Source organism: Acidovorax sp. T1, from assembly GCF_002176815.1.
In the GTDB taxonomy this organism is placed as follows: domain Bacteria; phylum Pseudomonadota; class Gammaproteobacteria; order Burkholderiales; family Burkholderiaceae_C; genus Acidovorax.
This window is the reverse complement of record NZ_CP021648.1, coordinates 337,260-451,089: the sequence shown is the minus strand read 5'-3', so window position 1 is coordinate 451,089 and position 113,830 is coordinate 337,260. Positions and strand designations below refer to the sequence as shown.

At 62.8% G+C, this 113,830-nt stretch carries 101 protein-coding genes, 7 tRNA genes and 10 pseudogenes (2 of these 118 only partly in view); 42 read left to right on the top strand and 76 right to left on the bottom strand.

Translation table 11 applies throughout. From position 1 onward, the window contains the following. From CCX87_RS02175 to CCX87_RS02075, 21 genes are all read right to left on the bottom strand, one after another. Positions 1–2,252: the 5' portion of a DUF802 domain-containing protein gene (locus CCX87_RS02175; RefSeq protein WP_087743382.1), read on the bottom strand. Its footprint begins 172 nt before the window's first position; 2,252 of the gene's 2,424 nt are visible here — the first part of the coding sequence; its start codon is at positions 2,250–2,252; its stop codon lies beyond the left edge, outside the window. Continuing rightward, entirely contained in the window at positions 2,249–3,019 is a 771-nt protein-coding gene (locus tag CCX87_RS02170; RefSeq protein ID WP_087743381.1) for a DUF3348 family protein, read from the bottom strand. Before CCX87_RS02170 ends, CCX87_RS02175 begins: the two co-directional genes overlap by 4 nt. 321 nt (positions 3,020–3,340) lie before the next feature. Beyond that, a tRNA-Met gene (locus tag CCX87_RS02165) sits at positions 3,341–3,417 on the bottom strand. Positions 3,418–3,439: 22 nt separating this feature from the next. Next, a complete protein-coding gene (gene rplQ, locus CCX87_RS02160; protein WP_087743379.1) occupies positions 3,440–3,832 on the bottom strand; it encodes a 50S ribosomal protein L17 in 393 nt (130 codons plus the stop codon). Positions 3,833–3,922: 90 nt separating this feature from the next. Then, entirely contained in the window at positions 3,923–4,915 is a 993-nt protein-coding gene (locus tag CCX87_RS02155) for a DNA-directed RNA polymerase subunit alpha (RefSeq protein WP_087743377.1), read from the bottom strand. A 111-nt stretch (positions 4,916–5,026) separates the two neighbouring features. Further along, positions 5,027–5,650, bottom strand: a complete 624-nt coding sequence (gene rpsD, locus CCX87_RS02150) for a 30S ribosomal protein S4 (protein ID WP_087743375.1) — start codon at positions 5,648–5,650, stop codon at positions 5,027–5,029. Positions 5,651–5,740: 90 nt separating this feature from the next. Then, positions 5,741–6,145, bottom strand: a complete 405-nt coding sequence (gene rpsK, locus CCX87_RS02145; protein ID WP_005793662.1) for a 30S ribosomal protein S11 — start codon at positions 6,143–6,145, stop codon at positions 5,741–5,743. An 18-nt stretch (positions 6,146–6,163) separates the two neighbouring features. After that, complete coding sequence (gene rpsM / locus CCX87_RS02140) at positions 6,164–6,529, bottom strand: 30S ribosomal protein S13 (protein WP_005793659.1); 366 nt, start codon at positions 6,527–6,529, stop codon at positions 6,164–6,166. 23 nt (positions 6,530–6,552) lie between these two features. Then, a complete protein-coding gene (gene rpmJ / locus CCX87_RS02135; RefSeq protein ID WP_005793651.1) occupies positions 6,553–6,666 on the bottom strand; it encodes a 50S ribosomal protein L36 in 114 nt (37 codons plus the stop codon). A 147-nt stretch (positions 6,667–6,813) separates the two neighbouring features. Then, on the bottom strand, positions 6,814–8,133 hold the full coding sequence (gene secY, locus CCX87_RS02130) for a preprotein translocase subunit SecY (protein ID WP_087743373.1): 1,320 nt from the start codon (positions 8,131–8,133) through the stop codon (positions 6,814–6,816). A 24-nt stretch (positions 8,134–8,157) separates the two neighbouring features. Next, positions 8,158–8,589 carry a 50S ribosomal protein L15 gene (rplO, locus tag CCX87_RS02125; protein WP_087743371.1) on the bottom strand — a complete coding sequence of 144 codons (432 nt, stop codon included), beginning with the start codon at positions 8,587–8,589 and terminating at the stop codon, positions 8,158–8,160. Positions 8,590–8,599: 10 nt separating this feature from the next. Then, a complete protein-coding gene (gene rpmD / locus CCX87_RS02120; RefSeq protein ID WP_007861725.1) occupies positions 8,600–8,782 on the bottom strand; it encodes a 50S ribosomal protein L30 in 183 nt (60 codons plus the stop codon). Positions 8,783–8,796: 14 nt separating this feature from the next. Next, complete coding sequence (gene rpsE / locus CCX87_RS02115; protein WP_035240898.1) at positions 8,797–9,315, bottom strand: 30S ribosomal protein S5; 519 nt, start codon at positions 9,313–9,315, stop codon at positions 8,797–8,799. A gap of 17 nt (positions 9,316–9,332) precedes the next feature. Then, the gene (gene rplR / locus CCX87_RS02110; protein ID WP_087743369.1) at positions 9,333–9,698 is read right to left on the bottom strand and encodes a 50S ribosomal protein L18; all 366 of its coding nucleotides are present in this window, start codon (positions 9,696–9,698) and stop codon (positions 9,333–9,335) included. Positions 9,699–9,709: 11 nt separating this feature from the next. Further along, positions 9,710–10,243, bottom strand: a complete 534-nt coding sequence (gene rplF / locus CCX87_RS02105; protein ID WP_086913548.1) for a 50S ribosomal protein L6 — start codon at positions 10,241–10,243, stop codon at positions 9,710–9,712. Positions 10,244–10,268: 25 nt separating this feature from the next. Continuing rightward, complete coding sequence (rpsH, locus tag CCX87_RS02100; protein ID WP_008906523.1) at positions 10,269–10,664, bottom strand: 30S ribosomal protein S8; 396 nt, start codon at positions 10,662–10,664, stop codon at positions 10,269–10,271. 20 nt (positions 10,665–10,684) lie between these two features. After that, complete coding sequence (gene rpsN, locus CCX87_RS02095; RefSeq protein WP_007861712.1) at positions 10,685–10,990, bottom strand: 30S ribosomal protein S14; 306 nt, start codon at positions 10,988–10,990, stop codon at positions 10,685–10,687. A gap of 8 nt (positions 10,991–10,998) precedes the next feature. Next, entirely contained in the window at positions 10,999–11,538 is a 540-nt protein-coding gene (gene rplE / locus CCX87_RS02090) for a 50S ribosomal protein L5 (protein WP_024813854.1), read from the bottom strand. A 9-nt stretch (positions 11,539–11,547) separates the two neighbouring features. Beyond that, positions 11,548–11,868 (bottom strand): 50S ribosomal protein L24, encoded by a 321-nt coding sequence (gene rplX / locus CCX87_RS02085; protein WP_086913550.1) that lies wholly within the window; start codon positions 11,866–11,868, stop codon positions 11,548–11,550. A 9-nt stretch (positions 11,869–11,877) separates the two neighbouring features. After that, the gene (gene rplN, locus CCX87_RS02080) at positions 11,878–12,246 is read right to left on the bottom strand and encodes a 50S ribosomal protein L14 (protein ID WP_007861702.1); all 369 of its coding nucleotides are present in this window, start codon (positions 12,244–12,246) and stop codon (positions 11,878–11,880) included. Positions 12,247–12,440: 194 nt separating this feature from the next. Beyond that, entirely contained in the window at positions 12,441–14,033 is a 1,593-nt protein-coding gene (locus tag CCX87_RS02075; protein WP_087743367.1) for a glycerol-3-phosphate dehydrogenase/oxidase, read from the bottom strand. A 93-nt stretch (positions 14,034–14,126) separates the two neighbouring features. Here CCX87_RS02075 and glpK point away from each other — a divergent pair, with 93 nt between their 5' ends. Next, a complete protein-coding gene (glpK, locus tag CCX87_RS02070) occupies positions 14,127–15,620 on the top strand; it encodes a glycerol kinase GlpK (protein WP_087748129.1) in 1,494 nt (497 codons plus the stop codon). A gap of 214 nt (positions 15,621–15,834) precedes the next feature. Then, positions 15,835–16,671: a pyrroline-5-carboxylate reductase gene (gene proC / locus CCX87_RS02065; RefSeq protein WP_087743365.1), complete on the top strand. Its 837-nt coding sequence runs from the start codon at positions 15,835–15,837 to the stop codon at positions 16,669–16,671. Between the two features lie 62 nt (positions 16,672–16,733). Here the strand turns inward: proC and ubiA are convergent, their stop codons facing one another. From ubiA to recG, 5 genes are all read right to left on the bottom strand, one after another. Continuing rightward, the gene (gene ubiA / locus CCX87_RS02060) at positions 16,734–17,603 is read right to left on the bottom strand and encodes a 4-hydroxybenzoate octaprenyltransferase (RefSeq protein WP_087743362.1); all 870 of its coding nucleotides are present in this window, start codon (positions 17,601–17,603) and stop codon (positions 16,734–16,736) included. A gap of 126 nt (positions 17,604–17,729) precedes the next feature. Beyond that, positions 17,730–19,271: a CYTH and CHAD domain-containing protein gene (locus CCX87_RS02055; RefSeq protein ID WP_087743360.1), complete on the bottom strand. Its 1,542-nt coding sequence runs from the start codon at positions 19,269–19,271 to the stop codon at positions 17,730–17,732. Positions 19,272–19,357: 86 nt separating this feature from the next. Further along, the gene (locus CCX87_RS02050) at positions 19,358–19,861 is read right to left on the bottom strand and encodes a Dps family protein (RefSeq protein ID WP_087743358.1); all 504 of its coding nucleotides are present in this window, start codon (positions 19,859–19,861) and stop codon (positions 19,358–19,360) included. A 165-nt stretch (positions 19,862–20,026) separates the two neighbouring features. Next, positions 20,027–20,992, bottom strand: coding sequence for a LysR substrate-binding domain-containing protein (locus CCX87_RS02045; protein WP_087743356.1), 966 nt, complete (start codon positions 20,990–20,992; stop codon positions 20,027–20,029). Between the two features lie 20 nt (positions 20,993–21,012). After that, complete coding sequence (recG, locus tag CCX87_RS02040) at positions 21,013–23,193, bottom strand: ATP-dependent DNA helicase RecG (RefSeq protein ID WP_087743355.1); 2,181 nt, start codon at positions 23,191–23,193, stop codon at positions 21,013–21,015. Between the two features lie 110 nt (positions 23,194–23,303). Between recG and CCX87_RS02035 the strand changes: the two are divergent. The 3 genes and pseudogenes from CCX87_RS02035 to queA all read left to right on the top strand — a co-directional run bounded on the left by CCX87_RS02035 (position 23,304) and on the right by queA (position 26,392). Then, positions 23,304–24,180, top strand: a pseudogene (locus CCX87_RS02035) (DUF3391 domain-containing protein). A 3-nt stretch (positions 24,181–24,183) separates the two neighbouring features. Continuing rightward, on the top strand, positions 24,184–25,146 hold the full coding sequence (locus CCX87_RS02030) for a 1-phosphofructokinase family hexose kinase (protein ID WP_087743353.1): 963 nt from the start codon (positions 24,184–24,186) through the stop codon (positions 25,144–25,146). Positions 25,147–25,240: 94 nt separating this feature from the next. Continuing rightward, entirely contained in the window at positions 25,241–26,392 is a 1,152-nt protein-coding gene (queA, locus tag CCX87_RS02025) for a tRNA preQ1(34) S-adenosylmethionine ribosyltransferase-isomerase QueA (RefSeq protein WP_087743351.1), read from the top strand. Between the two features lie 148 nt (positions 26,393–26,540). Here queA and CCX87_RS02020 read toward each other — a convergent pair whose 3' ends face one another. From CCX87_RS02020 to CCX87_RS02010, 3 genes are all read right to left on the bottom strand, one after another. Further along, on the bottom strand, positions 26,541–27,848 hold the full coding sequence (locus CCX87_RS02020; RefSeq protein ID WP_087748128.1) for a DUF445 domain-containing protein: 1,308 nt from the start codon (positions 27,846–27,848) through the stop codon (positions 26,541–26,543). A 63-nt stretch (positions 27,849–27,911) separates the two neighbouring features. After that, on the bottom strand, positions 27,912–29,051 hold the full coding sequence (locus CCX87_RS02015) for an aminotransferase class V-fold PLP-dependent enzyme (protein WP_087743349.1): 1,140 nt from the start codon (positions 29,049–29,051) through the stop codon (positions 27,912–27,914). A 146-nt stretch (positions 29,052–29,197) separates the two neighbouring features. Then, positions 29,198–29,914 (bottom strand): YggS family pyridoxal phosphate-dependent enzyme, encoded by a 717-nt coding sequence (locus CCX87_RS02010; RefSeq protein ID WP_087743347.1) that lies wholly within the window; start codon positions 29,912–29,914, stop codon positions 29,198–29,200. A gap of 37 nt (positions 29,915–29,951) precedes the next feature. Here CCX87_RS02010 and CCX87_RS02005 point away from each other — a divergent pair, with 37 nt between their 5' ends. The 4 genes from CCX87_RS02005 (at position 29,952) to CCX87_RS01990 (ending at position 33,895) form a co-directional block, all read left to right on the top strand. Beyond that, on the top strand, positions 29,952–30,995 hold the full coding sequence (locus CCX87_RS02005) for a type IV pilus twitching motility protein PilT (protein WP_087748127.1): 1,044 nt from the start codon (positions 29,952–29,954) through the stop codon (positions 30,993–30,995). Between the two features lie 69 nt (positions 30,996–31,064). Further along, positions 31,065–31,700, top strand: coding sequence for a cyclic nucleotide-binding domain-containing protein (locus CCX87_RS02000; RefSeq protein ID WP_087743345.1), 636 nt, complete (start codon positions 31,065–31,067; stop codon positions 31,698–31,700). A 40-nt stretch (positions 31,701–31,740) separates the two neighbouring features. Then, positions 31,741–32,877 carry a PilT/PilU family type 4a pilus ATPase gene (locus tag CCX87_RS01995; protein ID WP_087743344.1) on the top strand — a complete coding sequence of 379 codons (1,137 nt, stop codon included), beginning with the start codon at positions 31,741–31,743 and terminating at the stop codon, positions 32,875–32,877. Between the two features lie 103 nt (positions 32,878–32,980). Beyond that, positions 32,981–33,895, top strand: coding sequence for an NAD(P)-dependent oxidoreductase (locus CCX87_RS01990; RefSeq protein ID WP_087743342.1), 915 nt, complete (start codon positions 32,981–32,983; stop codon positions 33,893–33,895). Positions 33,896–33,955: 60 nt separating this feature from the next. Here the strand turns inward: CCX87_RS01990 and CCX87_RS01985 are convergent, their stop codons facing one another. The 3 genes from CCX87_RS01985 to CCX87_RS01975 form a co-directional block, all read right to left on the bottom strand. Next, positions 33,956–34,615 carry a BON domain-containing protein gene (locus CCX87_RS01985; protein ID WP_087743339.1) on the bottom strand — a complete coding sequence of 220 codons (660 nt, stop codon included), beginning with the start codon at positions 34,613–34,615 and terminating at the stop codon, positions 33,956–33,958. After that, entirely contained in the window at positions 34,612–35,211 is a 600-nt protein-coding gene (locus CCX87_RS01980; protein ID WP_087743337.1) for an SIS domain-containing protein, read from the bottom strand. The genes CCX87_RS01985 and CCX87_RS01980 overlap by 4 nt, the downstream gene beginning before the upstream one ends. Before the next feature lie 87 nt (positions 35,212–35,298). Continuing rightward, complete coding sequence (locus tag CCX87_RS01975) at positions 35,299–35,715, bottom strand: YraN family protein (protein ID WP_087743335.1); 417 nt, start codon at positions 35,713–35,715, stop codon at positions 35,299–35,301. Here CCX87_RS01975 and rsmI point away from each other — a divergent pair. Continuing rightward, entirely contained in the window at positions 35,715–36,644 is a 930-nt protein-coding gene (gene rsmI, locus CCX87_RS01970; RefSeq protein WP_198314752.1) for a 16S rRNA (cytidine(1402)-2'-O)-methyltransferase, read from the top strand. The genes CCX87_RS01975 and rsmI overlap by 1 nt on opposite strands. Positions 36,645–36,764: 120 nt before the next feature. Here rsmI and CCX87_RS01965 read toward each other — a convergent pair whose 3' ends face one another. Together CCX87_RS01965 and CCX87_RS01960 are read right to left on the bottom strand one after the other, a co-directional pair. Beyond that, positions 36,765–37,700 (bottom strand): lysylphosphatidylglycerol synthase transmembrane domain-containing protein, encoded by a 936-nt coding sequence (locus CCX87_RS01965; RefSeq protein ID WP_087743334.1) that lies wholly within the window; start codon positions 37,698–37,700, stop codon positions 36,765–36,767. After that, the gene (locus CCX87_RS01960; RefSeq protein ID WP_087743332.1) at positions 37,697–38,728 is read right to left on the bottom strand and encodes a glycosyltransferase family 2 protein; all 1,032 of its coding nucleotides are present in this window, start codon (positions 38,726–38,728) and stop codon (positions 37,697–37,699) included. The genes CCX87_RS01965 and CCX87_RS01960 overlap by 4 nt, the downstream gene beginning before the upstream one ends. A 105-nt stretch (positions 38,729–38,833) precedes the next feature. On the opposite strand from CCX87_RS01960, the gene CCX87_RS01955 reads away from it, so the two are divergent. Next, the gene (locus tag CCX87_RS01955; RefSeq protein WP_087743330.1) at positions 38,834–40,348 is read left to right on the top strand and encodes an ArnT family glycosyltransferase; all 1,515 of its coding nucleotides are present in this window, start codon (positions 38,834–38,836) and stop codon (positions 40,346–40,348) included. A 33-nt stretch (positions 40,349–40,381) separates the two neighbouring features. On the opposite strand, the gene CCX87_RS01950 is transcribed toward CCX87_RS01955, so the two are convergent. Beyond that, a complete protein-coding gene (locus CCX87_RS01950) occupies positions 40,382–41,638 on the bottom strand; it encodes an Hsp70 family protein (RefSeq protein ID WP_087743328.1) in 1,257 nt (418 codons plus the stop codon). 508 nt (positions 41,639–42,146) lie between these two features. Between CCX87_RS01950 and CCX87_RS01945 the strand changes: the two genes are divergently transcribed. Next, positions 42,147–42,656 (top strand): helix-turn-helix domain-containing protein, encoded by a 510-nt coding sequence (locus CCX87_RS01945; protein WP_087743326.1) that lies wholly within the window; start codon positions 42,147–42,149, stop codon positions 42,654–42,656. Then, complete coding sequence (locus tag CCX87_RS01940) at positions 42,656–43,978, top strand: type II toxin-antitoxin system HipA family toxin (protein ID WP_087743322.1); 1,323 nt, start codon at positions 42,656–42,658, stop codon at positions 43,976–43,978. Before CCX87_RS01945 ends, CCX87_RS01940 begins: the two co-directional genes overlap by 1 nt. 222 nt (positions 43,979–44,200) lie before the next feature. Here the strand turns inward: CCX87_RS01940 and CCX87_RS01935 are convergent. The 21 genes and pseudogenes from CCX87_RS01935 to CCX87_RS21470 all read right to left on the bottom strand — a co-directional run. After that, positions 44,201–44,276: transfer RNA gene (locus tag CCX87_RS01935), tRNA-Phe, on the bottom strand. 52 nt (positions 44,277–44,328) lie between these two features. Next, the gene (locus tag CCX87_RS01930) at positions 44,329–45,006 is read right to left on the bottom strand and encodes a response regulator (RefSeq protein ID WP_087743320.1); all 678 of its coding nucleotides are present in this window, start codon (positions 45,004–45,006) and stop codon (positions 44,329–44,331) included. A gap of 36 nt (positions 45,007–45,042) precedes the next feature. Further along, complete coding sequence (locus CCX87_RS01925) at positions 45,043–47,331, bottom strand: sensor histidine kinase (RefSeq protein WP_087743318.1); 2,289 nt, start codon at positions 47,329–47,331, stop codon at positions 45,043–45,045. Then, positions 47,328–47,930 carry a DUF4390 domain-containing protein gene (locus tag CCX87_RS01920; RefSeq protein WP_198314751.1) on the bottom strand — a complete coding sequence of 201 codons (603 nt, stop codon included), beginning with the start codon at positions 47,928–47,930 and terminating at the stop codon, positions 47,328–47,330. The genes CCX87_RS01925 and CCX87_RS01920 overlap by 4 nt, the downstream gene beginning before the upstream one ends. A 7-nt stretch (positions 47,931–47,937) precedes the next feature. After that, on the bottom strand, positions 47,938–49,266 hold the full coding sequence (gene rsmB, locus CCX87_RS01915; protein WP_233135285.1) for a 16S rRNA (cytosine(967)-C(5))-methyltransferase RsmB: 1,329 nt from the start codon (positions 49,264–49,266) through the stop codon (positions 47,938–47,940). A 113-nt stretch (positions 49,267–49,379) separates the two neighbouring features. Beyond that, positions 49,380–49,937, bottom strand: coding sequence for a LemA family protein (locus tag CCX87_RS01910; protein ID WP_087743313.1), 558 nt, complete (start codon positions 49,935–49,937; stop codon positions 49,380–49,382). Between the two features lie 118 nt (positions 49,938–50,055). Further along, positions 50,056–54,282 (bottom strand): DNA-directed RNA polymerase subunit beta', encoded by a 4,227-nt coding sequence (rpoC, locus tag CCX87_RS01905; protein WP_087743311.1) that lies wholly within the window; start codon positions 54,280–54,282, stop codon positions 50,056–50,058. A 131-nt stretch (positions 54,283–54,413) separates the two neighbouring features. After that, on the bottom strand, positions 54,414–58,526 hold the full coding sequence (rpoB, locus tag CCX87_RS01900; RefSeq protein WP_087743309.1) for a DNA-directed RNA polymerase subunit beta: 4,113 nt from the start codon (positions 58,524–58,526) through the stop codon (positions 54,414–54,416). Positions 58,527–58,792: 266 nt separating this feature from the next. Beyond that, positions 58,793–59,167, bottom strand: a complete 375-nt coding sequence (gene rplL / locus CCX87_RS01895; RefSeq protein ID WP_086911093.1) for a 50S ribosomal protein L7/L12 — start codon at positions 59,165–59,167, stop codon at positions 58,793–58,795. Positions 59,168–59,207: 40 nt separating this feature from the next. Next, positions 59,208–59,732 carry a 50S ribosomal protein L10 gene (rplJ, locus tag CCX87_RS01890; RefSeq protein WP_056165010.1) on the bottom strand — a complete coding sequence of 175 codons (525 nt, stop codon included), beginning with the start codon at positions 59,730–59,732 and terminating at the stop codon, positions 59,208–59,210. 230 nt (positions 59,733–59,962) lie between these two features. Then, entirely contained in the window at positions 59,963–60,658 is a 696-nt protein-coding gene (rplA, locus tag CCX87_RS01885) for a 50S ribosomal protein L1 (protein WP_087743308.1), read from the bottom strand. Next, entirely contained in the window at positions 60,659–61,090 is a 432-nt protein-coding gene (gene rplK / locus CCX87_RS01880) for a 50S ribosomal protein L11 (protein WP_087743306.1), read from the bottom strand. 143 nt (positions 61,091–61,233) lie between these two features. Next, entirely contained in the window at positions 61,234–61,827 is a 594-nt protein-coding gene (nusG, locus tag CCX87_RS01875; RefSeq protein ID WP_087743304.1) for a transcription termination/antitermination protein NusG, read from the bottom strand. Then, positions 61,824–62,210 (bottom strand): preprotein translocase subunit SecE, encoded by a 387-nt coding sequence (secE, locus tag CCX87_RS01870; protein ID WP_087743302.1) that lies wholly within the window; start codon positions 62,208–62,210, stop codon positions 61,824–61,826. Before secE ends, nusG begins: the two co-directional genes overlap by 4 nt. Before the next feature lie 87 nt (positions 62,211–62,297). Continuing rightward, positions 62,298–62,373, bottom strand: a tRNA-Trp gene (locus tag CCX87_RS01865). 11 nt (positions 62,374–62,384) lie between these two features. Further along, entirely contained in the window at positions 62,385–63,575 is a 1,191-nt protein-coding gene (gene tuf / locus CCX87_RS01860) for an elongation factor Tu (RefSeq protein ID WP_024813773.1), read from the bottom strand. Positions 63,576–63,649: 74 nt separating this feature from the next. Next, positions 63,650–63,724: transfer RNA gene (locus tag CCX87_RS01855), tRNA-Thr, on the bottom strand. A 63-nt stretch (positions 63,725–63,787) separates the two neighbouring features. Continuing rightward, a tRNA-Gly gene (locus CCX87_RS01850) sits at positions 63,788–63,861 on the bottom strand. A gap of 67 nt (positions 63,862–63,928) precedes the next feature. Then, a tRNA-Tyr gene (locus tag CCX87_RS01845) sits at positions 63,929–64,014 on the bottom strand. A gap of 124 nt (positions 64,015–64,138) precedes the next feature. Continuing rightward, positions 64,139–64,211: transfer RNA gene (locus CCX87_RS01840), tRNA-Arg, on the bottom strand. Between the two features lie 205 nt (positions 64,212–64,416). After that, positions 64,417–64,590 (bottom strand): annotated as a pseudogene (locus CCX87_RS21470) (transposase); the annotation flags it as partial. Positions 64,591–65,294: 704 nt separating this feature from the next. Here CCX87_RS21470 and CCX87_RS01825 point away from each other — a divergent pair. Beyond that, positions 65,295–65,549, top strand: coding sequence for a type II toxin-antitoxin system Phd/YefM family antitoxin (locus CCX87_RS01825; protein WP_067511925.1), 255 nt, complete (start codon positions 65,295–65,297; stop codon positions 65,547–65,549). Next, positions 65,546–65,974 carry a type II toxin-antitoxin system VapC family toxin gene (locus CCX87_RS01820; protein ID WP_198314750.1) on the top strand — a complete coding sequence of 143 codons (429 nt, stop codon included), beginning with the start codon at positions 65,546–65,548 and terminating at the stop codon, positions 65,972–65,974. Before CCX87_RS01825 ends, CCX87_RS01820 begins: the two co-directional genes overlap by 4 nt. 67 nt (positions 65,975–66,041) lie before the next feature. On the opposite strand, the gene CCX87_RS21615 is transcribed toward CCX87_RS01820, so the two are convergent. From CCX87_RS21615 to CCX87_RS01805, 3 genes are all read right to left on the bottom strand, one after another. Next, the gene (locus tag CCX87_RS21615; RefSeq protein ID WP_369825332.1) at positions 66,042–66,452 is read right to left on the bottom strand and encodes an IS3 family transposase; all 411 of its coding nucleotides are present in this window, start codon (positions 66,450–66,452) and stop codon (positions 66,042–66,044) included. Positions 66,453–66,801: 349 nt separating this feature from the next. Then, complete coding sequence (locus CCX87_RS01810) at positions 66,802–67,281, bottom strand: RES family NAD+ phosphorylase (RefSeq protein ID WP_157667092.1); 480 nt, start codon at positions 67,279–67,281, stop codon at positions 66,802–66,804. Then, the gene (locus CCX87_RS01805) at positions 67,278–67,832 is read right to left on the bottom strand and encodes an antitoxin Xre/MbcA/ParS toxin-binding domain-containing protein (protein ID WP_082763069.1); all 555 of its coding nucleotides are present in this window, start codon (positions 67,830–67,832) and stop codon (positions 67,278–67,280) included. Before CCX87_RS01805 ends, CCX87_RS01810 begins: the two co-directional genes overlap by 4 nt. Before the next feature lie 173 nt (positions 67,833–68,005). Here CCX87_RS01805 and CCX87_RS01800 point away from each other — a divergent pair, with 173 nt between their 5' ends. The 3 genes and pseudogenes from CCX87_RS01800 to istA (CCX87_RS01790) form a co-directional block, all read left to right on the top strand. Continuing rightward, positions 68,006–68,287 (top strand): type II toxin-antitoxin system TacA family antitoxin, encoded by a 282-nt coding sequence (locus tag CCX87_RS01800; protein WP_087748125.1) that lies wholly within the window; start codon positions 68,006–68,008, stop codon positions 68,285–68,287. Beyond that, on the top strand, positions 68,284–68,781 hold the full coding sequence (locus CCX87_RS01795; RefSeq protein ID WP_087743296.1) for a GNAT family N-acetyltransferase: 498 nt from the start codon (positions 68,284–68,286) through the stop codon (positions 68,779–68,781). Before CCX87_RS01800 ends, CCX87_RS01795 begins: the two co-directional genes overlap by 4 nt. Positions 68,782–69,153: 372 nt before the next feature. Then, positions 69,154–70,335, top strand: a pseudogene (istA, locus tag CCX87_RS01790) (IS21 family transposase); the annotation flags it as partial. 199 nt (positions 70,336–70,534) lie between these two features. On the opposite strand, the pseudogene CCX87_RS01785 reads toward istA (CCX87_RS01790), so the two are convergent. Beyond that, positions 70,535–71,959 (bottom strand): annotated as a pseudogene (locus CCX87_RS01785) (transposase); the annotation flags it as partial. Between CCX87_RS01785 and CCX87_RS01780 the strand changes: the two are divergent. The 5 genes and pseudogenes from CCX87_RS01780 to CCX87_RS01760 form a co-directional block, all read left to right on the top strand. Beyond that, positions 71,951–72,526, top strand: a pseudogene (locus CCX87_RS01780) (IS5 family transposase); the annotation flags it as partial. The pseudogenes CCX87_RS01785 and CCX87_RS01780 overlap by 9 nt on opposite strands. A gap of 297 nt (positions 72,527–72,823) precedes the next feature. Beyond that, on the top strand, positions 72,824–74,200 hold the full coding sequence (locus tag CCX87_RS21530; RefSeq protein WP_269466814.1) for a sigma-54-dependent Fis family transcriptional regulator: 1,377 nt from the start codon (positions 72,824–72,826) through the stop codon (positions 74,198–74,200). Positions 74,201–74,283: 83 nt separating this feature from the next. Further along, positions 74,284–75,861, top strand: a pseudogene (istA, locus tag CCX87_RS01770) (IS21 family transposase); the annotation flags it as partial. A gap of 46 nt (positions 75,862–75,907) precedes the next feature. Continuing rightward, positions 75,908–76,672 carry an IS21-like element helper ATPase IstB gene (gene istB, locus CCX87_RS01765; RefSeq protein ID WP_056269326.1) on the top strand — a complete coding sequence of 255 codons (765 nt, stop codon included), beginning with the start codon at positions 75,908–75,910 and terminating at the stop codon, positions 76,670–76,672. A gap of 77 nt (positions 76,673–76,749) precedes the next feature. Continuing rightward, entirely contained in the window at positions 76,750–77,262 is a 513-nt protein-coding gene (locus CCX87_RS01760) for a helix-turn-helix domain-containing protein (protein ID WP_442857481.1), read from the top strand. A gap of 94 nt (positions 77,263–77,356) precedes the next feature. Here the strand turns inward: CCX87_RS01760 and CCX87_RS01755 are convergent, their stop codons facing one another. Both CCX87_RS01755 and CCX87_RS01750 read right to left on the bottom strand, forming a co-directional pair. Continuing rightward, complete coding sequence (locus tag CCX87_RS01755; RefSeq protein ID WP_087743286.1) at positions 77,357–77,911, bottom strand: hemerythrin domain-containing protein; 555 nt, start codon at positions 77,909–77,911, stop codon at positions 77,357–77,359. A gap of 476 nt (positions 77,912–78,387) precedes the next feature. Then, complete coding sequence (locus tag CCX87_RS01750; RefSeq protein WP_232476459.1) at positions 78,388–78,906, bottom strand: MarR family winged helix-turn-helix transcriptional regulator; 519 nt, start codon at positions 78,904–78,906, stop codon at positions 78,388–78,390. Positions 78,907–79,009: 103 nt separating this feature from the next. Between CCX87_RS01750 and CCX87_RS01745 the strand changes: the two genes are divergently transcribed. From CCX87_RS01745 to CCX87_RS01720, 6 genes are all read left to right on the top strand, one after another. Beyond that, positions 79,010–80,185: an FAD-dependent monooxygenase gene (locus CCX87_RS01745; RefSeq protein WP_087743283.1), complete on the top strand. Its 1,176-nt coding sequence runs from the start codon at positions 79,010–79,012 to the stop codon at positions 80,183–80,185. Positions 80,186–80,214: 29 nt separating this feature from the next. Further along, positions 80,215–81,294: a cupin domain-containing protein gene (locus tag CCX87_RS01740; RefSeq protein ID WP_087743281.1), complete on the top strand. Its 1,080-nt coding sequence runs from the start codon at positions 80,215–80,217 to the stop codon at positions 81,292–81,294. Between the two features lie 37 nt (positions 81,295–81,331). Further along, a complete protein-coding gene (locus tag CCX87_RS01735; protein WP_087743279.1) occupies positions 81,332–82,036 on the top strand; it encodes a fumarylacetoacetate hydrolase family protein in 705 nt (234 codons plus the stop codon). An 11-nt stretch (positions 82,037–82,047) separates the two neighbouring features. After that, entirely contained in the window at positions 82,048–82,692 is a 645-nt protein-coding gene (maiA, locus tag CCX87_RS01730; RefSeq protein ID WP_087743278.1) for a maleylacetoacetate isomerase, read from the top strand. Positions 82,693–82,722: 30 nt separating this feature from the next. Beyond that, complete coding sequence (locus tag CCX87_RS01725; protein ID WP_087743276.1) at positions 82,723–83,691, top strand: Bug family tripartite tricarboxylate transporter substrate binding protein; 969 nt, start codon at positions 82,723–82,725, stop codon at positions 83,689–83,691. 199 nt (positions 83,692–83,890) lie between these two features. Next, entirely contained in the window at positions 83,891–84,589 is a 699-nt protein-coding gene (locus CCX87_RS01720) for a LuxR family transcriptional regulator (RefSeq protein ID WP_087748122.1), read from the top strand. 289 nt (positions 84,590–84,878) lie between these two features. On the opposite strand, the gene CCX87_RS01715 is transcribed toward CCX87_RS01720, so the two are convergent. The 3 genes and pseudogenes from CCX87_RS01715 to CCX87_RS01705 all read right to left on the bottom strand — a co-directional run bounded on the left by CCX87_RS01715 (position 84,879) and on the right by CCX87_RS01705 (position 88,954). Then, complete coding sequence (locus tag CCX87_RS01715; protein WP_087743189.1) at positions 84,879–86,438, bottom strand: transposase; 1,560 nt, start codon at positions 86,436–86,438, stop codon at positions 84,879–84,881. A gap of 108 nt (positions 86,439–86,546) precedes the next feature. Continuing rightward, positions 86,547–87,839: pseudogene (locus CCX87_RS01710) on the bottom strand (dihydrolipoyl dehydrogenase family protein); the annotation flags it as partial. 230 nt (positions 87,840–88,069) lie between these two features. Continuing rightward, positions 88,070–88,954 (bottom strand): LysR family transcriptional regulator, encoded by an 885-nt coding sequence (locus tag CCX87_RS01705; RefSeq protein WP_087748120.1) that lies wholly within the window; start codon positions 88,952–88,954, stop codon positions 88,070–88,072. A gap of 107 nt (positions 88,955–89,061) precedes the next feature. On the opposite strand from CCX87_RS01705, the gene CCX87_RS01700 reads away from it, so the two are divergent. After that, a complete protein-coding gene (locus CCX87_RS01700) occupies positions 89,062–89,484 on the top strand; it encodes a hypothetical protein (protein WP_087743274.1) in 423 nt (140 codons plus the stop codon). Positions 89,485–89,565: 81 nt separating this feature from the next. Further along, positions 89,566–90,390, top strand: a complete 825-nt coding sequence (locus CCX87_RS01695; protein WP_232476458.1) for a sulfite exporter TauE/SafE family protein — start codon at positions 89,566–89,568, stop codon at positions 90,388–90,390. Between the two features lie 14 nt (positions 90,391–90,404). On the opposite strand, the gene CCX87_RS01690 is transcribed toward CCX87_RS01695, so the two are convergent. Beyond that, positions 90,405–91,331: a LysR family transcriptional regulator gene (locus CCX87_RS01690; protein ID WP_087748118.1), complete on the bottom strand. Its 927-nt coding sequence runs from the start codon at positions 91,329–91,331 to the stop codon at positions 90,405–90,407. Between the two features lie 178 nt (positions 91,332–91,509). Here CCX87_RS01690 and CCX87_RS01685 point away from each other — a divergent pair, with 178 nt between their 5' ends. Genes CCX87_RS01685 through CCX87_RS01675 form a run of 3 tightly spaced genes read left to right on the top strand, consistent with a single transcriptional unit; the run spans position 91,510 to position 94,747 of the window. After that, positions 91,510–92,601, top strand: a complete 1,092-nt coding sequence (locus tag CCX87_RS01685; RefSeq protein WP_087743271.1) for a 4-oxalomesaconate tautomerase — start codon at positions 91,510–91,512, stop codon at positions 92,599–92,601. 37 nt (positions 92,602–92,638) lie between these two features. Further along, positions 92,639–93,643, top strand: a complete 1,005-nt coding sequence (locus CCX87_RS01680) for a Bug family tripartite tricarboxylate transporter substrate binding protein (protein ID WP_087743268.1) — start codon at positions 92,639–92,641, stop codon at positions 93,641–93,643. 42 nt (positions 93,644–93,685) lie between these two features. Continuing rightward, on the top strand, positions 93,686–94,747 hold the full coding sequence (locus tag CCX87_RS01675; protein WP_087743266.1) for a porin: 1,062 nt from the start codon (positions 93,686–93,688) through the stop codon (positions 94,745–94,747). Between the two features lie 433 nt (positions 94,748–95,180). Here CCX87_RS01675 and CCX87_RS01670 read toward each other — a convergent pair whose 3' ends face one another. The 4 genes from CCX87_RS01670 to CCX87_RS01655 form a co-directional block, all read right to left on the bottom strand. Next, the gene (locus CCX87_RS01670; protein ID WP_087743264.1) at positions 95,181–95,618 is read right to left on the bottom strand and encodes a universal stress protein; all 438 of its coding nucleotides are present in this window, start codon (positions 95,616–95,618) and stop codon (positions 95,181–95,183) included. Between the two features lie 97 nt (positions 95,619–95,715). Continuing rightward, positions 95,716–96,483, bottom strand: a complete 768-nt coding sequence (locus CCX87_RS01665) for a 2OG-Fe dioxygenase family protein (protein ID WP_087743262.1) — start codon at positions 96,481–96,483, stop codon at positions 95,716–95,718. Between the two features lie 91 nt (positions 96,484–96,574). Further along, on the bottom strand, positions 96,575–97,849 hold the full coding sequence (locus tag CCX87_RS01660) for a glucarate dehydratase family protein (protein WP_087743261.1): 1,275 nt from the start codon (positions 97,847–97,849) through the stop codon (positions 96,575–96,577). A gap of 38 nt (positions 97,850–97,887) precedes the next feature. Then, the gene (locus CCX87_RS01655) at positions 97,888–98,868 is read right to left on the bottom strand and encodes a Bug family tripartite tricarboxylate transporter substrate binding protein (protein WP_087743259.1); all 981 of its coding nucleotides are present in this window, start codon (positions 98,866–98,868) and stop codon (positions 97,888–97,890) included. 106 nt (positions 98,869–98,974) lie between these two features. On the opposite strand from CCX87_RS01655, the gene CCX87_RS01650 reads away from it, so the two are divergent. From CCX87_RS01650 to CCX87_RS01640, 3 genes are all read left to right on the top strand, one after another. Then, positions 98,975–99,655, top strand: a complete 681-nt coding sequence (locus CCX87_RS01650) for a GntR family transcriptional regulator (protein ID WP_087743257.1) — start codon at positions 98,975–98,977, stop codon at positions 99,653–99,655. Between the two features lie 139 nt (positions 99,656–99,794). Then, positions 99,795–100,307, top strand: a complete 513-nt coding sequence (locus CCX87_RS01645) for a tripartite tricarboxylate transporter substrate-binding protein (protein WP_232476457.1) — start codon at positions 99,795–99,797, stop codon at positions 100,305–100,307. 114 nt (positions 100,308–100,421) lie between these two features. Then, complete coding sequence (locus CCX87_RS01640; protein ID WP_087743256.1) at positions 100,422–103,337, top strand: Tn3-like element IS1071 family transposase; 2,916 nt, start codon at positions 100,422–100,424, stop codon at positions 103,335–103,337. Between the two features lie 116 nt (positions 103,338–103,453). Here CCX87_RS01640 and CCX87_RS01635 read toward each other — a convergent pair whose 3' ends face one another. From CCX87_RS01635 to CCX87_RS01620, 4 genes are all read right to left on the bottom strand, one after another. After that, positions 103,454–103,813, bottom strand: a complete 360-nt coding sequence (locus CCX87_RS01635; protein ID WP_157667091.1) for a c-type cytochrome — start codon at positions 103,811–103,813, stop codon at positions 103,454–103,456. A 121-nt stretch (positions 103,814–103,934) separates the two neighbouring features. Beyond that, a complete protein-coding gene (locus CCX87_RS01630; RefSeq protein ID WP_087743252.1) occupies positions 103,935–104,660 on the bottom strand; it encodes a molecular chaperone TorD family protein in 726 nt (241 codons plus the stop codon). Between the two features lie 20 nt (positions 104,661–104,680). Then, positions 104,681–105,547: a 4Fe-4S dicluster domain-containing protein gene (locus tag CCX87_RS01625; RefSeq protein ID WP_087743250.1), complete on the bottom strand. Its 867-nt coding sequence runs from the start codon at positions 105,545–105,547 to the stop codon at positions 104,681–104,683. Positions 105,548–105,561: 14 nt separating this feature from the next. Further along, positions 105,562–108,105 (bottom strand): molybdopterin-dependent oxidoreductase, encoded by a 2,544-nt coding sequence (locus tag CCX87_RS01620; protein WP_087743246.1) that lies wholly within the window; start codon positions 108,103–108,105, stop codon positions 105,562–105,564. A 69-nt stretch (positions 108,106–108,174) separates the two neighbouring features. Here CCX87_RS01620 and CCX87_RS01615 point away from each other — a divergent pair. The 5 genes and pseudogenes from CCX87_RS01615 to CCX87_RS01595 all read left to right on the top strand — a co-directional run. After that, positions 108,175–108,840 (top strand): annotated as a pseudogene (locus tag CCX87_RS01615) (transposase); the annotation flags it as partial. Between the two features lie 143 nt (positions 108,841–108,983). Next, a pseudogene (gene istA, locus CCX87_RS01610) lies at positions 108,984–110,567 on the top strand (IS21 family transposase); the annotation flags it as partial. A gap of 40 nt (positions 110,568–110,607) precedes the next feature. Further along, the gene (istB, locus tag CCX87_RS01605; protein WP_056269326.1) at positions 110,608–111,372 is read left to right on the top strand and encodes an IS21-like element helper ATPase IstB; all 765 of its coding nucleotides are present in this window, start codon (positions 110,608–110,610) and stop codon (positions 111,370–111,372) included. A gap of 51 nt (positions 111,373–111,423) precedes the next feature. Continuing rightward, positions 111,424–112,317, top strand: a pseudogene (locus CCX87_RS01600) (IS3 family transposase); the annotation flags it as partial. A gap of 171 nt (positions 112,318–112,488) precedes the next feature. Then, complete coding sequence (locus tag CCX87_RS01595) at positions 112,489–113,103, top strand: TetR/AcrR family transcriptional regulator (RefSeq protein WP_087743244.1); 615 nt, start codon at positions 112,489–112,491, stop codon at positions 113,101–113,103. On the opposite strand, the gene CCX87_RS01590 is transcribed toward CCX87_RS01595, so the two are convergent. Together CCX87_RS01590 and CCX87_RS01585 are read right to left on the bottom strand one after the other, a co-directional pair. Beyond that, entirely contained in the window at positions 113,100–113,528 is a 429-nt protein-coding gene (locus tag CCX87_RS01590; protein ID WP_087743242.1) for an acyl-CoA thioesterase, read from the bottom strand. The two genes, CCX87_RS01595 and CCX87_RS01590, sit on opposite strands and share 4 nt — an antisense overlap. 2 nt (positions 113,529–113,530) lie before the next feature. Further along, on the bottom strand, positions 113,531–113,830 hold the end of the coding sequence (locus CCX87_RS01585) for a TRAP transporter large permease (protein WP_087743240.1). 1,020 nt of this gene lie beyond the right edge of the window; 300 of the gene's 1,320 nt are visible here — the last part of the coding sequence; the start codon falls outside the window, past its right edge; its stop codon occupies positions 113,531–113,533.

Here is a 113,830-nt window from a genome sequence, read left to right as displayed (position 1 = left end):
CCCTGCAGGCTTTCCATGAGTTTCTCGTTGCTGGCGCTGAACAGGCCCGCACCGTGGCTGAAGGATTCACCCAGGCTGGCCAGTTCCACTGCGCTGGCAGCCACATGCGCGGCCACTTCGTCCACCTTGCGGGCCTGCGTGCTGATCGACTGAGCAAACTGCTGGCCTGCCTGCTCCAGCACCTGGGTAGCCGAGCCCACCAGGGCATCGATCGCTGCGCGCTGCTGCATGGCCACTTCGTTCACCGACTGCAGCAGCGTGCTCAGCTGCTCCAGCATGGCCGTGCGTTCTGCCAAGGCTACATTGTCGCGCTCGCTCAGGCGCGTCATTTCCTGGCGCAGCTGTGTGATGACCTCGGCTGCCGCCTGGGGTACGTTCGAAGCGGTCTGCAGCAAGCGCGTGAGCGGGGCCTCCAGGGCTGATCCCAGGGTAGCCAGGTGCTGCGCCACGGCAGCCTGCAGCGTATCGAGCCGCTCCACGGCAGCCTGACCGCGCTGGGCCTCGGCATCACGCAGGGCAACCAGCTCGGTGCGCCACACACCGGTCAGTTCGTGCATGCGCTGGCCTTGGGCCTGCACCCACTGGGCCTCAGCCTCCATGCGGGTGCGCAGCAGCGCGTCTGACTGGTCCAGCAACCTGGCAGCACCGCCCAGTGTGCGAGCCACCTGCTCGGTCATGCGTTCGGTGATTTGCGTGGCGGTTGCCTCCAGTGCTTGGCATACGCCCTGCTGCTGCGCCACTGTCTGTACACCCACGCGCTGCCATTCGGCGCTGAGCGTTCTGGCCATGGCCTCCATGGAGCGGCTCCAGCCATCCTGGCGCTGTTGGTCGGCCGCAGTTTGGGCGGTGTGCGATTGCGCCACGGTGTCCTGCAGCGTTGTCAGCAAACTGTCGGAGCGCTGGTCAAACGCCTGCGCGGCCATCTGCAGGCTGCGGTCGAGCTGCTGAACCGCACCTTCCAGGGCCTTGCCGACACGCTGCTGCTGTTCCAGCATCTGCGCGCCTGTGCGTTGCCACTCGCCGCCGAGTGTGCTGGCCATGCCTTCCATGGAGCGATTCCAGCGTTCCAGGCGCTGCTGATCGGCAACTGCCTGGGCTGCGTGCGCTTGCGCAGTTGACGCCTGCAGCGAGTCCACTAATACGCTAGAACGCAGGTCAAATGCTTGTGTGACCGACTGCAGAGCACCATCGAGCTGTGCCACCAGGCTACCTTGTGTCTGGGTGTGCCTGTGCAGTGCCGAAGTCCATGTGTCAGACACCTGACGGGCCGTTCCCTCCCATTGAGCCGAGAGCGCCTGCAGCTGTGCATCGGTGGTTTCGCGCAGTCGCTCATGCGAGCGCTGGGCCTCGTTGGCCAGCGTGGCCATTGCCTGCTCGACCACGGGGCGAATCGCCTCTCCCACCTGGCAGGCGCTGGCGCCCAGGCTCTCCTGCAAGGATGCCCCCACCGTGCTGGCAAGTTGGGTGTAGGCCGCTGCAGCTTCACGATGAAACCCCTGCTGCTGTGTCAGCAGCTGCTCGCCCAACTGACCGTTGCGGCGCTCCAGACCCTCCATCAGGCCCTGAAGGCGCTCGGCGATCAGCGGCAGTGCCTGGGCCTGTGTTTGCAGGGCCTGGAGCATTTCCTCGCGCCGATGGGCCGAAGAGAACGGACGGAACAACGTGGGTATGTGCGCATCAAGCTGGCGCACCGTCTCCAGCCGCTCCCGGCGGCTCATGGCAGACAGAAGACCCAGCATGGCCGACGCGGCTACCCCGGCGACCGAGGTTCCAAATGACAGGCCAAGGCCCTTGATGGGCGCCGCCAGCGCCGAACGGATCGACTCCAAGTTGGACGAGGCCTCCAGCGCAAACACGACGCCATTGAAGGTAACGACCATGCCCAGAAAGGTCCCCAGCATGCCCAGCATGACCAACAGCCCCACCAGGTAGGGCGTGAGCGCAGCGCCGGGCAAGGCCACCCGTTCGCCCTCGATGCGCTGGCGCACAGGGTTGCGCAGTGAAGGGGCGAGGCGGCCCAGCCACCCGCCCAGATCCATCAGTGGCTCTGCGGAACAGCCCCCAAGCGCGGTGGCCAGGGACACCGTGGCCGCCCGAAACTGCATCTGCTCATAGGCGCCCAGCACGTAGACCCCACCAATGACAGCTGTCATTGCCAGCGCCAGCGGACTCGATCCCACAAAACCCCAGCCCACCCAGCCCACGACCGCAAGGCCCACGGCGAAGATGGCGGCCATCACACTCTTGTTCATTCCTGTTGTCCTGTTGTCTCGTTGTGTGCCGCTTCCAGCAGCCCCACGATCGGCTGAAGGCGGACCTGCATCTCTGCGAGCAGTAACGCCTGTAAATCCTGCTCGAAGGTCCACAGCAAGCCACCGGGCTGGCGCCAGCGTTGTGGTGCATCGTCCTGGCCACTGGTCTGCAGCGCCTGCTGGTGCTGCTGGAGCCGGTGCGCCAGGCGTCGCTCCAAATAACCCGGTAGCAAGGCCCAAAGCCGTTGCTCTCTCGTACCCAGCATCTGCTCCATCACACCGTCCAGGGCTGCCAGTTGTCGCAGGGCCGGCGTACTTCGAGACAGCCACTGCCGCATCTGCGCACGCAAGGCGGCAAGCTTTACGTCCATCTGCTTTTGTAGGCCAAGATAGCGCTGTATGTAAGCAGCGAAATCTTCTGGCTCCTGCGAATACGAGTCATCGGCGAGCGCGTGCTGTGCCCGCCCACGCATTGCCGTCGCTGGAGCGATATTGATCTGAATAAGCCCCATGACATCGGCTTTTGCGGTATGAAAAGCAGCGTTCAACCTGCACATATCCACGGCTGGCCCCGACCGCTCCGCCACGGACGGCATCGACCCAATGGCGTGCAGTGCCCTGCTAAGTTGGATTGCATCCACGGCACGCAACCACTGGCTCAGCGCTTGCGCCGTGTCCTGCCGCGGCACGCCCTCTGGTTCCACGGCCGTCCATTGCTGCAGGAGGATAAGAAGACTAGAGCTATTAAATCGGTGGTGCAGATACATTCCATGGAAACTTGTCACTGCGCCAGCCATTCAGCCAAAAGGCGCAGACATCGGGGACGTAACCCGCGCCGCACAAAACCACTTATTTCCGCAGGAATGCGCTCTGGTGCGACTCCTCACCCTATCTTCATCGCAGCTTGAGGGCCCGCACACCTTCGTGTGCCGACTTCAAAGAGGGTAAACGCGCAGACCGTGATGACCACATCCGTATGCGTCCACGGTTAACGCATCTATGACTAGGTTTCGATACCCAAACAAACCTAAGTACAAACAACAAAGCCCACTTTAAAGTGGGCTTTGTTGCAGCGTTAACCGCTTTTTTGGTTGCGCGAGAAGGATTTGAACCTCCGACCTTTGGGTTATGAGCCCAACGAGCTACCAGACTGCTCCATCGCGCGGTAAAAAATAAATTATACCCTATTATTCGTCAGCGGCAGAATTATTTTCGCTTTCCGCAGCACGGTCAACCAATTCGACCAGTGCCATAGGCGCATTGTCACCGACGCGGAAACCCATTTTCAAGATACGTGTGTAACCACCAGGACGCACCTTGAAACGGGGGCCCAGGTCGTTGAATAGCTTGGTCACGCTGTCGCGGTCACGCAAGCGGTTGAAAGCCAGACGGCGGTTCGCAACCGAGTCTTCCTTGGCCAGGGTGATCATGGGTTCGATCACGCGGCGCAACTCCTTGGCCTTGGGAACCGTTGTTTTGATGGCTTCATGCTCGATGAGCGAATTAATCATGTTCTGAAGCATCGCAAGCCGGTGCGAGCTGGTGCGATTGAGTTTGCGAAGGCCGTGTCCGTGGCGCATGGTGCTTTCCTTTTACTTAGATTAAATCAGGCAGCCGTATCAGGTACTGCCCGAGGCACTGCTCCCTTGAAGGGAGCCGAAGATTATAACTTAACGCTTGTCCAAACCGGCTGGTGGCCAATTTTCGAGCTTCATGCCCAGCGTGAGACCACGCGATGCGAGCACTTCCTTGATCTCATTGAGCGACTTGCGACCCAGGTTGGGGGTCTTGAGCAACTCGTTTTCGGTGCGTTGGATCAGATCGCCGATGTAGTAGATGTTCTCGGCCTTCAGGCAGTTGGCGGAGCGAACGGTCAGCTCCAGCTCGTCCACAGGACGCAGCAGGATAGGATCGAATGTCGCGTTGCCGCGCGGGCCTGCTGGTGCGTCAAACGCGGCCAGCTCGCCACCTTCCAGCTGTGCAAACACGGCCAACTGTTCCACCAAGATCTTGGCCGATGCGCGCACGGCGTCTTCTGCCGTGATGGCACCGTTGGTTTCGATCTCTACGACCAGCTTGTCCAGATCGGTACGCTGTTCGACGCGGGCGCTTTCCACGGTGTAGCTGACGCGCTTCACAGGAGAGAACGATGCATCCAGAACAATTCGGCCAATGGACTTGGTCGATTCGTCCGCATAGCGACGCTGGTTGCCAGGAACATAGCCACGGCCTTTTTCTACCTTGATCTGCATGTCCAGCTTGCCACCTGCGGACAAATTGGCAATCACATGATCAGGGTTGACGATTTCCACGTCATGGGGCGTCTGGATGTCACGTGCGGTGACAACACCTTCGCCATCCTTGCGCAGACTCAACGTCACCTCATCCCGGTTGTGCAGCTTGAACACGACACCCTTGAGATTCAAAAGGATGTTGACCACGTCCTCTTGCACGCCATCAATGGACGAATACTCGTGCAGAACACCTGCAATGGTGACTTCCGTCGCTGCGTAACCCACCATGGACGAAAGCAGGACACGCCGAATGGCGTTGCCCAATGTGTGACCGTAGCCACGTTCGAACGGCTCAAGCGCCACCTTGGCACGATTGTGACCAAGCTGTTCGACATTAATCGCCTTGGGTTTCAGCAAATTGGTTTGCATGCAACTTCCTCTCAATACCCCCAGCTCGTTACACCGGTAAGGCTGGTGAAGCGCCTAAACCGCGATGCCTCGCGGTTCAGGGACGGTTTTCTCTAAATACGTACCGAGCGATTAGCGCGAGTACAACTCAACGATCAGCGATTCGTTGATGTCGGCACCAAACTCATCACGGTCAGGCACCTTCTTGAAGATACCTTCAGCCTTTTCGGCATTGACATCCACCCATGCAGGCATGCCAACCTGGGCAGCCAGTTGAAGGGCTTCGACAATGCGGTTTTGCTTCTTGGACTTTTCACGCACAGCCACCACGTCACCCGTCTTCACGAGGTACGAAGCGATGTTGACGGACTTGCCGTTCACCGTGATCGCCTTGTGGGACACCAACTGGCGCGCTTCAGCGCGGGTCGAGCCGAAACCCATGCGATACACGACGTTGTCGAGACGGGATTCCAGCAGGAACAGCAGGTTGGCGCCGGTATTGCCCTTCTTGCTGTCAGCGGCTTCGAAGTAGCGGCGGAACTGCTTTTCCAGCACGCCATACATGCGCTTGACCTTCTGCTTTTCACGCAGTTGCAGACCGTAGTCAGAGGTACGCGCACCAGAGGTACGGCCGTGCTGACCAGGCTTGGAGTCGAACTTGGACTTGTCAGCGATCGAGCGACGAGCGCTCTTCAGGAACAGGTCGGTGCCTTCACGGCGGGAGAGTTTGGCCTTGGGGCCGAGGTAACGTGCCACTTGAGCTTCCTTTGTGTCATCTACCGCAAACCATTGCGGGAGCCGCCTGAGGTGCTTGCGCGTTCTCAGGCGGCGGTGGGCTTAGAGAGATTAGATACGACGACGCTTTTGAGGGCGGCAACCGTTGTGGGGCACCGGGGTCACATCGGAGATCGAGGTGATACGAATGCCCAGTGCGCCCAAAGCGCGCACCGACGATTCACGGCCAGGGCCGGGGCCCTTGATTTCAACGTCAAGGTTCTTGATACCCTGATCGATGGCAGCGCGGCCGGCCACTTCCGATGCCACCTGGGCAGCGAACGGGGTGGACTTGCGCGAGCCCTTGAAACCTTGGCCACCGGACGAAGCCCACGACAGGGCGTTGCCCTGGCGATCGGTGATCGTGATGATGGTGTTGTTGAACGAGGCGTGCACGTGTGCAATGCCGTCCGAAACGTTCTTGCGGACCTTCTTGCGAACGCGCTGAGCTGCGTTATTGGCAGGGGACTTAGCCATGATGATCTTTCAATCTCTTTATTTCTTCAGTGCAGCTGCACCCTTGCGCGGACCCTTGCGAGTGCGTGCATTGGTACGGGTGCGCTGACCACGCATTGGCAGACCGCGGCGATGGCGGAAGCCACGATAGCAGCCGATGTCCATCAAGCGCTTGATGTTCATCGTGGTTTCGCGGCGCAGGTCACCTTCAATGGTGAACTGCTCGATTTGTTCGCGAATTTTTTCCAGATCGCTATCAGAAAGATCTTTGATCTTCTTGCTGTAAGCGATACCAGTTGCTTCGCAAATCTTGCGAGCGCGGGTGCGACCAATGCCAAAAATAGCGGTCAGACCGATTTCCGCGTGCTTGTGCGGCGGAATGTTAATGCCAGCGATACGTGCCATATGCGTCCTCTAATACTTTCCAATCAACCTTGGCGCTGCTTGTGACGCAGATCCGTGCAGATCACGCGCACCACACCCTTGCGGCGGATGATCTTGCAGTTGCGGCAGATTTTTTTGACCGAAGCCGAAACTCTCATTGCATTCTCCTAAAACTTTTCCATCCGTCCCGGCTGTTTTGCACGGAACACATTTTGTGCCCGCGAAAATTCGTGGGGCGCCAACTTAACCGATATCCAACTCTCTACAGGTAAGGTCGCCATGCGACCACCGCCGTTTCCTGTTCATCAACTGCCCGCGTTGCCTTTGAAATTGGCTTTCTTGAGCAGCGATTCATACTGTTGCGACATCATGTAGTTCTGAACCTGGGCCATGAAGTCCATGGTCACCACCACAATGATCAGCAGCGAAGTACCACCGAAGTAAAACGGAACGTTGTACTTCAAGATCAGGAACTCTGGCAGCAAACACACGAAGGTGATGTACACAGCGCCTGCCAAGGTCAGGCGAAGCAAGATCTTGTCGATGTAACGTGCCGTTTGCTCACCTGGGCGAATGCCCGGAATGAACGCACCGCTCTTCTTCAGGTTGTCTGCAGTTTCGCGGCTGTTGAAAACCAGGGCCGTGTAAAAAAAGCAGAAGAAGACGATCGCAGTGGCATAAAACATCACATAGATGGGCTGACCAGGCGTCAACGCACCCGATATGTCCCGCAACCAGCGCATCGACTCACCCGCACTGAACCAGTTCACCACCGTTGCCGGCAGCAAAATGATCGACGATGCGAAGATCGGAGGAATCACGCCAGCCATGTTCAGCTTCAGGGGCAAGTGCGACGACTGACCGCCGTAGACCTTGTTACCCACCTGCCGACGAGCGTAATTCACCAGAATCTTGCGCTGGCCACGCTCTACAAACACCACGAAGTAAGTCACCAGACCCACCACGATGACGATGAAGATGGCAGCCAGAATGCTCATGGCACCCGTACGAACCAGTTCCAGAAGACCGCCGATGGAACTCGGCAATCCAGCAGCGATGCCAGCGAAGATCAGGATCGAAATCCCGTTCCCCAGGCCGCGCTCGGTGATCTGCTCACCCAGCCACATCAGGAACATCGTGCCAGCCGTCAGACTGACCACCGCTGTCATACGGAAACCAAAACCAGGGCTCAGCACCAGACCCGCCGAGCTTTCCAGCGCGACCGCGATACCCAGCGACTGGAACAGGGCCAGGCCCAGCGTGCCGTAGCGGGTGTACTGCGTGATCTTTCTGCGACCGGCTTCGCCTTCCTTCTTCAACTGCTCGAATGTGGGAACCACATAGGTCATCAGCTGCATGATGATCGACGCCGAGATGTACGGCATGATCCCCAGAGCGAAAACCGTGAAACGCGAAAACGCTCCACCCGAGAACATGTTGAACAGGTTCAGGATCCCGCCTTGCTGGCCACTGAACAGCTGCTGGAGTTGGGCTGGATCGATGCCTGGCACAGGGATATGAGCCCCGATGCGGTACACGACCAGCGCAAGCAACAGAAAAACCAGACGACGACGCAGGTCGCCGAACTTACCGGTCTTTGCAATTTGAGCCGCGCTAGTAGCCACAGATATCTTCCTTCAGAGCCACACTCAGGCGACGCTGCCGCCAGCAGCTTCGATAGCTGCCTTGGCACCAGCCGTAGCGCCCACTCCATTCAGCTTGACAGCCTTGGTGAGCGAGCCACTCTTGATGACCTTGACCACCTTGGCCAGCTCACCCACCAGGCCAGCCTGCTTGAGCGCCAGGATGTCCACTTCGGCCAGGCCGAGTTGGTCCAGAGCAGTCAGCGTCACTTCCGCATTGAACTTGAGCAGATGCGACTTGAAACCGCGCTTGGGCAGACGGCGTTGCAAAGGCATTTGACCGCCTTCGAAACCCACCTTGTGGTAACCACCCGAACGCGACTTCTGACCTTTGTGACCACGGCCAGCGGTCTTACCCAGACCGGAGCCGATACCACGGCCTACGCGGCGCTTGGCATGCTTGGCGCCGTCTGCGGGCTTGATGCTATTGAGTTCCATGATCGATCTCTCAGAGGACTTTGACCAGATAGCTGATCTTGTTAATCATGCCGCGCACTTCAGGCGAGTCCTGCAGTTCGCTGACACTGTTCAGCTTGCGCAGGCCCAGGCCACGGACAGTGGCGCGGTGCGATTCCTTGGTGCCAATCGGGCTGCGCACCAGTTGAATCTTGACGGTTTGTTGCGTTGTCATATTCAAGCTCCGGTTCAGGCGAAGATGTCTTCGACTGTCTTGCCGCGCTTGGCTGCCACATTCGACGGGGTGGTCGAATTGACGAGCGCGTCAAACGTTGCACGGACCATGTTGTACGGGTTCGACGAACCATGGCTCTTGGCCACGATGTCGGTGATGCCCACCACTTCAAAAACAGCGCGCATGGGGCCGCCAGCGATGATGCCGGTACCCTTGGGGGCTGGGTGAAGTTCCACCGATGCTGCACCGTGATGACCCTTCACCGAGTGGTGAATGGTGCCGCTCTTGAGCGCAACCTTCACCAGGTTGCGACGGCATTCTTCCATCGCCTTTTGCACAGCAGCGGGCACTTCCTTGGATTTGCCCTTGCCCATGCCCACGCGGCCATCGCCGTCGCCAACCACCGTCAGTGCAGCGAAACCGAGGATACGGCCACCCTTCACGACTTTGGTCACGCGGTTCACCGCGATCATTTTTTCGCGCAGACCGTCGTCCTGGCCTTCGCTCTGCACCTTGGGTTGAAATTTAGCCATTTTTAATTCCGTTCCGCTTAGAACTGCAGACCTGCTTCACGGGCTGCATCGGCCAAAGCCTTGACGCGACCGTGGTAAGCAAAACCTGCACGATCAAATGCAACCTTCTCGACACCAGCAGCCTTTGCTTTTTCAGCAATGCGCTTGCCAATGGCCTGGGCTGCAGCGGCATTGCCACCCTTGCCCGAACCGCCGAGCGCCTGGCGCACGTCGGCTTCTGCCGTCGATGCGCTGGCCAGCACCTTGCTGCCGTCGCCGGAGATCACAGTGGCGTAGATATGGAGGTTCGTACGATTCACGGTCAAACGTGCCACGCCTTGCTGTGCAATGCGGATGCGCGTCTGACGCGAACGACGAAGACGCTGCTCTTTCTTTGTCAACATGTTGCAGCTCCTTATTTCTTCTTGGTCTCTTTGATCGTGATCTTTTCGTCCGCATAACGGATACCCTTGCCCTTGTAGGGCTCAGGTGGACGAACAGCACGAATCTCGGCAGCGATCTGACCCACGCGCTGGCGGTCTGCACCCTTCACAACCACTTCCGTGGGCGTGGGGGTGGCAACCGTGATGCCAGCAGGCATGTCGAAATTGACCGGGTGCGAATAGCCGACCGTCAGGTTCAGCTTGGAACCCGTGGCAGCGGCCTTGTAGCCCACGCCAACCAGGCTCAGCTTCTTTTCGAAGCCCTTGCTGACGCCGATCACCATGTTGTTGACCAACTGGCGAATCGTGCCGCTCATGGCATTGGCTTCGCGGGATTCGTTGGCAGGCTCAAAGCTGAGCTTGCCATCATTGCTGGACACCTTCACCAGCACATTTTGTGCAAGCGAGAGCGCACCACCAGAGCCCTTGACAGAGATCTGGTCATCTTTCACGGACACATCCACGCCTGCGGGGATGGTCACGGGCATTTTTCCTACTCGGGACATTTCAGTTTCTCCTCAATGCCGCGGGTTAGGCCACGTAGCAGAGCACTTCGCCACCGACACCGGTAGCGCGCGCCTTGCGATCAGTCATCACGCCCTTGGGGGTCGTGACGATTGCCACACCCAGACCGTTCATGACTTGTGGAATGGAATCACGGCCTTTGTAGACACGCAGTCCGGGGCGGCTGACGCGCTCGATGCGCTCAATCACGGGACGGCCTGCGTAGTACTTCAGGGCGATTTCAAGTTCGGACTTGCCAGCTTCGGTTTTCACCTGGAAGCCGTCGATATAACCCTCGTCCTTCAGCACCTGGGCGATGGCAATCTTCACTTTGGAAGAAGGCACCAGCACCGTGGCCTTGGCGACCATTTGTGCGTTACGAATGCGGGTCAGCAAGTCAGCGATAGGATCACTCATGCTCATGTTGTATCTCTCCTGCCTGCTTACCAGCTGGCCTTGGTGACACCGGGGATGTCGCCTGCAAAAGCCAGTTCGCGAATCTTGGCGCGGGCCAGACCGAATTGACGGAATGTTCCGCGTGGGCGACCGGTGATTTCGCAACGGTTACGCTGACGCGTAGGATTTGCATTGCGCGGGAGCTTTTGCAGACCCAGACGGGCTGCATCACGCTCTTCATCGCTGCGCTTGGCATCGCCAGCAATCGCCTTCAGTTCCGCATACTTGGTTGCGTACTTGGCCGCCAATTTTTCGCGCTTCAGTTCGCGCTGGATCAAAGCTACTTTAGCCATGCTTCGCCTCAGTTCTTGAACGGGAAACGGAAACCAGCGAGGAGAGCCTTGGCTTCTTCGTCGGACTTGGCCGTCGTGGTGATGCTGATATTGAGACCGCGCAAGGCATCCACCTTGTCGTATTCAATTTCAGGGAAAATGATCTGCTCCTTGACGCCGATGTTGTAGTTGCCACGGCCGTCAAAAGCGCGACCGGAGATACCACGGAAGTCACGGACGCGGGGCAGAGCCACGGTCACGAAACGATCCAGGAACTCATACATCTGCACGCCACGCAGTGTGACCATGCAACCGATGGCCTGGCCTTCGCGAATCTTGAAACCCGCGATAGCCTTCTTGGCCTTGGTCACCACGGGCTTCTGACCAGCAATCTTGGTCAGATCCGCTACAGCGTTGTCCATCACCTTCTTGTCCGAGACCGCCTCGCTCACACCCATGTTGAGCGTGATCTTGGTCAGACGCGGAACCTGCATCGGCGAGGTGTAACCGAACTGCTTCATCAGCTCGGGAGCGACTTTGTCGCGGTAAATTTCTTGCAGTCGTGCCATGTTTACCCCTTAGGCCGCCTTGATTTCAGCGCCGCTGGACTTGAACACGCGAACGCGTGCACCGTCAGCCTGCACCTTGATGCCTACGCGATCAGCCTTGCCGGTGGCAGCATTGAAGATGGCCACGTTGGACTGATGGATGGGCATGGATTTTTCCACGATGCCGCCCGTCGTACCCTTCATGGGGTTTGGCTTGGCGTGCTTCTTGACGAGGTTGATGCCGTCGATGACGAGATAGGAATCATCCTTGCGCAGCGACACAGTGCCACGCTTGCCCTTATCGCGCCCGGTCAGCACGATGACTTCGTCGCCCTTGCGAATCTTGTTCATGGCGCGTCCTTAGAGAACTTCAGGAGCCAGGGACACGATCTTCATGAACTTCTCGGTACGCAGTTCACGCGTCACGGGTCCAAAGATGCGGGTGCCGATGGGCTCCAACTTTGCATTCAGCAACACCGCAGCGTTGCCATCGAATTTAACGAGCGAGCCATCGCCACGACGAATACCCTTCGCCGTACGAACCACCACCGCGCTGTAGACCTCGCCTTTTTTGACGCGACCACGCGGAGCAGCTTCTTTGATGCTCACCTTGATGATGTCGCCAACGCTTGCATAGCGACGCTTCGAGCCACCCAGCACCTTGATGCAAAGGACGGACTTGGCGCCGGTATTGTCGGCAACCTCTAACCGAGATTCTGTCTGGATCATTTCAATATTCCCAACTTGCACCAGAAGACAACAGCCCCAGAGAACTTCTCAAGGGCTGCAATTCAGCCAGTCAGTCTTGGGCCCGTCGTCCGCACCGCAAACCATTTGCAGCACTTCCCGCTGGGCAGAAACTTCACGTTTGAAACGCGAAGCCCTCGATTATTGCAAAGGAGTTTCGGCAAGTCAAGCGCCTGTCAGCCAGGAATGTGCAAATATTGTTGTGCCAGTGCCAGAAATGCCTCCAGCTGTGGGTCCGCGCCCAGCTCATCCCTCAGGAAAGCCGCCACCTGCGGGGCCAGGGCGATGGCCTTCCGGGCATCCAGAAACAGCAGCCGCGAACGGCGGGCCAGCATGTCCTCTACCGTTCTCGCGTATTCATACCGCGCCGCAAAGCGCACCATGGCTTCGGTCAGCCCTTCGCCCAGGTCATTGCCATTCCCCGGCAAATCGCCAACAAACAAGGCCTCGCTGCCATAAGAGTGCAGCCCCTGGGCATCACTGATGCGATGCTGAACGGGTTCCCGGGGCGCCCCCACCAAAGACAGATGGTTGGTCACGCCAGCCGGTTTTTCCGGGAGCAGGCCCGTGGTGAAGCATTTTTGCAACACGTCTTCGGCCATGGCACGGTAGGTGGTCCATTTCCCACCTGTCACGGTAATCAGGCCGCTGCTGCTGGCCAACACGGTGTGCTCACGGCTGATCTTCTTGGTGCTGTCGCCATCGTCGTCCTGCGGTTTCACCAGAGGGCGCAGCCCCACCCAGATACTCCGGATGTCTTCCACCTTGGGCGCACGGGTGAGGTAGCGCGCCGATTCTTCCAGGATGAACCGGACTTCTTCCCGAAAAGGCTCCGGCTCTCGCACGATGTCCTGGCGCGGGCTGTCTGTGGTCCCCAGAATCAGCTTGCCCAACCACGGCACCGCAAAAAGAACCCGGCCATCGGCCGTCTTAGGCACCATCAGGGCATGATCCGACGGCAGGAACTCCCGATCCACCACGATGTGCACCCCCTGGCTGGGGGCCACGATGGGTTTGGCCGGGCGGTCAATGGCATCGCCGTCCAACCGGCGCAGCGTATCCACCCAAACACCTGTGGCATTCACGACAGCGCGTGCGCGCACGGTGAACTGCTGACCACTTTCGGCATCTTCACACACAAAGCCTGCGACCTTGCCAGCCTCATGGATCAGCGAACGCGCCGGACAGTAATTAACCATCAAGGCCCCCAGGCTGGCTGCCGTCCGCGCCAAGGCCAAGGCCAGGCGGGCATCATCGAACTGTCCGTCCCAGTATTTGACGCCACCCTTGAGACCCTCGGCGCGGGCGGTGGGCAGGCATGCCAGCGTGCGCGCACGTCCCATGAATTCGGTACCGCCCAGGCCGGCCTTACCCGCCAAAGCGTCGTACATCTTGAGTCCGATGCCGTAAAACGGCGTCTCCCAGAAGCGGTAAGACGGCATCACAAAAGGCAATGGCTGCGCCAGATGCGGCGCGTTATGGAGCAGCGTGGTGCGCTCATGCAGCGCCTCGCGCACCAGGGCTATGTTGCCTTGCGCCAGGTAACGCACCCCCCCGTGTACCAATTTGGTTGACCGGGATGAGGTTCCCTTGGCAAAGTCGTGCGAATCGACCAGCACCACACTGAACCCACGGGCCGCTGCATCCAGCGCGACCCCCAGCCCAGTTGCCCCACCGCCGATGACAGCGAGATCGAAACAGCGAGGTTCCGCCAGGAGAGCCAACAACTCTTCGCGCCGCGTGGGCAAGGGTGCAGAAACAGTGGTCATAGGGTGCGATTGTCCATGGGCGGCAGACGGATGCGGGCACCGCTTGTTGCTTGCGTTCACTCACGACGTCACGCACGGATATCCTTGACCGCCATGACCTACCTGCTCGCCCTCGACCAAGGCACCTCCAGCTCCCGCAGCATCGTTTTTGACGAACGCGGCCACATCGTGGCACAAGCCCAGCTGGAGCTGCCGCAGATCTACCCCCGGCCCGGCTGGGTGGAGCACGACCCGCAGGAGATCTGGCGCACCCAGCTCGCCACGGCCCGCGAAGCGCTCGCCAAGGCCGGCATTGCCGCCAGCGCCGTGCGCGCCGTGGGCATCACCAACCAGCGCGAGACCACCGTGCTGTGGAACCGCCGAACCGGCCAGCCCGTGCACCACGCCATCGTGTGGCAAGACCGGCGCGCCGAGCCTGCCTGCGCCCAGCTGCGCGACCAGGGCCACGCCGCCGCCATCCAGGCCAAGACCGGACTGCTGGTGGACGCCTACTTCTCGGCCACCAAGCTGCAGTGGCTGCTGGACCACGTGCCCGGCGCGCGCGACGCGGCCGAGCGCGGCGAGCTCGCCTTTGGCACGGTGGACAGCTGGTTGGTATGGAACCTCACCCACGGCCAGGTGCATGCGACGGACGCGAGCAACGCATCGCGCACCATGCTCTTCAATGTGCACACCAACCAGTGGGACGACGCGCTGCTGGCGCTGCTGCGCATCCCCAGGGCGCTGATGCCCGAGGTGCGGCCATCCAGCGCCCACTTTGGCGACATCGCCGCCGACCTGCTGGGCCACAGCATCCGCATCGGCGGCGTGGCGGGCGACCAGCAGAGCGCGTTGTTCGGCCAGGCCTGCTTCACGGCCGGCATGGCCAAGAACACCTATGGCACGGGCTGCTTCATGCTCATGCACACGGGCGGCACGTTCCAGACATCCCACAACGGCTTGCTGACCACCAGCGCGGCGCAGCCGGGCACGCAGCCCGAATTCGCCATGGAAGGCAGCGTGTTTGTGGGCGGCGCCGTGGTCCAGTGGCTGCGCGACGGCCTGCGCGCCATCTCCACCAGCAACGAGGTGGAGTCACTGGCCCAAAGCGTGCCCGATTCGGGCGGCGTGATGATGGTGCCCGCCTTCACCGGCCTGGGCGCCCCGTACTGGAAGCCTGACGCACGCGGCACCATCACGGGCCTCACACGCGGCACCACGCTGGGCCACATTGCGCGCGCGGCGCTCGAAAGCATTGCCTACCAGAGCGCCGCCCTGCTGCTGGCCATGAGCCGCGACGCCGTGGCCGCCGGCGGCGCCCCGGTGAGCGAGCTGCGTGTGGACGGCGGCGCCTGCATCAACGACCTGCTGATGCAGTTCCAGGCCGACCTGCTGGGCATTCCCGTGGTGCGCCCCGCTGTCATCGAAACCACCGCCCTGGGCGCGGCCTATCTGGCGGGGCTGTCGAGCGGCGTGTACCGCAGCATCGATGAACTCTCGCAACTGTGGCGTGCCGAGCGCCGCTTTGTGCCTACGCTCAGCAGCGCCCGCGCGCAGGAGCTGATGGCGAAGTGGGAACACGCGGTGCGGCAAACAACAGCAGAGTGAAATAAGAACATCCCCCTGAGTCGCCTTCGGCGCCTTCCCCCTTCTCTCGACTTGCTGCGCAATTCGGGAAGGGGGACGCTCCCGGCGCGGCGGGGCGGCCCTTGCGCGGGAGCCCTGGCCTTGGCCGCGCCAGTTGCACGGGCCATTGGGCCAAAATCACTGGCTTGATCAGCGCTACCATCGTGGCCCCTGTTGTTGCCACCTTGCACCGCCCATGAGCCAAACCGCCGCATCCCCCTCCCTCCCCACCATCGCCTTCATCGGCGGCGGCAACATGGCCAGCGCCATCATTGGCGGGCTGATCCACCAGGGCCACCCCGCCAGCCAGATCGAGGTGGTCGAGCCCTGGGCCGAGGCGCGCGAGGCGCTGCGCAAGAACTATGGGCTGCAAGCCCAGCCCGAAGCGGGCCCGGCCTTGCAGCGCGCGCAGATCGTGGTCTGGGCCGTCAAGCCCCAGACCTTCAAGGACGCGGCCGCCCAGGCCAAAGGCCACACGCAGAGCGCCCTGCACCTGAGCGTGGCCGCCGGAATCCGCTCGGACAGCATCGCCCAGTGGCTGGGCAGCGAGCGCATCGTGCGCACCATGCCCAACACGCCCGCTCTGGTGGGCAAGGGCATGAGCGCGCTGTATGCCCGCCCGGCCGTCAGCGCACCAGAGCGCCAGAGCATCGAGGCCATCATGGCCACCACCGGCGAGTTTCTGTGGGTGGATGAAGAGCAGCAACTGGACGCCGTCACGGCGCTGTCGGGCTCGGGCCCGGCCTATGTTTTCTACTTTCTCGAAGCCATGGCCCGCGCTGGCACCGACATGGGCCTCACGGCCGCGCAGGCCCACCAGCTGGCGGTGGGCACCTTTGTCGGCGCCTCAGAGCTGGCCCGCCGCTCCAACGAAACGCCGGCCGTGCTACGCCAGCGCGTCACCTCCAAGGGTGGCACCACCTACGCAGCCCTGCAGTCGATGGAGCACGACGCGGTGGGCGACAAATTTGTGCAGGCCATGCAGGCCGCACGCCAGCGTGCGCACGAACTGGGCGACGAGTTTGGCAAATAAGCATCAAAACAGCCTGTAGCGCTTGATGGATAAGCGCTACCAGCTATTGATTTGTTAGCACATCAACGCAACAGGTAGCTGCCCGCAATGCCGACAAACAACGTGAACCCCACCCAGTGGTTCATGCGAAACGCCCGAAAACACCCCTCGCGCGTGCGCGTGCGGATCAGCCACCAGTGCCACACCACCTGGGCCAGCGCCACCGCAATTGCTATGTAAAAAATAGCACCCAGCACAAGCGGGGCAAGCGCTACGAGCCAAAAACCCAGGAACAACAGGTAGAACACCACAATGGCCGCCACATCGAAGCGCCCCAGCGTGATGGCCGAGGTCTTCATGCCGATCTTCAGGTCGTCGTCGCGGTCCACCATGGCGTATTCGGTGTCGTAGGCCAGCACCCAGAACAGATTGCCCAGCCACAGCAGCCACGCCATGGCCGGCACCTGGCCCTGCACGGCGGCAAACGCGATCACGATGCCGAAGTTGAAGGCAATGCCCAGCACCGCCTGCGGCATGGCAAAAAACCGTTTGGTGAACGGGTAAAGAATCGTCACCAGCAGCGCGGGCACCGACCAGGCCACCGCCACCCCGTTGGTGGTAAGCACCAGCCCCAGTGAAATGAGCGACAGCACCGCGCCCACGGCCAGCGCCTCCTTGACCGAGACCTGGCCCGAGGTGATGGGCCGCTGCGCCGTGCGCTTGACGTGGCGGTCGAAGTCGCGGTCGGCCACGTCGTTGATGCAGCAGCCGGCGCTGCGCATCAGGATGGTGCCCAGCACAAACACCGCCAGCAGATGCCAGCCGGGGAAACCGCCCGCGGCCAGCCACAGCGCGCTGAGCGTGGGCCACACCAGCACCAGCCAGCCAGCGGGCCGGTTCCAGCGGATCAGGTCAAGGTACAGGGAAAAACGGCTGCGCGGGGAAGGGGTCATGCTGAAACCAACGGAAAGCGGATAAAGCGAAAAGAACGGACAGAACGGTCGAAGAAAGGACGGCGGCCAAAATGCGGCGAGCGGCGCCGCCCGCGCGCAATGGCGGGCTGGCCCGGAAAAGGCGCTTTATACGCCACCCTGCAACGGCGGCACCGCTGGCACCGCTGGCACGCCAGCCTGCCCGGCAGCAAAGCCGCGCAGAAACTCCACAATGCCCCGGTCCACCGCCAGTTGCTGGGCCAGCACCCCGGCCTGCAGCACATCGCGCGATGCGCCGATGCCCGCCTGCAGCTGGGTTGCCTGCTGCAGCCAGCGCTGTGCGCGCACAGGCAAAAGCGGGCGCAAGGCTTCGATGTTGTAGCGCAGGCGTTTGGCCAGAATGCGCGCGCGGTGCTGGCTTTCGGCATGGGTGCTGTCGCGCAGCGCCTTTTTCCACTGCGCATGCAGCCGGGTGATGCGCTGGCGCACCCAGTGGCGCACGGTTTTGCCCGGCAGGTCCGGCGATGCACCCCAGGTCTGCGGGCGGGCCAGGTCATCCAGCCACAGGGTGATGGACAGCAAAGCGGCGCCCACCGCCGGCTCCTGCAATGCCCGGCGCACCCGCTGGCGCTGCTGCAGCGCGGCCTGCTGGAATGCCTGCACCATCGCCTGCCAGCGCTCTGCCCGCCCGGCGTCACCAGCCACAAAGACGTTTTGCAACGCGGGCAGCGTCTGCGTGCACGCCACATCCAGGTCGCGCAACTCGCTCAGCAAGACCAGCATGGGCTGCATCTGCGGCCACGCGGGTATCTGCTGCACCGGCGCAGCCGGCTTGAACAGCCGCAAGGCGCCGCGAAAGCGCCGCCAGCCCACGCGTGCCTGGTGCACCAGCTCCGGATCATCGCTATGGACCAGCGCGTTCAGGTTGGCGGTGAACTGGGCAAACATTTCGCCCAGCACGGGCTGCACCATGGCGCGCAACGAAACCTCGGTGCCCAGTTTCGGCGGGCAGGCGCGCAGCGGGGCATCCAGCTTGCCGTCGCGCAATTCATAGCCACGCTGCGCCTTGCTGGCCGCCAACGGCAGCACGGCGATGTGCTGCGCAATCTGCCGCGCCAGATCGAACAGCGCGGCGGGCGGCCCAGCCAGCAGTTCCAGCTCCAGCTCGCAAATCGGCACGCTGCGCTGCCCGCAGGTGATTTGCCCCATGTCCAGCGCCACCTCGATGGCACTGCCATCGCGCCGGCGCACGGTCCAGGCCGTGCGCTCGAAGTCCGTGGCAAAACACGGCGCGAGCGCTGCGAACACCGCGCCGTCGGGGTCCACTTTGTGCCAGGGTGGCGCGGCCTGCAGGGCAGCCTGCACCAACGCGGGCCCTGGCACCGGCACTTCCCACTCACCGCGCAGGCTCAGTGCCGAATCGCCGCTGTCGCTGGTCTTGAGGGTTTGCAGCCATTGCGGCGCATCATCGCCGCCCACGCGCCGCAGGCGCAGGGCCATGCGCTGGGCGCGCAGGGCTTGAGCAGGCGTGTCGTAGTAGATGTTGTCCACCTGCTTGCGCACGGGCTGGTGCCGCGCCAGGGCTGGCAGGCGCGCCAGCTGCCGCGCCAGGCCCGCAGGGTCGGGCGTGGGCAAGGCCAGCTTGATTTCGAGCTCGACTCCCGGGCCCGGATGGGTGGCAGATGGCATGGTGCTTGTCTCTTCCGATCACGGCACCGGTGGGGCCGCGGCCGGGCACCAAGGCCGCGGACGCAGACCCGGCGCCGTGGGCTCTGTCAGTCTTCGAGCAAGGAGCGCAGCATCCACGCTGCCTGCTCGTGCACCGTCAGGCGCTGGGTCAGCAGGTCGGCCGTGGGCTCGTCGCTGGCCTTGTCGGCCAGGGGGAACAGGCTGCGCGCGGTGCGGGCCACGGCTTCATGGCCTTGCACCAGGATGCGGATCATCTCGGTGGCCTTGGGCGGCTCGGCAGGGGCGTCTGGCAGGCTGGTCAACTGGCCGAACTGGGCATAGGAGCCCGGTGCGAAATGGCCCAGCGAGCGGATGCGCTCGGCCACGGGGTCCACGGCATTCCACAGCTCGGTGTACTGCGTCATGAACATGGTGTGCAGCGTGTTGAACATGGGGCCCGTCACGTTCCAGTGGAAGTTGTGGGTGGTGAGGTACAGCGTGTAGGTGTCGGCCAGCAGGCGCGACAGGCCCTGGGCGATGGCGGCGCGGTCTTTCTCGCTGATGCCGATGTTGATGCTCGGTGCGTTGGTTTTGCTGGAAGCTTTGGCCATGTCATTTCTCCTGGAAGGGGTGGGTGGAACAAGCGCTGCGGGTGCCGGCAAGCCGGTGTGCGGCGAGATCGCTCACTGTAGCGCAGGTCACAACGCCCGCACGGCATCACCGCCATTCAACCCAGGTCAACCCTTGTTGCATTCTGCCGGCACGGTCGCACCAGGTCATGACAGCCGCGTGACGCCCGGCAGCTCGCAGGCATAGATGGCGTTGCGCAGCGCGGCAATGGCTTCATAGCGCGTGAAGCTGCGCCGCCAGGCCAGCACCACGCGGCGCGTGGGCGGCGGGCCGCCGTCTTCCTCGCGGATGGGCAGGTAACGGATGTAGTTTTCGTCGCTCTTGCGCCGGCGCGACACGGTCAGCAGCGCATCGCGCGGCACCGACAGGCGCGGCACCAGCGTCACGCCCATGCCCGCGGCCACCATGTGCTTGATGGTCTCCAGCGACGAGCCTTCGAACGACTTGCGGATGCCCTCGGCATTGCTGGAGAACCGGGCGAACTCGGGGCAGACCTCCAGCACATGGTCGCGAAAGCAGTGGCCCGCGCCCAGCAGCAGCATGGTTTCATTCTTGAGTTCGGCCGCCGTGATGGATTTTTGCGCGGCCAGCGGGTGCTTGCTGGGCACGGCCGCCATGAACGGCTCGTCATACAGCGGCGCAATGGCCAGGCCCGTGTCGGGAAAAGGCTCGGCCAGGATGGCGCAATCGATCTCGCCGGTGCGCAGCATCTCCAGCAGCTTGACGGTGAAGTTCTCCTGCAGCATCAGCGGCATCTGCGGGGTGCGCGTGATCGAGTGGCGCACCAGGTCGGGCAGCAGATAAGGGCCGATGGTGTAGATCACGCCCAGGGTCAAAGGCCCGGCCAGCGGGTCTTTGCCGCGCTTGGCGATTTCCTTGATGGCCGCCGCCTGCTCCAGCACGCTTTGCGCCTGGCGCACGATGTCCTCGCCCAGCGGCGTCACCGTCACCTCGCCCGCGCTGCGCTCGAAGAGCTTCACATCCAGCTCTTCCTCGAGCTTCTTGATGGCGACCGACAGCGTGGGTTGCGACACATAGCAAGCATCGGCCGCATGGCCAAAGTGCTTCTCACGGGCCACGGCGACGATGTATTTGAGTTCGGTGAGGGTCATGGTGAATGCATTCCAGCCCGTCAGGCTTTGAGATAGTCGGATTTTCCCCCCAACCAGCGCGCCACATGCCGCGCCGCCAACTCCGCGTAGCGGTCCAGCATCACCGGGGCCAGCTCGCGCGCCCATTCGAGCAAATGCGTGTCGGTGGCCAGGTCGGCAAAACGCAAGAGCGCATCGCCCGACTGGCGCGCGCCCAGGAACTCGCCGGGGCCGCGAATCTCCAGGTCGCGCCGGGCGATCTCGAAGCCGTCGTTGGTTTCAGCCATGGCGCGCAGGCGCTCCTTGGCGGTTTCGCCCACGCGGCCGCTGTCGTTGGTGGCATAAAGCAGCACGCAGGCCGACGCCGCTGCGCCCCGCCCTACCCGGCCGCGCAGCTGGTGCAGCTGGCTCAGGCCAAAACGTTCGGCATGCTCGATGACCATGAGCGACGCATTGGGCACGTCCACGCCCACCTCAATCACGGTGGTGCTGACCAGCACGCCCATCTGGCCGCTGGTGAACAGCGCCATCACCGCCTTCTTCTCGGCCGTGGGCATGCGCGAGTGCAACAGCCCGACCATCACCGGCGCGCGCCCGTGCGCCTCGTCGCCTTGCAAGGCCGCGCTCAGGTCGGCATGCGTAGCGGTGGCGTTGGACAGGTCCAGCGCCTCGCTCTCTTCGATCAGCGGGCACACCCAGTACACCTGCCGCCCGGCGGCCACCTGCGCGCCGATGCGCGCGATGACCTCGTCCTTGCGGCTGTCGGCGATCAGCTTGGTGACGATGGGCGTGCGGCCTGGGGGCAATTCGTCGATCACCGACACATCGAGGTCGGCGTAATAGCTCATGGCCAGGGTGCGCGGGATGGGTGTGGCGCTCATCATGAGCATGTGCGGCTCCATGCCTTGGGCTGCGAGTTTCTGGCGCAGCGCCAGCCGCTGCGCCACGCCAAAACGGTGCTGCTCGTCGATGATGGCCAGCGCCAGGTTCTTGAACTGCACCTGCTCCTGGATAACGGCATGCGTGCCCACCACCAGGGCGGCCTCGCCGCTGGCCACCATCGCCAGCATGGCGGTGCGCTCTTTCTTTTTTTGCCCGCCCACCAGCCAGGCCACGCGGCGGCCACGGGCGGCGAGCAAGGGCTCGAGCCAGCCGATCATCTTGGCAAAGTGCTGTTCGGCCAGGATTTCAGTGGGGGCCATCAGCGCGCACTGCCAGCCGGCGTCCATGGCCAGGCACGCCGCCAGGGCCGACACCACGGTCTTGCCCGAGCCCACATCGCCCTGCAGCAACCGGTGCATGGGCACGGGGCGGGCCAAGTCGGCGGCGATTTCTTCGCCCACGCGGCGCTGGGCGGCGGTCAGGTCGAACGGCAGCACGGCCATGAGCTGCTCGTGCAGGGGCAGCGCGCCGTCGTCCGCCCTGGCGGGGCGCAGCACCGGGGCCCGCAGCCGGTCGCGCTCGCGCCGCGACTGCTGTTGCGACAGTTGCTGCGCCAGCAGCTCCTCGGCCTTCAGGCGTTGCCAGGCGGGATGGCTGTGGTCTTCCAGCGTGGAGAGCGCCACATCGGGCGTGGGGTGGTGCAAAAATGTGAGCGCCTCGCGCAAGCTGAATAAGCGCTGGAGGCCATTTTTATCATAAGAGCGGGCCAAGGGCGGTTCAACCCCGGGCGGCAGCGTGTCAGACAGATCGACCCGGCCCAGCGCCCCCACCACCGCGCGGCGCAGATACGGCTGGGGCAGACCGGCCGTGGTGGGATACACCGGCGTCAGCGCCGCCGGCAACTCGCCCCCGGCCAGCCGGAACGCCGGGTGCAGCATCTGCCGCCCCCAGAACCCGCCCTTGACCTCGCCCCGGATGCGCAGGCGCGCACCCACGGCCAGGGTCTTCTGGTGCGAGGGGTAGAAGCTGAAAAAGCGCAACTCGCACGACCCCGTGTCGTCTTCCACCCGCACCAGCAACTGGCGGCGTGGGCGCAACTGCACTTCGCTCGCGGTCACCGTGGCTTCGATCTGCACCATCTGCCCGTCGCGGGCGTTGGCCAGCGGGGTGATGCGGGTTTCGTCCTCGTAGCGCAGGGGCAGGTGCAGGGCCAGATCGATGTCGCGCGTGAGGCCGAGCTTTTGCAGCGCCTTCTGGGCCACCGACGCCCCGCTTTTGGCGGCTGCGAGGGGCGCAGTCCGGGCGGCGACGGGGGGAGCAACTTTGGCAGCGGTGGGCATGGAGGAGCGATGGGAGGGCAGGCACGGGCAAAAGCCAAGTCAAAAAGGCTACCATGGTTGTCTTCACTCAGACTTTGTTACGACGGTCTTTCGCGTCCCGTGCGTCCGACATGCTCAAGCGCATCCAGATCCAACATCTCACCCTGGGCATGTACCTGCACGAACTGTGCGGCTCGTGGATGGAGCACCCGTTCTGGCGCGCCAAGTTCCTGCTGCAAGACCCCAAGGACCTGGCCCGCATCCAGGCCACATCCATCCACGAGTGCTGGATCGACACCGACAAAGGCGTGGACGTGGCACCGGGCACCGCCTCGGTCTCGCGCGCACAGGCCGATGCGCAATTCGAGACCGACTTCAGCCACCCCAAAGACCTGCCACCGCTGCAGATCAGCCTGCCATTGCCGCCGCGTCCCGCGCACAACCACGCCCCAACGGACATGGAAGGCGAACTGCAGTTGGCCGCATCCATCGGCATCCAGGCCAAAAAAGCTGTGGTATCGATGTTCAACGAAGCGCGCCTGGGCAAGGCAGTGGACACCGCCAGCGCCCAGCAGCTGGTGCAGGAAATCTCTGACTCGGTCACCCGCAACCCGGGCGCGCTGATCAGCCTGGCCCGCCTCAAGACGGCCGACGACTACACCTATATGCATTCGGTGACGACAAGCGCTGCTGGGACCCGGCGGCCATTTCGATGCGCGGCTGTTCCATGCCTTCGTCAAGATCATCGGCATCTACCCCGTGGGCTCGCTGGTGCGGCTAACTTCGGGCCGGATTGGCGTGGTGATGGAGCAGGCTCCGGCGGCGCTGACCACCCCGCTCGTCAAGGTGTTTTTCTCGACCAAGTCCGATCTGCGCATTCCGCCCGAACGGGTGAACCTGGCCGCCCCGGACTGCAACGAAAAGATTGTGGCACGCGAGGATCCGGAGAAATGGCGCTTTCCAGATCTGAACGAATTGTGGTCGGGCTTCTCCGACAAAGCCTGGTAGCCCATGCCCGCACTGATCACCCTCACCCCTAACCCCGCCCTCGACCTGGCGACCACCACCGACCGCGTGGCGCCCACGCACAAGCTGCGCTGCGGCCCCGTGCAGCGGTTTGCGGGCGGCGGCGGCATCAACGTGGCGCGGGTGCTGCACCGCCTGGGCAGCGACGTGCAGGCCTGGGCGCTGGCGGGCGGCGCCACCGGCGCGCAGGTGCGCCAGTTGCTGGCCGATGCGGGCGTGGCCACCGCCATCCAGCCCATTGCCGGCGACACGCGGGAGAACTTTTCGGTCGTCGAGACCGCCACCGGCCAGGAGTTTCGCTTTGTGCTGCCCGGCCCGACCCTGCAGACCACCGAATGGCAGGCCTGCCTGGAAGCCGTGGACGCCCTGGCCACACAGCCCAGCGCACCGCGCTGGTTGATTGCCAGCGGCAGTCTGCCGCCCGGTGTGCCACCGGATTTTTATGCCCGGCTCGCGCCCGGCGCACGCGCACGCGGTACGCGCCTGGTGGTGGATACCTCCGGCCTGCCGCTGGCGGCGGCACTGCAGGCCGGGGTCACGCTGGTCAAGCCCAGCCTGCGGGAATTGCGCGAAGTGCTGCAGCAGCCGCTGGAGCGCCCCGCCGACTGGTGCGCGGCCGCCCAGGCACTGGTGCACGCGGGCCAGGCAGAGATCGTGGCACTGTCCGTGGGCGAGCAAGGCGCCGTGCTGGCCACGCGCGAAGGGGTTTGGCAGGCCCCGGCCCTCAACGTGCCCGCCACCACTGGCACCACGGGCGCGGGCGACTGCTTTCTGGCCGCACTGGTCTGGGCGCTGGACCTCGGCGACGCGCCGCCCGAGGCCCTGCGCTGGGGCGTGGCCGCGGGCGCTGCCGCGCTGCTAGCCCCCGGCACGGCACTGGCCCAGGCCGCCGATGTGCAGCGGCTGGTGCGCAGCGTGCCCGCGCCGGTGGCGTTCACCTCCGATTGAAAGCACCGCGCCTGCAGGGCCTGCAGCCCCGTGGGACAATCGGCTCCTTCCGCAATTTTTACCTTGGCACGGGCCCGTTCGGCCCTCAAGCACGATGACTGATCTCTCCAGCGGCGCAGCCGGCGCCCCCGCAACACCCCGCACCTTCACCCTCAGCGACTTCGATTTTTCGCTGCCCCCCACCCTCATTGCCCAGCACCCCGCCGCCGAGCGCAGCGCCTCGCGCCTGCTCGACGGCCGTGCCATGCAGCCCGTGGACCGCATCTTTCGCGAGCTGCCCGGCCTGTTGCGCGAGGGCGACTTGCTGGTGTTCAACGACACGCGCGTGGTCAAGGCGCGCATCTTTGGCGAGAAGGCCAGCGGCGGCAAACTGGAACTGCTGATCGAACGCGTGCTGCCCGCCCAGGCGGGCCAGGACACGGGCGGCATGGGCAACGAAGTCGTGGCCCACATGAAGGTCAGCAAAAAACCCCAGCCCGGCAGCGTGGTGCACATGGCCGGTGGCCGCAAGGCAGGCGGCTTTGACGCGCAGCTGCTGGGCCGCTGGCCCACTGAAGACGGCCCGCTGTTCCGCTTTGCGCTGCACGGCCCGGCGGGCGAGTCGCCCTGGGAGCTGATGGACCGCCACGGCCACCTGCCGCTGCCGCCCTACATCGAACGCCAGCAAAACACCGACCACGACCCGGACGAGGCCGAGGACAGCCAGCGCTACCAAACCGTGTTTGCAAAGAACCCCGGCGCCGTGGCCGCGCCCACCGCCGCGCTGCACTTTGACGAAGGCGTGCTGGCCGACCTGGCCGCGCGCGGCATCGAGCGCGCCAGCGTCACGCTGCATGTGGGCGCGGGCACCTTCCAGCCCTGCAAGACCGAAAACCTGGCCGAGCACCAGATGCACAGCGAGTGGTACGAAGTGCCCCTGGCCACGCTGGCCGCGCTGGAGCGCTGCCGCCAGCGCGGCGGCCGCGTGGTGGCCGTGGGCACGACGACGGTGCGCACGCTCGAATCCTGGGCGCGCACGGGCCAGGCCACGGGCGACACCAATATCTTCATCACGCCGGGCTTTGGGTTTCAGGTGGTGGATGTGCTGATCACCAACTTTCACCTGCCCAAGAGCACGCTGATGATGCTGGTGAGTGCGTTTGCGGGCTACGCCCATGTGATGGGGCTGTACCGGCATGCGATTGCGCAGCAGTACCGGTTTTTTAGTTATGGGGATGCGATGCTGCTGGAGCGGGTTTCTGGGTGATTTTTGGCTCTAGCGCTTTCTGGTATTGCGCTAGCAGCTATTGTTTTCATAGTTCGCGCGGTACTTTGTTGGGACCGGAGGCCAGGTCTCGGCCCTCAGAACGATCTCAGCACAAACACCAGCACACCCGCAAAAAACCACCGCAAGCTCAGCCGGACATCACCGCCCGCCCAATATCCCCCGCGTGCGAAACCAGGTACAACACCAGCCCCACCAAGCCGCCGACCAAAGTGCCATTCACGCGGATGTACTGCAGATCCTTGCCAATATTCAACTCGATGAGCTGCGACAGCTCCTGCGCATCCCAGCGCTGCACCGTGTCCTGTATGTGCTGCGCGGCAAACTGCGCCACATCGGGTGCCAGTCCCTGCACCCAGCCTTCCAGCCGCATATTGAGCGACTGGCGCAGCGCCGCATCGCCCGCCAGCGAGCGGCCCAGCCACGCGCCCATGGCATGCACGTTGCGCGCCACGGCCGAGCGCTCATCGGCCAGGTCGCGCTGCAAGGCCGCGCGCATGCCTTGCCACAAGTCCTGCACATAGCGGCCCAGGGTGGCGTTGGTCTGCAGGTAGCGCCGGATCTCCTCGCCCTTGCGCGCCCAGTCCGGATCGGTCTGCAGCCGCTGCACCAGGCGCTGCACGGCGGCGTCGAACTGTTCGCGCAACTGGTGCTGCGGGTTCTGCGCCACGTCGGCCAGCAGGGCTTCGAGTGCGTTGGCGATCATGGCCGAGCCCTTGTCGCCCAGCCAGTCGGTGGGCAGCATTTTTTCCTTGAGCGGATGCTCTTTCTTGAGCCACTGCACGATGGTGGTGGCAATCAGGTGGCGCGTGCCCTCCTGTTGCAACACCATGATCAGCCGGCCCAATGCATCGTCGAGCAGCGCCTGGTGGCGCCCGTTGTGGGTGAGCGCCCCCAGCACCGTGGCCAGGGCGCCCGACAGGTCCACCCGCCCAATCAGGGTGCGCGCGGCCTTGCGGATGAAGCGCTCTACCTGCGCATCCTGCACGGTGTCGAGGGCAGCGCTGAGCAGCCGCGCCGCCTGCTGCCCCAGAAGGCGGGCGTTGTCGGCAGCACCCAGCCATTGGGCCAGCCGCAGCGCGGGGTCGTGGCGCCGCAGCAGCGCCACCAGCGATGGTGGGTCGAGAAACCGGTCGCGCACAAAGGCGGCCAGATTCACACCAATGCGGTCCTTGTTGCGGGGGATGACCGCCGTGTGCGCAATAGGCAGCCCCAGTGGCCGGCGAAACAGCGCCACCACCGCAAACCAGTCGGCCAGGGCGCCGACCATGGCGGCCTCGGCCATGGCTTTTACACAGTCGAGCAGCAAACCGCGCTCGACCATGCTGGTGGCCACGAACACCGCCGTCACCAGCAGCAACAGCGCGAGGGCTTGCCGCTTGGCTCGTCGCAAGCCAAGGACGGCGGAGTCAGAGGCCGGGGCGGCGCTTTTTTTCATGTCCATGCAAGCCCAAGAGCATGACTGCGGCACCCGCCTTGCATCACGGCCGGCGGGCAGGCGCTAGCCCGCAGCCGCCATCTGGTCCAGCGCCCGGGACAGATGGCCCACGGTGCGCTCCACGTTGTGCCATTTATCCAGGCCAAACAGGCCGATGCGGAAGGTCTTGAAGTCGAGCCCTTCGTCGCATTGCAGCGGCACGCCAGCGGCGGTCTGCAACCCCACCTGCGCAAACTTCTTGCCGCTCTGGATGCCGGGGTCGGTGGTGTAGCTCACCACCACGCCGGGCGCCTTGAAACCCTCGGCCGCCACGCTGGGGAAACCGCGCGATTCGAGCAGCGCGCGCACCGCAGCGCCCAGTGCGATCTGCTCGTCACGCACCTTGGCAAAGCCGTAGGCGCGGGCCTCGGCCATCACATCGCGCAGGCGCACCAGCCCATCGGTGGGCAGGGTGGTGTGGTAGGCGTGCTGGCCTTTTTCGTAGCCCTCGGCGATCTGCATCCACTTCTTGAGGTCGCACGAGAAGCTGCTGCTCGTGGTGCCATCGATCGCCTGGCGTGCGCGCTCGCTGAGCATCACCATGGCGCAGCAAGGCGAGCCGCTCCAGCCCTTTTGCGGGGCGGAAATCAGCACGTCCACACCCGTGGCCTGCATGTCCACCCACACCGCGCCCGATGCCACGCAGTCCAGCACAAACAGCGCGCCCACCTCGTGCGCGGCGGCGGTCAGCGTGCGGATGTAGCAGTCGCTCAAGATGATGCCGCTGGCCGTTTCCACATGGGGCGCGAACACCACCTTGGGCTTCTCGGCGCGGATGGCGGCTGCCACCTCGTCAGCCGGCGCCGGCGCCCAGGGCGCCTGCGGGCCGCTGCCCTGCTGGCGCGCCTTGCAGACCACGGCGCCGCCGCCCAGGCCTTTGTCGGCATCGAAAATCTGGCTCCAGCGGTAGCTGAACCAGCCGTTGCGCACGATCAGCACTTTTTGCTGGTTGGCGAACTGGCGCGCCACGGCCTCCATGCCGAAGGTGCCGCTGCCGGGCACGATCACGGCGGTGTGGGCGTGGTACACCTCTTTGAGCACGGCCAGGATGTCCTGCATCACGCCCGTGAAACGCTGGGACATGTGGTTGAGCGCGCGGTCGGTGTAGACCACCGAGAATTCGAGCAGGCCATCGGGGTCGATATCGGGCAGCAGTCCGGGCATGAGAGGTCTCCGTTGACGGTTTGTAAGGCTGCACACCGCCCCTTGGGCGGCACGCCAGAAAGTGCGCTAAATCAGCTTAGCACGGGCCACTATAAAAGCGCCCTACCGCACTTTCCAGGCCAGCGGCGCTGCTTTCTGGCACTCCATCAGGGCGCCGGGTAAGTCCGGCCGCCAAAGATGCCGGTGCCCACGCGCACCAGGGTGCTGCCCGCGTGGATGGCGGCCTCCAGGTCGGCGGTCATGCCCATGGACAGGGTGTCAAAGCCTTCGAGCCCGGGCTCGCCCAAGGCCGATATCTGGTCAAAAAGTGCTCTAGCGCTTTGGTGGATTGCCAGTTGCGCTTCGAAATCAGGAGCATGGTCGGGGATGCTCATCAGCCCGCGCACCCGCAGGCGTGGCAGTTTTGCCACAGCGCGCACCAGCGCCAGCGCGTCCGCCGGCGCCACGCCCGACTTGGTGGGGCCGCCGTCGATGTTCACCTGGATACATATTTGCAGGGGCGGCAGGTGGTCGGGGCGCTGGGCCGACAGGCGCTCGGCGGTCTTGAGCCGGTCCACCGTGTGCGCCCAGTCAAAGTGCTCGGCCACCAGGCGCGTCTTGTTGCTCTGGATGGGGCCAATGCAATGCCACTGCAGCGCGGGATCGAACGCCCGGCCCACTGCGGCGATCTTGTCCACGCCTTCCTGGACGTAGTTTTCACCAAACGCCCGCTGGCCCGCCGCAGCGGCCTGCACCACCGCATCAGCGCCAAAAGTTTTGGAAACGGCCAGCAGCGAGACACTGGCAGGGTCCCGGCCGGCAGCCACGCAGGCCTGCGCGATGCGGGTCCGAACCTTTTGGAGGTTGTTATCAATCGTGGTCATAATGAACAACAAGCGTATCAAAAGAGAGAGGGAACCCGTGGACATTACCCAGTTGCTCGCATTCAGCGTGAAGAACAAAGCTTCCGACCTGCACTTGTCCTCCGGGTTGCCGCCCATGATCCGGGTCCACGGCGATGTGCGGCGCATCAATGTGGATGCGCTGGACCACAAGACGGTGCACGCCATGGTGTACGACATCATGAGCGACTCGCAGCGCAAGACGTATGAAGAGTTTCTGGAGGTGGACTTCTCGTTTGAGATCGAAGGCCTGGCGCGCTTTCGCGTCAACGCCTTCAACCAGAACCGCGGCGCGGCCGCCGTGTTCCGCACCATTCCAAGCAAGATCCTCACGCTGGAACAGCTCAACGCCCCCAAGATCTTCGGCGACCTGGCCCTCAAACCGCGCGGCCTGGTGCTGGTGACCGGCCCCACGGGCTCGGGCAAGTCCACCACGCTGGCGGCCATGGTGAATTATCTGAACGAAACCGAATACGGCCACATCCTCACGGTGGAAGACCCGATCGAGTTCGTGCACGAATCCAAGAAGTGCCTGATCAACCAGCGCGAAGTGGGGCCCATGACGCTGTCGTTCGCGGCAGCCCTCAAATCCGCGCTGCGCGAAGACCCCGACGCCATTTTGGTGGGCGAAATGCGCGACCTGGAAACCATCCGCCTGGCCATGACCGCCGCCGAAACCGGCCACCTGGTGTTTGGCACGCTGCACACATCCAGCGCCGCCAAGACCATCGACCGGATCATCGACGTGTTCCCCGCCGAAGAAAAGGAAATGGTGCGCTCCATGCTGTCCGAATCGCTGCAGGCGGTGATCTCGCAGACGCTGTGCAAGCTCAAGGACGGCTCGGGCCGGGTGGCCGCGCACGAAATCATGCTGGGCACCAGCGCCATCCGCAACCTGATCCGCGAGTCCAAGGTGGCGCAGATGTATTCCACCATCCAGACCGGCAACAGCCTGGGCATGCAGACGCTGGACCAGAACCTCACCGATCTGGTGCGGCGCAACATCATCAGCCCCGCTGAAGCCCGCAGCAAGGCCAAGATTCCCGAAAATTTCCCCGGCTGATCGCGCCCCGTTGCAGCCCACACATCCTTCTGACAGAGCGGCAGCAGACGCCGCACATTGGAGCAAGTTATGAAAGGCATTCTCAGCCTTCTGCGCCGCAACACCCGCGGCACCAAGCCGCTGGAGGAGCACACCGACTCCGTGCTGTTCTCCACCGCCTTTGCCGGCCAGGGCGTGGATCCATCCATGCTCGTGCCCTGGGAGGCTCGTGCCGTGGAAGTGGCCGCCAAACGCCTGCCCCCCAGCCGCGGTGGCAAGCTGCTGCAGGCGTTGTGGTCCAAGGACAAATACATGGCCCACCTGGACAAGGATGCCGTGGAGCGCATGGAGCGCTTTTTTGAATTTACCGCCGTTGCAGCCAACCGCGACGTGATCCGGCAGGACGAATACGGCAACTTCATGGTGGTGCTGCTCACCGGCACCATCGCCGTGGACCGCCTTCAGCCCTGGGGCGAGCAACTGCGCCTGGCCGAGACCCGGCCCGGCGACATTCTGGGCGAAATGTCGCTGCTCGACAGCGGCATCCGCTTTTCGGCGTGCACCACCCTCACCGACTGCGAGATCGCTGTGTTGAGCGCGGAAGCCCTGGACCAGATGATGGCCGAAGACCCCCAATTGGCAGCCAGCCTGGTGGCGCTGCTGGCGCGCAAGCTGTCGCTGCGCCTGCGGGCCGTGAGCGCCCGGCTGAGCGACCACCAGAAATGAACACCCGTCCTGCAGACAAAGCCCCACGGAAGGATCTCTGATGGAACGCGATCAGGCCAGTAAATTCATCAACGATCTGCTCAAGCTGATGGTGAGCCGCAATGGCAGCGACTTGTTCATCACGGCAGAGTTTCCGCCCGCCATCAAGGTCGATGGCAAGGTGACCAAGGTATCGCCCCAGCCGCTCACGCCCAACCACACCCTGACGCTGGCCCGCGCCATCATGAGCGACAAGCAGGTGGCAGACTTCGAGCGCACCAAGGAATCCAATTTCGCCATCTCACCGGCCGGCATCGGGCGCTTTCGCGTGAACGCATTCATCCAGCAGGGCAAGGTCGGCATGGTGCTGCGCACGATTCCGCTCACGTTGCCCACCATTGACGGTCTGGGCGTGCCGCAGGTCCTCAAGGAAGTGACGATGACCAAGCGCGGCCTGTGCATCCTGGTGGGCGCCACGGGCTCGGGCAAGTCCACCACGCTCGCGGCCATGGTGGACTGGCGCAACGAAAACTCGTTCGGCCACATCATCACGGTGGAAGACCCGGTCGAATTCGTGCACCCGCACAAGAACTGCGTGGTGACGCAGCGCGAAGTGGGGCTCGATACCGACAGCTGGGAAGCGGCCCTCAAGAACACGCTGCGCCAGGCGCCCGACGTGATCCTGATGGGCGAAATCCGCGACCGCGAGACCATGGAACATGCCGTGGCCTTTGCCGAAACCGGCCACCTGTGCCTGGCCACGCTGCACGCCAACAGCGCCAACCAGGCGCTGGACCGCATCATCAACTTCTTCCCCGAAGAGCGCCGCGCCCAACTGCTGATGGACCTGTCGCTCAACCTGCGCGCCATGGTGTCGCAGCGCCTCATCCCCAAGCAGGACGGCAAGGGCCGGGCTGCGGCGGTGGAGGTGATGCTCAACACCCCGCTGATCGCCGACCTGATCTTCAAGGGCGAAGTCGCCGAGATCAAGGAAGTCATGAAAAAGAGCCGCAACCTGGGCATGCAGACCTTCGACCAGGCGCTGTTCGATGCCTACGAGGCCAATGTGATCAGCTACGAAGATGCGCTACGCAACGCCGACTCGCTCAACGACCTGCGTCTGCAGATCAAGCTCAACAGCCAGCGCGCCAAGTCGCCCGACCTGGCCTCGGGCACCGAGCATTTCGCGATTGTCTAGCCGAGGTCCGCCACCTGCATTGATTTGCTTTTCATGACCGCTGGAAGCCCGCCCCGTTGGGCGGGCTTTCTTTTTCCTCTACCCACTTTTTTCCTTCGCTCCCATGCCAAGCACCAACCCTCGCAGCTACGACACAACCCCTTCGCGCAAGGTCGCCTTTCTGGGCTTGGGCGTGATGGGCTACCCCATGGCCGGCCACCTCGCGCTGGCGGGCCATGAGGTCACGGTGTACAACCGAACTACTACAAAATCAATAGCATGGTGTGCAGAGTACGCAAGCACCAAAGCCCCAAAACATGCCGCAACGCCACGCGAGGCAGCGGCGGGTGCGGACATGGTTTTCTGCTGCGTGGGCAACGACGATGACCTGCGCTCGGTGACGCTCGGCGCCGACGGCGCGTTTGCCGGCATGCGGCCGGGCGCGATCTTTGTGGACCACACCACAGCATCGGCCGAAGTGGCGCGGGAGCTGTATGCCGCCGCGCGCGCACTGGGGCTGCAGTTTGTCGATGCGCCTGTGTCCGGCGGCCAGGCCGGGGCACAAAACGGCATGCTCACAGTGATGTGCGGCGGGGACCAGGCCGCGTTTGACGCCGCCCAGCCCGTGGCCATGGCGTTCTCACGGGCGTTCACGCTGCTGGGTGCCAGCGGCTCGGGGCAACTGGCCAAGATGGTCAACCAAATCTGCATCGCGGGCCTGGTGCAAGGCCTGTCCGAAGCGGTGGCCTTTGGCCAGAACGCCGGGCTGGACATGAAGCAGGTGCTGGACGTGATTGGCAAAGGCGCGGCGCAAAGCTGGCAGATGGACAACCGCGGCAAGACCATGGTGGACGGCCAATTCGATTTCGGTTTTGCCGTGGACTGGATGCGCAAGGACCTGGGCCTGGTGCTGGACGAAGCCCGCCGCAATGGCTCGCGCGTGCCGGTGACCGCGCTGGTGGACCAGTTCTATGCCGATGTGCAGAAGATGGGTGGCAACCGCTGGGACACGTCCAGCCTGGTCAAGCGCCTGCGCTGAAACTGACCCAAAAACGGCGCAGCGGGGATGCCCGCAGCGCCGCATGCCGTCATGCAGGCCTCATTGGCCTGGTGACGCGGGGTTGTCGGTGGTCACAGTCGGGGGCGGCTGGGTGCTGTTGCGGCGCAGATCGTCTTCCGTGACGATCTCGAACACCCGCACCACCTTGGTCACACCGCTCACGCCACGGGCAATTTCGGTGCCACGGGCAGCCTCGCGCGCGGTGGCCATCCCCATGAGATAGACCGCGCCGCGCTCGGTCACCACCTTGAAGGCGCTGGACGTAATGTCTTTGGCATCCACCAGGCTCGCACGCACCTTGCCGGAGATCAGGACATCGTTGGAGCGCTGGCCCAGCGTGCTGCCAGGCATCACCGCCAGATCGTTCACGACCGAGCGCACATTGTTCACGCCCGCCACGATCTGCTCCACCGTGGCCCGGTCTTGCGCCGTGGGCACCTCGCCGGTCAGCAAAACCTGGCGGTTGTAGCTGGTGACGTTGACATGGGCCCGGTCGCCCAGCACCTCGCGGATGCGGTTGGCCGCACGCAGCTCGATGCCTTCGTCTTCCACCTGGGTGCCGGTGGTGCGGCGGTCTGCGGCCATCATGCCGCCCATCACCGCCCCGCCAACCACCAGAGGAGCGCAGGCGGACAGGCCTGCGGCCAGCGCAACGGCGGCCAGCAGGGTGCAGGCGGTACGGTTCATGGTCAGCTTCATAGCGGTATTTCCTGTTCTCCAAGTAATTGGGCATCCACGCCGTCGCACAGGCAGTGCAACACCAACGCATGGACCTCGCGCACCCGCGCGGCGCGGTCGTGCGGCACACCGATCAGCACATCGGTCTCGCGCACCATGGTGGCCAGCTGGCCGCCGGTGCGGCCGCTGAGGATCACCACCGTCATGTCGCGCTCGTGCGCTGCCTCGGTGGCGGCAATCAGGTTGGCATCGTTGCCGGTGACGGACAGTGCCAGCAAGACATCGCCCGCCTGGCCGAGCGCGCGCACCTGGCGGGCAAACTGCTGGGCCACGTCGCTGCCGCCGCCGGCCCCCGTGAGCAGGGTGCTGTCAGAGGTCAGCGCCAGCGCGGCCAGCTCGGGCCGGTCCCGCTCGAATCCCGCCACGCAGAAGGCCGCAAACTGCAGCGCCTCGGCGGCCGAAGGGCCATTGCCACAGGCCAGCACCTTGCCGCCGCTGGTTACGCAGGCCAATATGGCCTGCACGGCAGCGGCGATGGGCGCGCTGAGGGCTTGCGCGGCCTGGTATTTCAGGTCGGCGCTGTCGATGAAGTGCTGTTGGATGCGTTGCTCTAGCATGGAGGCCCGATGATACCCGCGGGTTGTTATAGGTTTTGTAGCAAACCGTAGTCGCCGGCTTGGCGTACCCGGCTTTTGTGCCCCGCCTTACTGGGCGTCGAAAGCGGCCTGGAGCCACTGCACCGAAGCCTGCACCAGCACCACGTCAAAACGGCACGGCGGCGGCGCGGGCATGCGCAGCAGGTAATGGCGCGCCGCAAACACGATGCGCCGCTGCTTGACGGCGCCAATGCTGGCACCGGCCCCACCAAAGGCATTGCTGGCGCGGCTGCGCACCTCGACAAACACCACGGTGCCGTCCCGGTCGCGCATCACCAGATCGATCTCGCCCCCGCCGCGCCCGGGCGTCCGATAATTGCGCACCAGCAGCTTCAGGCCTGCGGCCTGCAAACAGGCCAGCGCCTGGTCTTCGGCCGCATCGCCCCGCTGCCGCGTGGTGCGGCCGCTGGCGGCATCAGCGCCCCCTGGGCGGGCACTGGATAGCATTTTTCCAAGGAAATTCATTGAGCGCATCTTTCGCATCTGCCTTGAACGCCGCACGCGATGCGGCGGCTGCACAGCATTATCCGCAGGGCACGCTGTATGTCGTGGCCACGCCGATTGGCAACCTGGCCGACATCACCCTGCGCGCGCTGCATGTGCTGCAGCTGGCCGACGCCATTGCCTGCGAGGACACGCGCCACACCCAGGCGCTGCTGCGCGCCTATGGCATCGACAAGACCAGCGCGCAACTGCTGGCCGTGCACCAGCACAACGAGGCCGAAGCCGCACTGGCCGTGGTGCAGCGGCTGCAGCAGGGCCAGCGCGTGGCCTATGTCAGTGACGCGGGCACGCCGGGCGTCAGCGACCCCGGCGCGCGCCTGGTGGCCGCCGTGCACGCGGCCGGCCTGCGCGCCCTGCCGCTGCCGGGCGCCAGCAGCATCACCACGGCCCTGAGCGTGGCCGGCGCCGTGGCGCACAGCACGGACAGCGGCGGCTTTCTTTTTGCGGGTTTTCTGCCGGTAAAAAATGCCGAGCGCGCCACGGCCGTGCAGCAGCTCGCCAGCGAGCCCCGCTGCGTGGTGCTGCTCGAAGCCCCGCACCGCATCGAGGACCTGGCCGGCGCCCTGGCCGTGTTGGGCGAGCGCCCGGTGACGCTGGCGCGCGAGCTCACCAAGCAGTTCGAGGAGATCTCCACGCACCCTGCGCAGGATCTGGCGCGCTGGCTGGCGGGCGCCCCGCAGCGGGTGAAGGGGGAATTCGTCGTGCTGCTGCACCCGCTGCTGGCCCCACCGGAAGATGGCGCCGACGCACAGCGCGTGCTGCGCCTGCTGCTGGGCGAGTTGCCGACCAAGACGGCCGTCAAGCTGGCCGCCGACATCACGGGCGCGCCGCGCAATGCGCTGTATGCGCAGGCACTGCAAATCCGCCAGGACGAGGGCCCCGCAGATTGACGCCCGGCGGGGCACAGCCTGCGGCGGCACCATATTGAACCAAACAGGCCTCTAGCGCTTACCCAGCAAGCGCAAGCAGCTATCATTTCGATACCAAACCAGCTGAAGCGTACAGCCCCCTCACCGCGGTGCGCCGCGCGGCAAGCCCAGGGCCAGCGCCCCCAAGGCGCCCTGCGCCAGTCCATAGAGGCCATAGACCATCCCCACGCCCACGGCGGCCGGCGCTGCCACGCCAAAGGGTGCCAGCGCGGCCACGGCGGCGGCCTCGCGCGTGCCCCAGCCGCCCACGCTCAGGGGCAGCGCGGCCATCAGAAACACGGGGGCCATCGCCCAGGCCCACACGGGCGCCGGCAGGACCACGCCCAGCGCCATGCCGCCCGCGGCCAGCGCCGCCGCCGACAGCACCTGCACCGCAGCCGAGGCCAGCGCCTGCCCCACCCACTGGCGGCGAAAGTCCGGCCGTGCCACCGCCAACCGCAGCGGCACCAGCCAACCGCCCTGCCACCGGCGCGGAGCCCAACGCAGCAGCACCGGCAGCGCCCAGGGCAGCGCCAGCCACAGCAGCGTGCCCGCCAGCATCAGCCCGGCGAAAACGTCCGGCGGCAGGCGCAGCCAGGGGGCCAGCACATCGGCACAGGCGGCCGCGCCCAGGCCGCCGATGGCGCACAGCATCCACAGGCCGCTGGCGCGATCGAGCACGACCGACCAGCCGGCCGCCGCCGTGTCCTGCCCGGCGCGGCGCAGCGCCATGGCACGGTACACATCGCCGCCCACCACGGCGCCCGGCAACAGCGCGTTGAGCCCCATGGCCTGGAAGTACCAGCGGCAGGCGTCCAGCCAGCCCACCTCGGCCCCCAGCCAGCGCGCGAGCGCGCGCCAGCGCAATGCCGACACAATGTTGGATGCCATGGCGGCCAGCAGCCCCACCAGCAGCCACCCGGGCTGCGCCTGGCGCAGCTGCGCCAGCACCCGCGCCGGATCGGTCAGCGCCACAATCAGGCCGAGCAAAAGCAGCCCCAGCAGGCCGCGCAGCAGGGCTTTATAGGAGCGCTTCACGCTACCTTATTAATAGCATCTTGCGCTGTCAACACGTCGGCTTCAGCCCGATTGGATCTATTTTCTGGCACATATTCCTGCGCATGGAACTGCGCCGCGCCCCCGGCTTCGTGGTACACGCGCATCAGCAGCTCGCCGATCAGCCCGGCAGCGATCATTTGCACGCCCATCAGCACCAGCATCACACCGGCCAGCAGCAGCGGGCGGCCGCCAATGTCTTCGCCCAGCAGTTTTTGCACCAGCAGCCAGGTCAGGATCAGCCCCCCCGGCGCGGCCAGCCACATCCCCAAGCCGCCGAAGGCGTGCAATGGCCGCTGGCGGTAGCGCATGAAAAAGACGATGAGGATCAGGTCCAGGATGACGCGGAAGGTGCGGTCGATGCCGTAGTTGGACACGCCGCGCGTGCGGGCATGGTGGCGCACCGGCACCTCGGTGATGCGCGCGCCCACGTCTTTGGCCAGCGAGGGGATGAAGCGGTGCAGCTCGCCATACAGCCGTATGCGGTCGATGATGGGACGGCGGTAGGCCTTGAGCGCGCAGCCATAGTCGTGCAGGTGCACGCCGGTGGTGCGCGAGATGATGCGGTTGGCGATGCGCGAGGGCAGCTTGCGCGACAGTTCGGCATCCTGCCGGTCTTTGCGCCAGCCGCTGACCATGTCCACGCCGGGGTCGGTTTCCAGACGCTCCAGCAGCAGCGGAATATCGTCCGGCTCGTTTTGCAGGTCGGCGTCCAGCGTCACCACATAGCGCCCGCGCACGCGATCAAAGCCCGCCTGCAGTGCGCTGGACTGGCCGTAGTTGCGCGCCAGGAACACCGGGCGCAGCCACGGTCGCGTGGCGGCAAGCTCGCGCAGCTTGTCCGCGCTGCCATCGCGCGAACCGTCATCCACCGCCAGCAATTCAAAGCCGAGCGGCTGCGCGGACATGGCATGGGCGATGCGCTCCACGAGATCGGGCAGGTTCTCGACCTCGTTGTAGATGGGCACGACGATCGATACATCGGGCGCGGAAGGGGGGGCGGTGGTCATGGGAGCAACAAACTGTAGCGAAATAATGGATACGATTGTGCCTTGAGCGCCCCCATGCACCGGGGAAACCGTCCCCCCGGCCGCTGCCCCCTTATCACTCGTTTCATGACCACCCCCACTGCGCCCCGCGCGTTTTCGTCAGCCCCTGTATGGGCGCACCCCCTGTTCTGGCTGGCATTTTTTGCGTTGGCGCACATTGTGGTGCGCGTGGCAGCCTCGCCCGCACTCAAGTGGGACGAGGCCGAGCAGATGCTTTGGACCCAGCAGCTGTCCATGGGCTACGGCTCCCAGCCACCGCTGTACACCTGGCTGCAGTGGCTGGTGAACCAGGTTGTGGGGCCCAGCGTGCTGTCGCTGTCGGTGCTCAAGCATTCGCTGCTGGCGCTGACCTATGCGTTCATGTACCTGGCAGCCCGCGAAGTGCTTGACGAGCGCGGTGCCTTCTGGGCATCGGCCAGCATGCTGCTGATGCCCCCCCTGGGCTGGTATTCGGTGCGCGACCAGACCCACACCGTATTGGTTACAGCGATGGTCTGCGCCGCCTGGTGGCTGCTGCTGCGCATTGTGCGCAAGCCGCGAGCACTGGACTTTGCCCTGCTGGGGTTGGTGTGCGGACTGGGCATGCTGGCCAAGTACAGCTTCGCGATGGTGGCGGTGGCCATGCTGTTGGCGGCACTGTCGGTTCGCACGACACGGATCGCCCTCCTGTCCCATGGCTGGTGGTGGGCTCCAATCGTCGGACTGCTGGTGGTGCTGCCCCATGCGGTCTGGCTGTTTTCGCACCTGGGCGAGGCCACGGCGGAAACGATCGACAAAATGAATATCCAGCCAGAAGTTGGCTGGGGCCAGGGCTTTTTGAGCCTTGTCGAAGGTGTGGCCGGCTCGCTGCTGCTGTGGGTAGTGATCGCGCTGTGGGCCTTTCGGGCGAACTGGTGGCGTACACCCGTTGCGCCCGCCTCCCCTGCGATCCATCAAGTGCTCCTGCGCTTTCTGATGCTGGTCATGCTGGCGCTGGCGGGCATGGTGCTGTTTGCGGGTGTCACGAGTTTCAAAGGCCGCTGGATACTGCCGCTGCTGTGCGTGGCGCCCCTGGCCGCGTTTGCAGCGCGGCCCCGGCTGCAGCAAGATCCGCGTGGTGGACGCTATTCGGTTGCGATCTTCGGCATAGCGGTCATCCTCCTCGTTGCGGCCGGCGTGCGCCCTTGGTTCAGCGGGCTGCGCGGCCAGGTGGATGAGCTCAACCACCCCACCGTCGAGTTAGCCCAGGAACTGCGCAAGGCAGGCTACGACGGGCTGGGCACGATCGTGGCGTCGGACCACATGTTGGCGGGCATGCTGCGCGTGCGCTTTCCCCAGGCCTTGGTGGATACCTGCATATCCGCCAAGAACGGCCTCCCGCAATGCGTGGCGGACCACGCCGAACGCAGCAGGCAGGCCGGCAAGGGGCTGCTGCTGGTCTCGCGCGCAGACCGCATCGTTCCCGACTGGTGGGAGCAGGCACTTTCGCGCGTTGCACCGCAACCGGTGCGCTTTATCGACCTGCCCTTTCGCATGGTGCGCGAGGGCACCCCTGCGGCGCACTACGGCTACGTCTGGTACACCCCGGCACAACGGCCTTGAGCACCGCACGGGGATAGGCGCACACGGGTACGGTCATGGGGCGGCCACCGCCAACCCCGCTGCGACGCCGCCAAACAGATCGCCCTCGACCTGGGGCGTGTCAGGGAACGCCGCACGCAGCGCCTGGCGCAGCGGACGCAACGCCGACGACCCTCCGGTGAGGTAGATGGCCTGCAAATCATGAGGCGCCAGCCCGGCCTGCTGCAGGCACTCGCTGGCGCAGGCCACCACCTGATGCAACGGCCCGGCAAGGTGGCGGGCCAGGCCTTCGGAGGTAACCAGCGCCCCCAGCCCCGGCTCGATCCAGTCCAGCGCCATCGGTGCATCCACGCCCCCCACCGACGCTGCGATCTTGGCCTGCTCCACCGTGTTGGCCAGGCGATGCCCCAGGCGCTGGTGCAGCACCGCCATCAGCCGATCGTGCAGCACCGGCTGCGCGTAGTCGGGTCGCAGGGCCTGTGCGTCGCGCAGCGCCCGTGGCGCATACAGCCACTGGATCAGGTGCCATGTCGCCAGATCAAAGAACACGCGGCTGGGCACCTCGCGCCCCGAAGGCCCGGTGTGGCCCAGGCCCAGCAGCGGCATCAGCAGCGCCAGGCTGAGGCGCCGATCAAAGTCGGTGCCTCCGACATGCACGCCTGTGGTGGCCAGAATGTCGCTGGCGCGATCAGGGCGGGCCCTGCGCTCCGGCCCCAGGCGCACCACGGTGAAATCAGAGGTGCCGCCGCCAATGTCCACCACCAGCACCAGCGATTCGCGCTCGATGCGCTGCTCATAGTCCAGCGCCGCGGCAATGGGCTCAAGCTGGAATGCTATGTTCACAAACCCCGCGTCCTGCGCCGCCTGTCGCAAGGCGTCCTCGGCCTGCTGGTCGCGCGCGGCATCACCATCCACAAAATGCACGGGGCGCCCCAGCAACACCCGCCCCGGCATGCCGCCCAGCGTGTCACGCGCCTGCTGGGCCAGCATGCGCAGGAACAGGCTGATGATGTCCTGGTAGCTCACCAACGCGTTGTGTACGGCCGTCTTGTCCTGCAGCAGCGAACTGCCCAGCAGGCTTTTGAGCGAGCGCATGAGCCGCCCCTCGGTGCCGGCCAGATACTGCCCCACCGCGTCGCGCCCATAGTGGGTGCAATGGTCTTCGGCATTGAAGAACAGCGCCGTCGGCAAGGTGTTGTTCTCGCCCTCCAGGCGCAGCATGCGTGCAGGCGAATCCCCCTGGCGCACGGCCATCGCCGAGTTGGAGGTGCCAAAGTCAATGCCCAGGGTGGTGTCCGTCAGAAATGCCATCGTGAAAAATAGGGGAGATAAGACCGGGGATAAGACCAGGAATAAGACCGGGACGACATGCCACACCGAAATATACGGCTCGACGAAACCATCAAGCATCGCCGCGGCACGGGAGCGCATCCACGCCTGTGCAGACAGGGCACGCCAATAGGAAAAGCCCTTGATTCTTTCAAATCAAGGGCTTTTGTTTGGTGGCCTGGGACTGGATCGAAAGATCCTTCGCAACCCGCGCCAGCACTAGCTTTTCCCTGACTGTCCTAGTTCCTGGGTACACCTCTGGGTACACCAGACCAGTAGCAGCGCTTCGATTCCGATTTGGAACCTGATCGCTGTTTCGAATTATCCCACTTCACAGGATTGAAGGCACTCCCTCAGGGCCGTTGCACTGCTGACGTGTCGCGCACAAACATTGGCAATCCCCGATATACGACATTCATACACCAAAGCAAGTATCTTGCAGAAACTGGATTTAGAATATATATTGGCATTTCCCGATAGAGAACATCGCATGGACTTCCCGATCCACCTGACCAGCCAGCTTCGCGAGCACCTGCGCGCGCTCAGGAAAGCGCGCGGCCTGACCCAGGCCGCGCTCGGGCGGCTGCTCGGCGTGGGACAGGCCCGCATCGCCGAGATCGAAAGCAACCCTGGCGCCGTGAGCGTCGACCAGTTAATGAAGGTGCTCTCGGCGCTGCGCGCGTCCCTGTTGTTGAGGGATGACGTGATCGACGTGACCGCGAATCAACCGGATGCGACCGCCTCGCCCCCCTCCCCTCCTGCGAGCAACCCCCGCAAGCCGGCCAAGCAACCGTCGGTCAACATCCCACCGACGGGTCAGTGGCGCATGCAGCCCTTGACTGGCAGCGGCCGGCACCAGGCGGCATCGGTTCTCGCAAGCCGCAGTGATGCGAAGACCCCATCGGACGCGCAAGCGCTGCGGGACGCGAACCCGAACTCGGATGTCACACCGACATCCAGGCGCAACTTCGTCATCCGGCCCAAGAAAGGCTCTTGGTAATGGTGGCGCTCAACGCGTGGATGAATGGCGAATTCGTCGGAGCCTGGCAGGTCAACCGCGGAGCTCACAGCTTTTCGTACGCCCCGTCATGGCTGGAGTCCGAGAAGTCCCGACCGCTGTCCCTGTCGCTACCGCTCACCCGTACCCTGGAGGTCAAGGGGGAGGTCGTTGCGAACTACTTCGACAATCTGCTGCCCGACAACGAGCGAATCCGCGAGCGCATCGGCCGGCGATTCAAGACCAGGACACTCGATGCCTTCGCCTTGCTGGAGGCCATTGGCCGTGACTGCGTCGGCGCAGTGCAGTTGCTTCCGGAAGGAACGACGCCTGACGGATGGAACCGCGTGGCATGCGAGCCCCTCACTGATGAGCAGGTCGCGGCCGCACTTCGCGCCGTGCCCGACGACCCGGTCGCGCACCACATCGACGAGGCTCCGCCGTTCCGAATTTCCCTGGCGGGAGCCCAGGAAAAGACCGCCTTCGTGCGGGTCAACGGGCAGTGGTGCAGCCCCGTCGGAGCCACTCCGAGCACCCACATCTTCAAGCTTCCGCTCGGCGTGATCGCCAACACGACCCGAGTGAACATGTTCGACTCCGTCGAGAACGAATGGCTTTGCGCGCAGATCATCCAGGCGCTCGGCCTGCCCATGGCACACACCGAGATGGCCACGTTCGGCGACCAGCGCGCCCTGATCGTGGAGCGCTTCGACCGCGAATGGATGGACGATGGAAAGTGGATCGCCCGACTTCCTCAGGAAGACTTCTGCCAGGCGCTGGGCCTGCCTCCGCGCCTGAAATACGAAGGCGATGGCGGACCATCCACCGCCGCAGGGCTCACGCTGCTGGCCGGGAGCGCGGATGCAGAGACGGACCGGATGGCCTTCCAACTCGTCCAGTTGGCCTTCTGGCTCATGGCGGCACCCGATGGCCACGCCAAGAACTTCTCGATCTTTCTGCGCCAAGGCAATGTCTATGAAATGACGCCTTTGTACGACGTCCTGTCCGTATGGCCCTACATGGGCAGGAGCCGGGGACAACTGCACATGCGAGACGTGCGCTTGGCGATGGCACTGCGTTCGAAGAACACGCACTACGAGATCCACACCATCCGTGCCCGCCACTGGCACGACCTGGCCATGAAGAACGGCGGCCCCCTGGTCTGGGAAGCGATGCTGGGCCTGGCCGATGGTGCCGCGCAGGCCCTCGACGCCGTCGAGGCGCAGTTGCCCCAGGGGTTTCCTGAACGCATCTGGGAGCCGATCTCGAAAGGCATGCGGAGCCAGGCGGAGAAGTTCCTCTCAGAGGCGGCCAACCTCTCCTGACGAGGACGCGGCGCTGCCGCCTTGATCTGAAGCTCGTTGAGTTGCCCCATGGTGCACCCAAAATCGACTGCGATTGAAAAGCAGTCTGGGGTACACCGTTGGGTACACGCAAGAACAGGACTTTATGGGATTCAGCGATACCGCTTGAGCCGCCTTTTTGATGCTAAGCACTTGATCCACAAGGACTTCTGAGCTGACTTTGGATCTACTGAGAAAGAAAGATGGTGGCCTGGGACGGAATCGAACCGCCGACACAAGGATTTTCAATCCTCTGCTCTACCGACTGAGCTACCGGGCCTGAGCCTCGAATTATAACCAGAATTTTGCACAAAGAAACCAACAGCACCAGATTAACCGCGTTTTCCTCGACCGAGATCTACGCCCAGTTGCCGCAGCTTGCGGTAGAGATGCGTGCGCTCCAGCCCGGTTTTTTCTGCGACGCGGGTCATCGAACCACCTTCACGGGCCAGATGGAATTCAAAGTAGGCTTTTTCAAAGCCATCGCGGGCTTCGCGCAAGGGGCGATCCAGATCGAACCCCTGGTGGGAATGGGGCTCGACCTCTCCATCCATCGCGGCGGCAATGATCGGCGCGGGCATAAAACCACCATCGGCGGGCATCGCTGCGGGCTGATGGGTGGCCACGGGGGCCGTCTGTTGGGCGGCTTTGCGCGCCAACCCCTGCTCCACCGCCTTGAGCAGTTTTTGCAGGGTGATGGGTTTTTCCAGAAACGAGAAGGCGCCGATCCGGGTGGCCTCCACAGCGGTGTCGATGGTGGCGTGTCCGCTCATCATGATGACGGGCATGGTGAGCATGCCGGCCGTGGCCCATTCTTTCAAGAGCGATACGCCATCGGTGTCCGGCATCCAGATGTCCAACAGCACCAGGTCGTACACACCCGTGGCACGCGCCGCGCGCGCCTGTGTCGCGTTCTCGGCAAGGTCTACGCTGTGCCCCTCGTCATTCAGAATTTCCGACAAGAGGTCACGAATGCCGAGTTCGTCATCAACCACCAGAATGTTTGCCATGTGTATGAAGCGCCTTGGATGCTGCAGTGGGTGTTGTTATGACGCCACCGATGGGTATGTGGCGAATGATAACGACACTTGCGCCCCCTGCACTACGCCGTCGTCAACCCGGTTTGACAGCTCAATGCGCGCGCCGTGCTCATCGGCGATCTTTTTCACCACGGCCAACCCCAATCCCGTGCCCCGGGGCTTGGTGGTCACATAGGGCTCAAACGCGCGCTGAAGGATGTGCGCGGGGAAGCCCGGGCCGCTGTCGGCCACGGTCAGGCGTACGCGGCGCGATGACTCGCTCCAGCGCGTGCTGATGCGCACGGGCGGCAATGCGCTACCGTCCGCACGGGCCTGCTCTGTGGCGTCCTGGGCGTTTTGCAGCAGGTTGTGCACCACTTGGCGCAGTTGCTGGGCGTCGCCGGCAATCGGCAGGCAACGCGCGTCCAGCTCGGATTCCACGGGCACGGTGGCGTTTTCTGCCCCATACAGATAGAGCACATCAGTCACCAGCGCGTTGAGGTCCAGCGCCTGCAATTCGGCGGCGGGCAGGCGTGCATAGTCGCGGAACTCGTTGACGAGCCGCTTCATCGCATCGACCTGTTCGACGATTGTTCTGACCGACTTGGTCAGAATGGCCTGCTCCGGCGCCGGCAACTTGCCGGTGAGCTTCATTTCAAGGCGCTCGGCAGACAACTGGACGGGCGTGAGGGGGTTCTTGATTTCATGGGCCAGGCGCCGCGCCACCTCGCCCCAGGCCTGCGCCCGCTGGGCCGAAACAATTTCTGAAATGTCGTCAAAGACCAACAACCGCGATGCATCCGGAAGCTCGGCCCCCCGTATGACCAGGCTGGTTGCATGGTGCGCCGCTCCACTGGGGGAGCCATGCAGCTCAAAGGGCTGCTGCCAATGGTCCAGACCGTGGTGGTGCTGATCGCCCAGGAATTCGTCGAACTGCTTTTGCACTGCTGCGGCAAAAGCGGCCATGCCCGGCACCGCTGTGAGTGGCTTGCCCGCGTAGGCCGCCATGGGAGCGCGCAGGATGCGCGTGGCACCAGGGTTGAAGGACAGGATGAGGCCCTGCGGGTCCAGCACCATCACGCCTGCCGTGAGGTTGTCCAAAATAGTCTGCAGCTTGGCCCGCGCAGCATCCACCTCGCCCATGCTCTGCTCCACCGCGCCCTGCGCGTCGGCAATCTGCTGGGTCATGGTGGCAAAGGAACGGGTGAGGCCGTCGAGTTCATCCTTGCCCTGCAAGGCGGCCTTGGGACCTAGATTGCCGGCCGCCACCTCCCGCACCCCTTCGGCCAGCACCAGCAGCGGCCGCACCAGCTGGTTGCCCAGCAACACTGCCAGCAAAACTGCGCCAAACACGGCCAAAAACAAGCCCAGCGTCAATGTGCCCACATACATGCGGCGCAGGCCCTCGCGGGCCAGTGCACGCTCCTGGTATTCCCGATTGGCCTCCTGCACCGCAAGGGCATTGGCCACCAGCGCCGGGGGCAATGGCATCGTGACCTGCAAAAACCGCGGCTCCAGCAGCAGCCCCACGCTGGGGCTGGCAACCAGGGCAAACACCTTCACCCTGGCGTTTTGCGTGACGGCAGGGTCGGCGAGGTCGTCCAGCCCCTCGATCTGGGCCAGGGTGCGCTGCTGGCGCACCATGCGCAGCTGGGCTGTGCCGGGGCGCTCCGGACTCAGGCTGAAACGCGACTGGCCGGCGCTGGCCACGGCATGGCCTGCGGCGTTCCACAGGACCACGTCGGTGGCCGAAAGCTGGTCGCGGATGCGCTCGAGCACCAGCCCGGCTGCGGCATCGGGAACCTGGGCCAGCTGCACACTGGCAGCCCGCGCCTTGCTGGCCATGTCTTCGGCCATGGAATCAAGGGACACGCGCGCCAGGTTCACCCCCGCCACCAGCGCGCCCTCCACCTTGACGTCAAACCAGCTTTCTATGGAGCGCGTAACAAATTGGTAGGACACCACATAAATCAGCAAACCGGGCAGCAGGCCGACCAGCGCAAAGATGGCGGCCAGCTTGACCAGCAGGCGGCTGCCAAAGCGCCCACGCCGCAGGCGCACAACCAGTCGCACGCCCACCCACGCCAGCACGGCCAACAGCAACACCGCCACCAGCACGTTGACCCCGAACAGCCACGCGTAGTTGCGCTCGTAAAGCGCCCGGTTGTTGGTGGCCAGCGTCAGCATGAAGAGCAGCACCATGCCGATGGCCGACATGATGGCGGCCCCGACACCGACGGTCCAGCGCACGGCGCGCGATTGCCGCGCCAGTGTCTGGGCCGTTGCTGGTTCGCCGGTGGGTTGGCGCTTGCTCACCGCGCAGCCTCCGGCATCAGCCACTGGTTGCGCGTGACCGCGAGGCTCCAGCCCGCGCTGCCGACGGCACCAATCTGCAGCGGGCGGGGTAGCTGCGACATGTCCAGCCGGAACCGAAAGTTCACCTTGTGCACCGCATCTGCATCGATTTCATCGGCATTCGCGATCTTCCAGCGCGAAATTCGTTGCATGGCAGACACCGCATCGCGCAGGTCGTCAAAGTTCTGCCCCAGCACCACCCCCAGGCCGGTGTTGGAGATGGGTGAGGTCGACGTGCTCAGGCGCCAGCGGCGCGTCAGCGGCTGATAACTCAGGCGTAAATGGCGGGTGGCGGTGGCCACTTGGCGGTCGGACCAATACCAGCGCTCCCGCAGTACCTGGGCTTCGGCCACAAAAAACATGGGAATGCCCTTGTAGAGGGCGTCTTCGGCCAGTTCGGGCAGTGCAAATTGCAGGGTGGCGCTCAGATACACACCGTCGTCGGCCCGTTCCAGGCGCAGATCCGCTACTTCGCTGGCAGGCGATTGCGCCTGTGCCCACACCGGCCAGGCCAGCACCAGCAGCCATGCCATCACCCAAACGAAGACGGAGCGAGCCATGCGGCGCTCACCCGGGTGCTTTATGCAACAGTGCGTAAAAAAATCCGTCATGCTCACCCGGTGCATTGTCCGGGACAGCTCCGAGATTATTCACATGGCCAGGCATTAAATGCCCTGGCGATGGCAGCAACCGGGCATCGGTGTTGTGCGCAAGAAACGTTTGAACCTGCGCATCACCCTCGGCGCGGAACACCGAACAGGTGCAATACAGTAGCCGGCCACCGGGCCGCACCAGCGGCCACAAGGCCGCCAGCAGGCGCGCCTGCTGGGTGGCCAGCTGGGCAATGTCGGTTTCGCGGCGCAACCAGCGCACATCCGGATGGCGGCGAACGATGCCGGACGCGGTGCAGGGGGCGTCGAGCAGCACCGCATCGAACAATTCGCCGGCGCAGGCCTGCTGCCACCAGTCCTGCGGCCGTCCTGCGTCGGCCACCAGCACCTGTGCGTGCAAACCGAGGCGCTCCAGGGTTTCGTGGATGCGCGCGCTGCGCACCGCGTCCACCTCCAGGGCGGTCACCTGCATGGCACTGGAGGTGCCCGCATATTCCAGCAGATGGGCCGTCTTGCCGCCCGGCGCCGCGCAGGCATCCAGCACCCGCAGCGGCTGCGTGAGGTCAAGCCCCTGCAGCAACAAAGGGGCTGCCTGCTGCGCGGCCGCGTCCTGCACCGAAACCATCCCTTGGGCAAATCCAGGCAACTCCGTGACCGGCAGGGGCTGCCGCAAAATCAAACCGCTTTCACCGACCACCGCCGAATCAATATTCATAGCAGCTAGCGCTTGCTGGTATTGGGCTATCGTGCCTTTTAATGCATTAATGCGCAAAACCATGGGCGCTTGGGCATTGTTGGCCTGCAGGATCTGCTCCCAGTGCGCTGGGTGGTCTTTTTGCAGCTTTTTCACCCACCACAGCGGGTGATTCCAGCGCGCCACGGGGTCGGCATCCGTTGCCGCAACCAGCGCTTCGCGCTCGCGCAGGAAGCGGCGCAGGCAGGCATTGATGAACGACGCCTGTGCACGCATGGCGACGCTGCGCTTGGCCGCCTCAACGGCCTGGTTGACCAGGGTGAATGGCTCGTAAGACGCCGTTTCTGAATCCCACGACAGCGCCAATGCCGTGCACAACAGCGCATCGGCAGCGGGCGGCGGCGTGCGCGACACCAGCTGGCGCCGCAGCGCCTCGGCGCGGCCCAACGCACGCAACACCTGAAACAGCAGCGACTGCACACCCGGTCGCAAGCCCGCATCCACGGCGGCCAGCGCCGCCGTGCCCGACTGTCCGGCGCGAATGGCCTGCAACGCCGCAGCAACGCTTGCGAGCTGCTGCCACAGCGCAATCCCGGCCGTTTTGTGCGAATCCGCGCTGCGCTCTGCCGGCACGAAAGCCCGGCTACTTGCCCCAGCCGCTGGGGACGGGGTGCGTGATGATGGTGGGGGTGAACCGGCTCGCGTCATGAATTGCCTTCTCGTGTGATGGACAGCGCACGCGCTGGTGTGAAACCAAAGACCCAGGCCACCAGCGCCGCCGGGAACTGCCTGATCGCTGCGTTGTAGTCGAGCACCGCTTCATTAAAGAGCTGGGCGGCCTGTTCATTGCGTTTGTGCAATTCGTCCCACCGCGCGCGCCAGGGCGCCATCTTGCGAACGGCGTCATCGGCATCTCCACCCGGCTGAAGATTCAGCCACACGGCATCCAGAACCGCACACGCAGCGGACAGCGCCGCCACGGCGTCGCCCTGCAGAGGGCGGGCCCGCGCCACTGCCAGAGAGGCCGTCAACTGCGTGGTAGAGCCTTGCAGGGTGCTGTGCGCCTCGCGGTCCAGGGCGCCGGCGGTAAGCTGCGCCGCATCAAATTCGCCCAGCATGGCAAGCCATCGGATCAGGTGGGCGTCCAGACTGCCAAATGCCTGAACCACGGCAGAGCGCAGCCGCACCAGCCGGTTGTAGGCACCGACGGCCCAGAAGAGCGCGATGGCAATGGCTATCCAGATGAGCGGCGATGACCACATGGGCTAATACACCGGCACCGCATGCACCATGCGGCCCGTTCCGTGAGAGTTCCAGAAAAAACGCTCCCGACCTGTCGGTAGACAGGGCGGGAGCGCATCAGTGACGGCCCGGGGGGGCTTAATCGGCAGCTGCGTCGGGGGCAGCGCCTTCCGTCACGACAGCTGCGGCCGAGGCTTCCATTTCAGCCGCTTCGGCTTCGGCAATGGCACGGCGCTCGGCGTCGTCCATGGCGTCCTTGGCCTTGCGCGCCTGGTGGTACGCCATGCCGGTGCCGGCAGGAATCAGGCGCCCGACGATGACGTTTTCCTTCAGGCCACGCAACTCGTCGCGCTTGCCCATGATGGCCGCCTCGGTGAGCACGCGGGTGGTTTCCTGGAAGGAGGCCGCCGAGATGAACGAGTCGGTCGACAGCGATGCCTTCGTGATACCCAAGAGCAGATTGCTGTAAGTCGCAGGGATCTTGCCGGCAGCCTGCAGTGCATCGTTGGTGTTGAGGATCTCGGAGCGCTCGACCTGCTCGCCACCGATGTAGCTCGACTCGCCGACGTTCTCGACCACCACGCGGCGCAGCATCTGGCGAACGATCACCTCAATGTGCTTGTCGTTGATCTTCACGCCTTGCAAGCGGTACACGTCCTGCACTTCATCGACGATGTAGCGCGACAGCTCTTCGATGCCCAAGAGGCGCAGGATGTCTTGCGGGTCGGCCGGGCCGTCCACAATCGATTCGCCCTTGTTGACCACCTGGCCTTCGTGCACCAGGATGTTCTTTTCCTTGGGCACGAGCTCTTCGAACACACGGCCTTCGGGGTCGGTGATCTGCAAGCGGACCTTGCCCTTGGTTTCCTTGCCGAACGACACGGTGCCGGTCATTTCGGCCAAGGTGCCCTTGTCCTTTGGTGTACGGGCTTCGAACAGCTCGGCCACGCGGGGCAGACCGCCGGTAATGTCGCGGGTCTTCTGGCCTTCGACCGGAATACGCGCCAGCACTTCGCCAGGGCCCACGTCCTGTCCGTCACGCACCTGGATCAGCGCGCCGACCTGGAAGCCAATGGTCACCGAGTGGTCGGTGCCAGGGATCTTCACTTCGTTGCCCTGGGCATCGATCAACTTCACCTGCGGGCGCACCACCTTGGCGGCACCACGGCGCTTCGGATCGATCACCACCAGCGTGGACAGACCGGTCACTTCATCGACCTGCTTGGCCACCGTCAGGCCTTCTTCGACGTTCTCGAACTTGGTCTGGCCAGCGAACTCGGTGATGATGGGTCGCGTCAGCGGATCCCAGTTGGCCAGGATGGTGCCGGCCTTGATCTGCTGGTCGGCCTTCACCGTCAGCGTGGCGCCGTAAGGCACCTTGTGGCGCTCGCGCTCGCGGCCATGCTCGTCCTGGATGATGATCTCACCCGAACGTGCAATCACCACCAACTCGCCCTTGGTGTTGCTCACGTAGCGCATCGTGGCGTTGAAGCCGATCACGCCGTTGGACTTGGCTTCCACGCTCGACGCGATGGCAGCACGCGAAGCCGCACCACCGATGTGGAACGTACGCATGGTCAGCTGCGTGCCGGGCTCGCCGATGGACTGGGCAGCAATCACACCCACGGCTTCGCCGAGGTTGATCAAGCCGCCACGGCCCAGGTCGCGGCCATAGCACTTGGCGCACAGGCCGTAGCGGGTTTCGCAAGTCAGCGCCGTGCGCACCTTGACTTCGTCCACGCCAGCGGCTTCGAGCTCTTCGATGAGGTCTTCGTCGAGCATGACGCCCGCCGGGACCAGCACCGAGCGGTTCTCTGGATGCAGCACATCTTCAGCCGCAGTGCGGCCCAAGATGCGTTCGCGCAGCGATTCGATCACTTCACCGCCTTCGACGATGGCACGCATCAGCGAACCATTGGCCGTGCCGCAATCCTCTTCGGTCACGACCAGATCCTGCGTCACGTCCACCAGACGGCGGGTCAGGTAACCCGAGTTCGCCGTCTTCAGCGCCGTGTCGGCCAGACCCTTACGGGCACCGTGGGTGGAGATGAAGTACTCCAGCACGTTCAGACCTTCGCGGAAGTTCGCGGTAATGGGCGTTTCGATGATCGAGCCGTCTGGCTTGGCCATCAGACCCCGCATACCGGCCACCTGGCGGATCTGGGCGGCGGAACCGCGGGCACCGGAGTCGGCCATCATGTAGATGGAGTTGAACGACTCCTGGTCCACTTCCTTGCCGTGGCGGTCCATGACCTTCTGCTTGGAGAGCTGGGCCATCATCACCTTGGAGACTTCGTCACCGGCCTTGCCCCAGATGTCCACCACCTTGTTGTAGCGCTCGCCAGCAGTCACCAGACCGGACACGTATTGCTGCTCGATCTCTTTGACCTCCTTCTCCGAGCGCTCGATGATGCCGGCCTTTTGCGGCGGCACCAGCATGTCGTCGATGGCGATCGAGATACCGGCGCGGGTTGCAAGGCGGAAACCGTTTTGCAGCAGCTTGTCGGCAAACACCACGGTTTCTTTCAGACCGCACTTGCGGAAGCTCACGTTGATGAGCTTGGAGATTTCCTTCTTCTTGAGCGCCTTGTTCATGTTGGAGAACGGCAGGCCCTTGGGCAGGATCTCAGACAGCAGTGCGCGGCCCGCGGTGGTTTCCACCAGCGAGGTCGACGGCACGAATTCGCCGGTTTCCTTGTTCTTGGTCCACTCGGTCATGCGCACCGTGATCTTGGCTGCGAGTTCGACTTCGCCGGCATCCAATGCACGTTGCACTTCGCCGGTGTCCGAGAAGATCAAGCCTTCGCCCTTGCCGTTGATGCGATCGCGGGTGGCGTAGTACAGACCCAGCACCACGTCCTGCGACGGCACGATGGAAGGCTCGCCCGAGGCGGGGAACAGCACGTTGTTGGAGGCCAGCATCAGCGTGCGGGCTTCCATCTGCGCTTCCACCGAAAGCGGCACGTGAACAGCCATCTGGTCACCGTCGAAGTCGGCGTTGAAGGCCGCGCAAACGAGGGGGTGCAGCTGGATGGCCTTGCCTTCGATCAGGATGGGCTCAAAGGCCTGGATACCCAAACGGTGCAGCGTAGGCGCACGGTTGAGCATCACGGGGTGTTCCTTGATGACCTCTTCCAGGATGTCCCACACCACGGGGGTGCCGGATTCGACTTCCTTCTTGGCTGCCTTGATCGTCGTCGCGATGCCCATGGCTTCGAGGCGCGAGAAGATGAAAGGCTTGAACAGCTCCAGAGCCATCAGCTTGGGCAGGCCGCACTGGTGCAGCTTGAGCGTTGGGCCCACGGTAATCACGGAACGACCGGAGTAGTCCACGCGCTTGCCCAGCAAGTTCTGGCGGAAACGACCCGACTTGCCCTTGATCATGTCGGCCAGCGACTTCAGGGCACGCTTGTTGGCGCCCGTCATGGCCTTGCCACGGCGGCCGTTGTCCAGCAGCGAGTCAACAGCTTCCTGCAGCATCCGCTTTTCGTTGCGGGCGATGATTTCAGGGGCCTTCAGCTCCAACAGGCGGCGCAGGCGCGAGTTGCGGTTGATGACGCGGCGGTACAAGTCGTTCAGGTCCGACGTGGCGAAGCGGCCGCCGTCCAGCGGCACCAGCGGACGCAGGTCCGGTGGCAGCACGGGGAGCACTTCCAGCACCATCCACTCGGGCTTGATGCCCGACTTCTTGAAGGCTTCGAGCAACTTCAGGCGCTTGGCGTTCTTCTTGACCTTGACTTCGGAGCCGGTCAGGTCGCCGCGCAGGCGTTCGATCGACAGGTCGATGTCGATGGATTCGAGCAGGTCCTTAATGCCTTCCGCGCCCATCTTGGCGATGAATTCATCGCCGTATTCCTTGCGCTTGGCGTCGTAGTCGTCCTCGGACATGATGCTGAACTTCTTCAGCGGGGTCATGCCGGGGTCGGTCACCACGTAGGCTTCAAAGTACAGCACGCGTTCGATGTCGCGCAGCGTCATGTCGAGCACCAGGCCCAGGCGCGAAGGCAGCGACTTCAGGAACCAGATGTGCGCGCAGGGCGCGGCCAGGTCGATGTGGCCCATGCGCTCGCGGCGCACCTTGGTCTGGGTGACTTCCACGCCGCACTTTTCGCAGATCACACCGCGGTGCTTGAGGCGCTTGTACTTGCCGCACAGGCATTCGTAGTCCTTGATGGGACCAAAAATCTTGGCGCAAAACAGGCCGTCGCGCTCGGGCTTGAACGTGCGGTAGTTGATGGTTTCAGGCTTCTTCACTTCACCGAACGACCACGAACGGATCTTTTCGGGCGAAGCCATGCCGATACGGATGGCATCGAAGTGCTCATCCGGCGTGAATTGCTTGAACAGGTCGAGTAGCGATTTCATGTGACTCTTTCCTTTTCGTCAAAAATCATAGCTACCAGCGCTTGATACAAAGGGCTTTGCGCTTCAAAACACACGCAAAGCCTTTACCAATCAGCGCTAGCAGCTCACTTTTTTAATAATTCCGATCCTGTTCAGGAGCGTTCGAGTTCGATGTCCAGGCCCAGGGAACGAATTTCCTTGACCAGCACATTGAACGATTCCGGCATGCCGGCTTCGATGGCGTGTTCGCCCTTGACGATGGATTCGTACACCTTGGTACGGCCCACCACGTCGTCGGACTTCACGGTCAGCATTTCCTGCAGCACGTAGGCGGCGCCATAAGCTTCCAGCGCCCACACTTCCATTTCCCCGAAGCGCTGGCCACCAAACTGGGCCTTGCCGCCCAGCGGCTGTTGCGTGACGAGCGAGTACGGACCGGTCGAGCGGGCGTGCATCTTGTCGTCCACCAGGTGGTGCAGCTTCAGGTAGTGCATGTAGCCGATGGTGGTGGGACGCTCGAAGCGATCACCCGTGCGGCCGTCAAACAGATAAGCCTGGGTGCGCTCGGGGGTCAACCCCTTGCGCTCGGCCAGATCGTCGGGATAGGCCAGCTTCAGCATGGCCTTGATTTCGTCTTCCGACGCACCGTCGAACACCGGCGTGGCATAGGGCACGCCATTGGTCAGGTTCTCTGCCATGGCGACCAGCTCATCGTCGCTCAGTTGCGACAAGTCTTCGGTACGACCACGCGAGTTGTAGACCTCTTCGAGGAACTTGCGCAGTTCAGACGCCTTGGCTTCCTGCTGCAGCATGTCGCCAATGCGCTGGCCAATGCCCTTGCCGGCCCAGCCCAGGTGAACCTCAAGAACCTGACCGATGTTCATCCGCGAAGGCACGCCCAGCGGGTTCAGCACGATGTCGGCAGGGGTGCCGTCAGCCATGTAAGGCATGTCTTCGACCGGAACGATCTTCGACACCACACCCTTGTTACCGTGGCGGCCGGCCATCTTGTCACCCGGCTGCAGGCGGCGCTTGACAGCCAGATACACCTTGACCATCTTGAGCACGCCCGCGGGCAGCTCGTCGCCCTGCGTGAGCTTCTTGCGCTTTTCTTCGAAAGCCAGGTCGAAGCTGTGGCGTGTCTGCTCCAGCGAATTCTTGATGGATTCGAGCTGCGTGGCGACTTCGTCTTCTGCAGGACGGATGTCGAACCAGTGGAACTTCTCGACCGAGGCCAGGTAGGCCTTGTCGATCTTCGTGCCCTTGGCCAGCTTCTGCGGGCCGCCATTGGCGACGCGGCCGGTCAGCAGCTTCTCGATACGATCGAAGGCGTCGGCCTCGACGATGCGCAGCTGGTCGTTCAGGTCCAGGCGGAAGCGCTTGAGTTCATCGTCGATGATCTGCTGGGCGCGCTTGTCGCGCTGGATGCCTTCGCGGGTGAACACCTGCACGTCGATCACCACGCCCTGCGAGCCCTGGTCCACGCGCAGCGAGGTGTCCTTCACGTCGGACGCCTTCTCGCCGAAGATGGCACGCAGCAGCTTTTCTTCGGGGGTCAGCGTGGTCTCGCCCTTGGGCGTGACCTTGCCGACCAGCGTGTCGCCGGGCTGCACTTCGGCACCCACGTAAATGATGCCGGACTCGTCCAGGCGGTTCAGTTGCTGTTCCGACAGGTTCGGAATATCGCGCGTGATTTCTTCGGCACCCAACTTGGTGTCGCGGGCCATGACCACGAGTTCTTCGATATGGATCGAGGTGTAGCGGTCTTCGGCCACCACGCGCTCAGAGATCAAGATCGAGTCTTCGAAGTTGTAGCCGTTCCAGGGCATGAACGCGATCAGCATGTTCTGGCCGATGGCGATTTCGCCGAAGTCCGTCGATGCGCCGTCGGCGATCACGTCACCCTTGACCAGCATGTCGCCCTTCTTGACGATGGGGCGCTGGTGGATGTTGGTGTTCTGGTTGGAACGCTGGTACTTGATGAGGTTGTAGATGTCCACACCCACTTCGCCAGCAACCGCTTCAGCGTCGTTCACGCGCACCACGATGCGGGTCGCGTCCACGTAGTCCACCACGCCGCCACGGTTGGCCGTGACCACGGTGCCGGAGTCAACGGCGGCCACACGCTCGATGCCCGTGCCCACCAGAGGCTTCTCGGGACGCAGCACGGGCACGGCCTGGCGCGACATGTTGGCGCCCATCAGTGCGCGGTTCGCGTCGTCGTGCTCCAGGAACGGAACCAGCGACGCAGCCACCGACACGATCTGTGCAGGCGACACATCCATGTATTGCACGCGGTCCGCGCCGCACAGGATGGATTCACCCTTTTCACGGGCAGACACCAGGTCACCCGACAGGCGGCCGTCCTTGTCGAGCACGGCGTTGGCCTGCGCGATCACGTACTTGCCTTCTTCGATGGCAGAGAGGTAGTCGATGTCGTTGGTGACCTTGCCATCGACCACGCGACGGTACGGGGTCTCGATGAAACCGTACTCGTTCAGACGGGCATACAGAGCCAGCGAGTTGATCAGGCCGATGTTCGGGCCTTCAGGCGTTTCGATAGGGCAGACGCGGCCGTAATGGGTCACGTGCACGTCACGCACTTCGAAGCCAGCGCGCTCGCGGGTCAGACCGCCCGGGCCCAGTGCGGAGACGCGGCGCTTGTGCGTGATTTCGGCCAGCGGGTTGGTCTGGTCCATGAACTGCGACAGCTGCGACGCACCGAAGAACTCCTTCAACGCAGCCGAGATCGGCTTGCTGTTGATCAGGTCGTGGGGCATGAGCGGTTCTTGCTCAGCCTGGCCCAGACGTTCCTTCACGGCCTTTTCGATACGTGCCAGGCCGGTGCGGTACTGGTTTTCAGCCAGTTCGCCCACGCAGCGCACGCGGCGGTTGCCCAGGTGGTCGATGTCGTCAACTTCGCCGCGGCCATTGCGCAGGTCCACCAGGATCTTGACCACGGCCAGGATGTCTTCGTTGGACAGCACCATGGGACCGGTGGATTCGTCACGACCGATCTTGGCGTTGAACTTCATACGCCCAACACGCGACAGGTCGTACGTGTCGGGGTTGTAGAACAGGCGCTGGAACAGGGCCTGCACTGCGTCTTCCGTTGGTGGCTCGCCAGGACGCATCATGCGGTAGATGGCCACGCGGGCGGCAAACTCATCCACCGTTTCGTCGATGCGCAGGGTCTGCGAGATGTAGGCGCCTTGGTCCAGTTCGTTCGTATAGATGACCTGCAGGTCTTGCACCCCTGCGGAACGCATCTTCTTGAGCAGCGCTTCGGTCAGTTCTTCGTTGGCCTTGGCGATGATTTCACCGGTGTCGGCGTCCACAATATTGCGGGCTACAACGCGACCAATCAGGAAATCTTCGGGCACGCTGATGTGCGTGGTGCCGGATTGCTCCAGTTCGCGAGTGTGGCGTGCCGTCACACGCTTGTCCTTGGCCACAACGACCTTGCCGGACTTGTCGGTGATATCAAAACGCGCGACTTCGCCACGCAGACGCTCAGGCACAAACTCCATCTGTGCGCCGCTGTCCATCAGGCGGAAGTTGTCGTTGACGAAGAAGTTCGCCAGGATGGATTCGGGGTTCAGGCCGATGGCCTTGAGCAGGATCGTGACCGGCATCTTGCGGCGGCGGTCGACGCGGAAATACAAGATGTCCTTGGGGTCGAACTCGAAGTCGAGCCACGAGCCGCGGTAAGGAATGATACGTGCCGAGAACAGCAGCTTGCCGGAGCTGTGGGTCTTGCCCTTGTCATGCTCGAAAAACACGCCGGGCGAACGGTGCAGCTGCGAGACGATCACACGCTCGGTGCCGTTGATGATGAACGAGCCCTTGTCGGTCATGAGCGGCACTTCGCCCATGTAGACCTCTTGCTCCTTCACTTCCTTGACCACCTTGGACTGCGAGGTCGAAGACTCGCGGTCATAAATGATCAATTGCACCTTGGCCCGCACGGCCGACGCAAAGGTCAGACCACGCGTCTGGCATTCGCGCACGTCAAATGCGGGCTTGGCCAGGTTGTATTCGATGAACTTCATCTCCACAAAACCGTTGTGGGAGACGATAGGAAAGGCGGCGTCGAATGCAGCCTGAAGGCCTTCGATGGTTCTTTTCTGAGGTGCTTTATCAGCCTGCAGGAAAGCAGTGTATGCGTCCTTCTGCATCTGCAGCAGATAAGGAACTTCGAGCACGCTATCGCGGGTGCCGAAACTTTTGCGAATTCGCTTGCGTTCGGTATAGGAATAGGCCATGAGATCTCCGGGCAAAGACATGAGTCCTGGGTCTTCGACGACTGACCCGCAAGGAAATGTGTCCTTACGGGCTTGGCGGTTGGCCACTACCAACCATGGCGGACGGTGATGCGTTGCACATCACCCGAACCAAGGCGCCTTCTGCTGTCGGGGTTGTCAGAAGACACTCGAAAGCCCCATTGATAAGGGGACTTTCGGGTGCACTCTGAAAGCACCAAAGGCTGGAGGCCCTTTGAGGAACACTCCAGCCCTTGAGCAAGACCGAATTACTTGAGTTCGGCCTTGGCGCCGGCTTCCACCAGCTTCTTGACAGCTGCTTCGGCGTCGGCCTTGGCAATAGCTTCCTTGACGTTCTTCGGAGCGCCATCCACCAGGTCCTTGGCTTCCTTGAGGCCCAGGCCGGTGATTTCGCGCACTGCCTTGATGACGGACACCTTGTTGGCGCCAGCCTCGAGCAGCACCACGTTGAACTCCGTCTTTTCTTCAGCAGCAGCTGCGGCACCGCCGCCAGCAGCAGCAGGAGCAGCCATAGCAGCAGCGCTCACGCCAAACTTCTCTTCAATGGCCTTCACCAGGTCATTGAGTTCCAGAACCGTCATGCTGTCCAGCGCGGTCAAAAATGCGTCTTTATCGAATGCCATTTTTATTTCCTAACAATTTTGTTGGTTATCTATCGGGCAATCAAGCCGCGACAGGTTCGGCGGCCGTTTCGGCAGCGCCTTCGCCTTTTTTCGCCGCCAGTGCGCCCAGCACAACGGCCGTACGCGACATGGGGGACATAAGCAAGCCACAAATCTGAGCCAACAGCACTTCCTTGGAAGGAATGTTGGCCAGTTGCTTAACGCCGTTGACATCCAGGGCTTTGCCACCGAAAGCGCCACCGCGAATCACCAACTTGTCGTTGGTTTTCGCGAAATCGGCCACCACCTTGGCGGCGGCCACAGCGTCTTCGGAGAAACCGTAGATCAGCGGACCGGTCATCTGGTCTGCCACCACGTCAAATGCGCTGCCAGCCACAGCACGGCGAGCCAGGGTGTTCTTCAGAACACTCAGGGTCACGCCCTTGCTGCGAGCATCAACACGCAGTTTGGTCATGTCGGCGACCGTGATGCCACGGTATTCCGCGATCACAAGCGTTTGAGCTTTAGCGGCGAGGCTGGTCACTTCACTGATGACCGCTTCTTTCTCACTGCGATTAAGACTCAAGGTCTACTCCTTAAAATGCGCACTCGGCAGGTGCCTTGCACGCGCTCTTGTTGCAGCGACCAACTGTTCAGGAAAATATTCCATCTGCAGCGGGATCGCCATCTGCGTTGGCCCCAAAGGGTTTAAGTGCGAACATCCTGCACACCAACGGTCTTGGATGGCCCGAAAACGCCAGAGCGCTTTCAGCCCACCACATCAAGCCTTTTGACGGGCCTGAAGATTTCTTGCAATTACGCTGCGATGGACTGTGTATCCACGCGGACACCCAGGCCCATCGTCGACGAAACAGCGACCTTGCGCAGGTACAAACCCTTGCTCGAGGCAGGCTTGGCCTTGTTCAGCGCATCGATCAATGCAGTCAGGTTGCCCTGCAGCTTGTCGTTGTCGAACGAACGGCGACCAATCGTGCCATGCACGATGCCGGCCTTGTCGACACGGAATTGCACCTGGCCAGCCTTGGCATTTTTAACTGCCGTAGCGACATCAGGCGTCACGGTGCCCACCTTGGGGTTAGGCATCAGGCCACGCGGACCCAGAATCTGTCCCAGGGTACCCACCACGCGCATGGCATCAGGAGCGGCGATCACCACATCGAAAGGCATGTCGCCAGCCTTCACCATAGCGGCCAGGTCGTCCATGCCCACGATATCGGCACCGGCGGCCTTGGCCTCTTCCGCCTTGGCACCCTGTGCAAACACCGCTACGCGGGTGGTCTTGCCGGTACCGTTGGGCAGCACCACGGCGCCGCGCACAACCTGGTCGGACTTCTTGGCATCGATGCCCAGCTGCACAGCCACGTCAATGGATTCGTCAAACTTGGCCGTTGCCGCGTCCTTGACGATTGCAATGGCTTCAGCGAATGCGTACAGCTTGGTGCTGTCCACTTTGCCCTGCAGCGCCTTTTGTTTCTTTGTCAGCTTGGCCATTTACAACCCCCCCACCGTCACGCCCATGGAGCGCGCAGAGCCAGCCAGCGTGCGGACAGCAGCGTCCACATTGGCGGCATTCATGTCCTTGAACTTGGTCTTGGCGATTTCCTCGAGCTGGGCACGAGTAATCTTGCCAACCTTGGTGCTCAGTGCATTGGGCGAGCCTTTTTCCAGCTTGATCGCCTTCTTGATCAAAACCGTCGCAGGCGGTGTCTTGATGATGAAGGTAAAGCTCTTGTCTGCAAACGCCGTGATGACCACAGGCAGTGGCAGACCGGGCTCGACACCTTGGGTCTGCGCATTGAATGCCTTGCAGAACTCCATAATGTTAAGGCCACGCTGACCGAGCGCAGGGCCGATCGGTGGGGATGGGTTAGCCTTACCAGCTGGCACTTGCAGCTTGATAAAACCGACGATTTTTTTCGCCATGCTTTACTCCTTGCGGGTGATAACGCCAGACTTGCTGATGCAAGCAACGGCTCCCCGGGGTTAACGACTCACTCACTGCATTCGCACCGAGTCGAAAAGTGCGATGCCCAAAATTCTTCGGATCAGGCTTTTTATCGAAAGACTTAGGTCTTTTCGACTTGACCAAACTCCAGCTCCACCGGCGTGGAGCGACCAAAAATCATCACGGAAACACGCACGCGGCTCTTTTCGTAATTCACCTCTTCCACCGATCCATTGAAATCCGTGAAAGGGCCCTCCTTAACCCGCACCAACTCGCCCACCATGAATTCAACCTTGTGCCGGGGCTTGTCAGTGCCTTCCTGCATCTGACTGACGATCTTCTGCACTTCTTCTTCAGAAATGGGCGCCGGGCGGTTCTTCGCACCACCCACAAATCCCGTGACTTTGTTGGTGTGCTTGACCAGATGCCACGTATCGTCATCCATGACCATCTCGACGAACACGTAGCCAGGAAACAAACGGCGCTCCGTGGTTTTACGCTGGCCGTTCTTCATCTCGACCACTTCTTCGGTCGGCACCAGAATACGGCCGAATTTATCCCGCATGCCGGAGCGGGTTATGCGCTCAAGGATGTTGCGCTCTACCGCTTTTTCCATACCCGAATATGCATGGACGATATACCAGCGCAGATCAGGATTGGAAGATGCAGAGCCACCCGAGGCATCCACCCCAGTCAAATCCACAACGCTTGTCATGATTTTCTCCAACCCAGAATCAAGTCATACAAAACCCACTCAAGAGTCTTGTCGGTAAACCACAAAAACAACGCCATGATCACGACAAATGCAAACACATAGGCAGTCATCTGCAATGTTTCCTTGCGCGTAGGCCATACCACCTTTTTGACCTCACGCCAGGCATCATGCGCAAAGGCAACCAACTGACGTCCAGATTCGGAAACCAGAAAGACAGCCGCCGCAGCGACGAGACCCACCAGCAATGCCGCCCATTGAACAACGACCCCCTGATTGCCCAGCAAATAAAAACCCGCAACAGAAGCTATCACCAATGCCACCGCTGCGGCGAGCTTGGCCTTGTCCGCCCCCGTATTGACGGTTTCAACTTGTGTAGTGGCCATGTCTAAATTTCCTACTTCAATTTCCGGCATCCCCCAAGACACCGAAGCCCGCCAATGCTTGGCGGGCTTATTTGGACCACATTCAAGTGGCAGGGGCAGTAGGAATCGAACCTACAACCTTCGGTTTTGGAGACCGACGCTCTGCCAATTGAGCTATACCCCTATGAACACGCTTTAAGCAATGATCTTGGCCACGACGCCAGCGCCCACGGTACGGCCGCCTTCGCGGATAGCGAAGCGCAGACCTTCTTCCATGGCGATGGGGTTGATCAGCTTCACAGTGATCGACACGTTGTCGCCAGGCATGACCATTTCCTTGTCGGCTGGCAGCTCGATGGCGCCGGTCACGTCGGTCGTGCGGAAGTAGAACTGAGGACGGTAGTTGTTGAAGAAGGGCGTGTGGCGGCCGCCTTCGTCCTTGCTCAGCACATACACTTCAGCGGTGAAGTGGGTGTGGGGCTTGATCGAGCCGGGCTTGCACAGCACTTGGCCGCGTTCCACGTCTTCGCGCTTGGTGCCGCGCAGCAGCAGGCCGACGTTGTCGCCAGCTTGCCCTTGGTCCAGCAGCTTGCGGAACATTTCCACGCCGGTGCAGGTGGTCTTGACGGTGTCCTTGATGCCGACGATTTCGATTTCTTCGCCGACCTTGATGATGCCGCGCTCGATACGACCGGTCACCACGGTGCCGCGGCCGGAGATGGAGAACACGTCTTCCACGGGCATCAGGAAGGCACCATCCACAGCGCGCTCAGGCGTAGGGATGTAGGTGTCCAGTGCTTCGGCCAGCTTCATGATGGCTTCTTCGCCCAGCGGGCCCTTGTCGCCTTCCAGGGCGAGCTTGGCGGAACCACGGATGATGGGGGTGTCGTCGCCAGGGAAGTTGTATTTGTCCAGCAGTTCGCGCACTTCCATTTCGACGAGTTCGAGCAGTTCTTCGTCGTCCACCATGTCGCACTTGTTCAGGAACACGATGATGTAAGGCACGCCCACCTGGCGGGCCAACAGGATGTGTTCACGGGTCTGGGGCATGGGGCCGTCAGCGGCCGAGCACACCAGGATGGCGCCGTCCATCTGGGCGGCACCGGTGATCATGTTCTTCACATAGTCGGCGTGGCCGGGGCAGTCCACGTGGGCGTAGTGGCGGTTGGCCGTTTCGTATTCCACGTGGGCGGTGTTGATGGTGATGCCGCGGGCCTTTTCTTCAGGCGCTGCATCGATCTGGTCGTAGGCCTTGGCTTCGCCGCCAAACTTGGCCGACAGCACCGTGGCGATGGCCGCCGTCAGTGTGGTCTTGCCGTGGTCCACGTGACCGATGGTGCCCACGTTGACGTGGGGCTTGGTGCGTTCGAATTTGCCTTTTGCCATTTTTCCGACTCCGAAAAAAATCTATGCCAACACAACAGGATCTCGGCGCAACCGAACTCGGACGCACCACAAATTGGTGCCCATGGCGGGAATCGGACCCGCGACCTCTCCCTTACCAAGGGAGTGCTCTACCACTGAGCCACATGGGCCATTTGGAACCACCGAGGCAGCACCAAAGACTTTTCAAATTCTACAAACCAGCCAACAGACAATGGAGCGGGAGACGGGAATCGAACCCGCGTCATTAGCTTGGAAGGCTAGGGTTCTACCATTGAACTACTCCCGCACAAGCAGCATTCACCACTTTCGCGCCGCCCAATCAACGCCGAGCACCTTGACACATCATCCAAAACTGGTGGAGGGGACTGGATTCGAACCAGTGTAGGCGTAAGCCAACAGATTTACAGTCTGCCCCCTTTAGCCACTCGGGCACCCCTCCGAAGAATTTCGAATTATAGCACTAAATTTTGCCTTATCGCCGAGTTGCTCAGCAACATCGCGATTTGACATAACGACATACCCCCACCAGCACCTTCAGAACAAAGGCAGTTGGCGTGAATCACTGGTGCGGCTGGCGGGGATCGAACCCACGACCGGCTTCGGAGGCCGATACTCTATCCACTGAGCTACAGCCGCAACGCTGAAAAAGACCAATACTCAAAATTCCGCTGACAGCCCGTATGACTATAGCCTTCGGAGGGCAAAAAAATTGCTGCGTTTCAATAGCAATTTTTGCACTCAATAAGTAACCAATCGACGTAAGTTGTTGATCATACAGGATTTGCACCCATCCCAATTGGGACATCACGAGCCCTCATTTGCGCTCAACAGGCACACATTGTCACGCTGATCCCGCAAAAACGGCCCGAAGCGCCACTCGCAATTGATGACTCTTGGCCTCTTGCTTCCTGCCCCGCCGGGTCTTCAAGCCGCTTAACTTGATGCGCAGGTGTTGCTTGATCCACTTGAAGAACAACTCCACCTGACAGCGATGCTTGTACAACGCGGCAATACTTAGGGGTGTCTAATTAGCGATATACCTCAGACACACGCAGCACCTTGAGCGGCAGCGGCCCGGTCGCCATCATGGCTCGCAGCAACCCGCGCAGCATCGGGCATCTGAAACACGACAACCGCATGGACCGGTGTTGGCTCAAGGGGCAAACGGCCGATGCGCTACACGCTGTGCTGTGCGCGGCCGGCTACTTGCATCCGCTGGCTGCCCGCGGGCGATTGTACGTTTGGGGCTCAAGGGTGCCATCCAAGCCAGGAGAATTGCTGACCTTGTTGAGGGAGCGCCACGTGCCGGGTTTGGAGAGCCCGACCTCCACGAGGCGTGCCCGCCCCATACAGCTCGATAAATGGGCCGTAGATACCGCTTCTCAGGCGCCGAAACAGCCGACTCCTGCTCAGATACTCTTGCGTAGTCGCCATCGTGATCTCCGTAGTTGAGGACGGAGGCAGGAGGGCGTGTCCGAATTTCTGTGTAAACGGTTCGGACTTCAGTTGACGGAGATGCGGTCTCCGAACTGAATGGTACCTGCGCACCAACATGGCGAAGGAAAAGATCACGGGCATTTGGGCCGAGGCAGCGGCCATCCTGTCAAAGGCCCGGGCGGCAGGGCTAGGAAATCACCGTTTGCCGACTCTAAAAACGCTTGCTCCCTTTTTTATGTTGTAGTAACATGGCTACATTTATCGCCTATCGGAGGTGCAGTTATGACCATCACCACCCTATCAAGCCGCGAGTTCAACCAAGGGGCGAGCGAGGCAAAACGGGCCGCAAACAACGGGCCAGTGTTCATTACAGATCGCGGCCGACCGGCCCATGTGCTGATGAGCTTTGAGGAGTATCAGCGGCTCACCAAGCAGCGGCGCAACATTGCCGATGCGCTGGCAATGCCGGGTATCGCCGACATCGAGTTTGTGCCGCCGCGTGTGACCATCAAACCCCGGCCGGTTGATTTCACATGATGTTTGTTCTTGATACCAACGTGGTGTCGGAGCTGCGCAAGGTACGCAGTGGCAAGGCCGATGCGAACGTGACCGCATGGGCGGAAAGCGTTGATGCCGCCGATCTCTTTGTGTCAGCCATCACCATCATGGAGCTGGAGCTTGGCGTTCTGTCGATTGAACGCAAGGACGCCACCCAGGGGGCCATGCTGCGCTCATGGCTGGAGCAGCACGTATTGCCCGAGTTCTCCGGCCGCACGCTGCCTATTGATACCGCCGTGGCGCAACGCTGCGCACGGTTGCATGTCCCCGACAAGCGCGGCGAGCGCGATGCACTCATTGCGGCAACGGCCCTTGTGCACGGCATGACGATGGTTACTCGCAACGTTGCTGATTTCCAGCCAACGGGCGCGATCATTCTCAATCCGTGGGAGGCGGTGCGGTGACCGCTGCCCATGAACATTACACGACATGGCTGTGGTAAGGGGGTGCGGATAAAAACTTGGACTGGTTTTATGCCGCAAGTCCAAGACTCACCCTGTATTCGATCGGGCTGAGGGCCCCAAGGGAGATCTTGATCCGCTTCTCGTTGTACCAGCGGATGTACGAGTCGACCACTTCAATGAACTGCTCGATGGTCGTGCCCTTCCTGTCCCGAGGATAGCCCAACGCCTCGACCGTGGTGGCGATGCAGCGCCCGTGCTCGGCGTAGTGTTTGACAGCCTGCTCCTTCTGAACTTGAGAATACTTCGGCTTCGAACGCACGTAGCCGGACGACAGGTCCAGGCGCCGCTCGTACTCCTCATGCCAGCTTTTCAAAGAGTTCTTCGTCGGGTAGCCCAACTGGCGGATAGTCGCCCCGGTGCGCTTGCCCAGCTTGATGTAGAGCGTGACCGCTCGGATGCGGTCTTCGTATGAATAAATGAACTACCTCCAGGTAGTCCAAGATTTCCGCCGCACCCCCAGTGGGTCAGTTTTCGGTCGGCGTCAACAACTGGCCCAAGGCGTATTTCGGTTGGCCAGATGTAGCGGTTTGTTTTGTCATATCCATCTCCATGAATTGAAGATGGGCACCAGCCCCGGATGGGGCATGAGGTGCCCATCGGGGTTGATAAAAAGAAAGGTTGGCACGAGGCCAAGATCGCCAAAGGAAATACCGTCCATTCTACGTGCTCGGGGGCCTTGTGTGAAGGCCCCGCCCTGCCCCTTCATGGCATGAAAGACCCGTGCCAAGAGCCGTCTGGTTTCTGCCGCTGTTGGCCTAGGCAATGCGTTAAAACAGGCGAGGGTCGAATTCGAAAGGGTTGCGCTCGACGACCAACCGGATGGCCCCGTATTGGGAATGGGCCGGGTTGATCAGCAGGTTCATTTCGTCGCGCTCGACAAATGACGGCACCCAAAGACCCAGGCTCGCCCCGGACGCAAGCCAGTTCATGCCGATGGATTGTGTCGCTGCCATGTGGTCATGCCAGTCCTTTGGGAGGCCCAGATCTGCCGCATGCAGGATTTCCGATCTGGCGGGCAATTCAAGGCGCATGAGGGCTTGATTGGCAGGATTGGCTCCGTTGCAGTGGACGCGCTTTTCCAGCTGGCACAGGGCCCGACTGGAGCCCGCATAAACGATCTGCGCAGGCCCTTTGGTATGCCAACGGCCATTGGCCAGGGTTGAACCGTAGCCAAGCGATCCGAGGATGGCTGCAATAGCAGGTTGCGGGCTCGGTACAAAGCCTATGCGCCAGACGGTGGTGCTCAAACGGCACCGCCGTATTTGATAGCGACAAGAATCTCTTTGACGCGCTCGTTCCCAAATGAGTTTCTCGCAGCATCAAGGGGCGTGTCGCCATCCAGCATGGGATGAGGCTGGCGTAACCATCTTGTGGCTTCTTCCTCGGTCGAGAAAGTATCAACGGCCATCCGGTTCAACTCAAGTAGGCGCAAGACGCCTTCCGCCGCATGGTCTGGGAGTGGTTGATTTTTCTGAGCACGCCGATTGGCGGTCACCCGGTCCATATCCAGGTACTCAGCCACATTGCCCTTGCCCAGGCCCAGAAAGGCAGCAAGAGGCCCGATTGCTTTACTGGAGATGCCGCGCTTGAGAATCCGGTAGGCATGCTCATTGTCGATGGCAACGGCGTAAGTCCTCTTTCCGAATTTCACGCCCATTTTTACCTTGGCAAGGCCTGTTCTTGCAGTCGAGGTGTTCTTTGGTGCGGGCGCTGCATCATCGATGTACTGCCACAGCTCAGCCAACGAAGACAAGCGTGCAGCGGTAGCGGGGGGGGTGGGAGTTGGGTCGGCAATCATGATGCGATTTAATCACGGCTCCGATGCAATTGCAACGACCTGGAGGCGTGGGCGTGGCTACTGGGGGGTCGCTTCAGAAAACGGAAAAATCGTACGTTAAGCCGGAATCGTCGAAAATTCCGCCTTGAATTGTACGGCAATTTGCCGTATCATTGCATCAGGAGGACAAAGCCATGCCCGTTGCCATCTCTACCGCCCGCCTCGAAGCCCGAATCAGCACCGATCTGCATTCAATGCTCAAGCGTGCCGCTGAACTTCAAGGCCGCACCATGACCGATTTCGTTGTGTCCGCCGTCCAAGACGCAGCGCAACGCGCCATTGAGCAAGCGGAAGTTATCCGGCTTTCGCTGGCCGATCAGGAATGCTTTGCACAAGCGCTGCTGTCGCCGCCGCTACCGGCCCCAGCTCTGGAACGTGCCTTTGCCCGTCGCAGCAAGCTCTTGCGCACTGAATGAGCGGTGCACCGTTCCGGCTCGCGCCGCTTGATGCCGGGCATGACCGCACCGCGTTCAACAGCGATTCGGAGCCGCTGAATCGCTACCTGCGCGAGCAAGTCACCCAAGACGTTCGCCGCCGCGTTGCTGCCTGTTTCGTGGCTTTGGCAGATGGGCCGCACATCGCTGGCTATTACACCTTGGCCTCGGCAAGCCTGCTGCTGGCCGATCTTCCGGCCAGCACCGTCAAGAAACTGCCGCGCTATCCGACCGTGCCAGCTGTTCGGATGGGCCGCTTGGCTGTCGATCAGGCTTTCAAGAGCCAAGGTCTAGGTGGTGCGCTGTTGGCCGATGCGCTCGACCGTGCCGCCCGTTCGGAGATTGCCGCCTTCGCCCTGATGGTGGACGCCAAGGACGAGGCTGCAGCGGCTTTCTACCGGCATCACGGCTTCATTGCCTTGCCAGACTCGCCGCTTACCCTGTTCTTGCCGCTGGCTACCGTCCTGCGTTCTTGAAACTCGCCGTTCCAAGCCGTTTGAATTGAGAACGGTTTTCGAGAACACCCCAGCCACGTCGACGCCACGCCGCGCCATCTTCTCAGCAAGGCTTCTCGCAGACCATCGTTTGCGAGAAGCCTTAGCGTACGATTTTTTCCGTTTTCTGAAGCGACCCCTATTGGCGCCGCGCAGTGCGCCAGGCCAAAAAAAAGCCCACGGCCGAGACCTTTCGGTCGGCGCGTGGGCTTTGTTTTATGGGCGCGCAGCTTCGAAGCCTATGTGTGTTGATTTCCACCCGGAAGTGACCCACTAAACCCTAGGATTTCCATCCAAACCTGACCCACGTACTAACCCTAACCTGCTGCTTTTTTGAGCAGCAGGAGACCAGGAGTGATAGACGTGGCAACACTAAGTGTCATCAGGCGCTGGGCCCTGCGAGAGCAGCTGTCCATCAGGGAGATCGCTCGCCGCACGGGCCTCTCGCGCAACACCATCCGCAAGTACCTGCGCGCAGGCGAGGCCGAGCCTCACTACGCCAAGCGGGTCAGCCCTTCCAAGCTCGATCCCTTCAAATCGAAGCTCTCGGGCTGGATCAAGACAGAAGCAGGCCGATCCCGCAAGCAGCGGCGTACCGTCAAGCAGATGTACGTCGATCTGCAGGCGCTCGGTTACAGCGGCTCCTGCAACCGGGTAGCGGCCTTCGCCCGGGTCTGGCACGAGCAGCGCCTTGTCGCCCAGCAGACCACCGGACGCGGCACCTTCGTTCCCCTGGCCTTCGGCTCGGGTGAGGCTTTCCAGTTCGACTGGAGCGAGGACTGGGCTGTTCTCGCCGGAGTGCGCACCAAGCTGCAGGTAGCCCACTTCAAGCTCAGCCACAGCCGCGCGTTCTACCTGCGCGCCTATCCACTGCAGACGCACGAGATGCTGTTTGACGCTCACAACCATGCGTTCGTCGTGCTCGGCGGTGTGCCCCGTCGTGGCATCTACGACAACATGCGCACCGCTGTAGACCGGGTGCGCCGTGGCAAGGAACGCGACGTCAATGCGCGCTTTGCGGCCATGGTCAGTCACTTCCTGTTCGAGGCCGAATTCTGCAACCCGGCTTCGGGCTGGGAGAAGGGCCAGGTGGAGAACAACGTGCGCGACGCCCGCCATCGTCTGTGGCAGGTGGTGCCGCCATTCCCAAGCCTGCCCGATCTCAATGCCTGGCTTGAGAAGCGCTGTGTGGCGCTGTGGCACGAGATCGAGCACGGCAAGCTGCCGGGCACCGTCGCGGATGTCTGGGCTCAAGAGAAGGCAACCTTGATGCCGATGCCTCGGCCCTTCGATGGCTTTGTGGAACACACCAAGCGCGTCTCACCCACCTGCCTGGTCCACTTCGAGCGCAATCGCTACAGCGTGCCGGCGCCGTATGCCAACCGGCCTGTGAGCCTGCGGGTCTACGCAGACCGCTTGGTGATTGCCGCCGAAGGCCAGATCGTGTGCGAGCACCAGCGCCTGATCGAGCGTAACCACCATGGTGCCGGGCAAACCGTCTACGACTGGCGCCACTACCTGGCGGTGCTGCAGCGCAACGGATAGGCGTTTTAACCGCATGAGGCCAAGTATCGCACCGCGGAAGCGCCATCAAGCCGGCTGAGACACTCGATTTTCCCGCCCAGGTGTCAGGTTCACCACCAGGGTTTGGCGTTCAGGAGAGTGATTTGCGGCGCTCGGCGTGTACCGGGCGCAGAGCCAGTTCGCGGCAAGTCAAAATCGCCGCTTTGTTCATTCACCAACTGATGCGCTGATCGACCTCAAAGTCCGGTGCCGGTTGCGCCGCTAGGTCCCAGTCTGCTGGCTCGGTTTGCGCCCCGTCATCCATCTGCGCATCACTACAGTCATCCCACAGCGGTGGCCCGCGCGCCGGGGAGATGCGGGGTGGCTCTGAATCTGCCCCGATGTGGTCCAGGATGTGCCGGATGTCAGCGCTGTGCGTAATGAACGCGATGATGCGCATATGCCCGCCACACAGCGGACACAAGAGGGGGAACACCTCGTAGATGCGGGCGATCAGCACCGCCCACAGGTAGTGCGCTGCACGCTTGGGCAGCACCGGCTCGCTCTGGGATGGCAGCGCGCTGCTCATCGGTACCACACCAGGCGCGCACTCCCCCGTGCTGATCGACGCGCCCAGCACGGGAGCGGCTTGCGCCGGTGTCGCCAGCGCCGTCACCGCAGCCCTGAGCGGCGAGTTGGGTGCCAACACGCCAAAATAGCGGTGCCGGTGGGTGCGTGGCGGGGGAACCAGCGCGGCAATGCGGTCGATCAGCTCCAGCGGTGTGAGGTGCAGCTCATCAACCTTGGCACCGCGCTTGTCGCTGGTGGGTTCGCTGCGCTGCTTGCCGCAGCGGTACACCAGTTTGCTTCCCTCTTTGCGTAGGCGCTCCATGGAAAACGGTGGACGCGCGCAATAGCGCAGCAGCCGCTCCAGCGCAGCGCGGTCGTGGGCTTCGATGCAGACACCGGCGTCCACCGAGAAGCCGCTGTGTTTGTAGCCCAGCATGTCTTTGGCGTCACAGTTCTCCAGCAGGCCCCGAGCAACGAAGGCGCGCAGGATGCGTTTTTGCAGTGTGGTCTGCACTGGGGCCACGGTAGCCGCATCGATGCCGGTGGCCGCGTGAAAGATGACACCCGGCGATGAGATTCGAGGGGTCGCATCAGCATCGCCCTCGCCCTCCACTTCCTCAAACACCCCGTCCACCACACAAACGTGGAAGTGGACGTGTTCATTGAGGCTGGAGCCGAATCGGTGAATGAAGGCGATGGCACCGATGTGCAGGCCTGCCTTGTCCATATGGGCCGCACCGGGGCTGTGGGTCTGCAGAGTTTGTGCGATCACCCGCAGAAAGATGCGCAGCACCATGCTCAGCACCGCTCCGTCGCGTTGCATGAAGTACCGCAACCTCTTGGGCACGGAGAGCACCCACTGGCGCACCGGCAGGCGGGGGAAAACGTGGTCGCTCAGGTGTGCCGCCGTCTCCACCATCCGCCGCGTGGTGCACGAGGGGCAGACTCCCCGGCCTTTGCAGGAGAAGGCTACAAAGTAGTCGTGCCCACAGTCGCCGCAGCGAGCGCGGGCAAAGCCATGGGCAAAGATGCCGCACTCAAGATACTTGGCAAACGCTTTGCGCACGAAGGGCTTGGGGGTGTGATGTTGCGTGCAGGAACCCTGGTGGACGCCACACTGATTGCTGCACCGAGTTCGACCAAGAACGCCAAGGGCGAGCGTGACCCCGAGATGCACCAAAGCAAGAAGGGCAACCAGTGGTACTTCGGCATGAAGGCTCACATTGGCGTTGATGCCGACTCAGGCCTGGTGCACACGGTACGTGGCACGGCAGGCCATGTGAGCGATGTGGTCGAGGCCAACGCGCTGCTGCATGGCGAAGAGACCGAGGGGTTTGGGGACGCTGGCTATCAGGGTGTCGACAAGCGGCCTGACGCCAAACCTGGCGTGCGATGGAATATCGCCATGCGGCCAGGCAAGCGCGCGAACCTGAAGAAGGACAGCGTTGTTGACCAACTCTACGACCAGCTGGAGCGGCTCAAAGCCAGCATGCGCGCCAAGGTCGAGCACCCATTTCGTGTGATCAAACGACAGTTCGGCCACGTCAAGGTGCGCTACCGCGGCTTGGCCAAGAACACCGCGCAACTGCACACTTTGTTTGCGCTGTCCAATTTATGGATGGCGCGGCGGGCTTTGGTGCCCGCGGCGGCATGAGTGCGTCTGCACGCTGCCAAAGTGGCCCAAACAGGGCCGAATCTGGGTATCAATTGCCCAAATCCAGGCCCAGCCTGCCCTCTCAGATCGAACCATTGATGCCGCGCGCTCAAAGCATGCGTCGGATTGAATTATTCAGACCTTCCCTAGGGGTGGCGACGGGGCAAATCGCCTGCGACCAGCAGCGACAATTTCAGCGTTTTTAGAATTTCATGAAACCAGCCCTGCCGGCCTCCGAAATTCATGAAAATTTCCTGACTGATGTCACCGTCAGCCGACAAACTTGCGAGGCACCCCTTGAGCGTCACAGCGAGTCAGCCAACCAGTAAGACCAGCATCGAAGGGCCGGATGCGGTCGTTGACATGAAGTTGCCCCAGCTTCGAGAACTCGCCACGAGCCTGCGTTTCTCGCCGGACGAGGGCAGGATCTGGATGGGCAGCCACCGAGCCGTGCTGCTCCAAGCAGAAACGTTCTCGTCTCTGCGAAAAGAGTTGATCAACGCCCTCGGAATGGACATGGCACGCGTGTTGCTCAGCCGCGTCTACTACGAGGCGGGTCAGCGCGATGCCGAAGACACGTTGAAGGCCGCGGGTCCCAACGCCTCATGGCATGACGTGGTGAGAACGGGCGGCATGCTGCATGCGCTTCAGGGCTATGTCTTGCCCGAGCACAGCGGCCAGGGCATGTTCGTCGGAGACTTGCACAGCGATGACTACTGCGGTGAAGCCATCTGGAAGGACTCGCTTGAAGCAGAGATGCACATTGCCAAGTTCGGCGTGGGGTCGCACGCGGTGTGCTGGAACGCCGTGGGGTATTGCTCTGGCTATCTCAGCCAATGTGCGGGCAGGACCATCCTCGTGCGCGAGGTCGAGTGCCGGGCGTCGGGAGCAGCGCGTTGCAGGATCGTCGCCAAGCCTGTACAGCAGTGGGAAGACGCGGCAGACGATCTGCGCTTCATGCTGCCAGAGCCATCTCCACTTCCTCATGAGCATGTGCCGTTGAGCATGCGGCTCGATCCAAGCGACATGAACGTCACCCCCTGGCCCAGACCTGCTGCTGCACAAGGCGCTTCGGACTCGGTGTTCGTCGGCGTGTCGGCCGCCTTCTGTGTGCTGCAGCACAAGATCGACCGGGTCGCGCCGACTCAGGCGACGGTCTTGCTACTGGGCGAGAGTGGCGTTGGCAAGAGCCTGATTGCACGGGAGGTGCATCGCCGAAGCGGGCGCGCCAAGGCGCACTTCGTCGAAGTCAACTGCGCCGCCATCCCAGAGCAGTTGGTCGAGTCCGAGCTTTTCGGCGTGGAGCGTGGGGCGTTCTCAGGGGCTTCGCACTCCCGTCCCGGGCGGTTCGAAGCGGCAGATGGCGGCACCCTGTTTCTCGACGAGATCGGCACGCTCAGCATGACCGCGCAGGGGAAGCTGCTGCGCGTGCTACAGAACGGCGAGATGGAACGCCTGGGCAGCAACCAGACCATCTCGGCCAACGTGCGGGTGATCGCCGCCACCAACGAGGACTTGAAGCAGGCCGTACGGGACGGAAAGTTTAGAGAGGACCTGTACTTCCGCTTGAACGTGTTCCCCATTGTCGTGCCGCCGTTGCGCGAGCGCCGAGACCCTGATGGCCACCCAAATTCCCCCGTCTATGGCCACCTCAAACTCCCCCACCTGAACTGATCGGGGATAGGGGTTTAACGCCGGCGTCGTCGGCACCTGTTGGCAGGACATTGATCCAGTCTTCCCCGAGGGAAGGCCAAGGAGTGAATGTCTTGAAGTCCAACCAACGCGCCACCATAGAGACACTGCTGGAGCGCAACACATCGCAACGCGAGATCGCCCGCATCACGGGCATCGACCGCAAGACGGTCAGGAGCTACCACCAGCGCTGGCTGGAGCAACTGCAGTCAAATTCCCCCGGGGTGGCCACCGGCTCGGCAGGTCAAATTCCCCCACCCTGGCCACCGGCTCCTGGGCCGGTGGCCACCTCCCTGTGCGAACCCTGGCGCGAGTTCATCGAAGCCCAGCTGCGGCTGAAGCGAAACGCCACGGCCATCTACCAGGACCTGGTCGACCAGCACGGCTTTGATGGCCAGTACAACTCGGTCAAACGCTTCTGTGCAAAGTTGCGGCACAAGGAGCCCGAGCAGTTCGATCGCCTGTCCTTCCTGCCCGGCGAGGAGATGCAGGTGGACTACGGCGAGGGCGCGCCCACCCGCGTGCCCGGCAGCGACCGGTACCGCAAGCCCCGCCTGTTCGTGGCCACCTTGCGGTATTCCCGTGCCAGTTTCCGGTGCGTGGTCTGGAAGTCCAGCCAGCAGATCTGGGCCGAGCTGCACGAGCGGGCCCTGCGGTACTTCGGGGGCTGCCCCCAGTACGTGGTGCTGGACAATCTGAAGGAAGGCGTCCTCAAGCCCGACCTGTACGAGCCCGATCTCAACCCGGTGTACGCCGCCGCCCTGGCGCACTACGGCGTGGTGGCCGACCCGGCGCGGGTGCGAGACCCCAACCGCAAGGGCACGGTGGAGCATGCCATCGGCCATACCCAGGCCACGGCCTTGAAGGGCCGGCGCTTTGAGTCCATCGAGGCCCAGAACGAGTTCCTGGCGCACTGGGAGAAGAGCTGGGCATCCAAGCGCATCCACGGCACCGAGCGACGCCAGGTGCAGGCCATGTTCGAGGAAGAGCGCAGCCACCTCAAACCCCTGCCAGTGCTGGGAATGCAGTATTTCGACGAGGCGGTGCGCACCGTCTGCGACGACAGCTGTGTGCGGGTGGATCACAGCAGCTACGCCGCTCGCCCGGCGAACATCGGCTCCAAGGTGTTGGTGCGCATCTACGCCCAGCGCATCGAGATTCGTGACATGCACACCCGTGCCTTGCTGCGCACCCACGCCAAGGCCGAGCGTCCCGGCACGGTGATTCTGCCCATGGAGGAGCGGGTGTTCAATCCGTCTCGCGAGACCCGCCTGATCCTGCGTCAGGCCGGCGAGATTGGTGAGCACGCCAGCCGGCTGTGTGAGCTGCTCTTTGCCATCGAGGGTCGTGTCGGGCAGCGCAAGCTCTGGGGCATTGTGGGACTCATGCGCCGTTACCCGGCGCACTGCATCAATGCCGCCTGCGCCCAGGCCCTGGAGCAAGGGGTCTACAGCTACAAGCGCGTGCTGGCGCTGACCGAAGCCCTCTTTGCCCAGGCGATGGCGGCCATCGAGGCTACCTGCGGCGAAGCACCCGCCGCCGGTGCCCACGCGCTGACGCAGCAGCATGAGCTCATCCGAGACGCTGAGGAGTACAGCGATCTCTTCGCGCTCGCCGCCGCCACGGCAAACACCACCACCACCACCACCACCACCACCACAACACCACCAACGCACCGGGAGTTCAGCCATGAACATGATCGAGATCGAACGCGCGCTGCGCGAGCTGCGCCTGTCCGGCATCGCCGAGACCCTGTCCACCCGCGTGATGCAGGCCCAGGCCGCCCAGCAGCCTTTCCTGGAGACCTTCGCCGCCATGCTGCAAGACGAGCTGGACCGCCGGCGCTCTCGCCTGACCGAGCGCCGCTTCAAGCGCTCGGGTCTGGATGAGCGCCCCTCGCTGGCTGACTTCGACTGGCGTTTCAACCCGAAGCTGCCGCGCAGCGCCTGCTTCGAGTTGCACACCCTGAAGTTCATCGGCGAGGGGGCCAACGCGCTGATCATCGGCAAGCCGGGCACCGGCAAGAGCCATGTGGCCAAGGCCGTGGCCTACCAGGCCACGCTGCAGGGCTATGACGTGCGTTACCTGGAAGCCGACACCGAGTTCGCCCGTTACGCGCTGGCCACTACGGCAGAGCGCACCGAGCTGCTCAAGGACTGGGTCGCGCCGGACCTGCTCGTCCTCGATGACCTGTTCCTGGCCAGACGCATCAGCGAGCATGCCGCTGAAGTCCTACAGGCCATCGTGCACCAGCGCTACAAGCTGCGCCGCGCTGTTCTCATCACGTCCAACCGCGTGGTGCAGGACTGGGGCAAATACCTCGGCGACGCCACCATGGCCAGCACCATCCTGGATCGCCTCATGCACCGCTGCGCGATGCTGGAGTTCGAGGGCAAGAGCTACCGCCTCAAGGAGGCCGCTGCACGCATCGCCATCACACCCGAGTCGTCATAATCCGACCGTCCTGCCTGGGGGAATTTGGGGTGGCCAAGGGTGGGGGAATTTGACCTGGCCATCGGGGCCGAGACGACATTCCGCTGCTCACAGACGCCCTGCTGACACGTTTCTCCAAGCGCCACGGAAGAAACCCGACGGGCATTGCGGCCCGCGCCATGCAGGCCCTCATTCACCACGGCTGGCCAGGCAATGTCCGGGAACTGGAGAACGTGTTGGAGCGTGGCGTGATCATGATCCAGGGCGACGAGTTGCTCGACATCCATCACCTGTCGAACGCCGACGACACGTTGACGTCACCCAGCTTCTTCGGCATTGGCCACATGGGTCAACTCGCCACGAACACTGAAATCGACACGGACCCATCAGCCGTTTCCCTGCGCAATGAAGGGACCGCCACCTCTGTGCCCGCGCTCGCTGAACTGCTGGTTCAGCAAGGCAAGGGGCGTCTGCCTGAAATGGAGGACGCGCTCGTGCGCGCGGCCATCCGGCAGGCCGGCGGAAACATCACGCGCGCAGCGGGTCTGCTCGGCATATCGAGAGCACAGATGGACTACCGTCACAAGAAGATCGACGGCGGCGCCAACTAGGCCGACCCACTTCTTTCGCCTACGCAGTTTCAGCGTGGTGCATCGACCAGTCGAGGCTACGGGCGGCGAGCAATCAACGGGATGGTTGCCAACCTCATGACCCCCTGAGCCCGCGACGCGCCGCCATCACCACATGGCGGGTATGCAGCGCCAAGCCCAGCTCAGCCAAGTCGGCGCTGTGGCGCCCGAGGATTTGCTGGGCCAGCGGCAGCAGGCGGTCTTCCTCGAAGCGGGCGTGCGCCTGGTAACGGCCCACCAGTTCCTGTGCGGCGGCGCTGTCGAACTTCACGTCGGCTCCCTTAGCGACTTTCTCCAACTGCGGCTCCAGGTCGAGCCAAAGCTCCTCGATGCGGCGGTGCTCGGCCGTCAGCCTTTCCACCATGGCCTGCACCTCCGCGCGTTCAGCGCCTGGCACGGCATGCCGCAGCACTGCGGGGAACAGGTCTTTTTCCTCTTCCTTGTGGTGATCGAACACAGCGCCGCGGAAGAAGGTCAGCGTCTCGCGCGCGATCAGGCGGGCACGGGCCGCGGGCTCCAGCAAGGCAGACAACTCACCGAAGGTGTTGAGGTGCGAAATGATGCCAGCGTGGCAGTGCGAGAAGTTGCCCAGGGGCGAGACATCGGCGGTGGGGGCCAGGGTTTCAGTCATTGTGTGCTCCAGGAAATGTGGGCGTCTGTGGCACAGCGCCACAGGGATCACTCTAGGCACATTCGGTCTGCACATAGTCGCTTTAACAACCATTTTTGATCTGAATCAAAAACCGACAGACAAGGCCAGCGCGTCGGTCGAGCGGGACTACGAATACGTGCGAAAGGGATCGCCCCATTTGTTCGTGACGCTCGAGCCGGTCGCGCCAAAGAGGAACATCTCATCGTCTGCGCCCCCAATCACCGGGGGCGAGACGGACTTTGTAGGCTTCGTCCAGACCAGCATCACCAACACACATGCGACGGAACGACGGTGCACGACACACTGCACGAACTGAGGCGGCGGAGGCCGCCCCCAGAGTTCCTGATAGATCGACCGACCAGTCGATCACAGGGCTTCAAGAATCCTAAATTCGTGAATGACCCTTATCAGAGGCGCCGTGTCGGTACCTATGCTTTGCTAACTGGACTTCAGAATCACGGTCCGTCCACACCCGAGGCCGCAGCCCCCGGAGGAATCAGTTTGACCATCGAAGCGCGGGCACTGTGCTCCAAGTCATCGCAGAGCCGCTCGAGCAAACCCAACAATTGAGCCTGCGCGGTCGGATCAAGGGGCGACATCAACCGCTCATACGCTCGAGCGGCCCCTGCTGCTGCCCGCTCACGCAAGGAACGTCCCTCGTCGGTCAGACAGAGCGTCATCCGGCGTCGACCAGAAGGACACGGCACGCGAGTCAGCAATCCCCTCGCTTCCAACACTCTGACGATGTGCAAGGTCGTCACCTTGTCGTGGCCGAGCGCTTTCGAAAGCGTGACTTGGTCGATGTCTTTCGCATAGGAAAGCACGCAGAGGATGCCGTACTGGGGCGGGGTGAGATTGAATTCCCTGCAGTACTGCTCAAACAACCCGACAGACAGTTGATGAGCTCGCCGCAGCAGAAAACCTGGGCGCTGATAGATCTGGTCCTGCGGAGCCAGCATGGAATCGGATGTCATAAGGGTTAACACTGATAGTTAACTAATCACATGACAGACTAGCATGCGCGTCTTGTTAGTGTACTAACCAACTGTCATATTGCAAAGCTATTAAGGAGCAACTATGGAAATCACGTTGATCGGTGCCGGCATCGGCGGATTGGCTGCCGCCGCGAGCCTGATCCGGCACGGGCATCGTGTGCGCGTGTTCGAGCAGGCACCGGAACTCGGCGAGGTCGGTGCAGCGGTGCAGATGAGCGCCAACGCGGTCAAAGTGCTCTACGACCTCGGACTCAAGCCCACCCTGGAAACCCTGGGCGTCAAGCCCGCGTCCTTTGAATTCCGCCGTTTCGACGACGGTGAGCTGCTGCACGAAATCAAGCTCGGTCCAGCGCATGAAGCCGCGCACGGCACGCCGTACTACCAGATCCATCGAGTCGACCTGCACGCGGCCCTGCTGGACGCGGTCAAGGCGCTGGACCCGCAAGCCGTGCGGCTGGGCGTGCGCGCCCAGGAAGTCCGCGAGACGGGCGACCATGCCGAGGTTCTCTTCAGCGATGGATCGACAGCGCGTTCCGATCTGCTGGTGGGCGCGGACGGCATCAAATCGGTGGTACGCCAGCACGTCGTAGACGCCGAGCCGCCGGTGTTCACGGGCCAGGTTGCCTGGCGTCTCAGCATTCCCACCGAGCGTATTCCCGAGAACCTGCGTCCTCCCGTCGTCTCCTCGATCTGGTGCGGTCCGAAGAACCACGCGGTGATGTACTACATGCGCGCCGGCAAGTTGCTGAATTTCGTCGGCTGCGTCGAGCGTCCCTGGGAAGAAGAGTCCTGGACTGCCCGTCAGCCCTGGAGCGAGCTCGACCAGGACTACGCCGGCTGGCATCCCATCGTTCGGGCGGCCATCGAGCATGTCGACCGGGACCAGTGCTTTCGGTGGGCACTGAACAACCGCAAGCCAGTGCTGACCTGGAGCACGCCGCGCGTCACGCTGCTGGGCGACGCAGTACACCCGACCCTACCGTACATGGCCCAGGGCGCGGCCATGGCGATCGAGGATGCCGCCGTCCTGGCCCGAGCCCTGGATCTGGGCAAACCGCTTGCCGAGGCCCTGCGCGTCTATGAGCAGCACCGCGCGCCCCGCGCTGCCCGGGTCGTCAACGAATCGACCGAGATGGCCGACCTGTACCACATCGCCGATGCGAACGAGATGCGCCAGGCGTTCCGCGACCGCAACATCGCAGCCTCCCGCAACAACTGGCTCTATCCCTACGACCCGCTGACGGTTCCCCTGGAATAAGCCGCCGCCATATCCCACTGGAGCAAGAAATGCAAGAACTTGGACGCCTCGAAGACCTGCCGCAGGACTACCGCGATGCCTTGACAACCCAGAACCTGGTGCCTCTGTGGCCCAGCCTGCGGGGGGTGCTGCCTCCCAAGATTCCCACGCGCAACACCCGGCCGACCTGCTGGCCTTATGCGCAGTTGCGCCCCTTGCTGCTCAAGGCCGGTGAACTCACGCCCATCGAGAAGGCCGAGCGACGCGTGCTCGTGCTGGCCAACCCCGGGCACGGCCTCGAAAAGATGCAGGCCAGCGCGGCCATCTACCTGGGCATGCAACTGCTCATGCCAGGCGAATGGGCACCCTCGCACCGCCACACACCCAACGCGGTGCGCATGGTCGTCGAGGGTGAAGGCGCCTACACGACGGTTGACGGCGAGAAATGCCCGATGAGCCGCGGCGACCTGATCCTCACCCCGACCGGCATGTGGCACGAGCACGGCCACGACGGCGACCAACCGGTGGTGTGGCTGGACGTGCTGGACCTGCCTCTGGTCTATTACATGGAAGCGAGCTACCACATCAACGGCCCCAGGCAAGAGGTTCTCGACGGACAGGGCGACAAGTCCTGGAGCCATGCCGGCGTGGTGCCCACGTCCAATTTCGTGCGCTCGGACAAGCCCTATCCGCTGCTGCGCTACCCCTGGGAAAACACGCGAAACGCGCTACTGTCTCTCGCCCAGGACCAGCCCGGCCTCGACTGCGTGCAAGTGACGTACGTGAACCCGGAAACCGGCCGTGACGCCGAGAACCTCCTGGGTTTCTACGCGCTGATGCTGCGCCCGGGCCAGACACTGCAACTGCCTGCCCGCTCGCCAGCGATGGTGTTCCATCAGATCGAGGGCTCCGCCGAGGTGAGCGTGCTGGATGCCGTGTTCGCGCTGGCCCAGGCCGACACCTGCTGCGCCCCCGGCTACAGCGAGGTTGTCCTGCGCAACCTGTCCGCCACCGAACCCGCGTTCCTGTTCATCGCCGACGAGTCGCCACTGCACAGAAAGCTGGGCGTCTACGAGGTCCGGGACAGCGCGGCATCGACGTCGGTCGGTTCTCACCCCGCCGGACGCTGATATTTCCATTTCGAACTCACTTTTCTTGCCAGACCACATGTCTTTCGCCATCACCCCCATGCCCATCGTCGGCGTCCCCATTGCCGGCACCTCCGACCTCTTCCCGGTACGCCGGGTCTACTGCGTGGGCCGCAACTACGCGGCGCATGCACGCGAGATGGGCTTCGACCCCGACCGTGAGCCGCCCTTCTTCTTCTGCAAGCCCAACGACGATGCCTCCATCGTGCCGGTGGCTGCGGGCAGCACTGCGACCATCCCCTACCCACCGCTGACGCAGAACTACCACTACGAGGCCGAGCTGGTGGTGGCCATCGGCAAGGGCGGCCGCGACATCGCCGCCCAGGACGCAGCAGAACACGTCTACGGCTATGCCGTGGGCCTGGACATGACGCGGCGCGACCTGCAGATGGCTGCGCGCGAAAAGGGCCGTCCCTGGGAAGTGGGCAAGGCCTTCGACTTCTCTGCGCCGATCGCCCCCATCACCCGCCGCGCCGACGCGGCCGGCGTGAACCAAGCGAGCATCGTGCTCGAAGTGAATGGCGCTGTTCGCCAGCAGTCGACCATCGGACATCTGATCTGGTCGGTGGACGAGGTCATCGCGAACCTGTCCACGCTCTTCACCCTGCAGCCCGGCGACCTGATCTTCACTGGCACCCCCGAAGGCGTGGGCGCCGTCACCGCTGGCCAGACGCTGGTCGTGAAGATCGACGGCCTCACACCGCTGTCGGTGCGAATCGACTGAGGAATCGAACCGTGCAGCTTCATGGCTATTTCCGCAGCTCGGCCGCGTACCGCGTTCGCATCGCACTCAACCTCAAGGGTCTGCCTTATGACAGCCTGCCGGTTCACCTCACACGCGGCGGCGGCGAGCAGCATGGCGACGCCTATGGCGCCCTCAACCCCGAGCGCCTGGTGCCCACACTGGAGGACGGCGACACACGGTTGACCCAGTCGCTCGCGATCATGGAGTACCTCGAAGAGCAATACCCCGACACGCCGCTCCTGCCTTCCAGCGCGGCCGATCGTGGCTGGGTGCGTGCCATCGCCGCCCAGATCGCCTGCGACGTTCATCCACTCAACAACCTGCGGGTGCTTCAATACCTTGAGAAGACGCTGGGGGTCAGCGCTGAACAGAAATCGGCCTGGATCGCCCACTGGATCACACAGGCATTCGATGCACTGGAGACACGTCTGGCACGCGACGGTCGCAGCGGCCTGTGCTGCTTCGGCGACACGCCGACCTTCGCCGATTGCTGCCTGGTGCCGCAAGTCTTCAGCGCGCGCCGCTTCCAGGTGCCACTCGAACCCTATCCCAACATCGTTCGAATCGACGCCCACCTGGCCACCCTTGCGGCTTTCCAGCAAGCCGCACCAGCAGCGCAACCCGATGCGGAATAGACACCAGGACATTCACAAGGAGACACCCACATGTTCAAAAAATGGATGAAGGCGCTGCTGCCCGCGGCAGCGATGTGCTTGGCCGCCACGACGGCATCCGCTTGGCCGACACAGCCCATCACGCTGGTCGTGCCATACACCCCGGGCACCGGCATCGACCTGATCGCACGCCAGCTCGCGGCCCATCTGCCCGCGGTCCTGAAGCAGCCCGTGGTCGTGGACAACGTAGCAGGTGCCAGCGGCAATATCGGCAGCGAGAAGGTTGCGCGAGCCAAGCCAGACGGGCACACCCTCCTGGTCCAGGTCAACACGCTGGTCATGAACAAGAGCCTGTACAAGACGCTGTCCTATGATCCCGTCAACGACTTCGCGCCGGTCGCTCAGACGTCATGGGGCACGCTTCTGCTGGTGACCAACCCGAACGTGCAAAAGGCCAACTCGGTCAGCGACGTGGTGAGCGCAGCCAAGTCGAAGCCCGGACAACTGACCTACGCCACGCCTGGAGTCGGAACGCCTCACCACCTGTCGATGGCCCTCTTCCTCCAACGCAGCAACTCGGACATGCTGCACGTCCCCTACAAGGGCACCGCAGGCGCGGTCACCGATTTGCTGGGAGGCCGCATTGACTACATGTTCCTGCCAGTGCACGTCGCGCTGCAGCATATCCAGGCAGGCAAACTGAAGGCGATCGCGACAGGCAGTGCCACCCGCCTGCCGCAACTCCCGAACGTCCCGACCCTGGCTGAGGCCGGAGTGACCGCTGACAACATCGACATGTGGTACGGCGTGCTGGCGCCGAAAGGGACACCGGCTGACGTGATCGCGCGTCTCAATCAGGAAATCTCCAAGATCCTGAAGCAACCAGACATCGCAAAGGCGTTCGAAGCGCAAGGCATGGTTCCCGCCACCTCTACTCCGGCTGAATTCGGCGCCTTGGTTGCCAAGGACGCACAACGCTGGGCTGACGTGGTGAAGAAGGGAAACATAACGGCGGACTAGGCGGGCAACCCCTCCGTCACAGCGAAAAGCGGCGGCGTGCGTCCAAAGGATGCCGCCGCCTGTGTGTTGGAGAGGGCCTGCCAGCACGCCCAAGTCATCGGCTGTGTGCCCCCTGCTGTCGCTCCGATGCCGGCGCTGCAGGCCATCCCGGATTGGCGCGGTCAAGTGGCCACGCCACGCTTTGCGTTTGGAGGTGTTCGTGACCTGGGCAGATGAGCTTCTTCGCGAAATTGATGAGGTGAACAACGAGAACGTTCTGTTCGCAACGGTGGCGCGTGCCGCTGGGGAACTGGGTTTCGACTACTGCGCTTACGGAATGCGGGTTCCCGTACCGGTCACGAACCCGAAGACTCTCATGCTCAACAACTACCCGAAAGCATGGCAAGGGCGTTACGCGGAGAAGAAGTACCTTGACGTCGATCCGACAATCCTCTTGGGTCGCCAATCGCAACAACCGATCGTTTGGAGCGACAACGTCTTCGCGAAGACACCTGACCTTTGGAACGACGCCCGCGATGCGGGCCTGCGCGTCGGTTGGGCAAAGTCCATCCTGGAAACCCCATGCGTCGGAGGCATGCTGACCCTGGCGAGATCAGGCAAGCCGTTGACGGTCAATGAGTTGGCCGCGAAGGAGCACCGCATGCGCTGGCTCGCGAATACAGCGCACCAGGGTTTCCGGCGAATCGTGGCCGCGCGGTGGAACATCTCGCTGTCCGTCCGCGAAAGAGACGTGTTGCGCTGGGCCGCCGACGGCAAGACAGTCGGCGAGACTTCCGAAATCATGGAGATCTCGGTCGCGACAGTGAAGTTCCACACCCGCAACGCAGCGGAGAAATTGGGCACCATCAACCGCACCGCCACGGTCGCTCGCGCCGTCGTGATGGGATTGCTGGCCTGACGCCTTGATACCTGTGCTTCGCAAGTGGGATGATCGCGATATCGTTGGACCGTCGCAATCGAAAGGGGATGCCATTGGAAAAGGTTGAGACACGGATAGGCGTTTTAACCGCATGAGGCCAAGTATCGCACCGCGGAAGCGCCATCAAGCCGGCTGAGACACTCGATTTTCCCGCCCAGGTGTCAGGTTCACCACCAGGGTTTGGCGTTCAGGAGAGTGATTTGCGGCGCTCGGCGTGTACCGGGCGCAGAGCCAGTTCGCGGCAAGTCAAAATCGCCGCTTTGTTCATTCACCAACTGATGCGCTGATCGACCTCAAAGTCCGGTGCCGGTTGCGCCGCTAGGTCCCAGTCTGCTGGCTCGGTTTGCGCCCCGTCATCCATCTGCGCATCACTACAGTCATCCCACAGCGGTGGCCCGCGCGCCGGGGAGATGCGGGGTGGCTCTGAATCTGCCCCGATGTGGTCCAGGATGTGCCGGATGTCAGCGCTGTGCGTAATGAACGCGATGATGCGCATATGCCCGCCACACAGCGGACACAAGAGGGGGAACACCTCGTAGATGCGGGCGATCAGCACCGCCCACAGGTAGTGCGCTGCACGCTTGGGCAGCACCGGCTCGCTCTGGGATGGCAGCGCGCTGCTCATCGGTACCACACCAGGCGCGCACTCCCCCGTGCTGATCGACGCGCCCAGCACGGGAGCGGCTTGCGCCGGTGTCGCCAGCGCCGTCACCGCAGCCCTGAGCGGCGAGTTGGGTGCCAACACGCCAAAATAGCGGTGCCGGTGGGTGCGTGGCGGGGGAACCAGCGCGGCAATGCGGTCGATCAGCTCCAGCGGTGTGAGGTGCAGCTCATCAACCTTGGCACCGCGCTTGTCGCTGGTGGGTTCGCTGCGCTGCTTGCCGCAGCGGTACACCAGTTTGCTTCCCTCTTTGCGCAGCCTGTCCATCGCAAAGGGTGGGCGGGCGCAATAGCGCAAGAGCCGCTCAAGGCCTGGACGGTCGTGGGATTCAATGCACACCCCGGCATCCACCGAGAAACCGCTGTGTTTGTACCCCAGCATCTCTTTTGCCTCGAAGTTCTCCAGCAGCCCACGGCCCACAAAGGCGCGCAGGATACGTTTTTGCAGTGTGGTCTGCACTTGTGCCACGGGTGTCGCATCGATGCCGGTGGCAGGGTGGAATACGACACCTGACGCAGAGACTTGCATTGCGGCATCAGCGCTGCCCTCGCCTGCCACCTCCTCAAACACCCCGTCCACCACACAGACGTGGAAGTGGACGTGTTCGTTCAGGCTGGAGCCGAACCTGTGGATGAAGGCCACTGCGCCGATGTGCAGGCTTTCCTTGTCTGCATTGGCCGCGCCAATGCAGTGCGCCTGCAGGCTTTGCGCAATCACCCGCAGGAAGATGCGCAGCACCATATTGAGCACTGGCCCGTCGCGCTGCATGAAGTAACGAAGCCGCTTGGGAACCGACAGCACCCACTGGCGCACCGGCAGGCGGGGGAATACGTGATCGTTCAGGTGCGCTGCTGTCTCCACCATGCGCCGGGTGGTGCACGAGGGGCAGACTCCCCGGCCTTTGCAGGAGAAAGCGACGAAGTAGTCGTGCCCACAGTCGCCGCAGCGAGCGCGGGCAAAGCCATGGGCAAAGATGCCGCACTCAAGATACTTGGCAAACGCTTTGCGCACGAAGGGCTTGGGGGTGTGGTGGTCGCCCTGGCCGTCGAACTGACCCGCGCTGGCCAACTCTAGCCAGGTCTCGTAGTGCTCGGCTACCGTTTGGTACAGCAGCGTGCGTTCGGGGTGGCGTGGGTTGTAGAGCTTGGGCTTGGAAGTGGCTGACATGAATGCTGTACAAATGCACAGTATTCTGCGGCGATTGTTTGGGTACGCAAAGCACAAGGCCCGAACCGTCGCCAGTTCGGGCCTTGTCAGGGTAGCTTGGCTGCGGACTTACTTGCGCGCAGGCGGCACATCCGTGCAGCTGCCATGCGCCACTTCCGCCGCCATGCCGATGCTCTCGCCCAGCGTCGGATGCGGGTGGATGGTCTTGCCGATGTCGACAGCGTCCGCACCCATCTCGATGGCCAGGGCGATCTCGCCGATCATGTCGCCCGCATGCGTGCCGACCATGCCGCCGCCCAGGATCTTGCCGTGGCCCCGGCCAGCATGGCCGTCTCCTGATCCTGCTTCGGGGCTGTCGTCGAACAGCAGCTTGGTGACGCCTTCGTCGCGGCCGTTGGCAATGGCGCGGCCCGAGGCCGCCCAGGGGAACAGGCCCTTCTTGACCTTGATGCCCTGCTGCTTGGCCTGGTCTTCGGTCAGGCCCACCCAGGCCACTTCGGGGTCGGTGTAGGCCACGCTGGGGATCACGCGGGCGTTGAAGGCGGCGCTGGCCAGTTCCTTGTTGCCCTGCAATTCGCCGGCGATCACTTCCGCCGCCACATGCGCCTCGTGCACCGCCTTGTGCGCCAGCATGGGCTGGCCCACGATGTCGCCGATGGCGAAGATGTGCGGCACATTGGTGCGCATCTGGATGTCCACGTTGATGAAACCGCGGTCCGTCACAGACACGCCGGCCTTGTCGGCAGCGATCTTCTTGCCGTTGGGGGTGCGGCCCACGGCCTGCAGCACCAGGTCGTAGGTGCCTTCGCTCTTCGTGCCGTCCAGGCCCTCGAACTGCACCTGGATGCCTTCGGGCGTGGCCTGGGCGCCCACGGTCTTGGTCTTGAGCAGGATGTTGTCGAAGCGGTGCTTGTTCATCTTCTCCCAGACCTTGACGAGGTCGCGGTCCGCGCCCTGCATCAGGCCGTCCATCATCTCGACCACGTCCAGGCGGGCGCCCAGCGTGCTGTACACCGTGCCCATTTCCAGGCCGATGATGCCGCCGCCGACGATGAGCATCTTTTGGGGCACGCCCTGCAGCGCCAGTGCGCCGGTGGAGTCCACCACGCGCGGATCGTCGGGCATGAAGGGCAGGCGCACGGCCTGGCTGCCAGCGGCGATGATGGCCTTCTTGAACGCCACCACCTTTTTGCTGCCGGTCTTGTCCTGGCCGGTGCCGGTGGTTTCTTCCACTTCGAGGTGGTTGGCACCCACAAAGGCGCCGTAGCCACGCACGATGGTGACCTTGCGCATCTTGGCCATCTGGCCCAGGCCGCCGGTGAGCTTGGCGAACTCGCGCATCTCCTCGAACTCCGACGCATTGATCACCGCACCGTCCTTGACTGCCCCCGGATAGTCGACAGCAAGGTAATCGAGCAGTTGCCAGATGCGGCGGACATCGGCCTCGCCCGCATGTGCCGCGGCAGCAAGGGACAGCATCAGCGCACAGACAAGCGAAGCGCAGACCCGAAACCACGATGGAAACACCATAAAACGAGACTCGTAAAAGATAACGATTCTAGTTTCGATTGCAAAAGCCTGGTGTCAACGCGGCGGCCCGCTGCAAGCAGTCCGGCGCTGGCAAGGCCGCGTCATGCGCCCTGCGCCGCAGCCACGATCTGCCGCACCAGCGGATGATCGCGCCCGCGGCGCGACCAGATCGCATGCACTTCCTCGTGCAGATCAGGGCATTCACCCAGCAGGCGCAGCCCGCGCACCAGGCCCACGTCCTTGGCGCCGAGCTCGCTCACGGGGAACACCCCCAGGCCGCGCGCGGCGAATACCGCGAGCAGCGCGCTGTCTTCGAATTCACCCACGATGCGCGGCTGCACCCCGAGGTCCTCGAACCAGCTGTCGAGCGTGGCGCGCAGCGGCGAATGGGCCGTGGGCAGCAGCACGGGCAGATCCTGCAGCGACTGCGGAAAGCGCTCGCGCGTGGACTTCCTGACGAGTGAGGCCGGGCCATACCAATGCAGCGCCGAGCGCGCGATGCGTTCGCTCGACAAGCGCTGGTTCACATTGCGCGGCGCGGCCTGGCCCGCGAGCACCACATCGAGTTCATGCAGCGCCAGCTCGGACAGCAGTTCGTCGAGTTCGCCTTCATGGCACACGAGGCGCAGCCGGGGCGTCGCGAGTATCGGCTCGAGCAAGGCATGGGCCGCGAGCTTGGAAATGCCGTCGGACAGCCCTACAGACAGGCGCGCGAGCGGCGCGCTGCCGGCGGCGCGCACTTCCTCGGCAATGCCCTGGCCCAGCGCGAAGATCTCTTCGGCGCGCGCATACGCGGCCTGTCCGGCCTCGGTCAAGGCGACGCCGCGGCCCGCGGGCTTGAGCAGCTGGTGGCCAAGGTCCTTTTCGAGTTCGCGCACCTGCACGCTGATGGTCTGCACGGCCATTCCCAGGCGGTCGGCGGCGCGCGCAAAGCCGCCCTCCTTCGCCACCAGCCAGAAATAGTAAAGATGGCGGAAATTCAGCAAAGTCGTCATTTCGTAAAAACCGAATACCTGATTCGGCTGAAGCTGGTGTTTTCCAAACAACGATTTGGCCATACTTTCACATTGCCATTTTCAGAATTTCCCATTCCATGTTTTACGCACTTGCCTGGTTTCTCTCGTTCGCGCTGCTGGCGCTGTGGTCGCTGGCCTGCTGGGGCCTGCACGCAGTCACTGTATGGGCCGTGGCCAGCGCGGGCGCCCTGGCCGGCGGCGGCGCCGCGCTGGGCGCGTCGCTGTGGCCCGAATGGATCAACCTCTGGATTCCGCCGGAGCTGGCCCAGGCCCTGCAATCCATGATCGCCTCGCTGGGCCCGATGGTGCAGGCCGCGCTGGAAACCGTGCCGTTCCTGTCGGGCGCCGTCTCGGTGCTGGCCTGGGTGATATGGGGTCTGGGCGCGCTGACGCTGCTGGCCCTGACCATCGGCGCCCATGTGCTGATCGCCGTGCTCAAGCGCCGCCGCCCCGGCAATGCGCGCGTGGCCGGCCACGCGGACGCAGCGCCACTGCGCTGACATCGCCGGCAGCTGCGCTACAGTGAGCCAAGCGCTGGACCACCGTCCAGCGCACTTGACTACCTGCCGGAGAGCGCTGCCGTGAACCTGGATATCGCATTGATCGTGATGCTGCTGACCATAGGCCTGGGCAGCGGCTTTCTCGCCGGCCTGCTGGGCGTTGGCGGCGGCATGGTGCTCGTGCCCTGCCTGGTGTTCATTCTCGGCAAGCAGGGCGTGAGCGGCGACATCGCCATCAAGATGGCGATCGCGACCGCGATGGCGACCATCCTGTTCACTTCGCTGTCCAGCGTCTGGGCACACCACCGGCGCGGCGCCGTGCGCTGGCGCATCGTGCGCGGCCTGGTGCCGGGCATCGTGGGCGGCGGGCTGCTGGCCGGCGCGGGTGCGTTCACTTTCATCAAGGGTCAGGCGCTGGGCCTGTTCTTCGCCGCCTTCGTCGGCTACTCCGCATGGCGCATGTTCAAGGGCGCGGCAAGAACGGCCAGCGCGCGCCAGGACGTGCATGGGCCGCTGGGCCTGAGCGCCATGGGCGGCGCCATTGGTTTCATCTCGGGGCTGGTGGGCGCGGGCGGCGGTTTCCTGTCGGTGCCCTATATGACGCGCTGCAACGTGCCCATGCACCAGGCCATCGCGACCAGCGCCGCACTCGGCTTTCCCATCGCCGTGGCGAATGTGCTGGGCTATGTCGTGGGCGGCTGGGGCCTGCCTGCCCCGGCGGCCGGCAGCTGGGGATATTTCTATCTGCCGGCGCTGGTGCTGATCGTGCTGTGCAGCGTCTGCACCGCCCCGCTGGGTGCACGGGCGGCGCACGCGCTGAACGTGGCAGCGTTGAAGAAGGTTTTTGCGCTGCTGCTGGCCAGCCTGGCGACCTATATGCTTTACACGAGCCTGTCGGGCGGCTGAGCGCCGGGCCGCGCCTACTCGGCCCGCTTGGGCGAGCGGCGAATGCGCGCCGAGCGCGTCTCCACCAGCAGGTCGTACAGTTGCTGGGCCGCGGGTGACAGCGACCTGCCACGGCGCTTGATCAGGCCCATCTGGCGCGTGACGATGGGCTCGACCAGCGGAATGCTCACCAGCGTCGGGTGGTCCTTGCCCGGCATCGCCAGGCTGGGAACAGCGGCCACGCCCAGACCGGCCTCGACCAGTCCCAGCAGCGTGGTCACATGCTTGGCCTCATAGAGGCATTGCGGCCGGTCGGGCACATTCGCCAGCGCCAGGTCCATCAGCAGGCGGTTGCCCGAGGTCTTGCCCACCGACATGAAATCGTGCTGACCGAGTTCGGCCCAGGTGACTTTCTTGCGCCTGGCCAGCACATGGTCGCGCCGGCAGGCGGCGACAAAGCGCTCGGCCAGCACGGGCTTGAACTCGATCTCGGACTCCTGGCTACCGATGAAGTTGAGGCCGAAATCGGCATCGCCTTGCGCCACGGCCACCAGCACTTCGTTCGCACTCGCGTCGTGCACCTTCACGCGAATCCGGGGAAAGCGCTCGTGGTAGCGCTTGACCACCTGCGGCAGGAAGTAATAGACGGCCGAAGGCACACAGGCAATCGTCACTTCGCCCATGCGCCGCGCGGCCACATCGCCCAGGCCCATCAGCATGCCGTCGAGATCGTCGAGCCAGACGCGCGTCTTGCGCGCGAAGTCGCGCCCCACGGCCGTGAGCGTCACGCGGCGCGTGGTGCGATCGAGCAGGCGCACGCCCAGTGCTTCTTCCAGCTTGTCGATGCGGCGGCTGAACGCGGGCTGGGACAGATGGATGGACTCGGCCGCGGCGCGAAAGCTCTGCAGCTCGGCTACGGCCGCGAAGGCCTGGATGTCACCGAGGTCGAATTTATTGTTCATGGCGATCGCTTTCAAGGCATTTCTCTGATGCATGGGATGCATCAAACGTTGAGAACATTGCAATTCACGCAGGCGATTTCACCATGTAAATGGGCTGGAAGGCTATTGCGCCTGGCGCATCAATCATTGCCAACAATGCAATTCACAGAAGATCGCAAGCGTCGCACCATGCGAACCCATGAGCTACAACCTTCCTTGCGTACTGATGCGTGGCGGCACCTCCCGGGGTCCGTTCTTCCTCGCCGACTGGCTGCCCGGCGACCCCGCGGCGCGTGACCGCACGCTGATCGCGGCACTTGGCTCGCCCCACGAACTGCAGGTCGACGGACTGGGCGGCGGCAACTCGTTGACCAGCAAGGTGGCGATCGTCTCGAAGTCGGTGCATACCGACTGCGACGTCGACTACCTGTTCGCCCAGGTCAGCGTCGAGGAGGCGCGCGTCGACACCCGGCCCAACTGCGGCAACATGCTCGCCGGTGTCGGCCCGTTCGCCATCGAGCAGGGGCTGGTGCCCGCCGCGGCCGACAGCCCGACCACGACGGTGCGTGTCTACAACGTCAACACGCGTTCGCGCATCAATGTCCAGGTCTGCACCGCCGGCGGGCGCGTGCAGTACGACGGTGACGTGCACATCGACGGCGTGCAGGGCACGGCCGCACCGGTGCTGATGAACTTCCTCGACGCCTGGGGCGCGGTCACGGGCCAGATCTTCCCCACGGGCCAGCGCGTGGACACCATCCAGGGCCTGCAGGTCACCTGCATAGACGCCGCGCAGGTGATGGTGCTGGTGCGCGCCGCCGACCTGGGCCTGCGCGGCGACGAGACGCCGGCCCAGCTCGACGCCGATACGGCACTGCTGGCCAGGCTCGAATCGCTGCGCCGCGAAGCCGGACTGCGCATGGGCATGGGCGATGTCTCGAACAGCGTGCTGCCCAAGCCGGTGATCGTGTCGCCGGGGGCGCAGGCGGGCAGCGTGGTCTCGCGCTACTTCACGCCGCTGCGCTGCCACCGCTCGCATGCCGTGACCGGGGCCATAGGCGTCGCCGCGGCCCATGTGCTGCCGGGCACGGTGATCACCGACAGCTTCCAGGCCGCGAGCGCGGGCACGCGCCGCGTCGAGGTGCTGCATCCCGCGGGCCGCATTCATGTGGACGTCGAACTCAGCGAAGTCGACGGCCAATTCAAACTCGTGCAGGCCGCGCTGGTGCGCACCGCACGCAAGATCCTGGAGGGCACGCTGTACGTTGCAGAACACGCATTGACCGAATGATTCCAAGACTCAAGCCTTCCAAGACAGGAGACAAAAAATGAAAAAATCCAACGCCTATTCCTCGTGCCTTTCGCGCCGTTCACTGCTGGCCTCGGCCGCGCTCATCGCCGCCTGCGCGCCCTGGCTCACGCCCCTGGCCCACGCGGCCTTTCCCGAAAAGGCCATCACCCTGGTCGTGCCCACGGCTGCCGGCGGCGGCAACGACGCCATGGCGCGCGTCGTGGCGCAGAAGATGTCTGGCCTGCTGGGCCAGCAGGTGATCGTCGACAACAAGGCGGGTGCCAACGGCGCGATCGCGGCCGAACATGTGGCGCGCGCCACGCCCGACGGCCACACCATTCTTTTCGGCTACATCGGCACGCACGGCATGAGCCCGGCGCTGCAGAAGCTGCGCTACGACCCGATCACGCAGTTCGAGCCCATAGGCATGGTCAGCTATTCGGCCACGCTGATGGTGGTCAACCCCAAGGTGCCGGTGAAGACGGTGGCCGAACTGGTCGCACTGACCAAGGCCAAGCCCCAGGACTACAACTACGCCTCGGCCGGCAACGGCACGGCGCCGCATTTCACGGCCGAGATCTTCAAGCTCGAAAGCGGCGCGCAGATGGCGCATGTGCCCTACCGCGGCGCGGCGCCCGCGATGAACGACACCATGGCCGGCCAGACCCAGGTCATGTTCCCCAGCCTGTTTTCCGCCTATACCCATGTCAAGAGCGGCAAGCTGCGCGCGCTGGCGATCGCCGGCTCCAAGCGCTCGTCGCTGCTGCCCGATGTGCCTACGCTCGCGGAAGCCGGCATCAAGGGCGTGGAAGTCACGCAGTGGTACGCGATGTTCGCGCCGGGCAAGACGCCGCGCCCCGTGGTCGACCAGCTCAACAAGGCCCTGAATGCCGCGCTTGCCGACAAGGACGTGGTGCGCCGCATCGAGGAGCAGGGCGCGGTGGTCGACAGCAGCACCCCCGAGCAGTTGGGCCAGACCGTACGCCAGGAGATCGCCAAGTGGAAGGGCGTGGTGCTCAAGGCCCAGCTCACGCCCGATTGAAGACGCTGCGCCATTTCACATTTCAACAAGAGGGAGACAAGAATGAAAACCATAGCCACGCTGTGCGCCCTGCTCGCCAGCACCTGCGTCACGGCGCAGACCAGCAGCGTCACGCTGTACGGCATCGTTGACCTGGGCGCGCGCCACGGCAGCGGCCTGACGGCCGGCAACGCGCCCGCGGCCGCTTCGACCAGCAGTCTGGGCAGCGGAATCAATACCACCAGCCGCTGGGGAATCCGCGCCAGCGAAGACCTGGGCGGCGGCACAAAAGCGCTGTTCCAGCTGGAAAGCGGCATCAACGCCGACACCGGCACATCGGCCAACGCCAGCAAGTACTTCGACCGCGCATCATGGGTCGGGCTGCAGGGCGGCTGGGGTACGCTGGCACTGGGCCGCCAGACGACCACGCTGGCCGACGCGGTCTCGCCCGTCGATCCGCTGGCCATGCGCTTTGCGGGCTTCAACCCCAGCATCGGCGTGGCGGCGCTGAGCCAGCATGGCCTGGGCATCCAGTTCGGCAGCGCGGGCTCGACTTCGGGCTCGTACCGTCTCGACAATTCGCTCAAATACACGGGCCGCTGGGGTGGCCTGACGGCGCGCGCCATGCTGGGTCTGGGCGAGGTCGCGGGGCAAAGCGGCGCGCTGTCGTCACGCGGCCTGGGCCTGGCCTATGCGGCCGACGGCTTGACGGTATCGGGCGCGTTCCAGACGTTCAAGGACCTCAACCAGCGCGAGCTTGATGGCGCGACGCTGGGTGCGGCCTACCAGTGGGGCAAGCTGCGGCTCGCGGCCAATGCCGGGCGCAGCAAGGCCGAAACCGCGGCCAACCAGCACACCGTACAGCGCATGCTGTCCGCGGGCGCGACCTGGGCCGTGAGCGGTCAGACCGAACTCACGGCCGCCTACTACAAGGTGGACCGCACGCGCACCGGCGCCGCCGACGACGGCTACGGCCGCCTCGTGGCCTTTGCCGAATACAAGCTCTCGCGCCGCACCAAGCTCTACGCCGAGGTCGACAACACGCGCTGGCGCCATGGCTTCCAGGGCGCGGCCAACAAGGCGCGCGCCACGGGTCTGTCGGCGGGCATGGTGCATTCGTTCTGAGTCTGTTGGCGGGTGCCGGCCTCACGGCTTGAGCGCAGGCCGTTCATCCTTCGACCCGGCCGGCGAGGCAGGCTCTCAAGAAACAGCTTTTTTCAAATAAATCAATGACTTAGAAGGCGGTCTATTGGGACAAACAGCGACGAGCGCTTCCAAACCGTTCGTGGTGAGCTTCCCTGGCCGGGCGCGTCGCACCATGAACGCCCCGTCCTCATGACTTGAGCGCGGGTCGTTCATCCTTCGACGCGGCCGGCGAGGCAGGCTCAGGACGAACGGGGGATAAAGCCCGCTGTTTCTTTTTGACGCCTTGCGAGACCTCGGCTTGCTTACCTCGCTCAGGACGAACGGGGGATTTAGGCCCGTTGTTGCTCCCAAACCCCCTGCCCACAAAAAAGCCGCTGTTCCCAGCGGCTTTTTCATGGGCGCAACGCCGCCATCAAGGCTTGACGACCAGCACCGGGATATGGACCGAACGCAGCACGCGCTGGGTCACACTGCCCAGCATCAGCTTTTCGAGGCCGCGGCGGCCGTTCGAGCCGATGACGATCAGGTCGGCGCCCGTATTCTCCACCACGCGCACGATGCCTTCATGCACCGCATGGCCCTCGCCGACCACGGTATTCACCGCCAGGCCGGATTCGTCCATGATCTTGCGCACGGCTTCGAGCGCTGTGTTGGCTTCGGCCGTGGCCGCGCTCAGGTACTGGGCCTGGCCGTAGGCGAAGTCGGCGCCCACGCCGGTGAAAGGATAGGGATCGACCACATAGACAGCGGTCACGCTGCTGCCGAAGACCTTGGCCAGTTCAGCGGCCTTGGAGACCGCGAGCAGCGATGTGGACGAGCCGTCGACCGGAACCAGAATGTGCTTGAACATAATGTCTCTCCTCTAGATGAACACGACAGGCCGCAGCGCGGGCCCAATGACTGCAGTGTGGCATGCCACCAGGCCGCAGGCATTGATAGTTGTCAAGTCACGCGGGTTCATCGAATTGCGCGCCCTGAAAACCACCGCGGCGGCAGGTGACCACCAGCGTATCACGATAGCCGCCATCTGCCACGGGCTGAATGGGCGTGGTCTCATGGATCATGCGCGCGTCGTCGAGCAGCATCAGCGACCAGGGTTCGGTCAGCGTGAAGCGCTGGCCTTGCGGTCCCGAAGCTTCGAAAACGCGGGTCTCGCCGCCTTTCACGTTCTCGCGGCCGACCAGAAACACCGCCACCAGATCGACGCCGTCGCGGTGCGCGCCTTCGGGCGTGGGCCGGCCAATGCCGTGCTGGGTATCGATGCGGAACTGGTGCGATTCGATGAACCAGGGCGCGGGCGGCGCGTGCAGGCGAAACACCTGGTCCGACAGGTGACCGAGCTGTATCAGCAGCTTGCGCCATGCGGGCTGGGCCACGACATGCTCATGCATGGGCGCGAACATGCGCAGCATGCCGCCGTGCAGCGCGTTGTACTCCACCGGCTGCCAGTGCGCGCGGTGCGCGACCTGCTCCAGCTGCCCGTCCTCGGCGATGAAGCACGAGTGGCGGCGGCGCCGGTAACGACCGCCGTCCTTGAGATGCTCGTCGGGCGGCAGATCGGACCAGTCGTCGGCCAGCGTCTGCAGCTGCGCCGGCGTCGCACCGATCCAGGCCGCGACGTCGGCGGGAGACAAAACGGCATACCCCTGGCTGCGCAGCTGGCTGGCCGCCTGGTCGGGGTGGATGTACGGGGGTGGAAAAGTGACGTTCGTCATAGATTCCCGAGCTTAACGCCGCGGCCCGGGTGCTGGCGCCAACGCCCCACACTTTTTTGCGCCAACGCAAGCGCCCAGCCCGAGCGCCGGGTCAAAAGCGCGGCGTCTTACCTGTGAACGAGGGGTCGTAACGCCGCATCTGCTGCAGATCGTCGCGATTGCGCACGCCGCATTCCAGATACTGCGCATGCAGCGTGGCCAGCGCCTCGCGGTCCAGCTCCACGCCCAGGCCAGGCGTCGTGGGCACGACCACCGAACCCTGCTCGAAGCGTATGCGTCCGCCCTTGACGACTTCCTCCTCCTGCCAGGGATAGTGGGTGTCGCAGGCATAGGTCAGATTGGGCACGCTGGCCGCGACATGGGTCATGGCCATCAGGCTGATGCCCAGATGCGAGTTCGAGTGCATCGACATGCCCAGGCCCCAGAGCCGGCACATGCGCGCCAGCGTCTGCGTGGCGCGCAGGCCGCCCCAGTAATGGTGGTCCGACAGCAACACCTTGACCGAGCCCATCTCGCAGCCCTTGCGGAAGTCTTCCATGGTGGTGATCACCATGTTGGTCGCCAGGGGCAGCTTGGTGTGCTTTGCCAGTTCGGCCATGCCTTCGAGACCGGGAGTCGGGTCCTCGTAGTACTCGAGGATTTCATCGAGCGCGGGTGCGGCGGCGATGCTCGCGGCCAGCGACCAGTTGGCGTTCGGGTCCAGGCGCAGCGGCAGCCCCGGAAAGGCCTTGGCCAGCGCCTGCATGCAGGCCACTTCGTGTGCTGGCTCGAACACCCCGCCCTTGAGCTTGATGCTCTGGAAGCCATAGAGCCCGATCATGCGCCGCGCCTGCTCGACGATCTGTTCGGGGCTGATGCCTTCGCCCCAGGCGTCGGGCGCATAGGGCTGGCCGATATGCTCCGCATATTTGAAGAACAGATAGGCGCTGTAGGGCACCGACTTGCGCACCGCGCCGCCCAGCAGGTCGACCACGGGGGCGCCGACGATCTGGCCTTGCAGGTCGAGCATGCCGACTTCGAAGGTGCTGATCACCTTGGGCGCGTTCTTGGCCGCATGCGAGCCTGGCGCCAGCTCGAACTCCACTGCACCGGGCACGGCCGTGATCGTGGCGCGCACGCGCTCCTCCATGGTGTTGAGCGCAAACGGCGACAGGCCGATCAGCAGTGGTCTGGCCTGCTCCAGCACCTTGAGCATGGGCTCGTCGCCATAGGTCTCGGAGATGCCTATGCGGCCGTCGCTGGTCTCGATCTCGACGATGGCCCGCAGTGCCCAGGGTTCGTGGATTCCGGCCGCGTTGAGCAGCGGTCCGTCGCGAAAAGCGATGGGAGTTATACGGACGTGGGTGATGGTGATGTCGCGTGCCATGGTTCTGTGGTGTCTCGGTTGCTGTGTCTGTCCAAGCGTTACTCGGTGGTGGCTCCGGTCTTGCGGACCAACTCACCCAGGCGCGCCATGTCGGCCGCTGTCACGGCAGCGAGCTCGGCCGGCGTGCTGCCCACCACCTGCATGCCGAACTGCGTCTCGAGCTTGCCCTTGAGTTCCGGCGACTTGAGGGCCTTGACGACTTCGGTGTTGAGCCGGGTCACGACATCCTTGGGCGTGCCCTTGGGGGCGTAGACCGCCTGCCAGGACACCAGATCCAGGCCCGGGAAGCCCGCTTCCGCCGTGGTGGGCACATCGGGGGCCAGAGGCGAACGCGTCTTGGTCGTCACGGCGAGAAACTTGAGCTTGCCGGCCTTGACCAGCGGCAGTCCGGCGGTGAGCTGGTCGAAAAGAAAAGGTACATTGCCCGCGGCCACGTCCTGCAGCGCCTGCGGGCTGCCCTTGTAGGCGATGTGCTGCATGGGCACCTTGAGCAGTTCGGCCATCTGCGCTCCGGTCAGATGGGTCGAGGTGCCCGCGCCCGACGAGGCATAGGAGGCTTTCTCCGGGTTCTTGCGGATCCATGCGACCAGTTCCTGCACGGTGTTGATGCCCAGCGAACTGTTGACCATCAGCACGTTGGGCACATAGGCGATCAGCGTCACGGGCTCGAAGTCCTTGACCGGGTCGTATGGCAGCTTCTTGTAGAGCGCGGAGTTGATCGCATGGGTGCTGATCGTTCCGCCGATCAGCGTATAGCCATCGGCCGGCGAACGCGCCACGGCCTGCACGCCGATCGCACCGCCCGCGCCCGGGCGGTTGTCGATCACCACCGACTGCTTGAGCGCCGCGGACAGCTCGTGGCCCACCATGCGCGCCACCACGTCGGTCGATCCGCCGGGGGCAAAAGGCACGACCCAGGTGATGGGCTTGGCCGTGGGCCAGTCGGCGGCATGGGCGGCGGTGGCGAAAAGGCAAAGGCTGCTGCAGGCGGCAGCAACCAGGGCAAGGCGACGGTGCATGGATTTGTCTCCGGGAATTATTGAAATGCAGGCCAATTGAAGCACTAATGTATTAGCGCGTCAATGCTGCAAGACCTTAAAATCAAGGCCCATACAGCGACACCCGATGAAGACAATCCACAAGCTCGACCGCACTCGCCAGGCCGCCCCGCAGGTTTTCGGATGGCTGCGCGAAGCCATCATTTCCCTGGAGCTCGCGCCAGGCACGCCCCTGTCACGCGCCGAAATCGCCGAACGCTTCGAGCTGAGCCAGACGCCAGTGCGCGATGCGCTGATGCAGTTGCGCCAGGAAGGTCTGGTCGACATCTTTGCCCAGCACGCCACGCGCGTGAGCCGCATCGACCTGCCTTCGGCCGAGCAGGCGCAGTTCCTGCGCTGCGCGATCGAACTGGAAGTGGTGCGCACGCTCGCGCTGGCCGGCGACAGCGCGCTGCACGCACGCCTGCGGTCCATGGTCGATGTCCAGGCGGCGCTGGCCACCAGCGGCGCCGAGGAGTTCATCGCCGCCGACCAGGCCTTTCACCGCACCATGTACGAAGCCGCGGGCGCCCCCGATCTGTACGAGCTGGTGCGCCGGCGCAGCGGCCACCTCGACCGGCTGCGCCGCCTCGACCTGCCTTCTGCCGGCAACGCCGAGCGCGTGGTGCGCGACCACCGCCGCATCGTCGAAGCCCTGGCCAGCGGCGCGCCCGACGCCGCCCAGGCCGCGCTGCGCGCGCATCTGTCGGGCACGCTCAGCCGCGTCTCCGACATCCGCCAGCGCCATCCCGAGTACATCACCGACTGAGACTGCCAGGCGCAGAGGCGCTTACACGTTTCCCGCGCAAGCTCATGCGAAAAGCTTTGTTCCCCGCGCAGGCCATGCTTCCTAAAGTGCAGATCAACGCAGCAAAAAGCTGCGATCTTGCCTTCCAAGGAACCACGCCATGCCGACCACGCCCCGTCCCCTGTCACTGCGCCCCGCCCTTGCCGCGCTCATGGCGCTGGCTTGCAGCGCCTGGCTGCCGGCGCAGGCGCAGGCGCAAGGCGACGCCGACTGGAAACCGCGCAAGTCGACCGAATTCATCGTGCCCAGCGGCGCGGGCGCGGCGCTCGATGTCGCGGCACGCAAGCTCACCGAGCTGCTGACGCGCGAAAAGCTCGCGCCCGGCTTCATCGTCAGCAACAAATCGAGTGCGCATGGCATCGTCGCGCTCGAAGGCCTGCACCGCCACCCGGGCGACGCGCATGCGCTGATGACGCTCAGCACCAGCTACGGCAACAGCCTGGCACAGAACGCGCTGCCCGACCACCTGCAAAAAGGCACGCCGCTGGCCACGCTGTTCCGCGAGTTCGTCACGGTGGTGGTGCGCGCCGACTCGCCGCTGCGCAGCACCCAGGACCTGGTCACCCAGCTCAGGCAGGACCCGGGGTCTCCTCGTTTTCAGTGCAATAAGTGACGGTACGCAAAGCTAGCACTGGCGCGGGGGTGGTCTGGGTAGACCGTTGATTTCATTGACTTTCCTGTTCGCTTTGTAAACGGGTATGGTGGCCTCCCACTTTTGAGGTTCACGATGCAGGGTTGGCACACAACGTTTTTGGGGATGCGTGGGCTCCCCCGCGATATCAGCGACTTCGAGATGAAGGCATTTTTCACCTTCGATGGTGCCGAGCGCGACGCAATCAATGCACGCCGAGGTGATTCCCACAAGCTTGGTCTGGCGCTCCATATTGGTTTCCTGCGCATGAGTGGGCGTTTGCTCGGTGCCTTTCGGGTAATTCCAGTAGCCTTGTGGCGCCACCTTGGCAACGAGCTTGGCATTGCAGCACCAGAAGTCGCCTCGCTGAGAGCCATGTATGAACGCGGGCGCACGCTATTCGATCACCAACAAGTAGCCTGCACGGTCCTTGGATTCCAGTGGATGAGCGAGCACCAGCGCCGCTCACTGGTACGTGAACTGCGCGACGAAGTGGCGCGCTGCGCCGACCGCGATCAGCTACTCGTGCGGGCGCGTCAATGGCTGTACAAGAACAAGCTGGTGATCGTGCACGAGCGGGCAATTCGGACACTGATTGCGGCGGCACTTGCCCAGCTTGAAGTTGAAACAGGCACCGCCATCGCCGCCAGCGTTGATCCAGCAACACTTGATCGCTGGCGAGCCTCAGTTTCAGAGCTGCGCCCAGATGGACAAACCCAGCAGAGTTGGCTATGGGCTGCACCGGCGAAACACTCAACCCGCCAAATCAGCGAGGTACTGGAGCGCATCGACCTGCTTTACACGCTGGACGTTCATAAGCACCTGGCAGACATCCCCGATCTCATCTTGCGCCGCTACGCGCGCCGACTTGTCTCCAGGCCGCCCTCAGCCGGAGCCAAGATCAAAGAGCCAGCGCGCACCGTGGAGGTCGCATGCTTTCTTCGGTATTGCCTGTTCACCACCACAGACCAGTTGATCCTTATGGTGCAGCGCCGGATCGCCGATCTGTGGCGTCAGGCTGCCGCCGATGTCCCCGCTACCGTCAATTGGGCCGCAATGTACAAAACGCTGCTCGGCGAACTTGTTGCCTTGAGCGCGCAAGGTGCGGTGCCAGATGCTGAGTTGCGTGCCCGTCTTGAAGCCTTGATCACCGAAACCCAGAAACGCAAACCACCGAGCAGGGCCTCCCTGGTCCGCGAGGGATTGATTGATGGAATTCGCCCCGTGCGGTCGTTGCTCGTCGCCATTGCAAAGCTGCCCTGGCAGGCCACCGGCGAGCATCCTGCCATCGAGTACCTTGCCAAGCTGCAAGCTTTATATCTCAAAGGATCCAGAAAGCTGCCAGTTGAAGTGGTGGCACCAAGTCTGGGAATGATCTGGCAGGTTTCGATCTCCAGCCCAGACCGGGAACGGGCGTTTCAGGCGTTGGAGGTGGCCACCCTGTTTGCCCTGCGCCGCGCGGTGCGCAATGGCTCGGTCTGGATTGAGCACAGCCTGAGCTTTCGGGGTCGTGCGCGCTTGTTCTTCACGGACGAGCGTTGGCAGGCAGAGTCCAAGAAACACTATGCCCGTCTATCGTTACCCAGCAAGGCTGCCACTTTCTTGAAGCCTTTGCTGGCCAGAGTAACTGCCGGTGTCGATGCGGTGGCCGCTGCAGCCCGCAGTGGCGTACTGCGCGTGGATGATGAACTCCATTTGTCGCCATTGCCCGCAGAGGACGAAGACCCAGAAGTGACCAAGCTGCGCGCGGCTTTGGATCACCGCATCGGTGAGGTTCAATTGCCGGAAGTGATTCTGGCCGTTGACGCCCAGGTGCGCTTTAGCTGGATCATGCTCGGACGTGAGCCGCGCTCTACCGACGAGCTGCTGATGGTCTATGCCGGCATCATGGCCCACGGCACCAGTCTGACTGCGGTCGAATGCGCGCGCATGATTCCGCAATTGTCTGCCACCAGCATTCGCCAGGCCATGCGCTGGGCGCGGGACGAACGGCGTCTGAGCCAGGCCTGCCAGGCTGTGCTGGAATTCATGCAGCGACACCCGATTGCCGCCACCTGGGGGCGGTCCGATTTGGCATCTTCTGACATGATGAGCATGGAGACCACCAAACGGGTGTGGCAAGCCCGGCTTGATCCTCGGCGCAACACACCTTCCATTGGAATCTACTCCCATGTAAAAGACCGGTGGGGCATCTTCCATGCGCAGCCCTTTGTGCTCAATGAGCGCCAGGCGAGCGTGGCCATTGAAGGTGTCATCCGCCAAGAAAAGCTGGAGACCAGCCAGCTTGCTGTGGATACCCATGGCTACACCGACTTTGCCATGTCACATGCCCGTTTGCTTGGTTTTGATCTTTGCCCGCGGTTGAAGGAACTCAAACAGCGCCACCTCTTTGTGCCACGCGGCACCAAAGTGCCCGCAGAAATCGCTGCGGTGTGCGAAGCCAATGTCGACGTCGCTTTGATCGAAAAGCATTGGGATAGTCTGGTGCACCTGGCAGCCTCGGTCATGAGCGGACATGCCAGTGCGGTGGCAGCTCTTGCGCGGTTCGGTTCTGCCGCCCAGGGCGATCCAATCTATGAGGCTGGCGTGCAATTGGGGCGGTTGCTGCGTACGGCGTTTTTGGCTGACTACTTTGTCAAGGACGCTTTCAGGAACGAGTTGCGCCGGGTGCTCAATCGGGGCGAGGCTGTTAACGCCCTCAAGCGCGCCATTTATACCGGCCGGATCAGCCCGGCGCAGGCCAAACGTGTCGATGAAATGCAGGCTGTGGCCGATGCGTTGAGCCTGATGGCCAACATCGTGATGGCGTGGAATACCTCACAGATGCAGGCGGTCCTGGATCGCTGGTCGAACCGCCGCCAGGTCATTCCACCGGAACTGATCGGGAAGATTGCGCCCACCAGGCTGGAGAGCATCAACTTGCGGGGTGTGTTTCGCTTCCCGGTTGACCGCTATGCTGACCAAATCCTGCCTTCGCGGCCAAATGCATCGATAACTGGCACCAATGGATGAAACCGACCACGGTTTGACGCCACGAATCGCAGATTTGAAAGTGAACAGGAAAGTCAATGAAATCAACGATCTACCAACACCACCTCCGCGCCAGTGCTAGCTTTTCGTACCGTCACTTATTGCACTGAAAACGAGGAGACCCCCATTACTGCGAGGGTCTTTAGATAGGCCAGCACACTGCGAATTTCATCGTCTGCCAGTATGTATTTGAATTGGGGCATCAATATCGCGGGTTCAGGCAATCGCGAAAGTCCCTCGCGTACGCTTTGCAGCAATTGCTCGTCGCGACCATTTAGGTACCCCGGCGTTGCAAAGTCGGGAATGAACTGCACGCCGGGTTGAAAAAATGCTGAACGTGGTCCATCGCCGCGTCCATGAAGTCCATGACACAACGCGCAGTGATCAACAAATATGGGCTCGCCCCTGGCTGCAGAAACAGTCTTGCCAGTCGGCTTGAAATGCGGGGTCACGTCCATCTTCGCCGACGCCTTCTTTGAGGAGCCCTTTGAGGTATCCAGGTCTTGTCGGCGGCCACACTTGCACCGCACAATCCGATGGCGAGCCCGACAGTCAAACAAAGCAGTAAAAGCGGGTTTTTCATGATGGGCTCCCGGGAATGGCAGATTGATTGGCAGCATCAAGTTGCGAGCGATGCACATGCACTAGATAGCGCATGGAGTCAAGGAGATGGCTGTAGGGATTTTCAGGGACCAGTTTGATTGCAATGTCTGCAAGGCAGTCGGTAAATTTTAGCAAGAAGCGATCCAAAAATTCCGCCTGTGCATCTCGCACGCCCGCAAGCAATTCAGCATCAGAACGATCTACGGCCTCGCCCTCCCGAAAACACAGCAGTTGCAAAAACTCCAGCTCCACGCACAAGTGGTCTGGTAAGTCGTCGAAAGTTTCAGACATGTCGACACCATGGCTTTGGTAAAACTCCTTGATCGCGAGCATTTCTGCCAGGCGCTTGTCACTGTCGACTGTCGTGAACAACGATCCATACGGTGGACATGGAAGGTGTGGATAGTTGTTTGTGAAAAGGGATATGTGGGCAGCCTCGGCATCTTCGAAACTCATCCGGCGAATCCCAGCAAAGAATTGGCTTGCTGCTGTCTCACCCTTCTGATCGAGAATTCCACCGGCTTGACCGACCCCTTTGTAGCGGCCCTGGAAGTCGCGCTCAGTGCTTTCCTCAGAAAAATAAGCGTGCCCATCTTCACCGGGATGTGCGAAGGCCAGCTCAAGGAAGTGGTACAACTGCGCGCGGTCCCGCGGGGACAATGGCTGGCTCGACGGCGCGTCGCAGGATAGTGTTGTATTCATTTTGGTTGTTCCTTTTGGCGCTAGATGTCTTTCATCTTGGTCGGGGCTTCAACGTGGTGTGGCTCGTCGAGCAATCCACCCATGCCGTATCCGAAGTACTTTTCAACTTCTTCCTTAGGGATGTTCCTGGGAGGTATGTACCAAACAGAAGGAATTGTTCCGAAGTCTGGGCGGTACTGCCGTGGCTCCTGTGGAGTCATCACACGGTGGGTGGCCTTGAGGCTGGTCTCCGGGTCATAGGCCTTAACGCCCAGCGACGGGTCCCGGATCATTTTTGAGATCGTGCTTTCCGGATCCATAAGGTTTCCAAAGATTCGGATCTTGCCAACGCAGGTCTTGACACATTGTGGCTCTTGTCCCTTTTCAAGCAGTGGGAAGCAGAACATGCACTTTTGAGATTTTTTTGTGACTGCGTTGTAATAGATTTTGTCGTAGGGGCAAGCTTTTACGCAGTTCTGAAAGCCTTCACACGTGTTTTGGTCAATGAGAACAACCCCATCCTCCGTCTTGTAGATTGAGCGTGTCGGGCAGGCCGGGAGACAAGCGGGATTGGCGCAGTGGTTGCATGGCCTTGCCAGATAGAACTGCCAAAGCTTTGGAAATTTGCCTTTGGGCGTGTCTTGGTACAGATTGGAAAAACGGTAGTCCCAGTCTGTGGGATTCTTGCTACCATTTTTCCGAGGGTACTTGCCAAATGGCTGCGTCGATACGCTATTCCAATACATGTTTTCCTGACCCGGACCGCTGGTCCAGGTTTGTTTGCATGACATGGTGCATGTATGGCAACCGATGCACTTATTGATGTCAAGAAGCATTCCATACTGGACCTTGTTCCCGTACTTCGGATTAGGCTTGCCATAGAATTTTTGCCAGAGTTCTTCAGACATGTTGTTGCTCCTTGTTAAGCCTTCTTGACTTCACACAACTGGTCAAAGTGGCCAGAAACTGGGCCCCAAACATTGGGAATGAAGTAGATTTCGTGAATCGGATTGATGTCGTTGTGTGTTAGGGCGTTCCAATGGCCCTCACGAATTTGGTCGCGCTGCCAGCCAAAATAGATCAAGACAGCACCAGGCGGGACCGATTCGCGCACCTTGACCTTGGCCTTGACATAGCCGTTCTGGTTGTAGGCCGTAGCCCAGTCCCCGGCAACCAATCCGCGTTTGATTGCATCAATCGGGTTCAATTCCAACAGCGGTTGGCCGATGTCGTCAAGCTTAAGAATCTCTTCCGTGGTACGCCACGATGAGTGGACACTCCAGCGGGTGTGCCGGGCGTGGTAAACCATGGGATAGGTCTTGTAATAGGGGTTACTCTCCTTTTTCGCTTCGCTCCAGACCTTCGAGGGGCCATACGGCGTGGCCATGTGTGGCTCCTTGTGCACTGGCAACTGCTCTCCCATCTCGATAAATCGGTCTTCGTCTTTGTACAACTCCTGCCTTCCGGATGCCGTCTTGAATTTTTGCTTGCCCTCAATTTCTTCGGTAAACGATGCGTAAGGTGAGCTTGGAAGGTTAACCCGGATGCAGCGCTCTTTCTTCAAGCGCTCGAATGTGATGCCCTTGACTTGCGGCCCACCGGTTTCCAGCAGCAATTCAATGGCGGGCTCAGGGCGGTTGAACTTGAATATGTCACCGGTACCCAGGCGTTTGCACATTTCGTAGTAAATCTCGATGTCAGTCTTGGCCTCGAACATCGGTTGAATGGAGCCCTCAGCCAACTGAATATAGGGATGCGCTGGCGTGGTGGCGATGTCATAGGGCAGTTCGAACCAGCTGACAACCGGCAGCACGATATCGGCCAATTGAGCGGTGGTGCTCATCTCGATCTCGGGTGAGACAATCAATTCAATTTCGGGCAACACCTTGCGGGTCAGATTGCTTTGATCGGATGCCTCGCCAAGCAGATTGCCACCGGCGGCCCAAATACAACGGATCTGTCGCCATAATTTGGCCTTGTCGGCCATGGTGTCCGTCGGCCCATTGACCACATAGGCGGTATCCAAAGGCACGGCACGGTAACGATCATTGGGATTGCCATTATTCTTCTTGGGGAAGAAATACTCCGTCGGATTCAGCCGCATCAGGTACTGACCAGCCCAGGGGCTCACGCCACCACCGTGCACGCCCACGTTACCGGTCAGGCAGGCCAGCTCAATCACTGCCCGACCGATCAGGTCGCCGTGATACCAGTGATTGATGCCGGTCCCGGACCAGATGCTGGAAGGTTTGGTCGTCGCATATTCGACCGCAATGCGTTCGATGACAGCGGCGGGCACACCGGTGATTTCCGCCACGGTGGCCGGATCGTAATCTTCCAGCTTTTTCAGCATCAACGTGTGGGCCGTTGTGCAACTCACAGTCTTGCCGTCCTTCAACGGAATGTCCCACGTGCCAGTCAGTGCATTTGTCGCACTGAAATAGGTATCCGGCACTGCCTTTGCCGATTGCGGATCAAAAACCATAAAAGTCTTGGCATCGCCGCCTGCCATGACGTCGATGGACTTCAGATACTTGCCATTGTCTTTGCGCACCAATAGCGGACCGCTTGTGGTCCGGCGCAGGTGGTTATCGTCAGTCAGACCGCGTTTGACCACCACATGGCACATACCCAGAGCCAAGGCGCCATCTGTACCAGGACGTACGCGAATCCACTCGTCTACCGCCGTGGCCGTGGGGTCGTAATAGGGTGCGATGTAAACTAGCTTGACACCTTTTGCGCGCGCATCGGTGAAGAAGTGTGCGTCAGGCATGCGGGTCTGCAAGATGTCAGACCCCCAGATGATGGCGTACTTGGTGTGGAGCATGTCTTTGAATTCATGCTCTTCGGTCTGCACGTTCCAGGTAATGGGATGTGCCAATGGCAGGTCGCCGTACCAGTTGTAAAAGGTCCCAAGGCCGAAACCATTGACCGATGCAAAACGGAAGCCCGCACCCTGTTTGACGATACCCGTGGCAGGTACCGGCGGGTAGATCCACACCGTATTGGCACCATACTTCGCAGAAATTCGCTTGATTTCTGTAGCAAGATAGTCAAACGCTTCATCCCAACTAATCCGCTTCCATTGCCCCGCACCGCGCGGCCCAACCCGCTTCATCGGAAACTTGACCCGATTGGGCGAGTACACCCGGCGGTGATAGGTGGCACCCTTCATGCAACCGCGCGGGTTGTACTCGTCGTCCGGGTAGTCTAGAGGCTGCTCAACACGCTGCACGATGCCATCTTTGACAATCACGTTCCATGCGCAGGAACCCGTACAGTTGGGCATATTGATCGTTCGGACGATCGTCTCGCCTTTAAAGATGTTGCGGTATCCATCCTCCCAAGATCGATCTTTTCGAGGCGTTAACGCCGCCAACGCAGGCTGGCTGAGTGAAAATGGTAGCCCGCCTATGGCAGCGACTGCAAGACTGCCCTTGATGAATTGTCGACGTCCGATTGTCATGATGGCTCCTGGGTATGGGACTTGAAGGTGGGGGTGCGGACGAAAACTTGGACTACTAGAAGGTAGTTCATGTATTCCTACGAAGACCGAATCCGAGCCGTTGAGCTCTACATCAAGCTCGGCAAACGCACCAGCCCGACCATCCGTCAGCTGGGTTACCCAACCAAGAATGCATTGAAGGGGTGGTACCGCGAGTATCAGCAGCGGCTCGACCTGCCGCTGGGATATGCCCGTCGGGAGCCGAAGTTCTCGCAGGGCCAGAAGGCAGCGGCCATCGAGCACTACCTCACACATGATCGATGCATCGCTGCCACCATGAGGGCGCTGGGCTATCCAGGGCGTGGAACGCTAACCAAGTGGGTCCGCGAGGCATTCCCTGAAGCCAGGATGGCCCTTGTCGGCAGTGTGGGCCAGCGAAGATATCCCGAGAGCTTGAAGCACGCGGGAGTGATGGAGCTTTGCACCCGGCAGGAAAGTGCACAGGCTGTTGCCGACAGGCTCGGCGTGTGCCGGCCAACGTTGTACAACTGGAAGAACCAGCTTCTGGGGCGTGAGGCACCCGCATCAATGAAACACACCGATCGATCACCGCAGGCGCAAGAGCGTGAAGAGCTCGAGCGCCAAGTTGAGATACTGCGCCACGAAGTCAGGCAACTGCGCCTTGAGCAGGACCTCTTGAACAAGGCCAATGAACTGTTAAAAAAAGGCCTGGGCGTCGATCTGCAGCTCCTGTCCCCTGATGGCCACCCAAATTCCCCCGTCTATGGCCACCTCAAACTCCCCCACCTGAACTGATCGGGGATAGGGGTTTAACGCCGGCGTCGTCGGCACCTGTTGGCAGGACATTGATCCAGTCTTCCCCGAGGGAAGGCCAAGGAGTGAATGTCTTGAAGTCCAACCAACGCGCCACCATAGAGACACTGCTGGAGCGCAACACATCGCAACGCGAGATCGCCCGCATCACGGGCATCGACCGCAAGACGGTCAGGAGCTACCACCAGCGCTGGCTGGAGCAACTGCAGTCAAATTCCCCCGGGGTGGCCACCGGCTCGGCAGGTCAAATTCCCCCACCCTGGCCACCGGCTCCTGGGCCGGTGGCCACCTCCCTGTGCGAACCCTGGCGCGAGTTCATCGAAGCCCAGCTGCGGCTGAAGCGAAACGCCACGGCCATCTACCAGGACCTGGTCGACCAGCACGGCTTTGATGGCCAGTACAACTCGGTCAAACGCTTCTGTGCAAAGTTGCGGCACAAGGAGCCCGAGCAGTTCGATCGCCTGTCCTTCCTGCCCGGCGAGGAGATGCAGGTGGACTACGGCGAGGGCGCGCCCACCCGCGTGCCCGGCAGCGACCGGTACCGCAAGCCCCGCCTGTTCGTGGCCACCTTGCGGTATTCCCGTGCCAGTTTCCGGTGCGTGGTCTGGAAGTCCAGCCAGCAGATCTGGGCCGAGCTGCACGAGCGGGCCCTGCGGTACTTCGGGGGCTGCCCCCAGTACGTGGTGCTGGACAATCTGAAGGAAGGCGTCCTCAAGCCCGACCTGTACGAGCCCGATCTCAACCCGGTGTACGCCGCCGCCCTGGCGCACTACGGCGTGGTGGCCGACCCGGCGCGGGTGCGAGACCCCAACCGCAAGGGCACGGTGGAGCATGCCATCGGCCATACCCAGGCCACGGCCTTGAAGGGCCGGCGCTTTGAGTCCATCGAGGCCCAGAACGAGTTCCTGGCGCACTGGGAGAAGAGCTGGGCATCCAAGCGCATCCACGGCACCGAGCGACGCCAGGTGCAGGCCATGTTCGAGGAAGAGCGCAGCCACCTCAAACCCCTGCCAGTGCTGGGAATGCAGTATTTCGACGAGGCGGTGCGCACCGTCTGCGACGACAGCTGTGTGCGGGTGGATCACAGCAGCTACGCCGCTCGCCCGGCGAACATCGGCTCCAAGGTGTTGGTGCGCATCTACGCCCAGCGCATCGAGATTCGTGACATGCACACCCGTGCCTTGCTGCGCACCCACGCCAAGGCCGAGCGTCCCGGCACGGTGATTCTGCCCATGGAGGAGCGGGTGTTCAATCCGTCTCGCGAGACCCGCCTGATCCTGCGTCAGGCCGGCGAGATTGGTGAGCACGCCAGCCGGCTGTGTGAGCTGCTCTTTGCCATCGAGGGTCGTGTCGGGCAGCGCAAGCTCTGGGGCATTGTGGGACTCATGCGCCGTTACCCGGCGCACTGCATCAATGCCGCCTGCGCCCAGGCCCTGGAGCAAGGGGTCTACAGCTACAAGCGCGTGCTGGCGCTGACCGAAGCCCTCTTTGCCCAGGCGATGGCGGCCATCGAGGCTACCTGCGGCGAAGCACCCGCCGCCGGTGCCCACGCGCTGACGCAGCAGCATGAGCTCATCCGAGACGCTGAGGAGTACAGCGATCTCTTCGCGCTCGCCGCCGCCACGGCAAACACCACCACACCACCACCACCACCACCAACAACACCACCAACGCACCGGGAGTTCAGCCATGAACATGATCGAGATCGAACGCGCGCTGCGCGAGCTGCGCCTGTCCGGCATCGCCGAGACCCTGTCCACCCGCGTGATGCAGGCCCAGGCCGCCCAGCAGCCTTTCCTGGAGACCTTCGCCGCCATGCTGCAAGACGAGCTGGACCGCCGGCGCTCTCGCCTGACCGAGCGCCGCTTCAAGCGCTCGGGTCTGGATGAGCGCCCCTCGCTGGCTGACTTCGACTGGCGTTTCAACCCGAAGCTGCCGCGCAGCGCCTGCTTCGAGTTGCACACCCTGAAGTTCATCGGCGAGGGGGCCAACGCGCTGATCATCGGCAAGCCGGGCACCGGCAAGAGCCATGTGGCCAAGGCCGTGGCCTACCAGGCCACGCTGCAGGGCTATGACGTGCGTTACCTGGAAGCCGACACCGAGTTCGCCCGTTACGCGCTGGCCACTACGGCAGAGCGCACCGAGCTGCTCAAGGACTGGGTCGCGCCGGACCTGCTCGTCCTCGATGACCTGTTCCTGGCCAGACGCATCAGCGAGCATGCCGCTGAAGTCCTACAGGCCATCGTGCACCAGCGCTACAAGCTGCGCCGCGCTGTTCTCATCACGTCCAACCGCGTGGTGCAGGACTGGGGCAAATACCTCGGCGACGCCACCATGGCCAGCACCATCCTGGATCGCCTCATGCACCGCTGCGCGATGCTGGAGTTCGAGGGCAAGAGCTACCGCCTCAAGGAGGCCGCTGCACGCATCGCCATCACACCCGAGTCGTCATAATCCGACCGTCCTGCCTGGGGGAATTTGGGGTGGCCAAGGGTGGGGGAATTTGACCTGGCCATCGGGGTGTCTAACCGGGAGAAGACACTGCTGATTGACGCCCTCAGGGAGCACTATGGCCTGCCAGAGCTCCTTGCACAGTTGAGTCTTGCGCGTAGCTCGTACTTCTACCATCGGGCCCGCGCGGCAATCGGAGACAAGTACGTGAGGGTGCGCCAGTCCATCACCGAGATCTTCGAGTCCAATCACCGCTGCTATGGCTACCGCAGGCTGCAAGCCTCACTGGCCAGAGAGCAAGGCCCGATCTCCGAGAAGGTGATACAGCGGCTGATGAAGCAAGAGAGCCTGGTCGTTGCAAAACCCAAGAGGCGTCGGTATGCGTCTTACCTGGGCGAGATCAGCCCGGCACCAGAGAACATCATCAACCGTGACTTCCAGGCAGCAGCCCCCAACAAGAAATGGCTGACCGACATCACGGAGTTCCAGATCCCTGCAGGCAAGGTCTACCTGTCGCCGATCATCGATTGCTTCGACGGGATGGTGGTGAGCTGGACCATCGGCACGAGTCCGGATGCAGAGCTGGTCAACACCATGCTGGATGCAGCCATCGAGACCGTCACAGAGACAAGCGATCGACCAGTGGTCCACTCAGACCGCGGAGGTCACTACCGCTGGCCTGGCTGGCTATCCAGAATGAGCGAGGCCAAGCTCACACGCTCGATGTCCCGCAAGGCCTGCTCGCCTGACAACGCAGCGTGCGAGGGCTTCTTCGGTCGGTTGAAGAATGAACTGTTCTATCCTCGGGACTGGAAGAGCGTCACAGTTGAGCAGTTCATTGAGGTGCTCGACGACTACATCCGTTGGTACAACGAGAAGCGGATCAAGATCTCCCTGGGGGCCCTCAGCCCGATCGAATACCGGGTGAGCCTTGGACTTGCGGCATAAAACCAGTCCAAGTTTTTATCCGCACCCCCCCCGGGTCAGCTTTGCGTGGAAATCAACAAAGCCGGGAATCTCTACTTCCGAGCGGTACTGAATCGGGTACGGGGTCAGCGCCAAGCCCTCCGCTCAAGCTAGAATTCGAACGATCAATAGAATGCACATGAGTTTCTCACATTGAGCAACCCTCAACGCTCGACTGACAAGTACACCGCGAAGTACCTTCGAGTGCTGCAGGAGGCTGCACGCCAGTTCTCCCAACGCGGCTATCACGTCGCCACGACTAAGGACATAGCCGATGCTCTCGGGGTGCAACAAGGTAGCCTCTATTACTACATCCGGTCTAAGGAGGCTGCACTCGCGGAAATTTGTGTCTACGCGATCGAGGGTTACGTGAGTTTCTCGACTGAAATTCGACAATCGCGACAGGCGCCCGCCGAGAAAATCCGCGAAATGATCAAGCGACACCTTGAGTCGCTTGAAGTAAGACCCGAGTTCTACAAGGTATTCCTAGCGCACCGCAACGACCTAGGGGACGAAGCACGCCACGAGATCGGTCGGCAGATCCGTGAGTACGAGAGTAACTTGGAGACTATCCTGCGTTCAGGGACTAGACGCGGAGACTTCCGGAAAGACCTCGATTGCCGCCTGGTGACACTCGGAATCCTCGGCATGTGCAACACGGTTGCCTCTTGGTGGGGCAAGCGCTCCGATGCGACTATTGCGGATATTGCGGATCATTTTGCAGATCTGGTCTTAGGCGGCATAGTCGCCGCCGGGGAAGAGCGTTAGCTACATAGGGCCAAGTAGTCCTCAGGTATGGGAATGGCGCGAAGCCGACCTTCCTGATAGCCAGCAAATACCCGAGTCTCGTCCGCCTGCATCACTAACTGAGGCGCCTCACCGGAGTTGGACAGGCGAAGCACGCGATGGTGCTGGACGAAACTTTTCTTACCCCACTCCCGGACCTCGGTCTCGATCAACAGCACATCGTCATAGCTTACGGGCGATGAGAAATTTGCATTGCTGCTGACGAGCGGCGTTCCGACGATGCCTCGCTCAGCGAGCGTAGTGCGCCAAGGCGGGACGCCGCAGGAGATGAAGAAGTGCCGCGAAGCGGCGTCCAGCCACCTGAAGTAGTTCGGGAACCACACGATACCCACAGGATCGCAGTCGCCAAACTCAACTCGCTGCTCGAACGTAACTTGCCTCGACATGCTTAACGTCCCACGAACACATCGGGCAGCCAGGTAGCGATCCCGGGCCAGAAGAAAATCAGAATCAGCATGGTGAATGACAGGCCAACGTAGGGCATCGCACTGGCAAAAACCTGGCCCATCGTGATGTGCTTCGGGGCTACCCCTTTCATCGTGTACAACAGCATGCCGTGCGGGGGCATCAGCAGACCTAGTTGCATGCAGATCAGGTACATGACGCCGAACCAAATCTGGTCGATTCCAAGCGACTTCACAATGGGCATGTAGAAAGGCAATGTCAGCAGCATCATGCTGACCTGGTC

Bases quoted from the DNA above. Each gene is read 5' to 3' on its own strand.
- CCX87_RS02170 (WP_087743381.1), bottom strand. From the start codon at position 3,019: ATGTATCTGCACCACCGATTTAATAGCTCTAGTCTTCTTATCCTCCTG.
- rplQ (WP_087743379.1), bottom strand. From the start codon at position 3,832: ATGCGCCACGGACACGGCCTTCGCAAACTCAATCGCACCAGCTCGCAC.
- CCX87_RS02155 (WP_087743377.1), bottom strand. From the start codon at position 4,915: ATGCAAACCAATTTGCTGAAACCCAAGGCGATTAATGTCGAACAGCTT.
- rpsK (WP_005793662.1), bottom strand. From the start codon at position 6,145: ATGGCTAAGTCCCCTGCCAATAACGCAGCTCAGCGCGTTCGCAAGAAG.
- rpsM (WP_005793659.1), bottom strand. From the start codon at position 6,529: ATGGCACGTATCGCTGGCATTAACATTCCGCCGCACAAGCACGCGGAA.
- rpmJ (WP_005793651.1), bottom strand. From the start codon at position 6,666: ATGAGAGTTTCGGCTTCGGTCAAAAAAATCTGCCGCAACTGCAAGATC.
- rplO (WP_087743371.1), bottom strand. From the start codon at position 8,589: ATGGAACTCAATAGCATCAAGCCCGCAGACGGCGCCAAGCATGCCAAG.
- rpmD (WP_007861725.1), bottom strand. From the start codon at position 8,782: ATGACAACGCAACAAACCGTCAAGATTCAACTGGTGCGCAGCCCGATT.
- rpsE (WP_035240898.1), bottom strand. From the start codon at position 9,315: ATGGCTAAATTTCAACCCAAGGTGCAGAGCGAAGGCCAGGACGACGGT.
- rplR (WP_087743369.1), bottom strand. From the start codon at position 9,698: ATGTTGACAAAGAAAGAGCAGCGTCTTCGTCGTTCGCGTCAGACGCGC.
- rplF (WP_086913548.1), bottom strand. From the start codon at position 10,243: ATGTCCCGAGTAGGAAAAATGCCCGTGACCATCCCCGCAGGCGTGGAT.
- rpsH (WP_008906523.1), bottom strand. From the start codon at position 10,664: ATGAGCATGAGTGATCCTATCGCTGACTTGCTGACCCGCATTCGTAAC.
- rpsN (WP_007861712.1), bottom strand. From the start codon at position 10,990: ATGGCTAAAGTAGCTTTGATCCAGCGCGAACTGAAGCGCGAAAAATTG.
- rplE (WP_024813854.1), bottom strand. From the start codon at position 11,538: ATGGCACGACTGCAAGAAATTTACCGCGACAAAGTCGCTCCCGAGCTG.
- rplX (WP_086913550.1), bottom strand. From the start codon at position 11,868: ATGAACAAGATTCGCAAGGGCGACGAAGTCATCGTGCTGACCGGGCGC.
- rplN (WP_007861702.1), bottom strand. From the start codon at position 12,246: ATGATCCAGACAGAATCTCGGTTAGAGGTTGCCGACAATACCGGCGCC.
- CCX87_RS02075 (WP_087743367.1), bottom strand. From the start codon at position 14,033: ATGACCACTGTTTCTGCACCCTTGCCCACGCGGCGCGAAGAGTTGTTG.
- glpK (WP_087748129.1), top strand. From the start codon at position 14,127: ATGACCTACCTGCTCGCCCTCGACCAAGGCACCTCCAGCTCCCGCAGC.
- proC (WP_087743365.1), top strand. From the start codon at position 15,835: ATGAGCCAAACCGCCGCATCCCCCTCCCTCCCCACCATCGCCTTCATC.
- ubiA (WP_087743362.1), bottom strand. From the start codon at position 17,603: ATGACCCCTTCCCCGCGCAGCCGTTTTTCCCTGTACCTTGACCTGATC.
- CCX87_RS02055 (WP_087743360.1), bottom strand. From the start codon at position 19,271: ATGCCATCTGCCACCCATCCGGGCCCGGGAGTCGAGCTCGAAATCAAG.
- CCX87_RS02050 (WP_087743358.1), bottom strand. From the start codon at position 19,861: ATGGCCAAAGCTTCCAGCAAAACCAACGCACCGAGCATCAACATCGGC.
- CCX87_RS02045 (WP_087743356.1), bottom strand. From the start codon at position 20,992: ATGACCCTCACCGAACTCAAATACATCGTCGCCGTGGCCCGTGAGAAG.
- recG (WP_087743355.1), bottom strand. From the start codon at position 23,193: ATGCCCACCGCTGCCAAAGTTGCTCCCCCCGTCGCCGCCCGGACTGCG.
- CCX87_RS02030 (WP_087743353.1), top strand. From the start codon at position 24,184: ATGCCCGCACTGATCACCCTCACCCCTAACCCCGCCCTCGACCTGGCG.
- queA (WP_087743351.1), top strand. From the start codon at position 25,241: ATGACTGATCTCTCCAGCGGCGCAGCCGGCGCCCCCGCAACACCCCGC.
- CCX87_RS02020 (WP_087748128.1), bottom strand. From the start codon at position 27,848: ATGAAAAAAAGCGCCGCCCCGGCCTCTGACTCCGCCGTCCTTGGCTTG.
- CCX87_RS02015 (WP_087743349.1), bottom strand. From the start codon at position 29,051: ATGCCCGGACTGCTGCCCGATATCGACCCCGATGGCCTGCTCGAATTC.
- CCX87_RS02010 (WP_087743347.1), bottom strand. From the start codon at position 29,914: ATGACCACGATTGATAACAACCTCCAAAAGGTTCGGACCCGCATCGCG.
- CCX87_RS02000 (WP_087743345.1), top strand. From the start codon at position 31,065: ATGAAAGGCATTCTCAGCCTTCTGCGCCGCAACACCCGCGGCACCAAG.
- CCX87_RS01995 (WP_087743344.1), top strand. From the start codon at position 31,741: ATGGAACGCGATCAGGCCAGTAAATTCATCAACGATCTGCTCAAGCTG.
- CCX87_RS01990 (WP_087743342.1), top strand. From the start codon at position 32,981: ATGCCAAGCACCAACCCTCGCAGCTACGACACAACCCCTTCGCGCAAG.
- CCX87_RS01985 (WP_087743339.1), bottom strand. From the start codon at position 34,615: ATGAAGCTGACCATGAACCGTACCGCCTGCACCCTGCTGGCCGCCGTT.
- CCX87_RS01980 (WP_087743337.1), bottom strand. From the start codon at position 35,211: ATGCTAGAGCAACGCATCCAACAGCACTTCATCGACAGCGCCGACCTG.
- CCX87_RS01975 (WP_087743335.1), bottom strand. From the start codon at position 35,715: ATGAATTTCCTTGGAAAAATGCTATCCAGTGCCCGCCCAGGGGGCGCT.
- CCX87_RS01960 (WP_087743332.1), bottom strand. From the start codon at position 38,728: ATGACCACCGCCCCCCCTTCCGCGCCCGATGTATCGATCGTCGTGCCC.
- CCX87_RS01955 (WP_087743330.1), top strand. From the start codon at position 38,834: ATGACCACCCCCACTGCGCCCCGCGCGTTTTCGTCAGCCCCTGTATGG.
- CCX87_RS01950 (WP_087743328.1), bottom strand. From the start codon at position 41,638: ATGGCATTTCTGACGGACACCACCCTGGGCATTGACTTTGGCACCTCC.
- CCX87_RS01945 (WP_087743326.1), top strand. From the start codon at position 42,147: ATGGACTTCCCGATCCACCTGACCAGCCAGCTTCGCGAGCACCTGCGC.
- CCX87_RS01940 (WP_087743322.1), top strand. From the start codon at position 42,656: ATGGTGGCGCTCAACGCGTGGATGAATGGCGAATTCGTCGGAGCCTGG.
- CCX87_RS01930 (WP_087743320.1), bottom strand. From the start codon at position 45,006: ATGGCAAACATTCTGGTGGTTGATGACGAACTCGGCATTCGTGACCTC.
- CCX87_RS01920 (WP_198314751.1), bottom strand. From the start codon at position 47,930: ATGGCTCGCTCCGTCTTCGTTTGGGTGATGGCATGGCTGCTGGTGCTG.
- CCX87_RS01910 (WP_087743313.1), bottom strand. From the start codon at position 49,937: ATGTGGTCATCGCCGCTCATCTGGATAGCCATTGCCATCGCGCTCTTC.
- rpoC (WP_087743311.1), bottom strand. From the start codon at position 54,282: ATGAAATCGCTACTCGACCTGTTCAAGCAATTCACGCCGGATGAGCAC.
- rpoB (WP_087743309.1), bottom strand. From the start codon at position 58,526: ATGGCCTATTCCTATACCGAACGCAAGCGAATTCGCAAAAGTTTCGGC.
- rplL (WP_086911093.1), bottom strand. From the start codon at position 59,167: ATGGCATTCGATAAAGACGCATTTTTGACCGCGCTGGACAGCATGACG.
- rplA (WP_087743308.1), bottom strand. From the start codon at position 60,658: ATGGCCAAGCTGACAAAGAAACAAAAGGCGCTGCAGGGCAAAGTGGAC.
- rplK (WP_087743306.1), bottom strand. From the start codon at position 61,090: ATGGCGAAAAAAATCGTCGGTTTTATCAAGCTGCAAGTGCCAGCTGGT.
- nusG (WP_087743304.1), bottom strand. From the start codon at position 61,827: ATGACAAGCGTTGTGGATTTGACTGGGGTGGATGCCTCGGGTGGCTCT.
- secE (WP_087743302.1), bottom strand. From the start codon at position 62,210: ATGGCCACTACACAAGTTGAAACCGTCAATACGGGGGCGGACAAGGCC.
- tuf (WP_024813773.1), bottom strand. From the start codon at position 63,575: ATGGCAAAAGGCAAATTCGAACGCACCAAGCCCCACGTCAACGTGGGC.
- CCX87_RS01825 (WP_067511925.1), top strand. From the start codon at position 65,295: ATGACCATCACCACCCTATCAAGCCGCGAGTTCAACCAAGGGGCGAGC.
- CCX87_RS01820 (WP_198314750.1), top strand. From the start codon at position 65,546: ATGATGTTTGTTCTTGATACCAACGTGGTGTCGGAGCTGCGCAAGGTA.
- CCX87_RS01805 (WP_082763069.1), bottom strand. From the start codon at position 67,832: ATGATTGCCGACCCAACTCCCACCCCCCCCGCTACCGCTGCACGCTTG.
- CCX87_RS01800 (WP_087748125.1), top strand. From the start codon at position 68,006: ATGCCCGTTGCCATCTCTACCGCCCGCCTCGAAGCCCGAATCAGCACC.
- CCX87_RS01795 (WP_087743296.1), top strand. From the start codon at position 68,284: ATGAGCGGTGCACCGTTCCGGCTCGCGCCGCTTGATGCCGGGCATGAC.
- istB (WP_056269326.1), top strand. From the start codon at position 75,908: ATGAACATGATCGAGATCGAACGCGCGCTGCGCGAGCTGCGCCTGTCC.
- CCX87_RS01755 (WP_087743286.1), bottom strand. From the start codon at position 77,911: ATGACTGAAACCCTGGCCCCCACCGCCGATGTCTCGCCCCTGGGCAAC.
- CCX87_RS01750 (WP_232476459.1), bottom strand. From the start codon at position 78,906: ATGACATCCGATTCCATGCTGGCTCCGCAGGACCAGATCTATCAGCGC.
- CCX87_RS01745 (WP_087743283.1), top strand. From the start codon at position 79,010: ATGGAAATCACGTTGATCGGTGCCGGCATCGGCGGATTGGCTGCCGCC.
- CCX87_RS01740 (WP_087743281.1), top strand. From the start codon at position 80,215: ATGCAAGAACTTGGACGCCTCGAAGACCTGCCGCAGGACTACCGCGAT.
- CCX87_RS01735 (WP_087743279.1), top strand. From the start codon at position 81,332: ATGTCTTTCGCCATCACCCCCATGCCCATCGTCGGCGTCCCCATTGCC.
- CCX87_RS01725 (WP_087743276.1), top strand. From the start codon at position 82,723: ATGTTCAAAAAATGGATGAAGGCGCTGCTGCCCGCGGCAGCGATGTGC.
- CCX87_RS01715 (WP_087743189.1), bottom strand. From the start codon at position 86,438: ATGTCAGCCACTTCCAAGCCCAAGCTCTACAACCCACGCCACCCCGAA.
- CCX87_RS01700 (WP_087743274.1), top strand. From the start codon at position 89,062: ATGTTTTACGCACTTGCCTGGTTTCTCTCGTTCGCGCTGCTGGCGCTG.
- CCX87_RS01690 (WP_087748118.1), bottom strand. From the start codon at position 91,331: ATGAACAATAAATTCGACCTCGGTGACATCCAGGCCTTCGCGGCCGTA.
- CCX87_RS01685 (WP_087743271.1), top strand. From the start codon at position 91,510: ATGAGCTACAACCTTCCTTGCGTACTGATGCGTGGCGGCACCTCCCGG.
- CCX87_RS01680 (WP_087743268.1), top strand. From the start codon at position 92,639: ATGAAAAAATCCAACGCCTATTCCTCGTGCCTTTCGCGCCGTTCACTG.
- CCX87_RS01675 (WP_087743266.1), top strand. From the start codon at position 93,686: ATGAAAACCATAGCCACGCTGTGCGCCCTGCTCGCCAGCACCTGCGTC.
- CCX87_RS01670 (WP_087743264.1), bottom strand. From the start codon at position 95,618: ATGTTCAAGCACATTCTGGTTCCGGTCGACGGCTCGTCCACATCGCTG.
- CCX87_RS01665 (WP_087743262.1), bottom strand. From the start codon at position 96,483: ATGACGAACGTCACTTTTCCACCCCCGTACATCCACCCCGACCAGGCG.
- CCX87_RS01660 (WP_087743261.1), bottom strand. From the start codon at position 97,849: ATGGCACGCGACATCACCATCACCCACGTCCGTATAACTCCCATCGCT.
- CCX87_RS01655 (WP_087743259.1), bottom strand. From the start codon at position 98,868: ATGCACCGTCGCCTTGCCCTGGTTGCTGCCGCCTGCAGCAGCCTTTGC.
- CCX87_RS01650 (WP_087743257.1), top strand. From the start codon at position 98,975: ATGAAGACAATCCACAAGCTCGACCGCACTCGCCAGGCCGCCCCGCAG.
- CCX87_RS01645 (WP_232476457.1), top strand. From the start codon at position 99,795: ATGCCGACCACGCCCCGTCCCCTGTCACTGCGCCCCGCCCTTGCCGCG.
- CCX87_RS01640 (WP_087743256.1), top strand. From the start codon at position 100,422: ATGCAGGGTTGGCACACAACGTTTTTGGGGATGCGTGGGCTCCCCCGC.
- CCX87_RS01635 (WP_157667091.1), bottom strand. From the start codon at position 103,813: ATGGACGTGACCCCGCATTTCAAGCCGACTGGCAAGACTGTTTCTGCA.
- CCX87_RS01630 (WP_087743252.1), bottom strand. From the start codon at position 104,660: ATGAATACAACACTATCCTGCGACGCGCCGTCGAGCCAGCCATTGTCC.
- CCX87_RS01625 (WP_087743250.1), bottom strand. From the start codon at position 105,547: ATGTCTGAAGAACTCTGGCAAAAATTCTATGGCAAGCCTAATCCGAAG.
- CCX87_RS01620 (WP_087743246.1), bottom strand. From the start codon at position 108,105: ATGACAATCGGACGTCGACAATTCATCAAGGGCAGTCTTGCAGTCGCT.
- istB (WP_056269326.1), top strand. From the start codon at position 110,608: ATGAACATGATCGAGATCGAACGCGCGCTGCGCGAGCTGCGCCTGTCC.
- CCX87_RS01590 (WP_087743242.1), bottom strand. From the start codon at position 113,528: ATGTCGAGGCAAGTTACGTTCGAGCAGCGAGTTGAGTTTGGCGACTGC.